General features: G+C 53.4%; 86 protein-coding genes, 1 tRNA gene and 2 rRNA genes (1 of these 89 only partly in view). 41 read left to right on the forward strand and 48 right to left on the reverse strand.

Annotated features, from left to right (window positions below):
* From ibaG to mlaF, 6 genes are all read right to left on the reverse strand, one after another.
* Window positions 1-187 carry the 5' portion of a BolA family iron metabolism protein IbaG gene (gene ibaG, locus ACLJQJ_RS13300; protein WP_001518349.1) on the reverse strand. The gene continues 68 nt to the left of window position 1, outside the view, so 187 of the gene's 255 nt are visible here — the first part of the coding sequence; the start codon lies at window positions 185-187; the stop codon falls past the left edge of the window.
* Between the two features lie 187 nt (window positions 188-374).
* A complete protein-coding gene (gene mlaB, locus ACLJQJ_RS13305) occupies window positions 375-671 on the reverse strand; it encodes a lipid asymmetry maintenance protein MlaB (RefSeq protein WP_000188843.1) in 297 nt (98 codons plus the stop codon).
* On the reverse strand, window positions 671-1,306 hold the full coding sequence (mlaC, locus tag ACLJQJ_RS13310; protein ID WP_000476476.1) for a phospholipid-binding protein MlaC: 636 nt from the start codon (window positions 1,304-1,306) through the stop codon (window positions 671-673). Before mlaC ends, mlaB begins: the two co-directional genes overlap by 1 nt.
* Before the next feature lie 18 nt (window positions 1,307-1,324).
* A complete protein-coding gene (gene mlaD / locus ACLJQJ_RS13315) occupies window positions 1,325-1,876 on the reverse strand; it encodes an outer membrane lipid asymmetry maintenance protein MlaD (protein ID WP_001193591.1) in 552 nt (183 codons plus the stop codon).
* Window positions 1,877-1,880: 4 nt separating this feature from the next.
* On the reverse strand, window positions 1,881-2,663 hold the full coding sequence (gene mlaE / locus ACLJQJ_RS13320) for a lipid asymmetry maintenance ABC transporter permease subunit MlaE (protein WP_000925786.1): 783 nt from the start codon (window positions 2,661-2,663) through the stop codon (window positions 1,881-1,883).
* Between the two features lie 7 nt (window positions 2,664-2,670).
* On the reverse strand, window positions 2,671-3,483 hold the full coding sequence (mlaF, locus tag ACLJQJ_RS13325) for a phospholipid ABC transporter ATP-binding protein MlaF (protein ID WP_000531566.1): 813 nt from the start codon (window positions 3,481-3,483) through the stop codon (window positions 2,671-2,673).
* A gap of 212 nt (window positions 3,484-3,695) precedes the next feature.
* Between mlaF and ACLJQJ_RS13330 the strand changes: the two genes are divergently transcribed.
* From ACLJQJ_RS13330 to yrbL, 12 genes are all read left to right on the forward strand, one after another.
* Complete coding sequence (locus ACLJQJ_RS13330; protein ID WP_000922736.1) at window positions 3,696-4,673, forward strand: calcium/sodium antiporter; 978 nt, start codon at window positions 3,696-3,698, stop codon at window positions 4,671-4,673.
* 13 nt (window positions 4,674-4,686) lie between these two features.
* Window positions 4,687-5,673: an arabinose-5-phosphate isomerase KdsD gene (gene kdsD / locus ACLJQJ_RS13335; protein WP_000018612.1), complete on the forward strand. Its 987-nt coding sequence runs from the start codon at window positions 4,687-4,689 to the stop codon at window positions 5,671-5,673.
* A gap of 20 nt (window positions 5,674-5,693) precedes the next feature.
* Window positions 5,694-6,260 (forward strand): 3-deoxy-manno-octulosonate-8-phosphatase KdsC, encoded by a 567-nt coding sequence (gene kdsC, locus ACLJQJ_RS13340; protein ID WP_063809193.1) that lies wholly within the window; start codon window positions 5,694-5,696, stop codon window positions 6,258-6,260.
* The gene (gene lptC, locus ACLJQJ_RS13345; RefSeq protein WP_000047845.1) at window positions 6,257-6,832 is read left to right on the forward strand and encodes an LPS export ABC transporter periplasmic protein LptC; all 576 of its coding nucleotides are present in this window, start codon (window positions 6,257-6,259) and stop codon (window positions 6,830-6,832) included. Before kdsC ends, lptC begins: the two co-directional genes overlap by 4 nt.
* Window positions 6,801-7,355, forward strand: a complete 555-nt coding sequence (lptA, locus tag ACLJQJ_RS13350) for a lipopolysaccharide ABC transporter substrate-binding protein LptA (protein ID WP_000669770.1) — start codon at window positions 6,801-6,803, stop codon at window positions 7,353-7,355. The genes lptC and lptA overlap by 32 nt, the downstream gene beginning before the upstream one ends.
* Before the next feature lie 6 nt (window positions 7,356-7,361).
* A complete protein-coding gene (gene lptB / locus ACLJQJ_RS13355) occupies window positions 7,362-8,087 on the forward strand; it encodes an LPS export ABC transporter ATP-binding protein (RefSeq protein ID WP_000224104.1) in 726 nt (241 codons plus the stop codon).
* Window positions 8,088-8,134: 47 nt separating this feature from the next.
* On the forward strand, window positions 8,135-9,568 hold the full coding sequence (rpoN, locus tag ACLJQJ_RS13360) for an RNA polymerase factor sigma-54 (protein WP_000809020.1): 1,434 nt from the start codon (window positions 8,135-8,137) through the stop codon (window positions 9,566-9,568).
* A 22-nt stretch (window positions 9,569-9,590) separates the two neighbouring features.
* The gene (gene hpf, locus ACLJQJ_RS13365) at window positions 9,591-9,878 is read left to right on the forward strand and encodes a ribosome hibernation promoting factor (RefSeq protein WP_001176589.1); all 288 of its coding nucleotides are present in this window, start codon (window positions 9,591-9,593) and stop codon (window positions 9,876-9,878) included.
* Window positions 9,879-9,995: 117 nt separating this feature from the next.
* Window positions 9,996-10,487 (forward strand): PTS IIA-like nitrogen regulatory protein PtsN, encoded by a 492-nt coding sequence (gene ptsN / locus ACLJQJ_RS13370; protein WP_000609332.1) that lies wholly within the window; start codon window positions 9,996-9,998, stop codon window positions 10,485-10,487.
* A 45-nt stretch (window positions 10,488-10,532) separates the two neighbouring features.
* On the forward strand, window positions 10,533-11,387 hold the full coding sequence (rapZ, locus tag ACLJQJ_RS13375) for an RNase adapter RapZ (RefSeq protein WP_000243749.1): 855 nt from the start codon (window positions 10,533-10,535) through the stop codon (window positions 11,385-11,387).
* Complete coding sequence (gene npr / locus ACLJQJ_RS13380; RefSeq protein ID WP_000216797.1) at window positions 11,384-11,656, forward strand: PTS phosphocarrier protein NPr; 273 nt, start codon at window positions 11,384-11,386, stop codon at window positions 11,654-11,656. The genes rapZ and npr overlap by 4 nt, the downstream gene beginning before the upstream one ends.
* Before the next feature lie 248 nt (window positions 11,657-11,904).
* Entirely contained in the window at window positions 11,905-12,531 is a 627-nt protein-coding gene (yrbL, locus tag ACLJQJ_RS13385; RefSeq protein ID WP_050067919.1) for a PhoP regulatory network protein YrbL, read from the forward strand.
* A gap of 80 nt (window positions 12,532-12,611) precedes the next feature.
* On the opposite strand, the gene mtgA is transcribed toward yrbL, so the two are convergent.
* From mtgA to ACLJQJ_RS13405, 4 genes are all read right to left on the reverse strand, one after another.
* Complete coding sequence (mtgA, locus tag ACLJQJ_RS13390) at window positions 12,612-13,340, reverse strand: monofunctional biosynthetic peptidoglycan transglycosylase (RefSeq protein ID WP_000044646.1); 729 nt, start codon at window positions 13,338-13,340, stop codon at window positions 12,612-12,614.
* Complete coding sequence (gene elbB / locus ACLJQJ_RS13395; RefSeq protein WP_000719811.1) at window positions 13,337-13,990, reverse strand: isoprenoid biosynthesis glyoxalase ElbB; 654 nt, start codon at window positions 13,988-13,990, stop codon at window positions 13,337-13,339. Before elbB ends, mtgA begins: the two co-directional genes overlap by 4 nt.
* 226 nt (window positions 13,991-14,216) lie before the next feature.
* On the reverse strand, window positions 14,217-16,553 hold the full coding sequence (arcB, locus tag ACLJQJ_RS13400; protein WP_000809819.1) for an aerobic respiration two-component sensor histidine kinase ArcB: 2,337 nt from the start codon (window positions 16,551-16,553) through the stop codon (window positions 14,217-14,219).
* A gap of 93 nt (window positions 16,554-16,646) precedes the next feature.
* Window positions 16,647-17,576, reverse strand: coding sequence for a TIGR01212 family radical SAM protein (locus tag ACLJQJ_RS13405; RefSeq protein WP_001176887.1), 930 nt, complete (start codon window positions 17,574-17,576; stop codon window positions 16,647-16,649).
* A 671-nt stretch (window positions 17,577-18,247) separates the two neighbouring features.
* On the opposite strand from ACLJQJ_RS13405, the gene gltB reads away from it, so the two are divergent.
* The 5 genes from gltB (at window position 18,248) to ACLJQJ_RS13430 (ending at window position 28,084) form a co-directional block, all read left to right on the forward strand.
* Entirely contained in the window at window positions 18,248-22,708 is a 4,461-nt protein-coding gene (gene gltB, locus ACLJQJ_RS13410; protein WP_063809194.1) for a glutamate synthase large subunit, read from the forward strand.
* Between the two features lie 9 nt (window positions 22,709-22,717).
* Window positions 22,718-24,136, forward strand: coding sequence for a glutamate synthase subunit GltD (gltD, locus tag ACLJQJ_RS13415; RefSeq protein ID WP_000081637.1), 1,419 nt, complete (start codon window positions 22,718-22,720; stop codon window positions 24,134-24,136).
* Between the two features lie 207 nt (window positions 24,137-24,343).
* Window positions 24,344-25,447, forward strand: coding sequence for a YhcG family protein (locus tag ACLJQJ_RS13420; protein ID WP_000184305.1), 1,104 nt, complete (start codon window positions 24,344-24,346; stop codon window positions 25,445-25,447).
* Between the two features lie 116 nt (window positions 25,448-25,563).
* The gene (gene codB / locus ACLJQJ_RS13425; protein ID WP_063809195.1) at window positions 25,564-26,817 is read left to right on the forward strand and encodes a cytosine permease; all 1,254 of its coding nucleotides are present in this window, start codon (window positions 25,564-25,566) and stop codon (window positions 26,815-26,817) included.
* Window positions 26,804-28,084 carry a cytosine deaminase gene (locus ACLJQJ_RS13430; RefSeq protein WP_001180674.1) on the forward strand — a complete coding sequence of 427 codons (1,281 nt, stop codon included), beginning with the start codon at window positions 26,804-26,806 and terminating at the stop codon, window positions 28,082-28,084. The genes codB and ACLJQJ_RS13430 overlap by 14 nt, the downstream gene beginning before the upstream one ends.
* Window positions 28,085-28,166: 82 nt before the next feature.
* On the opposite strand, the gene nanQ is transcribed toward ACLJQJ_RS13430, so the two are convergent.
* From nanQ to zapE, 12 genes are all read right to left on the reverse strand, one after another.
* Window positions 28,167-28,634 (reverse strand): N-acetylneuraminate anomerase, encoded by a 468-nt coding sequence (gene nanQ / locus ACLJQJ_RS13435; RefSeq protein WP_000979900.1) that lies wholly within the window; start codon window positions 28,632-28,634, stop codon window positions 28,167-28,169.
* A complete protein-coding gene (gene nanK, locus ACLJQJ_RS13440; protein ID WP_063809196.1) occupies window positions 28,631-29,506 on the reverse strand; it encodes an N-acetylmannosamine kinase in 876 nt (291 codons plus the stop codon). Before nanK ends, nanQ begins: the two co-directional genes overlap by 4 nt.
* Entirely contained in the window at window positions 29,503-30,192 is a 690-nt protein-coding gene (locus ACLJQJ_RS13445; protein WP_000054439.1) for an N-acetylmannosamine-6-phosphate 2-epimerase, read from the reverse strand. The genes nanK and ACLJQJ_RS13445 overlap by 4 nt, the downstream gene beginning before the upstream one ends.
* A 46-nt stretch (window positions 30,193-30,238) precedes the next feature.
* Complete coding sequence (gene nanT / locus ACLJQJ_RS13450) at window positions 30,239-31,729, reverse strand: sialic acid transporter NanT (protein ID WP_000108071.1); 1,491 nt, start codon at window positions 31,727-31,729, stop codon at window positions 30,239-30,241.
* Between the two features lie 115 nt (window positions 31,730-31,844).
* The gene (gene nanA, locus ACLJQJ_RS13455) at window positions 31,845-32,738 is read right to left on the reverse strand and encodes an N-acetylneuraminate lyase (protein ID WP_001029665.1); all 894 of its coding nucleotides are present in this window, start codon (window positions 32,736-32,738) and stop codon (window positions 31,845-31,847) included.
* A gap of 134 nt (window positions 32,739-32,872) precedes the next feature.
* Entirely contained in the window at window positions 32,873-33,664 is a 792-nt protein-coding gene (gene nanR / locus ACLJQJ_RS13460; RefSeq protein ID WP_000382926.1) for a transcriptional regulator NanR, read from the reverse strand.
* Window positions 33,665-33,772: 108 nt separating this feature from the next.
* Window positions 33,773-34,273, reverse strand: a complete 501-nt coding sequence (gene sspB, locus ACLJQJ_RS13465; protein ID WP_000366112.1) for a ClpXP protease specificity-enhancing factor — start codon at window positions 34,271-34,273, stop codon at window positions 33,773-33,775.
* Window positions 34,274-34,278: 5 nt separating this feature from the next.
* Window positions 34,279-34,917: a stringent starvation protein SspA gene (gene sspA, locus ACLJQJ_RS13470; protein WP_000257298.1), complete on the reverse strand. Its 639-nt coding sequence runs from the start codon at window positions 34,915-34,917 to the stop codon at window positions 34,279-34,281.
* 262 nt (window positions 34,918-35,179) lie between these two features.
* Window positions 35,180-35,932, reverse strand: a complete 753-nt coding sequence (locus tag ACLJQJ_RS13475; protein ID WP_000950539.1) for a DUF695 domain-containing protein — start codon at window positions 35,930-35,932, stop codon at window positions 35,180-35,182.
* A gap of 199 nt (window positions 35,933-36,131) precedes the next feature.
* Window positions 36,132-36,524, reverse strand: a complete 393-nt coding sequence (gene rpsI / locus ACLJQJ_RS13480; RefSeq protein ID WP_000829815.1) for a 30S ribosomal protein S9 — start codon at window positions 36,522-36,524, stop codon at window positions 36,132-36,134.
* A gap of 15 nt (window positions 36,525-36,539) precedes the next feature.
* Window positions 36,540-36,968 (reverse strand): 50S ribosomal protein L13, encoded by a 429-nt coding sequence (gene rplM / locus ACLJQJ_RS13485; protein ID WP_000847559.1) that lies wholly within the window; start codon window positions 36,966-36,968, stop codon window positions 36,540-36,542.
* 302 nt (window positions 36,969-37,270) lie between these two features.
* Window positions 37,271-38,395, reverse strand: coding sequence for a cell division protein ZapE (zapE, locus tag ACLJQJ_RS13490; protein WP_063809197.1), 1,125 nt, complete (start codon window positions 38,393-38,395; stop codon window positions 37,271-37,273).
* Window positions 38,396-38,587: 192 nt separating this feature from the next.
* Between zapE and zapG the strand changes: the two genes are divergently transcribed.
* The 3 genes from zapG (at window position 38,588) to degS (ending at window position 41,673) form a co-directional block, all read left to right on the forward strand.
* Complete coding sequence (gene zapG, locus ACLJQJ_RS13495) at window positions 38,588-38,986, forward strand: Z-ring associated protein ZapG (protein WP_001519074.1); 399 nt, start codon at window positions 38,588-38,590, stop codon at window positions 38,984-38,986.
* Between the two features lie 156 nt (window positions 38,987-39,142).
* Window positions 39,143-40,510, forward strand: coding sequence for a serine endoprotease DegQ (gene degQ / locus ACLJQJ_RS13500; protein WP_000716692.1), 1,368 nt, complete (start codon window positions 39,143-39,145; stop codon window positions 40,508-40,510).
* 92 nt (window positions 40,511-40,602) lie between these two features.
* The gene (degS, locus tag ACLJQJ_RS13505; protein WP_000497705.1) at window positions 40,603-41,673 is read left to right on the forward strand and encodes an outer membrane-stress sensor serine endopeptidase DegS; all 1,071 of its coding nucleotides are present in this window, start codon (window positions 40,603-40,605) and stop codon (window positions 41,671-41,673) included.
* 33 nt (window positions 41,674-41,706) lie between these two features.
* On the opposite strand, the gene ACLJQJ_RS13510 is transcribed toward degS, so the two are convergent.
* The 10 genes from ACLJQJ_RS13510 to mdh form a co-directional block, all read right to left on the reverse strand.
* Entirely contained in the window at window positions 41,707-42,438 is a 732-nt protein-coding gene (locus ACLJQJ_RS13510; RefSeq protein ID WP_024792581.1) for a triphosphoribosyl-dephospho-CoA synthase, read from the reverse strand.
* Window positions 42,439-42,457: 19 nt separating this feature from the next.
* Window positions 42,458-43,759 carry an oxalacetate decarboxylase subunit beta gene (locus ACLJQJ_RS13515; RefSeq protein WP_108679517.1) on the reverse strand — a complete coding sequence of 434 codons (1,302 nt, stop codon included), beginning with the start codon at window positions 43,757-43,759 and terminating at the stop codon, window positions 42,458-42,460.
* A 12-nt stretch (window positions 43,760-43,771) separates the two neighbouring features.
* Window positions 43,772-45,544: a sodium-extruding oxaloacetate decarboxylase subunit alpha gene (gene oadA, locus ACLJQJ_RS13520; RefSeq protein ID WP_108679516.1), complete on the reverse strand. Its 1,773-nt coding sequence runs from the start codon at window positions 45,542-45,544 to the stop codon at window positions 43,772-43,774.
* Between the two features lie 15 nt (window positions 45,545-45,559).
* Window positions 45,560-45,802, reverse strand: coding sequence for an oxaloacetate decarboxylase subunit gamma (locus tag ACLJQJ_RS13525; protein WP_000180120.1), 243 nt, complete (start codon window positions 45,800-45,802; stop codon window positions 45,560-45,562).
* A 156-nt stretch (window positions 45,803-45,958) separates the two neighbouring features.
* Window positions 45,959-46,576 carry a L(+)-tartrate dehydratase subunit beta gene (gene ttdB, locus ACLJQJ_RS13530; RefSeq protein ID WP_023218130.1) on the reverse strand — a complete coding sequence of 206 codons (618 nt, stop codon included), beginning with the start codon at window positions 46,574-46,576 and terminating at the stop codon, window positions 45,959-45,961.
* Window positions 46,576-47,475 carry a L(+)-tartrate dehydratase subunit alpha gene (ttdA, locus tag ACLJQJ_RS13535; RefSeq protein ID WP_000045349.1) on the reverse strand — a complete coding sequence of 300 codons (900 nt, stop codon included), beginning with the start codon at window positions 47,473-47,475 and terminating at the stop codon, window positions 46,576-46,578. The genes ttdB and ttdA overlap by 1 nt, the downstream gene beginning before the upstream one ends.
* 32 nt (window positions 47,476-47,507) lie before the next feature.
* Complete coding sequence (locus ACLJQJ_RS13540; protein WP_000433390.1) at window positions 47,508-48,776, reverse strand: SLC13 family permease; 1,269 nt, start codon at window positions 48,774-48,776, stop codon at window positions 47,508-47,510.
* Between the two features lie 210 nt (window positions 48,777-48,986).
* Window positions 48,987-49,652, reverse strand: coding sequence for a GntR family transcriptional regulator (locus ACLJQJ_RS13545; protein ID WP_001171585.1), 666 nt, complete (start codon window positions 49,650-49,652; stop codon window positions 48,987-48,989).
* Entirely contained in the window at window positions 49,639-50,268 is a 630-nt protein-coding gene (locus ACLJQJ_RS13550; protein WP_000723776.1) for a GntR family transcriptional regulator, read from the reverse strand. The genes ACLJQJ_RS13545 and ACLJQJ_RS13550 overlap by 14 nt, the downstream gene beginning before the upstream one ends.
* 119 nt (window positions 50,269-50,387) lie before the next feature.
* Window positions 50,388-51,326: a malate dehydrogenase gene (gene mdh, locus ACLJQJ_RS13555; RefSeq protein WP_000861586.1), complete on the reverse strand. Its 939-nt coding sequence runs from the start codon at window positions 51,324-51,326 to the stop codon at window positions 50,388-50,390.
* A gap of 414 nt (window positions 51,327-51,740) precedes the next feature.
* Here mdh and argR point away from each other — a divergent pair, with 414 nt between their 5' ends.
* From argR to yhcN-B, 3 genes are all read left to right on the forward strand, one after another.
* Complete coding sequence (gene argR, locus ACLJQJ_RS13560) at window positions 51,741-52,211, forward strand: transcriptional regulator ArgR (RefSeq protein ID WP_001257852.1); 471 nt, start codon at window positions 51,741-51,743, stop codon at window positions 52,209-52,211.
* Window positions 52,212-52,575: 364 nt separating this feature from the next.
* Window positions 52,576-52,839: a peroxide/acid stress response protein YhcN gene (yhcN, locus tag ACLJQJ_RS13565; protein WP_000695693.1), complete on the forward strand. Its 264-nt coding sequence runs from the start codon at window positions 52,576-52,578 to the stop codon at window positions 52,837-52,839.
* Between the two features lie 103 nt (window positions 52,840-52,942).
* Window positions 52,943-53,209: a DUF1471 family stress response protein YhcN-B gene (gene yhcN-B / locus ACLJQJ_RS13570; protein WP_000853277.1), complete on the forward strand. Its 267-nt coding sequence runs from the start codon at window positions 52,943-52,945 to the stop codon at window positions 53,207-53,209.
* A gap of 59 nt (window positions 53,210-53,268) precedes the next feature.
* On the opposite strand, the gene ACLJQJ_RS13575 is transcribed toward yhcN-B, so the two are convergent.
* The 4 genes from ACLJQJ_RS13575 to aaeX form a co-directional block, all read right to left on the reverse strand.
* A complete protein-coding gene (locus ACLJQJ_RS13575; RefSeq protein WP_001103887.1) occupies window positions 53,269-53,541 on the reverse strand; it encodes a hypothetical protein in 273 nt (90 codons plus the stop codon).
* A 171-nt stretch (window positions 53,542-53,712) separates the two neighbouring features.
* The gene (gene aaeB / locus ACLJQJ_RS13580) at window positions 53,713-55,680 is read right to left on the reverse strand and encodes a p-hydroxybenzoic acid efflux pump subunit AaeB (RefSeq protein ID WP_000510913.1); all 1,968 of its coding nucleotides are present in this window, start codon (window positions 55,678-55,680) and stop codon (window positions 53,713-53,715) included.
* A gap of 5 nt (window positions 55,681-55,685) precedes the next feature.
* A complete protein-coding gene (gene aaeA, locus ACLJQJ_RS13585; RefSeq protein WP_000855134.1) occupies window positions 55,686-56,618 on the reverse strand; it encodes a p-hydroxybenzoic acid efflux pump subunit AaeA in 933 nt (310 codons plus the stop codon).
* A 7-nt stretch (window positions 56,619-56,625) separates the two neighbouring features.
* The gene (gene aaeX, locus ACLJQJ_RS13590; protein ID WP_000051840.1) at window positions 56,626-56,829 is read right to left on the reverse strand and encodes a p-hydroxybenzoic acid efflux pump operon protein AaeX; all 204 of its coding nucleotides are present in this window, start codon (window positions 56,827-56,829) and stop codon (window positions 56,626-56,628) included.
* 181 nt (window positions 56,830-57,010) lie between these two features.
* On the opposite strand from aaeX, the gene aaeR reads away from it, so the two are divergent.
* A complete protein-coding gene (aaeR, locus tag ACLJQJ_RS13595) occupies window positions 57,011-57,940 on the forward strand; it encodes an HTH-type transcriptional activator AaeR (RefSeq protein ID WP_000440300.1) in 930 nt (309 codons plus the stop codon).
* 121 nt (window positions 57,941-58,061) lie between these two features.
* Here aaeR and tldD read toward each other — a convergent pair whose 3' ends face one another.
* From tldD to csrD, 8 genes are all read right to left on the reverse strand, one after another.
* Entirely contained in the window at window positions 58,062-59,507 is a 1,446-nt protein-coding gene (tldD, locus tag ACLJQJ_RS13600) for a metalloprotease TldD (RefSeq protein WP_000055940.1), read from the reverse strand.
* A gap of 144 nt (window positions 59,508-59,651) precedes the next feature.
* Window positions 59,652-63,452, reverse strand: a complete 3,801-nt coding sequence (gene yhdP, locus ACLJQJ_RS13605) for an AsmA2 domain-containing protein YhdP (RefSeq protein WP_063808950.1) — start codon at window positions 63,450-63,452, stop codon at window positions 59,652-59,654.
* 106 nt (window positions 63,453-63,558) lie between these two features.
* The gene (rng, locus tag ACLJQJ_RS13610) at window positions 63,559-65,028 is read right to left on the reverse strand and encodes a ribonuclease G (RefSeq protein WP_000123188.1); all 1,470 of its coding nucleotides are present in this window, start codon (window positions 65,026-65,028) and stop codon (window positions 63,559-63,561) included.
* Window positions 65,018-65,611, reverse strand: a complete 594-nt coding sequence (locus ACLJQJ_RS13615) for a Maf family protein (RefSeq protein WP_000210303.1) — start codon at window positions 65,609-65,611, stop codon at window positions 65,018-65,020. Before ACLJQJ_RS13615 ends, rng begins: the two co-directional genes overlap by 11 nt.
* 8 nt (window positions 65,612-65,619) lie before the next feature.
* Complete coding sequence (gene mreD, locus ACLJQJ_RS13620) at window positions 65,620-66,108, reverse strand: rod shape-determining protein MreD (protein ID WP_000179403.1); 489 nt, start codon at window positions 66,106-66,108, stop codon at window positions 65,620-65,622.
* Window positions 66,109-66,110: 2 nt separating this feature from the next.
* Window positions 66,111-67,163 (reverse strand): rod shape-determining protein MreC, encoded by a 1,053-nt coding sequence (mreC, locus tag ACLJQJ_RS13625; protein ID WP_000802538.1) that lies wholly within the window; start codon window positions 67,161-67,163, stop codon window positions 66,111-66,113.
* 64 nt (window positions 67,164-67,227) lie between these two features.
* Entirely contained in the window at window positions 67,228-68,271 is a 1,044-nt protein-coding gene (gene mreB, locus ACLJQJ_RS13630) for a rod shape-determining protein MreB (protein ID WP_000913396.1), read from the reverse strand.
* 307 nt (window positions 68,272-68,578) lie between these two features.
* Complete coding sequence (gene csrD / locus ACLJQJ_RS13635; RefSeq protein WP_001241381.1) at window positions 68,579-70,519, reverse strand: RNase E specificity factor CsrD; 1,941 nt, start codon at window positions 70,517-70,519, stop codon at window positions 68,579-68,581.
* A 203-nt stretch (window positions 70,520-70,722) separates the two neighbouring features.
* Between csrD and ACLJQJ_RS13640 the strand changes: the two genes are divergently transcribed.
* From ACLJQJ_RS13640 to ACLJQJ_RS13705, 14 genes are all read left to right on the forward strand, one after another.
* On the forward strand, window positions 70,723-71,697 hold the full coding sequence (locus ACLJQJ_RS13640; protein ID WP_001148246.1) for an MDR family oxidoreductase: 975 nt from the start codon (window positions 70,723-70,725) through the stop codon (window positions 71,695-71,697).
* 112 nt (window positions 71,698-71,809) lie between these two features.
* The gene (msrP, locus tag ACLJQJ_RS13645) at window positions 71,810-72,814 is read left to right on the forward strand and encodes a protein-methionine-sulfoxide reductase catalytic subunit MsrP (RefSeq protein WP_000723876.1); all 1,005 of its coding nucleotides are present in this window, start codon (window positions 71,810-71,812) and stop codon (window positions 72,812-72,814) included.
* The gene (gene msrQ / locus ACLJQJ_RS13650) at window positions 72,815-73,414 is read left to right on the forward strand and encodes a protein-methionine-sulfoxide reductase heme-binding subunit MsrQ (protein ID WP_001240053.1); all 600 of its coding nucleotides are present in this window, start codon (window positions 72,815-72,817) and stop codon (window positions 73,412-73,414) included.
* Window positions 73,415-73,806: 392 nt separating this feature from the next.
* Entirely contained in the window at window positions 73,807-74,277 is a 471-nt protein-coding gene (gene accB / locus ACLJQJ_RS13655) for an acetyl-CoA carboxylase biotin carboxyl carrier protein (protein ID WP_000354626.1), read from the forward strand.
* Window positions 74,278-74,287: 10 nt separating this feature from the next.
* On the forward strand, window positions 74,288-75,637 hold the full coding sequence (accC, locus tag ACLJQJ_RS13660) for an acetyl-CoA carboxylase biotin carboxylase subunit (protein WP_000884627.1): 1,350 nt from the start codon (window positions 74,288-74,290) through the stop codon (window positions 75,635-75,637).
* A gap of 108 nt (window positions 75,638-75,745) precedes the next feature.
* Complete coding sequence (locus ACLJQJ_RS13665) at window positions 75,746-75,988, forward strand: YhdT family protein (RefSeq protein ID WP_000340016.1); 243 nt, start codon at window positions 75,746-75,748, stop codon at window positions 75,986-75,988.
* Window positions 75,978-77,429, forward strand: a complete 1,452-nt coding sequence (panF, locus tag ACLJQJ_RS13670) for a sodium/pantothenate symporter (protein ID WP_001175682.1) — start codon at window positions 75,978-75,980, stop codon at window positions 77,427-77,429. The genes ACLJQJ_RS13665 and panF overlap by 11 nt, the downstream gene beginning before the upstream one ends.
* 11 nt (window positions 77,430-77,440) lie before the next feature.
* The gene (gene prmA / locus ACLJQJ_RS13675; protein WP_001145849.1) at window positions 77,441-78,322 is read left to right on the forward strand and encodes a 50S ribosomal protein L11 methyltransferase; all 882 of its coding nucleotides are present in this window, start codon (window positions 77,441-77,443) and stop codon (window positions 78,320-78,322) included.
* A 137-nt stretch (window positions 78,323-78,459) separates the two neighbouring features.
* Window positions 78,460-78,717 carry a carbonic anhydrase family protein gene (locus tag ACLJQJ_RS13680; protein ID WP_223201883.1) on the forward strand — a complete coding sequence of 86 codons (258 nt, stop codon included), beginning with the start codon at window positions 78,460-78,462 and terminating at the stop codon, window positions 78,715-78,717.
* A gap of 266 nt (window positions 78,718-78,983) precedes the next feature.
* Window positions 78,984-79,949: a tRNA dihydrouridine synthase DusB gene (gene dusB / locus ACLJQJ_RS13685; protein ID WP_001219664.1), complete on the forward strand. Its 966-nt coding sequence runs from the start codon at window positions 78,984-78,986 to the stop codon at window positions 79,947-79,949.
* Between the two features lie 25 nt (window positions 79,950-79,974).
* The gene (gene fis / locus ACLJQJ_RS13690; protein ID WP_000462905.1) at window positions 79,975-80,271 is read left to right on the forward strand and encodes a DNA-binding transcriptional regulator Fis; all 297 of its coding nucleotides are present in this window, start codon (window positions 79,975-79,977) and stop codon (window positions 80,269-80,271) included.
* Between the two features lie 85 nt (window positions 80,272-80,356).
* Window positions 80,357-81,241: an adenine-specific DNA-methyltransferase gene (yhdJ, locus tag ACLJQJ_RS13695; protein ID WP_000642611.1), complete on the forward strand. Its 885-nt coding sequence runs from the start codon at window positions 80,357-80,359 to the stop codon at window positions 81,239-81,241.
* An 82-nt stretch (window positions 81,242-81,323) separates the two neighbouring features.
* Window positions 81,324-81,488 (forward strand): DUF2556 family protein, encoded by a 165-nt coding sequence (locus ACLJQJ_RS13700; RefSeq protein WP_000620015.1) that lies wholly within the window; start codon window positions 81,324-81,326, stop codon window positions 81,486-81,488.
* 150 nt (window positions 81,489-81,638) lie between these two features.
* Window positions 81,639-83,714, forward strand: a complete 2,076-nt coding sequence (locus tag ACLJQJ_RS13705) for a putative bifunctional diguanylate cyclase/phosphodiesterase (RefSeq protein ID WP_063808952.1) — start codon at window positions 81,639-81,641, stop codon at window positions 83,712-83,714.
* A gap of 26 nt (window positions 83,715-83,740) precedes the next feature.
* On the opposite strand, the gene envR is transcribed toward ACLJQJ_RS13705, so the two are convergent.
* Entirely contained in the window at window positions 83,741-84,403 is a 663-nt protein-coding gene (gene envR / locus ACLJQJ_RS13710) for an acrEF/envCD operon transcriptional regulator (protein WP_001085725.1), read from the reverse strand.
* A 413-nt stretch (window positions 84,404-84,816) separates the two neighbouring features.
* Between envR and ACLJQJ_RS13715 the strand changes: the two genes are divergently transcribed.
* The 3 genes from ACLJQJ_RS13715 to ACLJQJ_RS13725 all read left to right on the forward strand — a co-directional run bounded on the left by ACLJQJ_RS13715 (window position 84,817) and on the right by ACLJQJ_RS13725 (window position 89,558).
* A complete protein-coding gene (locus tag ACLJQJ_RS13715) occupies window positions 84,817-85,974 on the forward strand; it encodes an efflux RND transporter periplasmic adaptor subunit (protein ID WP_000160383.1) in 1,158 nt (385 codons plus the stop codon).
* A gap of 11 nt (window positions 85,975-85,985) precedes the next feature.
* Window positions 85,986-89,099, forward strand: coding sequence for an efflux RND transporter permease subunit (locus ACLJQJ_RS13720; protein WP_001273283.1), 3,114 nt, complete (start codon window positions 85,986-85,988; stop codon window positions 89,097-89,099).
* A gap of 237 nt (window positions 89,100-89,336) precedes the next feature.
* Entirely contained in the window at window positions 89,337-89,558 is a 222-nt protein-coding gene (locus ACLJQJ_RS13725; RefSeq protein ID WP_000825645.1) for a membrane protein, read from the forward strand.
* 783 nt (window positions 89,559-90,341) lie between these two features.
* Here the strand turns inward: ACLJQJ_RS13725 and rrf (ACLJQJ_RS13730) are convergent.
* The 3 genes from rrf (ACLJQJ_RS13730) to rrf (ACLJQJ_RS13740) all read right to left on the reverse strand — a co-directional run bounded on the left by rrf (ACLJQJ_RS13730) (window position 90,342) and on the right by rrf (ACLJQJ_RS13740) (window position 90,702).
* A 5S ribosomal RNA gene (rrf, locus tag ACLJQJ_RS13730) occupies window positions 90,342-90,457 on the reverse strand.
* Window positions 90,458-90,496: 39 nt separating this feature from the next.
* Window positions 90,497-90,572: transfer RNA gene (locus tag ACLJQJ_RS13735), tRNA-Thr, on the reverse strand.
* 14 nt (window positions 90,573-90,586) lie between these two features.
* Window positions 90,587-90,702: ribosomal RNA gene (gene rrf, locus ACLJQJ_RS13740) — 5S ribosomal RNA — on the reverse strand.
* Between the last annotated feature and the right edge of the window lie 249 nt (window positions 90,703-90,951).

Below are 90,951 nucleotides of genomic sequence, written 5' to 3' on the forward strand. Positions count from 1 at the left end.
GGATACGGTTGTCCGCAATGTACTCCATTAGCGGCCCATAGACCGTTTGCTGTTTCTTGACCCGGCTCATGCCGTCAAACATCTCGCCCACGGCAATAACCTGAAAGTGACTGCCATCGCCGGAGACGTGGACTTCCTGGAGGGAGAGGGCATTCATCAGCACACTCTGAATTTCATGATTTTCCATGGGTTCTTTATTCGTCAAATAGTGAAAACAGCCCAACATCTTAGAGCAAAGTCGCGCCGTCTTAAATAAGCAAAAGATTACGCTGATAAATCAGCGCGGTAAAAGTGCCGGATGGTGCTGCTAACGCAACTTATCCGGCCTACGGGGATCATGCGAAGTGTAGGCCGGATAAACCATCCGGCATTCATTACATACGGGGAAGTACGTCTTCGGGCAAGTTATATAATTGCGCCAGCGCGTAAACCTTGTCGTTAACGCCAGACAGCGACACGGCATTGCCCTGCTTTTTTGCCTGGTTCACAAGGTGCGCCAGCAGCGCCAGTCCCCCCGTATCTACCCTGGAGATCTGACTCAGGTCGATACGGGTAACGCCATTCATCGCTTCTACGCGCGCGTCCCATAGCGGCGCCAACACGTCCTGATCCAGCTCTCCCGCCAGCACCAGAGTGTCCGCCTCACGCGTCCAGGTGAGTTGCGGCGTCATTACTGTTTCTCGTCCAAAGTAATTTTCTGTTGAGAGATAGATTTCAGTTGTGCGGTCAGGCCGTCGATGCCTTTAGTACGCAGCAGATCGCTCCACTCATTTTGCTTGGTGGTGATCATGCTGACACCTTCCGCAATCATGTCATACGCCTGCCAGTTGCCGGTCTGGGTGTTTTTGCGCCACTGGAAATCCAGGCGTACCGGCGGACGACCGTTGGGATCGATAATCGTTACACGGATAGGCACAATGGTCGCATCGCCCAGCGGTTGCTCAGGCGCTATCTGGTAAGTCTGACCGTGGTACATCGCCAGCGCCTGACCGTAGGCCTGTTTCAGGTATTCGCGAAACGCGGCAAAATAGGCTTCACGCTGCGCCGGAGTCGCCTCTTTGTAATAGCGGCCCAACACCAGCGCGCCGGCATATTTTACCTGCACGTACGGCAGAAGTTCCTGCTCAACAACGTCGCGTAGGTAATCCGGATTGGCACGAATTTTCGGCTGTTCGTTTTTCAGGCGATCAAAAGTTTTCTGCGCCGCCTCGTTCATCAGTTTATAAGGATTGCTCTGATCCGCTGCCGTTGCTGCGCTTAATGGCGCAATGACCAGCAGGGCCACCATCATCAGTCGTTTAAACATGCCTCAATTCTCCTGAGATTATTTCGTTTCGCCCGCGGGCGTTGTGGCTTCAGTATGACCTTCCGTTGCGGCTGGCGCATCGCCAGAATTCTTATTGTCGTCGCCTTTGCTGTTATAAAGGAACTGGCCAATCATATCTTCCAGCACCATTGCAGACTTGGTGTCCTGAATCGTACTCCCATCTTTGAGGATAGACGTTCCCAGCTCAGGATCTTCAAAACCGACGTTTAATGCCAGATATTGCTCCCCCAGCAGTCCGGAAGTACGAATACTCAACGAGCTGGTATCGGGAATATGGTTATAACGCTCTTCGATGTCGAGCGTTACGCGCGGCAGGTATGTTTTCGGATCAAGCGAGATATCTTCAACCCGCCCGACAACCACCCCGCCGATGCGTACCGGGGAACGCACTTTCAGACCGCCGATGTTATCGAAGGTCGCATAAACCTTATAGGTCGGCTCCGTGCGCATAGAGGTCACATTTGCCGCCTTCAGGCAAACAAACAGCGCCGCCAGCAACGCTACCAGCAAAAAAACGCCTACCCAAATTTCATTTTTTTTCGTTTGCATGAACTCAATTCCCAAACATCAGTGCGGTCAGCACAAAATCCAGCCCCAGAACGGCCAACGATGCGTGAACCACGGTACGCGTCGTTGCCCGGCTAATCCCGGCAGAAGTCGGTATTGCGTCATAACCGTTGAATAACGCAATCCATGTTACCGTAATGGCGAACACCACGCTCTTTATCAGACAGTTCACCAGGTCCATACGCCAGTCGACGGCATTCTGCATCGCGGACCAGAAGAACCCGGCGTCGATTCCCTTCCAGCTTACGCCGACCAGCGAGCCGCCCCAGATACCGACCGCCACAAAGATAATGGTCAGTAGCGGCAATGAAATCACGCCCGCCCAAAAGCGCGGCGAAATCACCCGGCGCAATGGATCGACCGCCATCATCTCCATACTGGAGAGCTGCTCCGTCGCCCGCATCAGGCCGATTTCCGCCGTCAACGCCGACCCGGCCCGCCCGGCAAACAGCAACGCCGCGACCACCGGCCCCAGCTCGCGCAGCAGCGAAAGCGCCACTAACATGCCAAGACTGGTCTCCGCGCTGTAAGTGGTCAGAACCAGATAGCCTTGCAGCCCCAGCACCATACCGATGAATACGCCGGAGACAATAATGATAAGCATCGACAAGACGCCCACATTATAAAGCTGGCGCACCAGCAGCGGCGCATGTTTGCGAAACTCCGGCTTACCGATAATCGCATTGAATAACATTAACCCGGCGCGCCCGAACGTCCTGACGGTTTTGATCCCGCTGTGTCCGAGTGCTGCCAGCGCATTTAACAGCATGAGTGGCTTAACTCCCTGTTTCGAGTAAATCAAGGTGATAGTCGCCCGCCGGATAGCGGAACGGAACCGGCCCGTCGGCAATACCGTCAAGGAACTGACGCACGCGCGGGTCCGTATTCTCCTGCAACGCCTGAGCGCTACCGTGAGCGACGATTTTTTTGTCCGCCATGATCCAGGCGTGATCCGCAATACTGAGCACCTCTGGCACATCATGCGAGACCACCACGCAGGTCACGCCCAGCGCGCTGTTCAATTCTGAAATCAGCTTCACCAGAACGCCCATGGTAATCGGGTCCTGGCCGACAAACGGCTCATCGAACATGATGAGATCCGGTTCCAGAGCAATGGCGCGCGCCAACGCGGCGCGGCGCGCCATCCCACCGGAGAGCTCGGAAGGCATCAGTTTTGCCGCGCCGCGCAGCCCGACAGCTTCCAGTTTCATCATCACGACGCTTTTTAGCAGCGGCGCGGGTAAATTGGTGTGCTCCCGTAGCGGATAGGCCACATTGTCAAACACGTTCATGTCGGTAAACAGCGCTCCCGACTGAAACAGCATACTCATACGTTTGCGGACGGTGTAGAGCCGCGAACGGGACATGGCCGGCACATTCTCGCCATCAAATAAGATCTCGCCCTTATCCGGCGGGATCTGTCCGCCAATCAGGCGCAACAGCGTGGTTTTACCGATGCCCGACGGCCCCATGATCGCCGTGATCTTCCCGCGCGGCACCGTCAGGGAAATATTATCGAAAATGCAGCGTTCGCCACGGGAAAAGCTGACGTCGCGCATATCGACTAAATTGGCCGCAGACTGACCCATTGATTCATCCTTCGTATTGCCTTGTTGAGGTAACCATGGCGCTGAATTTAACCATGGGTTCGACATAATTACAGAATATTAACTGACAGGGTTAGCGAAAGCTGGCATTCGTTTTACTTTTTAGCCGCATAAAGTCAAAATTAGGACTTCGTTACGGCTTCCAGATATCCCTTCCAGGGGACCGGCGAGTATACCTGAAGAAAGGACTTTAGATGCTTTTAGCGATGGCGCTACTCATAATTGGTTTGCTTCTGGTGGCCTACGGCGCCGATCGTCTGGTGTTTGCGGCCTCTATTTTATGCCGTACATTCGGTATTCCCCCGCTGATCATCGGGATGACGGTCGTGAGTATCGGCACCTCGCTGCCGGAAATTATTGTGTCGGCCGCCGCATCGCTACACGGTCAGCTCGATTTGGCCGTCGGCGCGGCGCTCGGTTCTAACATCACCAATATTTTGCTGATCTTAGGGCTGGCGGCGCTGGTTCGTCCATTTACCGTGCATTCCGATGTTCTACGTCGCGAATTGCCATTAATGTTATTTGTTAGCGTGGTAGCCGGTTCCGTACTGCATGACGGACAGTTAAGTCGCAGTGATGGTATCTTTCTCCTGCTTCTGGCTGTGCTATGGCTGTTATTCATTGTTAAAATCGCGCGTCTGGCCGAACGCCAGGGGAATGACAGCCTCACCCGCGAACAACTGGCGGAGCTGCCGCGCGAAGGCGGGCTCCCCGTCGCGTTCTTATGGCTGGGCATTGCGCTGGTCATCATGCCGATGGCGACGCGCATGGTAATCGATAACGCTACGGTGCTGGCGAACTATTTCGCCATGAGTGAATTAACGCTCGGTCTGACAGTCATCGCCGTCGGCACCAGTCTGCCAGAGCTGGCGACGGCGATTGCCGGCGTGCGAAAAGGCGAAAATGATATTGCCGTTGGTAATCTCATTGGCGCCAATATTTTTAATCTCGCTATCGTGCTGGGACTGCCTGCGCTGATCGCGCCGGGGGAGATCAATCCGCTGGCGTTTGGGCGTGATTATAGCGTGATGTTGCTGGTTAGCGTGGTTTTCGCTTTACTTTGCTGGCGGCATCCGCGTCAGATTGGTCGGGGCGCAGGTATACTGCTGACCGGCGGGTTTATCGTATGGCTGGCGATGCTCTATTGGCTATCGCCACTTCTTGTTGGATAACTGGAAACGGATTATGTCGCATTTAGCGTTGCAACCGGGGTTTGACTTTCAGCAGGCAGGCAAAGAGGTCCTGGAAATTGAACGTGAAGGCCTGGCGGAGCTTGATCAATACATCGATCAGAATTTCACCCTGGCCTGTGAAAAAATGTTCAACTGCACCGGAAAAGTGGTGGTCATGGGGATGGGAAAATCCGGTCATATCGGACGGAAAATGGCCGCCACGTTCGCCAGTACCGGCACCTCTTCCTTTTTTGTACATCCGGGCGAAGCCGCGCACGGCGATTTGGGGATGGTTACGCCGCAGGATGTGGTTATCGCTATCTCCAACTCCGGCGAATCCAGCGAGATCGCGGCGCTAATACCGGTACTTAAACGTCTGCACGTGCCGTTAATTTGCATTACCGGGCGACCGGAAAGCAGCATGGCGCGTGCGGCAGATGTGCATCTGTGTGTTAAAGTGCCCAAAGAAGCGTGTCCGTTAGGCCTGGCGCCTACCAGTAGTACCACCGCAACGCTGGTGATGGGCGACGCGCTCGCCGTGGCGTTATTAAAAGCGCGCGGCTTTACCGCCGAGGATTTTGCTCTGTCGCATCCTGGCGGCGCGCTGGGACGTAAGCTACTGCTGCGCGTAAGCGATATTATGCATACTGGCGATGAGATCCCGCATGTTAATAAACATGCCACCCTGCGTGATGCGCTGTTAGAAATTACGCGTAAAAATCTCGGTATGACCGTCATTTGCGATGAATCCATGAAGATCGACGGTATCTTCACCGACGGCGATTTACGTCGCGTGTTCGATATGGGCGGCGATATGCGCCAGTTGGGGATCGCCGAGGTGATGACGCCAGGGGGCATTCGCGTGCGTCCCGGTATTCTCGCCGTCGATGCGCTGAATTTAATGCAGTCCCGCCATATCACCTCCGTACTGGTTGCTGATGGCGACCAGTTACTCGGTGTGTTACATATGCATGATCTCCTGCGTGCAGGCGTCGTGTAGAAACTCAAGGATAATTAACGATGAGTAAAGCAGGTGCGTCGCTTGCGACCTGTTATGGCCCCGTCAGCACCCATGTCATGACCAAAGCGGAGAATATCCGCCTGCTCATCCTGGACGTGGATGGCGTATTGTCTGACGGCCTGATTTATATGGGCAATAACGGCGAAGAGCTGAAGGCTTTCAACGTTCGTGACGGCTATGGTATTCGCTGTGCTTTGACCTCCAATATCGAGGTTGCCATTATTACCGGACGAAAGGCTAAACTTGTAGAAGATCGCTGCGCCACGCTGGGGATTGTCCATCTTTATCAGGGACAGTCGAATAAGCTGCTCGCCTTTAGCGATCTGCTGGAAAAACTGGCCATTGCGCCGGAAAATGTTGCCTATGTCGGCGATGATCTGATTGACTGGCCGGTGATGGAAAAAGTGGGGTTAAGCGTTGCCGTTGCGGATGCGCATCCGCTGCTGATCCCCCGCGCTGACTATGTGACGCACATTGCCGGCGGGCGCGGCGCGGTACGTGAGGTGTGTGATTTGCTGCTGCTGGCGCAGGGCAAGCTGGATGAGGCCAAAGGGCAATCGATATGAGTAAAACCAGACGTTGGGTTATCATTCTACTGTCGCTGGCCATTCTGGTACTGATTGGTATCAATCTGGCGGATAAAGACGATCCTGCTGCCGTGATGGTCAACAGCAACGATCCCACGTATAAAAGCGAGCATACGGATACCGTCGTGTACAGTCCGGAAGGCGCGTTGAGCTATCGTCTGATCGCGCAGCACGTTGAATATTTTTCCGATCAGGCGGTCTCATGGTTTACGCAACCGGTATTAACCACCTTTGATAAGGATAAAGTGCCGACATGGTCGATCAAGGCCGATAAAGCCAAATTGACTAACGATCGGATGCTCTATCTGTATGGCCATGTTGAAGTCAACGCCCTGGTGCCTGACGCTCAATTACGCAGAATTACCACCGATAACGCGCAGATTAATCTGGTGACGCAGGATGTTACCTCGAACGATCTGGTGACGTTATACGGCACAACATTTAACTCCAGCGGACTGAAAATGCGCGGTAACTTACGCAGCAAGAACGCCGAGCTGATTGAAAAGGTTAGAACCTCTTATGAAATTCAAAACAAACAAACTCAGCCTTAATCTTATGCTTGCCGGCTCGCTGCTGGCCGCCAGCATTCCGGCCTTCGCCGTCACGGGCGATACCGAACAGCCTATTCATATTGACTCGGATCAACAGTCGCTGGATATGCAAGGCAACGTCGTGACCTTTACGGGCAACGTGGTAATGACCCAGGGCACGATTAAGATCAACGCCGATAAAGTCGTGGTTACCCGCCCTGGCGGCGAACAGGGGAAAGAGGTGATCGACGGTTACGGCAATCCGGCCACCTTCTACCAGATGCAGGACAACGGTAAGCCGGTGAAAGGCCACGCTTCCCATATGCATTACGAGCTGGCGAAAGATTTTGTGGTGCTGACCGGCAACGCTTATCTGGAGCAGCTTGACAGCAACATTACCGGCGACAAAATCACCTACCTGGTGAAAGAGCAGAAAATGCAGGCCTTCAGCGAGAAAGGCAAACGCGTCACCACCGTTCTGGTGCCGTCGCAGTTGCAAGACAAAAACAAAGGCCAGACTCCGGCGCAAAAGAAGAGTAACTAATTCGTTATGGCAACATTAACTGCAAAGAATCTGGCGAAGGCCTATAAAGGCCGTCGCGTAGTGGAAGATGTCAGTCTGACCGTTAACTCCGGGGAGATTGTCGGGCTGCTCGGTCCAAACGGCGCGGGTAAAACCACCACCTTTTATATGGTCGTCGGTATCGTGCCGCGTGACGCGGGCAATATCATCATCGATGATGAAGATATCAGTCTGCTGCCGCTGCACGCGCGCGCGCGCCGCGGTATCGGCTATTTGCCGCAGGAAGCCTCTATTTTCCGCCGTCTCAGCGTATTTGATAACCTGATGGCGGTACTGCAAATTCGTGACGATTTGACCGCAGAACAGCGAGAAGACCGCGCCAACGAGCTGATGGAAGAGTTTCATATTGAGCATCTGCGCGACAGCATGGGACAGGCGTTGTCCGGTGGTGAACGCCGTCGTGTAGAAATTGCCCGCGCGTTGGCCGCTAATCCCAAATTTATCCTGCTGGATGAACCCTTTGCCGGCGTTGACCCGATTTCCGTTATCGACATCAAACGCATTATCGAGCATCTGCGCGATAGCGGGCTCGGCGTGCTGATCACCGACCATAACGTCCGTGAGACGCTGGCAGTCTGTGAACGTGCCTATATCGTGAGCCAGGGCCACCTTATTGCCCACGGTACGCCGACAGAAATCCTGCAAGACGAACACGTTAAGCGTGTATATCTTGGGGAAGACTTCAGACTCTGATAGGGTAGAGGGCTATGCTGCTCTAGCGGGAGAAAACGACTCTGAATATGAAGCAAGGTTTGCAACTCAGGCTTAGCCAACAACTGGCGATGACGCCTCAGCTACAACAGGCCATCCGTCTGTTGCAGTTGTCTACGCTGGAACTTCAGCAGGAACTCCAGCAAGCGCTGGAAAATAACCCGCTGCTTGAGCAAACCGATCTTCATGACGAAATCGACACTCAGCAACCTCAGGATAACGATCCTCTCGATACCGCCGACGCGCTCGAACAAAAAGAGATGCCGGAAGAGCTGCCGCTTGACGCCAGTTGGGATGAAATTTACACCGCCGGGACGCCGTCCGGCCCCAGCGGCGATTATATCGACGATGAGCTGCCTGTCTATCAGGGCGAAACGACGCAGTCGTTGCAGGATTATCTGATGTGGCAGGTTGAGCTAACGCCCTTCTCGGACACCGATCGCGCTATTGCGACATCCATTGTCGACGCGGTAGATGATACCGGCTATCTCACCGTATCCCTGGACGAAATTCGCGAAAGCATGGGCGATGTAGAGGTGGATCTCGATGAGGTTGAAGCCGTCCTGAAGCGTATTCAGCGTTTTGATCCGGTAGGCGTCGCGGCAAAAGATCTTCGCGACTGTCTGCTGATCCAGCTTTCACAATTCGACAAATCCACGCCGTGGCTGGAAGAGGCGCGGCTTATTATCTGCGATCACCTTGATCTGCTGGCCAACCACGATTTCCGCACGTTGATGCGCGTTACCCGACTGAAAGAAGAGGTGCTGAAAGAGGCGGTAAACCTGATTCAGTCGCTCGATCCCAGACCCGGTCAATCGATCCAGACCGGCGAGCCGGAGTACGTTATCCCGGATGTGCTGGTACGCAAGCATAACGGTCGCTGGACGGTGGAGCTTAATAGCGACAGTATTCCCCGTTTACAGATTAACCAGCACTATGCCGCCATGTGCAATAGCGCGCGCAACGATGCCGACAGCCAGTTCATCCGCAGTAATTTACAGGATGCGAAATGGCTGATAAAAAGCCTTGAAAGCCGCAACGACACGCTGCTGCGCGTCAGTCGCTGCATCGTCGAGCAACAGCAAGCCTTTTTTGAACAGGGCGAAGAATATATGAAACCGATGGTACTGGCGGATATCGCCCAGGCCGTCGAGATGCACGAATCCACTATATCCCGCGTGACCACGCAGAAGTATTTGCACAGCCCGCGCGGTATTTTTGAACTCAAATATTTCTTTTCCAGCCACGTCAATACCGAAGGCGGAGGCGAAGCCTCTTCCACCGCGATTCGCGCGCTGGTGAAGAAGTTAATTGCGGCGGAAAACCCCGCGAAACCACTGAGCGACAGCAAGTTAACCTCTCTGCTGTCAGAACAAGGTATCATGGTGGCGCGCCGCACTGTTGCGAAGTACCGAGAGTCTTTATCCATTCCGCCGTCAAACCAACGCAAACAGCTGGTTTGACCCAACCGATAAGGAAGACACTATGCAGCTCAATATCACCGGACATAATGTCGAAATTACTGAAGCCCTGCGTGAATTTGTGACGACAAAATTCGCCAAACTTGAACAGTATTTTGAGCGGATTAATCAGGTATACGTGGTGTTGAAAGTGGAGAAGGTCACGCATATCTCGGATGCGACGCTACACGTTAACGGCGGCGAAATTCACGCCAGCGCGGAAGGCCAGGATATGTATGCCGCCATTGACGGCTTGATTGATAAACTGGCAAGGCAGTTAACCAGGCATAAAGATAAACTGAAACAACACTAATTGTCCGGGCAGTTAGCCAGTGCAGGACGGCCTGTTGTGTGACACAACGGGCCATTTGTACAGTTAGCGCTCCGAACCTGGCCATCAACCTGACAGGACAGGTTCTTAGGTGAAATTATGATAAATAACGATACGACTCTACAACTGAGCAGTGTACTTAACCAGGAGTGTACGCGTAGCGGCGTTCATTGTCAGAGTAAGAAACGCGCGCTGGAAATCATCAGCGAACTGGCGGCAAAACAGCTCAGTTTACCTCCTCAGGTCGTGTTTGAAGCCATTCTGACACGCGAAAAAATGGGCAGTACCGGTATTGGTAATGGTATCGCCATCCCGCACGGGAAACTGGAAGAAGATACCTTACGCGCCGTCGGCGTGTTCGTTCAGCTCGAAACGCCGATCGCGTTCGACGCCATCGATAACCAGCCGGTCGATCTCCTCTTCGCCCTGCTGGTGCCCGCCGATCAAACTAAAACGCATCTGCACACGCTGTCGCTGGTGGCGAAACGTCTGGCGGATAAAACGATCTGCCGCCGCCTGCGCGCGGCGCTGAATGATGAAGAGCTGTATCAAATCATTACTGACACCGAAGGTGAGCAGAATGAGGCATAACAACTCAATGGCATTTATTTCTGTCGTTGTGAGGAGAAACGGTACATGGTACTGATGATCGTCAGCGGGCGTTCCGGATCAGGTAAATCTGTCGCTCTGCGCGCGCTGGAAGATATGGGATTTTACTGCGTGGATAACCTCCCCGTCGTGCTGTTGCCCGATCTGGCGCGAACGCTGGCCGATCGCCAGATTTCCGCCGCCGTCAGCATTGATGTGCGCAATATGCCTGAATCACCTGAGATTTTTGAACAGGCGATGAATAATCTGCCTGGCGCTTTCTCGCCGCAATTGCTGTTTCTTGATGCCGACCGCAATACCTTGATTCGCCGCTACAGCGACACGCGCCGTTTGCATCCGCTTTCCAGCAAAAATCTTTCTTTAGAGAGTGCGATCGATAAAGAGAGTGACTTGCTGGAGCCGTTACGCTCACGTGCGGATCTGATCGTCGACACTTCAGAAATGTCCGTCCATGAGCTGGCGGAGATGCTGCGTACCCGGCTGTTGGGCAAACGCGAGCGCGAACTGACGATGGTATTTGAGTCCTTCGGCTTTAAACATGGTATCCCGATTGATGCGGACTATGTGTTCGATGTCCGCTTTCTGCCCAACCCGCACTGGGACCCAAAACTGCGCCCCATGACCGGGCTTGATAAGCCGGTAGCCGCGTTTCTTGACCGACACACAGAAGTTCACAATTTTATCTATCAGACTCGCAGCTATCTTGAGCTATGGTTACCGATGCTGGAGACCAACAACCGCAGCTACCTTACCGTCGCTATCGGTTGTACCGGCGGGAAACACCGTTCGGTGTATATTGCAGAACAGCTGGCAGACTACTTCCGCTCGCGCGGTAAAAATGTCCAGTCTCGCCATCGCACGCTGGAAAAACGCAAAACATGACCGTAAAGCAAACTGTTGAAGTCACCAATAAGCTGGGCATGCATGCCCGGCCTGCCATGAAGCTTTTCGAACTGATGCAGGGTTTTGACGCCGAGGTGCTATTACGCAATGACGAAGGCACCGAAGCGGAAGCAAACAGCGTCATCGCGCTGTTAATGCTCGACTCCGCCAAAGGGCGTCAGATCGAAATTGAAGCCACCGGCCCGCAAGAAGTTGAAGCGCTGGCGGCGGTTATCGCGCTGTTCAATTCCGGCTTTGACGAAGACTAAACCTCCCCCTCTATACCTTATTTCCCCCAACGCCGTCCCGGTATTTGATGACAGTCACCCCAAAACCGGGCGTGTTACGCCTGCCTGCCACTTGTCCCGCAGCCCCACTCTTTCGTAATATTTGTACATTTCGTGCGCTTTACCTATGCATAAAAACATTAAGAAAACCTTAAAAAATTTCGTTTAAGTTTTGTTTAAGTTCTTTGTCCATACTAAATTTATGTGAATAAATTTTTCCAGGACTTGCCATGATCCTTTTATCCGAACAGACTCCGCTGGGCGCCGGTCGACATCGTAAATGCTATACGCATCCGGATAATGCCCGGCGTTGCATAAAAGTTATTTACAACCGTGACCACGGCGGTGATAAAGAGATTCGGCGTGAACTGAGCTACTATGCGCATCTGTCCCGCTACCTGACGGACTGGAGCGCTATCCCCCGTTATTACGGCACGGTAGAAACCGATTGCGGCACCGGCTATGTCTACGACATGATTACCGATTTCAACGGCGCGCCCTCTATTACCCTGACCGAGTTCGCCGCGCAATGTCGTTATGAAGAGGATGTCGCTGTCCTGCGGCGGCTACTGAAAAAACTGAAACGTTACCTGCTGGATAACCATATTGTGACGATGTCGCTGAAGCCGCAAAATATCCTGTGCCAGCGTATCAGCGAGTCAGAAGTGGTTCCGGTGGTTTGCGACAATCTGGGGGAAAGTACCTTTATCCCGCTGGCGACCTGGTCAACATGGTGCTGTGAACGCAAACTGGAGAGAGTGTGGCAGCGGTTTATCGCCCAGCCTGCGCTGGCCGTTGCCCTGGAGAGGGACGCGCAGCCAAAAGACAAGAAACGGCTGGCGCTTACTTCTCACTAAGCTTAATGACCTGTGCTTATCAGGCCTGGACGACACAGATCGCAGGCCGGATAAGGCGTTCGCGCCGCCATTCGACAAAATTAATTAAGCTGGTTGCGCGTCATAAAAGATTCCCCGCCCAGTTGGCGCATCTGGCGCATAATCCACGCCTGCCGGCTACGCACATAGCCGGAAGGCGCATTCGCCTTATAGCGTAACGGATTTGGCAATACCGCCGCCAGCAACGCGGCTTCAGACATACTCAAGCGACTGGCGGGTTTATGAAAATACCGTTGTGCCGCAGCCTCCACGCCAAAAATACCATCGCCAAACTCCGCGATATTCAGATAAACCGTGAGGATGCGCTTTTTGCTCCAGACAGTTTCAATGCCCAGCGTTAGCCCGGCCTCCAGACCTTTGCGCAGCCAACTGCGTCCATCCCATAAAAAGAGATTTTTCGCCGTTTGCTGCGAAAGCGTAGAGGCGCCGCGAATACGGCTCTCATTCCGCTCATTATGCGCCAGCGCTTTTTCAATCGCCGGAACATCAAAGCCCCAGTGCTCAGGGAACTTCTGGTCTTCCGCCGCAATTACCGCCAGCCCCATCCACGGCGAGATATCCGCCATACTGACCCAGTCAGAATGCGCCACATAACCGAACTCTCCGCCGAGCCAGGCGCTAATCTGCCGTTCCGCCATCACCGCCGAAAAAGGCACCGGAACCACGCTAAACAGCGCAATGCCGCCGCCCCAAAAGACGGCGAGCGCAGCAAGGATACGTAAAAGTAGACGGCGCAAAAACGTTAACGGCGCGATGCGTCGTTTGCTCATTCCGCCAGAACCAGCACGCGCGACACTAATTTATCAATGCCGCTTGCCGCCTGAGCGATATCCTGCGCCAGCATATAGGCAGGGGTGGTCACGACCTTGTTATCCTCGTCCACAACGATATCATCAACCGGGCAAGGTACGTGTTCGGCGCCCATCTCTTCAAGTACTTCAGCGGTATCAATATCCGTCCCTATTGTCAGACGTAGCGGGAAGTCAAAGATTTTCGGCAACATTGCGGGCGCGATACAGATGAATCCCAGCGGCTTGCCGGACTGGTGCATGGCCTTCGCCAGCGCGACGACATCGCTATCCACCCGGCATTCGCTCCCCTGGCTGGCGAAATTACTCAGGTTCTTCGCCGCGCCGAAACCACCAGGCACAATGAGCGCATCCAGTTCCTCTGGTTGAGCCTGGGACAGGGGACGAATATCGCCCCGCGTAATACGCGCCGCCTCAATCAGAACGTTACGCGTTTCCGCCATCGCTTCGCCGGTCAGGTGATTAATAACATCCGCTTGTGGTTTATCCGGCGCGAAGCAGACAGCCTGCGCGCCGCTGCGGGCAATGGCCAACAGCGTCAGAACGGCCTCATGAATTTCGGCGCCGTCATAGACGCCGCATCCGCTGAGCACTACGCCAATTTTTTTCATGGTGAACATCCTCCTGCAACCGACTCAAGCCCATTAATAATTTTGATTAAAATGCTACGCTTCACACATTTAAATGATTCATGTAACAAATCATTTAGGATTTGCTATCTTAACTGCGTGCGGCCTGAAAACAGGACTGCGCCTTTGACATCATCATAATAAGCACGGCGCAGCCACGATTTCCCTGGTGTTGGCGCAGTATTCGCGCACCCCGGTCAAACCGGGGTCATTTTTTTTCCGCGTTTGCCACCCAGGCTTTCAGCACCGCGACATCGTGCTGCCACTCCTGCTTCATCTCTTCAATCCATTCCGCGACATTATCTTCCCAGGCGGGAAGATCCGGCGACTGGATTTGCTGGCCAAGTTGTTGCAGATGACGCAGCCCTACCGAACCGGCGGCGCCTTTAATCTTATGCCCTTCCTCAACAACGCCTTTTTTGTCACGCGCCGTCAGATTGGACTCCAGCACGCTTAAATAGCCAGGCATCATTTTTTCAAACACCGCGAGACCGTCGGTGATCAATTTAGGCCCAACCAACTCGATGTACTGTTCCAGCATCGGGATATCCAGCAGCGCTTGCGCTTTATCGCTCTCTTCAGGCGTCACGGTACTCTCCTCTTTATCGGTGGCATCCCAGAATTTTTTAATCATCGCGGTTAAGGCCGGCACCGACAGCGGCTTACTCAGCACATCGTCCATACCAGCGTCCAGATACTCTTTTTTATCTTTCAGAACGTTAGCCGTAAGCGCTACCAGCGGCGGTAAATCTTCCCGCGTGTGGCGACGGGTCAGTTCTCTGGCAATATCCAGACCCGTCATATCCGGTAGCTGAATATCCAGTAAGACCAGGTCATATTCGCCTGGCGCGAACATCTCCAGCGCCGCCTTGCCGGTCATCGCGACATCCACGCTGTTACCCAGTTTTTCCAGTACCGAACGCGCCACGATCACGTTCAGTTCAATATCTTCGACCAGCAGAACATGCAGCGCGGGCAGCGGCATGTCGTCTTCATCAAAGGCGTCCTCCACCTCTTCCGCCACCGCTGGCGCATGAACCGTTAGCGTAAAGGTCGATCCTTTGCCCGGCAGACTGGAAACAGTAATATCGCCGCCCATATTTTTCGCCAGCCGACGGGAGACCGCCAGCCCGATACCGGTCCCCGTCGCCGGTTTACCGCCATGACTGTCTTTTACCTGATAATACATGGCGAAAATTTTATCCTGCTCATCCTGCGGAATGCCGATCCCGGAATCTTCCACTTCAAAGTGCAGCATGTCGCCTTCATCATAGCGCGCCCGCACCGTCACCTGGCCCTGCTGAGTAAACTTCACCGCATTGCTGATCAAATTCCATAAAATCTGGCGCAGACGCGTTCCGTCGGTAATGACTTTGTGCGGCAGCGGCAGCGTCGGCTCAAGCACAAAACGTAGCCCTTTTTGCTGCGCCTGCAAACCGGAAAGGTTTTCCAGATCGGCCATAAAGCTGGTGAAATCAACCGGTTGGTTATCAAGCTGAACCTTACGCCGCTCCATCTTATCCATATCAATGATATCATTGAAAATATTGCCTAACGTCACGGCGGAGACATGGATTGTCTTAAGGTATTTTTCCTGTTCGGCGGTGAGATCGGTATCCAGCAGGATGCGGCTTAAACCGACGATGCCGTTAAGCGGGGTGCGCAGCTCATGACTGATGGTAGAGATAAATGTGGTCTTGTCGCGGCTGGCGCGTTCCAGCGCGTCCTGATAACGCTTACGTTCGGTAATATCACGACCAAATCCCATCAGGCCATGACGTTTACCGACACGGTCGTAATAAGGCACTTTACGAATTTCAAAGCAGGCCTTTCGTCCGTCCGGGTAATCCAGCCACTGTTCGTAGGTCAGGGAGACGTTATGGCGGAATACTTTTTCATCGGTTTCAATGACTTTCTCCGCCGCTTCGGGAGAGTACACATCTTCCGGCTTCAAATGCACCAGCTGTTTTTCGCTCTTGCCGGTTAGCAATTCCATTGCGCGGTTACAGCCGGAAAATTCTTTATCCTCATTACGATAAAAAACCAAATCCGGCGAGGCGTCCAGAAAGGAGCGCAGAAAAGAGGATTGCTGTTCTAGCTGGATTTGCGCTTCTTCACGCTCTTTAATTTCTACTTTTAGCTGTTCAAATGTCTCTTGCAGCTCCGCTTCCGCTTTTTCGCGATCGGCAATTTCCTGATTAAGCTGGGCAATATTGTCCTTCAACTGTACGTTAAGCTTGAGATCGCGCTCGCGCATCTCCTCCAGCTTTTGCACCAGACGCGACAGTCGCTGCCTTGACTCTTCCAGTTGTTCAACAACAACGGATAAGAAATAGACCGCCCAGGGCGTAATTAACAGGCCAAAAAAGATGGAACGAATAACGTCGATACTTTCAACCTGACCATGCAGCACCATGGTCACCGCCATCTGCACGACAATCGCCAGCACCACCAATGCCAACGCCAGGAGCATGGAAAAGCGCACCAGACCCAATTTCATCATCAGGTCGACATAGTATTGCGCCAGCATACGAATTTGCTTCATAGAGGATTCCTTCACCACAACTTCGCACATAATACCCAATTATGGGAACCGCGTTGAATATTGTGCGAAATATGCGTAGCGCCCCTCATCACGCTACGCTACAGGTGGTATCCAGGGACGGGCCAGCGCAGAGCCCTGCACGCCATGCTCATTCAGGTATTTGTCCAGCTCAACCATCCCCGTCCAGCGATTCTCGCACCACAGCGGGGCAAGCAGCGTCGGACGGCGAGCGCTGGCTGAAATTCGGTGATAAATTACCTCCGGCGGCGTATGACGAATCATCTCACCTGCCGTTAGCGTGTAGTCGTCCAGTTCGATGCCGTTCAGCCGCCCCGCTTCCCAGGCTTTGGCCATCGTACTGCCTTTCACAATATGCAGCGGATGCAGTTTAATACCGTCAACGCCCGTCTCCACCACACGCTCCATGGTTTGCAGGCATTCTGCCTGCCCTTCGCCCGGCAGCCCCACAATCAGATGCGCGCACACTTTCAGCCCGCGCTCCCGGGCAATCCGGGTGGTACGCTGATAGCAGGCGAAGTCATGCCCGCGGTTAATTCGGCGCAGGGTTTTATCGTGTGCGGTTTGCAATCCCAGTTCCAGCCACACCTCGTAGCCTTGATCTTTATATTCACACAGTAAATCTACTACTGCCTGCGGGACACAATCCGGACGCGTACCGACGCATAACCCGACGATACTGGCCTGGCTGACCGCCTGTTGATACATGGAACGCAGCACCTGCACTTCTGCAAAGGTGCTGGTGTAGGCCTGGAAATAGGCCAGATAGCGTTTAGCGCGGTTCACCAGATGCGCCTGATGCGCAAGCTGCTCGGCAATCGAATGATGCTGCTGCGCCTCATCGGCAAAAGAGGCGACATTACAGAAGGTGCAACCGCCACGCCCGATGGTGCCGTCGCGGTTAGGGCAGCTAAAACCGCCATGAAGCGTCAGCTTATGAACCTTTTGCCCATACCGACGTAAAAGATCCCCACCAAACATATTGACTAATTTCTGTAACTGCATAATCTGATAGACCGCCTCTTAAAAAGAGGCCAAAGCCTGCCATTTTTAGTCTCCTTTGGCGATGACCTGGATCAATCGTCCCGGAAGGCTTTTATCCATTGCATAATCAAGCAAAATAAACGATATTTCATTCATAATCCCGCTGATGATTTTTCCTGATATTCCCCTCTTTTTTCAGCGTTTGCTGGGTCATCGATAAAAACAGTAGCATTCAATACTGCTCACGCTTAAAACAGCATAAAATGCCAATATTTTTGAAAAAGCAAGGTCAGATAACGTCTGGCGAGCGGCTCTTATAGTGAGACAGATCACAGGCTTTCTGCCGCTCCGTATTAGCAGCCCTTCTATAAAAAACCTTTTAATTTCAACAGATTCAAAAAGTTATCTGTGCTACAGCACACTTTTGCATAAATCAGTTTGCCATTTGACCTGGGTGTGGATTCCCGATAAGTTGGGGATCCGCTGGAAGCTTTCTGGATGAGCCGTCTGCTCATCATATTTATGCAGTAATTGAGATTCCCTCTTAACCGTATTTACCAATGCGCAAAGGACACAAAGAGGGCGAATGCGAGGTAAGCGTATGATGCGCCAGCCCCGTCGCCATGCTCTTGCTGTGCCCGCGCGCCGTCGGTTGGGAGAGCGTCCCGTAGAGCCTGGGGAGGTTCACTGATATGTTGTACGATAAATCCCTTGAGAAGGATAACTGTGGTTTCGGCCTGATCGCCCACATAGAAGGCGAACCTAGCCACAAGGTAGTGCGTACCGCCATACACGCGCTGGCCCGGATGCAGCACCGTGGCGCGATCCTTGCCGACGGTAAAACCGGCGACGGTTGCGGCTTGCTGTTACAAAAACCTGACCGTTTCTTTCGCATCGTGGCCGAAGAGCGCGGCTGGCGCTTAGCCAAAAACTACGCCGTCGGGATGATCTTTTTGAATAAAGATCCTGAACTGGCCGCCGCGTCACGCCATATTGTCGAAGAAGAATTACAGCAGGAAACCCTGTCGATTGTCGGCTGGCGCGATGTGCCAACCAATGAAGGCGTGCTCGGTGAAATCGCCCTCTCCTCTCTGCCGCGTATTGAGCAGATTTTTGTCAACGCTCCGGCAGGCTGGCGTCCGCGTGATATGGAGCGCCGTCTGTTTATCGCCCGCCGACGCATTGAAAAACGTCTGCAGGACGACAAAGATTTCTACGTATGCAGCCTGTCGAACCTGGTCAACATTTATAAAGGTCTATGTATGCCGGCGGATCTGCCGCGCTTCTACCTGGATCTTGCGGATCTGCGTCTGGAATCGGCCATCTGCCTGTTCCACCAGCGCTTTTCCACTAACACCGTGCCGCGTTGGCCGCTGGCGCAGCCGTTCCGCTACCTGGCGCATAACGGCGAGATTAACACCATCACCGGCAACCGCCAGTGGGCGCGCGCCCGTACCTATAAATTCCAGACGCCGCTGATCCCGGATTTACAGTCCGCTGCGCCGTTTGTTAACGAAACCGGTTCGGATTCCAGCTCGCTGGACAACATGCTGGAACTGCTGCTGGCAGGCGGGATGGACATTATCCGCGCCATGCGCCTGTTGGTGCCGCCCGCCTGGCAGAACAACCCGGATATGGACCAGGATCTGCGCGCCTTCTTTGACTTTAACTCCATGCATATGGAGCCGTGGGACGGTCCGGCAGGCATCGTGATGTCCGACGGGCGCTTCGCCGCCTGTAACCTTGACCGTAACGGCCTGCGCCCGGCGCGCTACGTCATTACCAAAGATAAGCTGATCACCTGCGCCTCCGAAGTCGGTATCTGGGACTATCAGCCGGATGAAGTGGTCGAGAAAGGCCGCGTCGGCCCAGGCGAGCTGATGGTGATCGACACCCGCGGCGGACGTATTCTGCATTCCGCGGAAACCGATGACGATCTGAAAAGCCGCCATCCGTATAAAGCGTGGATGGAAAAGAATGTTCGCCGTCTGGTGCCGTTTGAAGAGCTGCCTGATGAAGAAGTCGGTAGCCGCGAACTGGACGATGACCTGCTCGCCAGCTATCAGAAACAGTTTAACTACAGCGCCGAAGAGCTGGACTCGGTTATCCGCGTTTTGGGCGAAAACGGCCAGGAAGCCGTCGGTTCAATGGGCGACGATACCCCCTTTGCCGTGCTCTCCAGCCAGCCGCGTATTATTTACGACTACTTCCGCCAGCAGTTCGCGCAGGTCACTAACCCGCCTATCGACCCGCTGCGTGAAGCGCACGTCATGTCGCTCGCCACCAGCATCGGTCGCGAAATGAACGTCTTCTGCGAAGCGGAAGGTCAGGCCCATCGCCTGAGTTTTAAATCGCCAATTCTGCTGTACTCCGATTTCAAACAGCTCACCACCATGAAAGAGGAGCATTATCGCGCTGACCGTCTGGATATCACCTTCGACGTGACCGAAACCACACTGAACGCGACGGTTAAGGCGCTGTGCGATAAAGCGGAACAGATGGTGCGCAACGGCACCGTGCTGCTGGTCCTCTCGGATCGCAATATCGGTAAGAATCGCCTGCCGGTCCCCGCGCCGATGGCGGTGGGCGCGGTGCAAACGCGTCTGGTAGAACAAAGCCTGCGCTGCGACGCCAACATCATCGTAGAAACCGGAAGCGCCCGCGATCCGCATCACTTTGCGGTACTGCTCGGCTTTGGCGCAACGGCCATCTATCCGTACCTGGCCTACGAAACGCTGGGGCGCCTGATTGATACCCAGGCCATCGCTAAAAACTACCGTACCGTGATGCAGAACTACCGTAACGGCATCAACAAGGGGCTGTACAAGATTATGTCCAAAATGGGCATTTCGACCATTGCCTCTTACCGCTGCTCCAAACTGTTTGAAGCGGTCGGGCTGCACGATGATGTGGTAAACCTGTGCTTCCAGGGCGTGGTCAGCCGTATCGGCGGCGCGAGCTTTGATGACTTCCAGCAGGATCTGCTGAATCTCTCCAAACGCGCCTGGCTGGCGCGCAAACCCATTAGCCCGGGCGGCCTGCTGAAGTACGTCCACGGCGGCGAATATCACGCCTATAACCCGGATGTCGTGCGTACCCTGCAACAGGCGGTACAGAGCGGCGAATACAGCGATTATCAGGAATACGCCAAACTGGTCAATGAGCGTCCGGCGGCAACGCTGCGCGATCTGCTGGCGATACATCCAGACGGCGAGGCGGTGACTATCGACGAGGTTGAGCCCGCCAGTGAGCTGTTTAAACGCTTTGATACCGCAGCCATGTCTATCGGCGCATTAAGTCCGGAAGCGCACGAAGCGCTGGCGGAAGCGATGAACAGCCTCGGCGGCAACTCCAACTCCGGCGAAGGCGGCGAAGACCCGGCGCGCTACGGCACCAATAAAGTGTCGCGTATCAAACAGGTGGCCTCCGGTCGCTTTGGCGTGACGCCGGCCTACCTGGTCAATGCCGATGTGATTCAGATTAAAGTCGCGCAGGGCGCGAAACCGGGCGAAGGCGGTCAGTTGCCGGGGGATAAAGTCACTCCGTATATCGCTAAACTGCGCTATTCAGTGCCGGGCGTGACGCTGATCTCCCCGCCGCCGCACCACGATATTTACTCTATCGAGGACTTAGCGCAGCTCATTTTCGACCTCAAACAGGTCAACCCGAAGGCGATGATCTCCGTGAAGCTGGTGTCCGAACCGGGCGTCGGCACCATCGCGACCGGCGTGGCGAAAGCCTATGCGGATCTGATTACTATCGCCGGTTACGACGGCGGTACCGGCGCCAGCCCGCTCTCTTCGGTGAAATATGCTGGCTGCCCGTGGGAACTCGGACTTGTTGAAACCCAGCAGGCGCTGGTCGCCAACGGTCTGCGTCACAAGATTCGTCTGCAGGTGGACGGCGGTCTGAAAACCGGCGTCGACATCATTAAAGCGGCGATTCTCGGTGCGGAAAGTTTCGGCTTCGGCACCGGCCCGATGGTGGCGCTGGGCTGTAAATACCTGCGCATTTGCCATCTGAACAACTGCGCAACCGGCGTGGCGACGCAGGATGAAAAACTGCGTAAGAACCACTATCACGGCCTGCCGTTCAAAGTAACCAACTACTTTGAATTTATCGCCCGCGAAGTGCGCGAGCTGATGGCTTCGCTTGGCGTGACCCGCCTGGTGGATTTGATTGGCCGCACCGACCTGCTGAAAGAGCTGGAGGGCTTCACCGCTAAACAGCAGAAGCTGGCGCTGTCTCGTCTACTGGAAACCGCTGAACCTCATCCGGGTAAAGCGCTGTACTGCACCGAGAATAACCCGCCGTTTGATAACGGCGTGCTGAATGCGCAACTGTTGCAGCAGGCGAAACCGTTTGTCGATGCGCGCCAGAGCAAAACCTTCTGGTTCGACATCCGCAACACCGACCGTTCCGTCGGCGCGTCGCTTTCCGGCTACATCGCACAGACCCACGGCGATCAGGGGCTGGCTTCCGATCCGATTAAAGCACACTTCAGCGGTACCGCAGGCCAGAGCTTTGGCGTGTGGAACGCGGGCGGCGTAGAGTTATATCTGACTGGCGATGCCAACGACTATGTCGGTAAAGGTATGGCAGGCGGTTTGATTGCCATCAAACCACCGGTAGGTTCCGCCTTCCTCAGTCATAAAGCCAGCATTATCGGCAACACCTGCCTGTATGGAGCCACCGGTGGCCGTCTGTACGCGGCGGGCCGCGCGGGCGAACGTTTCGGCGTGCGTAACTCCGGGGCGATTACCGTAGTAGAGGGCATCGGCGACAACGGCTGTGAATACATGACCGGCGGCATCGTCTGCGTGTTGGGTAAAACCGGCGTTAACTTCGGCGCGGGGATGACCGGCGGCTTCGCCTATGTGCTGGACGAAGATGGCGAATTCCGTAAACGCGTGAACCCGGAACTGGTAGAAGTACTGGACGTTGATTCGCTGGCTATCCACGAAGAGCATCTGCGCGGTCTGATCACCGAGCACGTGCAGCATACTGGTTCGCAACGCGGCGAAGAGATCCTGTCCAGGTGGTCAAGCTTCTCAACCCAATTCGCGTTAGTTAAGCCCAAGTCCAGCGATGTCAAAGCCCTGTTGGGCCACCGTAGTCGTAGTGCGGCAGAATTGCGCGTGCAGGCGCAGTAAGGAATTGAAATGAGCCAGAATGTTTATCAATTTATCGACCTGCAGCGCGTTGATCCGCCGAAGAAACCGCTGAAGATCCGTAAGATCGAGTTTGTTGAAATCTACGAACCGTTTTCTGAAGGTCAGGCGAAAGCCCAGGCGGATCGCTGTTTGTCCTGCGGGAACCCCTACTGCGAGTGGAAATGTCCGGTACATAACTACATCCCGAACTGGCTGAAACTGGCTAACGAAGGGCGTATTTTTGAGGCGGCTGAGCTATCGCACCAGACCAACACCCTGCCGGAAGTGTGTGGCCGCGTCTGCCCGCAGGACCGCCTGTGCGAAGGCTCCTGTACGCTGCACGATGAGTTCGGCGCAGTGACCATCGGTAACATTGAGCGCTATATCAACGATAAAGCGTTTGAAATGGGCTGGCGCCCGGATATGACCGGCGTGCGCCAGACGGACAAACGGGTAGCGATTATCGGCGCAGGTCCGGCAGGGCTGGCGTGCGCCGACGTGCTGACCCGCAACGGCGTGAAGGCGGTGGTCTTTGATCGCCATCCGGAAATCGGCGGCCTGCTGACCTTCGGTATTCCAGCTTTCAAACTGGAAAAAGAGGTGATGACCCGTCGTCGCGAGATCTTCACCGGCATGGGTATTGAGTTCAAACTTAATACCGAAGTGGGTCGTGATGTACAGCTTGAAGATCTGCTGAAAGATTACGATGCGGTATTCCTTGGCGTCGGCACCTATCAGTCGATGCGCGGCGGGCTGGAAAATGAAGATGCGGACGGGGTTTTCGACGCTCTGCCGTTCCTGATCGCCAATACGAAGCAGATCATGGGGTTTGGCGAAACCAGCGACGAACCATATGTCAGCATGGAAGGAAAGCGCGTGGTGGTGCTGGGCGGCGGCGATACCGCAATGGACTGCGTACGTACCTCCATTCGTCAGGGTGCAACGCACGTAACCTGTGCTTATCGTCGTGATGAAGAGAACATGCCGGGTTCCAGACGCGAAGTGAAAAACGCGCGCGAGGAAGGTGTCGAGTTTCAGTTTAACGTTCAACCGCTGGGCATTGAAGTCAATGCCAACGGCAAAGTGAGCGGCGTAAAAATGGTGCGCACTGAAATGGGCGAACCGGATGCCCAAGGCCGTCGACGGGCGGAGATCGTCGCCGGTTCCGAGCATGTGGTTCCGGCTGATGCGGTGGTGATGGCGTTTGGTTTTCGTCCACACAGCATGGAATGGCTGGCGAAACACAGCGTGGAACTGGACTCGCAGGGACGAATTATCGCGCCGGAACGCAGCGATAATGCTTTCCAGACCAGCAACCCGAAAATCTTCGCCGGTGGCGACATCGTGCGCGGTTCCGATCTGGTGGTGACGGCGATTGCGGAAGGCCGTAAAGCGGCTGACGGGATTATGAACTACCTCGAAGTATAACCCTTCCGGCTCCCCGGTTAATGCCTTGTGCTGATGGCTGGGGAGCCGATATTCCTCTCCTCAATATCTCTCCTGCCGATTCTGGAAACCCGCTCGTAAATCGAGATGTAATGTCATGTAAAATCCGTTCATAGATTGATCCGTTTACGCCTGAAGCGTATTGATAGCGTTCTAATTTCACAATGAAACTATCACGTAAGGGATGACATGACGAATCCAACTTTAGCGCCACAGTCTGATGAATATCAGCAAATTCATGACGGTATTATTCGTCTGGTCGATACGGCACGTACCGAGACCGTGCGCAGCATCAATGCCATTATGACTGCCACCTACTGGGAAATTGGCCGACGTATTGTCGAATTTGAACAGGGAGGAGAAGCGCGAGCGGCCTATGGCACCCAGCTTATCGAACGATTATCGGTAGATTTAAGTCAGCGCTATAAGCGCGGTTTTTCCACCAGAAACCTATGGCAAATTCGTACATTTTATCTTTGTTTTCAACACATTGAAATTCCGCAGACACTGTCTGCGGAATCTTCAAATCTCATACCGCTCGCCAAAACATTCCCTCTTCCCTGGTCAGCGTATGTCCGCCTCTTGTCGGTAAAAAATCCCGATGCCCGCACTTTTTACGAGAAAGAGACGCTACGTAACGGCTGGTCCGTACGGCAGCTCGACAGGCAAATCGCCACTCAGTTTTACGAACGAACGCTACTGTCCCACGACAAATCCGCCATGTTGCAGCAACCTGCACCCGCCGAGCCAAACGTTTTGCCGGAGCAAGCCATACGCGACCCGTTCATTCTGGAATTTCTTAACCTGAAGGACGAGTATTCCGAATCAGATCTCGAAGACGCGCTGCTCAGCCACCTGATGGACTTTATGCTGGAGCTTGGTGACGATTTTGCTTTTGTTGGCCGCCAACGCCGACTACGCATAGACGATAGCTGGTTCCGCGTTGATCTGCTGTTCTTCCATCGTCGCTTGCGCTGCCTGTTGCTCGTTGACCTGAAGGTAGGCAAATTCGGTTATGCGGATGCCGGGCAGATGAATATGTACCTGAACTATGCCAAAGAACACTGGACAATGCCCGGAGAAAACCCGCCAGTCGGCCTGGTTTTGTGCGCAGGGAAAGGCGCGGGGGAAGCGCATTACGCGCTGACTGGCCTGCCAAACACCATCATGGCGAGCGAGTACAAAGTGCAGTTGCCCGACGAAAAATTACTCACAGACGAACTTATTCGTTCGCAAACCATGCTGGAAACTCAACTCACACGCGGTGGCTCACTGACAACGGAGAAAAACTAACGAACCATTAATGCCATGAATAATTATCAAAAAAAATATCATACGAAAACGTTTGCTTTATTCTGAGAACTGTATATTATGCGGCGGATTTTTTGGGCAAAATTCATGGAGGCGTTGTGTCGCAGGACAACAATTATAGCCAGGGCCCCGTCCCTCTGGCGGCGCGGAAGGGCGTGATTCCACTGACGTTTGTCATGTTGGGTTTAACGTTTTTTTCCGCCAGTATGTGGACCGGAGGGACACTCGGCACCGGTCTTTCTTATAATGATTTCTTCCTCGCAGTTCTCTTCGGTAATCTCCTCCTCGGTATCTACACTGCATTTCTTGGCTACATCGGCGCAAAAACCGGACTCTCCACCCACCTCCTTGCACGTTACTCCTTTGGCGTTAAAGGCTCATGGCTTCCCTCCTTGCTGCTTGGCGGCACACAGGTAGGCTGGTTTGGCGTTGGCGTAGCGATGTTCGCTATTCCGGTCAGTAAAGCGACGGGCATTGATGCCAATATCCTGATTGCCGTTTCGGGTCTACTGATGACCCTGACCATTTTTTTCGGCATCTCGGCGCTGACCATTTTGTCTATCGTTGCCGTACCCGCGATCGTTATTCTGGGCAGCTACTCCGTCTGGCTGGCGGTCAGCGGCGTGGGTGGGCTGGAGCATTTAAAAACGATAGTGCCGCAGACGCCGCTGGATTTTTCCAGCGCGCTGGCGCTGGTGGTGGGCTCGTTTGTCAGCGCTGGTACATTGACCGCCGACTTCGTCCGCTTCGGGCGTCATGCCAAAAGCGCCGTACTGATTGCGATGGTCGCTTTTTTCCTCGGCAACTCGCTGATGTTTATCTTTGGCGCGGCAGGCGCTGCCGCCGTCGGTCAGGCGGATATCTCTGACGTGATGATAGCGCAGGGGCTGCTGCTGCCCGCGATTGTGGTGCTTGGCCTGAATATCTGGACCACCAACGATAACGCGCTGTACGCATCGGGTCTGGGCTTCGCCAATATTACCGGTCTTTCCAGCCGTACGCTGTCGGTGGTGAACGGGATTATCGGTACCGTGTGCGCGCTGTGGCTTTACAATAATTTTGTCGGCTGGCTGACGTTCCTGTCATCTGCCATCCCACCGATTGGCGGAGTGATTATTGCCGACTATCTGTTGAACCGCCGCCGCTATGCCGACTTCAACACCGTGCGCTTTATTCCCGTTAACTGGATTGCTATTCTTTCCGTCGCGCTGGGCATCGCCGCCGGACATTATGTTCCTGGTATTGTGCCCGTCAACGCCGTACTCGGCGGCGTCTTCAGCTATATCCTGCTGAGTCCACTTTTCAACCGCAGCCTTGCTAAATCACCAGAGGTCAGCCATGCAGAACAATAACATCACCATTCGTCAGGCGCGTCTGCAGGGACACGAAGGATTATGGCAGATTACGATTGAAAACGGGCGCTTTAGCCGGATTGAGCCTCAGGAAGCCGCATCGTTACCGCAGGGCGAAGTGCTTGATGCCGAAGGCGGTCTGGCTATTCCACCGTTTGTTGAGCCACATATCCACCTGGATACCACGCAAACGGCGGGTGAACCGAGCTGGAACCAGTCCGGCACACTGTTTGAAGGGATTGAACGCTGGGCAGAACGTAAAGCAATGCTCACGCATGAAGATGTGAAAGCGCGCGCGATGCAGACCCTGAAATGGCAGATGGCTAACGGCATCCAGTACGTTCGTACTCACGTTGACGTTTCAGATCCTACGCTCACCGCGCTGAAAGCCATGCTGGAAGTGAAGCAAGAGGTTGCGCCGTGGGTAGACCTACAAATCGTCGCCTTTCCGCAAGAAGGTATTCTGTCTTATCCCAACGGTGAAGCGCTGTTAGAGGAAGCCGTGCGTTTGGGCGCTGACGTTATTGGTGCCATTCCGCACTTTGAGTTCACGCGGGAATATGGCGTTGAATCGCTGCACAAAATCTTTGCACTGGCGCAGAAATACGATCGCTTGATCGATGTGCACTGCGACGAAATTGATGACGAGCAGTCTCGCTTTGTCGAAACGGTCGCGGCGCTGGCGCATCGTGATGGCATGGGGGCGCGCGTGACCGCCAGCCACACCACGGCTATGCACTCGTACAACGGCGCGTATGCGTCACGCCTGTTCCGCCTGTTGAAAATGTCGGGGATTAACTTCGTCGCCAACCCGCTGGTGAATATTCATCTGCAAGGACGGTTTGACACTTACCCGAAACGTCGTGGCGTCACGCGGGTGAAAGAAATGCTGGAAGCGGGGATCAACGTCTGCTTTGGCCATGATGACGTCTTCGACCCGTGGTATCCATTAGGCACCGCCAATATGCTGCAGGTGTTGCATATGGGGTTACACGTTTGCCAGTTGATGGGGTATGGGCAAATCAACGACGGGTTAAATCTAATCACTACCCACAGCGCAAAAACCCTGCATTTACAGGACTACGGTCTGAGCGTCGGCAATGCCGCGAATCTGGTTATCTTACCCGCTGAGAATGGATTCGATGCGGTACGTCGCCAGACGCCTGCCCGTTACTCGATTCGCCACGGGCGGGTGATTGCCGAGACGGTGCCGAGCCAGACGACGCTGCACCTGACCCAGCCGGAAGCCGTGACGTTTAAGCGTTAACCCGTCATACCCGCGCTCTCCGGCACATTCACCACGCAGCCCCGTAAGGGGCTGCGTTCGGAAGACTGCTCCGGCAAGAGATTCAGGCCGCCAGCAGACTGGCGCGTACTTTCACTACCACTTTTTTGATGTCATCTGGCTCACCCACTGCACATCCCGGTTTATGCGGTTCTCCCGGCATAAAAACAGCAAACATCCCCGCTTGCAGCGTAATAGTCTGCTCGTCGGCAATTTGACTACAAAGCTGGTAATCCTCTTCAACATGCATCTCCTCGCACTGGCGAGCGGCACCGGACATCCCAAACGCAATACGCTCGACGCCGGTTAGTAGTAGCTGAATATCAATGTATTGTTCATGCAATTCCGCTTTCTTCTCGGCCGGCATTTGCGTCGTTAACTGCATTACATTCATAAAGATATTGTCGCCCTGCAATTCATAGCGCCCCGGTGCTTTCTCCTGCGGCCTTGCCGCCAGCGCGAGAGTCAAGGCATCCAGCAGTCGCGGATGCAACCCGCAAGAAGGCAACGACTGTACTTCCCCCATCATCATAATGTGTCTCCTTGAGCTAACAACGCAGCGCCTAATAATCCTGCGTCATGCCGATAGCGAGCGGCGCTCAGCGCCACGTGATAAGGCGCAGGCTCTTGCATCAAAAACGCGCGAACCTGCTCCAGGTATCCCTCAGCTAACCCTACGCTGCCGCCAATGACCACACACTGGCAGTCGGTAATCGCTTTCACATCGGCGATCATTCGCGCTATTACCTGCGCGGATTGGCTTACCAGATGTCGCGCCTGCTGATGACCTTCGCCAGCGCGAATAAATAGGGTTTTGGCGTCGCATCCCGCCAGATCGTCCCGCGCCGCCGCGGCCATCCCTCGTCCGGAGGCGATGGCCTCTACGCAGCCAACGCGTCCACAGCCGCATACGGGCCCGTGTGGGTCCGCCAGGGTGTGTCCCAGGTGCCCGGCCAGACCGCCTTTTCCGGTAAGGAGCTTGCCGTCACAGACAACGCCGCCGCCAACGCCGGTTGAAACGGTGATAAATACCATATCGCGGATATCATCAGGGAGCGCGTGATACTCGGCCCAGGCCGCCGCCTGCGCGTCGTTCACCGCCAGCGTCGGCAGGCCTGCGATCGCTTCCAGTGTTTGTACTAACGGAAAGTGTAGCAAGCCGCCCAGATTATGGGGGTTTAGCGCCAGCAGCATCCCTTCCTGAATGATCCCGGTAGAAGCTATCGCTACCTGACGCGCCTTTGCCCGTAGTGGTTCAACCAGCGCCTTTAATGCTTCACGTAACGCATCCGGCGTTTTGCTCGCGGGGGTCGGTAGCTCGCGACGCTGGCTAATGCGCAAGTTTTTGTCGATGAGCGCGGCGGCAAGTTTAGTCCCGCCAATATCAATTGCTAACGTAGTCATGACGCCGCCTTTTTTAATGCGTCGTTATACCATCCACAGATATGTTCCAGACGGGTAATGGCGGACCCCACCGTCACCGCCCATGCGCCATAGCGGATCGCCTCCGCCGCCAGTGCTGGCGAGTTATAGCGCCCTTCGGCTATTACCCGGCATCCGGCGTCATGCAACGCTTTGACTAAGGGCAGATCGGGTTCCTCCGGCGTATCGGGGGTGGTGTAGCCGGACATTGTCGTGCCGATAATGTCCGCGCCCAACCGTTGGCAGGCGAGACCATCGTCCACGGATGAGCAGTCGGCCATCGCCAGTAGATGGTGGTGATGAATGCGCGCCAACAACGCCTCAACGGCTACCGGCCGTTGCCGAGCGGTTCCATCAACGGCGATAATAGCTGCGCCAGCCTGCGCCAGCGCATCTACATCGTCGAGAAAAGGGGTAATGCGCACTGGAGAGTCGTCCAGATCGCGTTTGATAATGCCGATAATGGGTACCGAAACGAGCGAGCGGGTCATACGCAGGTTGTCTATGCCTTCAATACGCACCGCAACCGCGCCCGCCTGTTCCGCCGCCAACGCCATTGCCGCTACAATCTCCGGCTTATCCAGCGGACTGCCCGGAACGGGCTGGCAGGAGACAATCAGGCCGCCAGAAGCGGCAATATTTTTATCCAGTTGTTCAAGTAACGACATACTACTCCCTTACAAATATTGCCCGGTTTAAAACCGGGCAAGCGGATTAACTTTTCGTTTTTACAAAGGCACCTTTACCACTGCCAAGCGGTACGGCTCCGCTGAACGGTTTGTCGTCAATAGCATCGTGGGTGCGTAACGCTTCCGGACGTAGCCAACGCTGTACGCGAGACGGCATATCAAGCCCAATAAGCAGGATCACGACAAACGTCAGGCTGAAAGAGAGCGATGCCAGCGCAGTGCCCAGATCCAGACGTTGAGCGATCAGCGCTCCCAGGATCGGCGCCAGCGCGCCGCCGAGCGCGCCGACGTTATAAGTAAAGCCCAGCCCCGCCGCGCGCTGATCGGTATCGAAGTAACCGCCGATCAGTTTCGGCAGAATCCCGGCAATCCCCTGCCCCAACATCTGTTGGAAAAACAGTAGCAGACCCAGAACCCAGACGTTTGTGCCGCCAATCGCAAAGACCGGAATAATGAGGATTTGCGAGGCCAGCAGGCTACAGACATATGCTTTACGCGTTCCCAGCCAGTCGCCAAGAAAACCGCCTACGCAGCAACCAACCGCCGCGCCAAATCCGCTAAAGAACAGGACATTCGCCACCGTATGCGGATCGTAGGCCAGCTCGGTTTTCAGATAAGTGGGTAATAGCGCCTGAATCGGCCAGGAATAGAGGAAAGCAAACAGTACCACCAGCATCAGCATGACGCCAGTGGGCCAGCGTTTACCGCTGCTCTGCACCATAAAGCTGATAAAGATAACCGCGCACAGTAGTCCCAGCCCCGCCACAATCGCAGCATTTTGTAGGTTACCGGCAAAACAGAACCACAGCGCAGCGGCGGCGGCGAAAGTCATTAAAATGTTGATGATGCGATGTTCGCCCCGATAAAGAATGTCGACCATCGTACGTACCGGCGCTTTACCCGCGTGTTTCTCTTTCCAGTCTTCCGCTTCCGGAATGTTTTTTCGCAGCCAGAGAGCGAAGATAATTGGCAAAATGCCAATGAAAAACAGCGCGCGCCAGCCCCAGACAGGCACCACCAGGCTGTACACCTGCGCGGCAACGACCGCGCCGACGGAGAAGCCGGAAATCAGAAAACCGCTGGCTTTATTGCGTAAATGTTTTGGCCAGCTTTCAATCACATAGGTCGCGCTGGAACCATATTCGCCCGCCATGCCCATACCAATCACCAGTCGGGCGATGAACATGGTGGTGTAACCAGGCGCAAACCCGCAGGCCAGGGTTCCCACCGAAAACAGAATGATGCTGCTGACCATCGCCAGACGACGCCCATAGCGATCGCCCATCGCGCCCAGTAATAACCCGCCGAACCAGCGAGAGATAAAAGCCGCAGAAATCAGGCTTGCCGCCTGTACCGTCGTCAGCCCAAATTCGCTTTGTACCTCAGTCAGTACAAGAGCAATCAACACAAAATCAAAACCATCAAGCAGATATCCCAGCCAGGCAGCGGAAAATGCCCGCCACTGCGCCCGGTTGAGATGGCGATACCACGGGATGTTCTGGGTAGAAGTACTCATTTTACTCTCCCGACGATTTTTGTTGTCGTTATGCCGAATGGCGGCTCCGCCTTATCCGGCCTACCGCTCACACTGTTGTAGGCCGGGCAAGCGTAGCGCCCCCGGCATTATGCTGTTACGCCTTTTCTTCCATCAGTTGTTGAGCCAGCGCCTTGAGCGCCGGCAGGTATTTTTCATCAACAGGCGCGAACGGTTTACGACACAGCGGCACCGATAGCACGTCCATATAATGCAGGACCGTTTTCAGGCCGCGGAATACGCCGGTTTTAATCAGTAAATCAATAACCTTATTGCACTCGGTTTGCAGACGCTGCGCTTTCGCCACATCGCCCTCACGTAATGCCTGAACAATCCCCTGATAACGCCAGCCCATAATGTTGTATGTGCTGCCGATACCGCCGTCCGCGCCCGCCAGCAGGCCGGAAGCGAAGATTTCGTCATAACCGTTGTACAGCACCAGATCCGGATGCGCGCGGCGGATCTGCTCCATCTGGAAGAGATCGCCGGAGGTTTGCTTCAGCGCGCTCACGCCCGGTAAGGTCACCAGCGTATTGATCTGATCGAGGGTAAGTTTTACACCGCTTAACGCCGGAATGTTGTATACCACCATCGGCAATCCATCTGCGGAATCAATGATTGCCCGATAATGGTCACAGTGCTCTTCAAAACTGAAAGGGTAATAAAAAGGCGTCACCGCAGAGACCGCATCAAAACCGTAACGCTTTGCGGCGCTGGCAAGCTGCTGGCTTTCTGCGGTGCTTACCGTCCCGACATGGGCGATCAGCGTGATTTTTCCCTTCGCCTCTTCGGCGACAATCTCCAGTACCTGCTCTCTTTCAGCAAGGCTCTGTACGAATGCTTCCCCGGTGGAACCGCCAACGTACAGCCCATCGATACCCTGCCCGATGTTAAAACGCACCAGACGGCGCAGGCTTTCGCTATCCAGTTGCTGCTGATGATCAAATGGGGTCAACAACGCCGCCATTACGCCTTGCAATGCTTTTGCCATACCTACCTCTACGGATGATGAATATATTAACTACCTACCTTTATACCTGTTATACCAGATCAAATAAGCAGCAAATAATACAGAACGCTTATAGTGCGATCTGCTTCACTAAACTGGGATCGGAGGCGCGATCGCTACCGCATTTTTTGACTTTTTTTACCGAGCGCGTGCCAGGTAGCGGAAACGCTATTGAGGTGGGTTTGCAGAGCGCGATCCGCTTTATCGGGATCTCGCTGGCGAATGGCATCAACAATCACAATATGCTGTTGATAACTCACGTTATTATGTTCATGCAGCTCACGATCGGGAACGCTTGGGCGAGCGGCGATTAGCCAGTCCAGCAGAGCAACATGAATAGCCATAAAGATCGGATTGCCGGGAATTTCAGCCAGCACCCGGTGAAACTCGACATCCGAACGAATAAACAGCGCGTTGTCATCCAGCGACTGGCTATTAATTTCCAGCGCTTTCGTTAACAACGCGATCTGCTCGTCGGTGGCATGTTCCGCCGCATAGCGTACCAGGCTGGATTCAAAGAAAAGCCGTAGCTGTTCAAAGTGAGCGATGCCGCCAGGATGAGTAAGAAAATCTTTCGCCATACCCGACAGTTCGCTGATGATGGTATCAGCAGAGGGGCGCGAGACGCGGGCGCGTTCGCCGTTATTGATTTGCACCAGACCTTTACGCTTCAGCGCAGCTAACGCTTCACGCACGGAGGGACGTCCCACATTGAAGAAGGCCATTAATTCACGTTCAGACGGTAGCTGTTCTCCCTCGCCAAACTCATGACGGCGGATCATCTGCTCCAGCTCTTCCTCAACCATTTCAGACAGTTTTTTACGCGCCAGCGGACGGCGGCGCAAACTACGCCCGAGGGATGTCGGTGAATCTTCTGCTTGCGAATCAAATGCGTTCATAACGTCCATTCATGAGTGGTCGGTGGCAAATAATAGCAAGCTTATCGTAACACAGCTTCAAAAGCAGGGTGAACCCGCGAGGAGACCAAACAAAACAGGCCCTTCAGGGCCTGTTGATTATTTTACTACGCGTAGCGCCGGACGTCCGCCACGCGGCGGAGGCGGCTCGTCATCAGGGCTACTGTCGTCATCGTGGTCGGGCTTATCGCCATCAATGACGGACATCACGGTCTCGCTTTCCGCACCTGCGGTATTGTCATCATCATTTAAGCTGACAACGTCTTCATCATAGGCGGCTTCAGGCTCAAACATGGTGCCTGCGCCGTTTTCACGGGCGTAAATCGCCAGCACCGCAGCCAAAGGCACAGAAACCTGACGGGGAACGCCGCCGAAGCGCGCATTAAAACGCACTTCATCATTAGACAGCTCCAGATTACCTACCGCCCGCGGCGCAATATTGAGGACGATTTGCCCATCGCGCGCATATTCCATAGGGACATGCACGCCAGGCAGCATCACATCCACCACCAGATGCGGGGTCAACTGGTTATCCAGCAACCACTCGTAGAAAGCACGCAACAGATAAGGACGACGCGGCGTCAACTGTGACAAATCCATACAGGTTAACCCCGACCGAGGCGCATTTCACGTTCAGCTTCGGTTAAAGAAGCCAGGAAAGAATCACGTTCAAAGACGCGGGTCATATAGCCTTTCAGCTCTTTCGCCCCTGCGCCGCTGAATTCAATACCCAACTGCGGTAAACGCCACAGGAGAGGCGCCAGGTAGCAATCAACCAGGCTGAATTCGTCGCTCAGGAAATACGGTTTCTGACCAAATACCGGCGCAATCGCCAGCAGCTCTTCACGCAGTTGTTTACGCGCAGAGTCGGCCTCGGAAGCAGACCCGTTTACGATGACGTTCATCAGCGTATACCAGTCTTTTTCAATACGGTGCATGTACAGACGGCTTTCACCGCGCGCGACCGGATAAACCGGCATCAGCGGCGGATGAGGGAAACGCTCATCCAGATATTCCATAATGATGCGAGATTCCCACAGGGTCAGCTCACGATCCACCAGTGTCGGAACGCTTTGATTCGGGTTGAGGTCAATCAGATCCTGAGGTGGATTGTCCTTTTCCACATGTTCGATCTCAAAACTAACACCCTTTTCAGCCAACACAATGCGGACCTGATGGCTATAGATGTCAGTAGGACCAGAAAACAGCGTCATTACCGAACGTTTGTTGGCAGCGACAGCCATGAAAACCTCCAGGTATATTCAGAATTTTTACTGCTACCAGCCACAATGTGACCAGCCAGATGTTATGTCACCCAGGGCGAAAAAAGCCATCATTGCTCAGAAACGAGACAAAAAATGAACATTCCCCGCTATTTGGGCAGAAAATTGGATGATAGTTTACCAGATTTTGTGACCTTTGTGGTGAGTCGATTCTGGAAATGAGGAAAAAGAGATATTCCTGGTCTGAAATGCTCGCCCCACCTGAGATATTGTCTTTCGCCTGTTATGCCTGTACTACCGGTGCGCCCCAGCCATCAAAACTGCCGCCATGTTTTTCAGCCAGATCGGTAAGCTGGCAAGTGATTTCTGTCATATGCCATTGTTGCGGAGCATCGGTGCTGATAAAAGACGCCATAAACCCCTGTTGCGGGTCATTCATTCGAATACTGACCAGCGTTATGCCATACGGTAATGCAGCAATATCTTGCGCCAGGTCGCGCGCTGCGACCTCTGTAGGCAATGTCGCATAATAATCAATAGCGCGCGGAAGCGTCAGATCATCACCTTGTTCCTGTAATCCCCGGCACACACGGGAATCGTGTATCCAGTTCCAGTCGTATCGGGTTGGATACAAGAACTGGCGGTAAAAGTTTCCTTTATCATTGTGACTCTCTCTATAACTAAAAGAGATTTCCGGGCCACCAGCGAGCAATTTATCCAGCGTCTTTTCCCAGTTAAGATCCTCTTCCGACATGAACACAAAATCGCGCCAGCCTTGTTGGGTAACCACACCCACCAGCCAGATCGGAAACGTCTTCCCCTTTTCATCAAGCCAGTCCTCTATACGATTTAAACGCTGTGTTTCATCGGGCTGCGGTAAACCATTTTCATAACAGTTGGTGTAATGAACACGTAAGAACCCGGTATGGATAAGGCGATCAAATTTTTCATCCTGAATGGCGCCGATATCCACACGTATACCCGTAACATGGTCATCCACCGTTGTTATAAAGAATTCCCATTTATTCGACAGCATTAACGACTCTTTCTTAGTAAACAATGAGTTAAAAAATCCCACTGCGACTTCCTTTTCTCTGAGCGTGCATGAAAGATGAATAAGATGAGAATAATGCTAAAGATAGGGAGGAAAAGAGACTGGATTCGGACTTTAGCCATAAAAAAACCCGCCGAAGCGGGTTTTTTCGCTAACAGTTGTCTGCCGAAGCAGAACCCCATTAACGTTTGGAGAACTGCGGACGACGACGTGCTTTACGCAGGCCGACTTTCTTACGTTCAACCTGACGAGCGTCACGAGTAACGAAGCCAGCTTTACGCAGTTCGCCACGCAGGGACTCGTCGTATTCCATCAGAGCGCGGGTGATACCGTGACGGATCGCACCAGCCTGACCAGAGATACCACCACCTTTAACAGTGATGTACAGATCCAGTTTCTCAACCATGTCGACCAGTTCCAGCGGCTGACGAACTACCATGCGGGCAGTTTCACGACCGAAGTACTGTTCCAGAGAACGTTGGTTGATAACGATTTTACCGTTGCCCGGTTTGATGAAAACGCGAGCTGCGGAACTTTTGCGGCGACCAGTGCCGTAGTATTGATTTTCAGCCATTGCCTATAATCCCGATTAGATGTCAAGAACTTGCGGTTGCTGTGCCGCGTGGTTGTGCTCGTTGCCCGCGTAAACTTTCAGTTTACGGAACATAGCACGACCCAGCGGGCCTTTTGGCAGCATGCCTTTAACCGCGATTTCAATCACACGCTCAGGACGGCGGGCAATCATCTCTTCAAAGGTCGCTTGTTTGATACCACCGATGTGGCCGGTGTGGTGATAGTACACTTTGTCAGTACGCTTGTTGCCGGTTACAGCAACTTTGTCAGCGTTCAGAACGATGATGTAATCACCGGTATCTACGTGCGGAGTGTATTCCGCTTTGTGCTTACCGCGCAGGCGACGAGCCAGTTCAGTAGCCAGACGGCCCAGAGTTTTACCGGTCGCGTCAACAACATACCAGTCGCGTTTTACGGTTTCTGGTTTAGCTGTAAAAGTTTTCATTAAAAGCTTACCCAAATAAATAAGTTACACGTTGGTGAACACCCAAACGTTTTAAATAGTTGAGGTTCACACGACAAAGTCCGGTAAACCTACCCCCTCGGATATGTTTGGCCGGCACAGAGAAAGTTTGGGAAAAAACTCTCTTGTAACGTGGGGTCGCAGGATTATAGAGAAGTCCAGGTCAAAGATCGACCCCTTTTTGCGATTTGCCGCGGGTTTTGTTCAGGCCTGGTTCCCCCTCCGGTAGGGGAGGTTGCACAGATATGATACCGCACAATGCCGGGGCGCTGCGCTTGTCCGGCTTACGGCATATGCTCCCGCTTGAGATACTCCGCACTCTGCATCTCTTGCAGGCGCGACAGACAGCGCTGAAATTCAAACTTGAGCCGCTCCCCCTGATAAATCTCATATAACGGCGCGGCGGCGCTGACCACCAGCTTAACGTGGCGCTCGTAAAACTCATCCACCAGCGCAATAAAGCGGCGCGCTTCGTTCTCCATCAGCGGCGTCATGACCGGCACGTCAAACAGCAGAACCGTATGAAATAACCTTGAGAGCGCAATGTAATCATGCTGGCTGCGGGCCTCGACGCACAGCGTAGCGAAAGAGACCGCTAGCGTTTGGTTTTCAACGCCCAGGGTGGATAAAGGGCGATGATTGATTTCCAGCGTCGGAGCGTGCTCGCGCGCGGCCCCCGCTAACGCCAGCCACAGTTTATCCATTTGCCGCCGGGTTTCATCATTAAGCGGCGTTAGCCATAAATGGGCCTGCGTCAGCGTCCGTAGCCGGTAATCGACGCCGGCGTCCACATTCATAATGTCGCAGTGCTGTTTAATGGCATCGATAGCCGGCAGGAAGCGGGCGCGTTGCAAACCGTTGCGGTAGAGTTCATCCGGCGGAATATTGGAGGTCGCGACCAGCGTAATGCCGCGTGCAAACAGCGCTTTCATTAAACCACCCAGCAGCATGGCGTCGGTAATATCGGTGACGAAAAACTCATCGAAACACAGTACGTCCGTCTCGGTTTTAAACCGATCGGCAATAATGTCTAACGGATCGATCTGTCCCTGTAACGCGGTAAGCTCTTCATGCACGCGCAGCATAAACCGATGAAAATGCAGGCGTAGTTTTCGCTCGCCCGGCAGGCTGTAGTAGAAGAGATCCATGAGCCAGGTTTTGCCGCGACCCACGCCCCCCCACATATACAGCCCGCGAACCGGTATTTGCGCGTCCGGTTCGTTTTTGCCTAATAATTTCCCCAGTCGCGCTATCAGACCGCCGGGTGGCGTAGCCGACGATTTTTTCGCGGTGAGCGCCTGATAAAGGGTTTCCAGACGGTCGACCGCCTCTTTCTGTACGTCGTCAGGCTGATGGGTGCCTTCGTTGAGTGCCTGGAGATAACGCGATGTAGGGGAAAGGCTTTGCATAATGTTATTGTTATTCCTTGAAAATCGATGTGCCGTCGTTCATGGCTGACGAAAAAAAGGCCGTTCTACACTACGCGATATGCTGTCGGGATTCCACTTCTACGGAATTAGCGGTTATAGTGGCATAATCAGGCGCGGGCATGGAGCCTGGAGCCAACACCCTACGGAAACATAAGACAACGGGAGATGTTCATGACCTGGGAATATGCGCTAATTGGATTAGTCGTCGGTATCATCATTGGTGCCGTGGCCATGCGTTTTGGTAATCGTAAGTTACGTCAACAGCAGGCATTGCAGTACGAACTGGAAAAAAACAAAGCTGAGCTGGAAGAGTACCGTGAAGAGCTGGTTAGCCACTTTGCCCGCAGCGCGGAACTGTTGGATACCATGGCGCATGATTACCGCCAGCTGTATCAGCATATGGCGAAAAGCTCCAGCAGCCTGCTGCCGGAAATGTCTGCGGAGTCGAATCCGTTCCGTAACCGTCTGGCGGAGTCTGAGGCGAGCAACGATCAGGCGCCAGTACAAATGCCACGTGATTATTCTGAAGGCGCGTCTGGCCTGTTACGTAGCGGCGCAAAGCGCGATTAATCGCACGCCGTTAAGAAATTTATCGGGCGCATCGCTTGCGCCCTCTCTCTATCTTTCCTGTCCCAGCTATTATCATTGTTACCAGGCTGAAAATTCAATAACATCAATCTGTTTTGAATTGTCTATCCGTTCATTCAAGGTACGAGAGCAGCATCCATGAAAAAACACACCCAGCTGTTAAGTGCATTAGCGTTAAGTGTCGGATTAACTCTTTCGGCACCGTTTCCAGCCCTTGCATCGATACCAGGCCAGGTGCCAGGCCAGGCGACGCTGCCAAGCCTTGCCCCTATGCTGGAGAAAGTGCTGCCTGCTGTCGTCAGCGTAAAAGTCGAGGGAACCGCCGCCCAGAGCCAAAAAGTGCCGGAGGAGTTTAAAAAATTCTTTGGCGAGGATCTGCCAGACCAGCCGTCCCAGCCGTTTGAAGGACTCGGTTCGGGGGTGATTATCGATGCCGCGAAAGGCTATGTATTAACCAATAATCATGTGATTAATCAGGCACAGAAGATCAGTATTCAACTGAATGACGGACGCGAATTCGACGCGAAGCTGATCGGCGGCGACGACCAGAGCGATATCGCTCTGTTACAAATTCAGAACCCCAGCAAGTTAACGCAAATTGCCATCGCCGATTCCGACAAACTCCGCGTCGGCGATTTCGCCGTGGCGGTCGGTAATCCGTTTGGCCTTGGGCAAACCGCCACCTCCGGGATTATTTCAGCGCTGGGACGCAGCGGGCTTAATCTGGAAGGGCTTGAGAACTTTATTCAAACCGATGCCTCTATTAACCGCGGCAACTCCGGCGGCGCGCTGCTTAACCTGAACGGCGAGCTGATCGGGATTAATACCGCGATCCTCGCGCCAGGGGGCGGGAGCATCGGCATTGGCTTTGCTATTCCTTCCAATATGGCGCAGACGCTGGCGCAGCAGTTGATTCAGTTCGGCGAAATCAAACGCGGATTGCTGGGAATTAAAGGCACTGAAATGACCGCTGATATCGCTAAGGCATTCAAACTGAACGTTCAGCGTGGCGCTTTTGTCAGCGAGGTTTTACCCAATTCAGGTTCGGCGAAGGCCGGGGTGAAATCCGGAGACGTGATTATCAGTCTTAACGGTAAGCAGCTGAATAGCTTTGCCGAACTGCGTTCACGTATCGCCACCACCGAACCGGGCACGAAAGTGAAGCTGGGCCTGCTGCGCGATGGTAAGCCGCTGGAGGTGGAAGTCACGCTGGATTCCAATACCTCTTCTTCCGCCAGCGCCGAAATGATCGCCCCGGCGTTGCAAGGCGCGACGTTGAGCGACGGCCAGCTGAAAGACGGGACGAAAGGCGTTAAGGTTGATAGCGTCGAAAAAAGCAGTCCTGCCGCGCAGGCCGGTTTGCAAAAAGATGATGTTATCATCGGCGTTAACCGCGATCGCATCAGTTCTATCGCCGAAATGCGCAAAGTGATGGCGGCAAAACCGTCCATCATTGCTCTTCAGGTAGTACGCGGCAACGAGAACATTTATCTATTGCTGCGCTAATCCTGTCTTAAACCGGGCATCAGCCTGCGATGTGATGTCCGGTTAACTCATGGTATGCTGCTGCCGTTCCCTTTTTTAACGACGCCTCCATCATGTTTGTGAAGCTCTTACGTTCGGTCGCAATAGGTTTAATTGTCGGCGCTATTCTGTTGGCCGTCATGCCTTCTTTGCGCAAAATTAATCCTATCGCCGTCCCGCAATTCGACAGTACCGATGAGACGCCAGCCAGTTATAATTTTGCGGTTCGCCGCGCCGCGCCTGCCGTCGTCAACGTCTATAACCGCAGTATGAACAGTACCGCGCATAATCAACTGGAGATCCGCACGCTGGGTTCCGGCGTGATCATGGATCAACGCGGTTATATTATTACCAACAAGCACGTGATTAACGATGCCGATCAGATTATCGTCGCGCTACAGGATGGCCGCGTCTTTGAAGCGCTACTGGTGGGCTCCGATTCGCTTACCGACCTGGCGGTGCTGAAGATCAACGCCACTGGCGGGCTGCCTACCATCCCGATTAATACAAAGCGTACACCGCATATTGGCGACGTCGTACTGGCTATCGGCAACCCATATAATCTGGGACAGACCATCACCCAGGGGATCATCAGCGCAACGGGTCGTATCGGCCTGAACCCGACGGGGCGACAGAATTTTCTCCAGACCGACGCCTCGATTAACCACGGTAATTCCGGCGGCGCGCTGGTCAACTCGTTAGGCGAACTGATGGGGATCAACACCCTCTCTTTTGATAAGAGTAACGATGGCGAAACGCCGGAAGGCCTTGGTTTTGCGATTCCCTTCCAGCTAGCCACGAAAATTATGGATAAGCTTATCCGCGACGGTCGCGTGATTCGCGGCTATATCGGTATTGGCGGACGAGAAATCGCGCCGCTGCACGCGCAGCAGGGTAGCGGCATGGACCCGATTCAGGGCATTGTCGTTAATGAAGTGACGCCAAACGGCCCCGCCGCGCTTGCCGGTATTCAGGTTAATGATTTGATTATTTCGGTCAATAATAAACCCGCCGTGTCCGCACTGGAGACGATGGATCAGGTGGCGGAAATCCGCCCGGGCTCTGTCATTCCGGTCGTGGTAATGCGGGATGATAAGCAGCTCACGTTCCAGGTGACGGTGCAGGAATACCCGGCGTCGAACTAAAACGACGCGGCTTTTGCCCGCGTCGTTCGACGACTAGTCAATAAAGACTGGCCCTGCCGGAAAATGCGCCAGGAAACTCGTGAAGATCAGCAGAGCGGGGAGACTTTTCTCCCCGACGGCTTCTTCACGCAGCGCCTTATCCAGTACAAGCAGGCTATGCTCCCCCCCTTCCCCCAAAATGCCGCCCATCCAGAGCAGTCGTTGCGCCTGTTGACGCGCATACTGCGATGCGCTTTTCCAGGCGACCAGATGCAGCAACGTTTGTAACAGCAGGACCCGAGACGCGTGACCATCGCGTTGCAATCGCCTGAATACGGGTAATGCAATACTACGTACCGTCGAGAAACCGCTCGCCGCCTCCCCCTCAATCGGCGATAAACCAACAGCCGCCTGTTTGACGAAATCGCATAACTGATTGTGTGTTAATGGCCGCTCGCCTGCGCTCATATACCCTGCGGCAAAACAGAGTAACCCGATACCCTGAGCCCAATCGGTTGATGGCAGAATCCCCTGCGGAACATTCGGTGCCGACGTCTGTGCGGCACAAAGCCCCTCGTCGTAACACTGTGCAAAACGTTGCTCATGTATTGCTGAGTTGACGCCGGACCACGGCAGCAAATGCAGCGCTGGCTCAAGCTCAGTTATCTGATTCACCGTCTCAACAACATAGCGCAAGATGGTTTCTCTGGATGGCATGGATGTACCTTGCCGAAACGCAACCATTTCACTCATTACTGTGTCCTCATTTTGCGGGAGCAGAATCACTGCCCCCGGTTAGATTGGATTACATCGCCAGCACGTATTTCAGCATCACGCCCGCCGCAATGGCCGAGCCAATCACCCCGGCCACGTTCGGCCCCATCGCGTGCATCAGCAGGAAGTTCTGCGCGTCTGATTCCAGGCCCACCTTGTTCGATACGCGGGCCGCCATCGGCACCGCCGACACGCCGGCGGAGCCAATCAGCGGGTTGATTTTGTTCTTACTGCACAGGTTCATCAGCTTCGCCATCAGCACCCCGGCCGCCGTCCCGATACCAAACGCAATCACCCCCAGCAGCAGAATGCCCAGCGTCTGCGGCTGCAGGAACTTGTCCGCCACCAGTTTTGCGCCCACCGACAGCCCGAGGAAGATGGTCACGATATTAATCAGCCCGTTCTGTACCGTGTCGCTCAGACGCTCCACCACGCCGCTTTCACGCATCAGATTGCCAAAGCAGAACATCCCCAGCAGCGGCGCGGCGTCCGGCAACAGCAGCGCCACCAGCAGCAACAGCACCGCCGGAAAGAGGATTTTTTCCCGCTTACTCACCGTGCGCAGCTGCACCATGCGGATTTTGCGCTCTTTCTCGCTGGTCAGCGCGCGCATAATCGGCGGCTGGATTAACGGCACCAGCGCCATATACGAGTACGCCGCCACCGCGATGGCCCCCAGCAGCTCCGGCGCCAGCTTGCCCGACAGATAAATCGCCGTCGGGCCGTCCGCGCCGCCGATGATGCCGATGGCCGCCGCCTGCGGCAGGGTGAAGCTGATAAGGCCGAAGTAGTTCAGCGTCAGCGCCCCCAGCACGGTGGCGAAGATGCCGAACTGCGCCGCCGCCCCCAGCAGCAGGGTGCGCGGGTTGGCCAGCAGCGGGCCGAAGTCGGTCATCGCGCCCACGCCCATGAAGATGACCAGCGGCGCGACACCGGAGCCAATCGCCACTTTATAGAACAGCGCCAGCACCCCCGGCGTGTAGCCCATGTCCACCGCCAGGTTCTCCATCTGGCTCTGCACCGACGGCAGAGCAAGGGCCAGCGCTTCCTTGATGGCGTGCACGTCCGGCGCGCAGTTCAGCTTCGCGGCAATCACCGCCAGCTGCCCGGCGTCGTGATGCGCCAGCAGGCTTTCCAGCGCGGTCAGCGCCATGCCCGCTTCCGGGATGTTGGAGAGCAGGCCGCCGAAGCCAATCGGCAGCAGCAGCAGCGGCTCGAACTTCTTCGCAATCGCCAGCCACAGCAGCAGCAGGCTGACCAGCAGCATGATGGCCTGGCCTGCGCCAAGGTGCATCAGCCCCATGCCCTGAAGCAGGGCGTTCAGACTTTCCATTTCAGTTCTCCGTTACGCCAGCGTCATCAGGGTGTCGCCGACGGAGACCGCGTCCCCGGACTTCACCGCAATGCCGCGTACCGTACCGGCCTGCGCGGCGCGGATTTCGGTTTCCATCTTCATGGCTTCCAGAATCAGCAGCACGTCGCCTTCGGCCACCGTCTGGCCCTCGGTGGCAATCACCTTCCAGATGTTGCCCGCCAGCGGCGCGGTGACCGGGGTGCCGGCGCCTGCCGGAGCAACCGGGGATGCCGCCTGAACCGGCGCAGACGAAGCCGCCGTCAGCTGGCTGATATCGCCGCCGTCGCTGACCTTCACCACAAAGGCTTTGCCTTCCACTTCCACGGTGTAGATACCGGAAGCTGCAGGCTTCTCTGCTTTTGCCACCGGCTGCGCGGTTTCCGCCTGCGGCACCGGCTCAAACGCCGCCGGGTTGTGGCGGTTTTCGAGGAATTTGAGGCCGATTTGCGGGAACAGCGCCACGGTGAGCACGTCGTCGATGGCGTTTCCCGCAAGCTGAATGCCCTTCTCCTGCGCCTGGCGCCTGACGTCCGCTTCCAGTTCAGCCAGTTCCGGCTTCAGCAGGTCCGCCGGGCGGCAGGTCACCGGAGCGCCCCCTTCCAGCACGCGGGCCTGTAACGCGGCGTTCACCGGCACCGGGGTGTGGCCGTATTCGCCTTTCAGAATGCCCGCCGTTTCTTTGGCAATGGTTTTGTAGCGCTCGCCGGTCAGGACGTTGAGCACCGCCTGGGTGCCGACAATCTGCGAGGTCGGGGTCACCAGCGGGATAAAGCCGAGGTCCTCGCGCACGCGGGGGATTTCCGCCAGCACCTGGTCGAGTTTGTCCGCCGCGTTCTGCTGCTTCAGCTGGCTTTCCAGGTTGGTGAGCATTCCGCCCGGTACCTGGGCCACCAGAATACGGCTGTCGTAGCCCTTCAGCTGGCCTTCAAAGGCGTGATACTTTTTGCGCACCTCGCGGAAGTACGCGGCGATGTTTTCCAGCTTCAGGATATCCAGCCCGGTGTCGTGTTGCGTTCCGGCGAGAGTGGCGACCAGCGCTTCGGTGGCCGGGTGGCCGTAGGTGGCGCTCATGGAGGAAATCGCCGTGTCCACGCCGTCGACGCCCGCTTCGATGGCCTTCAGCAGGGCCATCTCCGCCATCCCGGTGGTGGCGTGGCAGTGCAGGTGCAGGCGCACGTCATAGCGTTTTTTGATTTCGCTGACCAGGTCATACGCCGCCATCGGTGTAAGAATGCCGGACATATCCTTAATCGCAATGGAATCGACGCCGGTTTCCAGCAGTTGCTCCGTTAAATCCAGCCAGGTCTGCAGGGTGTGCGCCGGGCTGGTGGTGTAACTCAGGGTCCCCTGGGCGTGCGCGCCGTGGCTGCGCACCGCCTGTAATGCGGCTTTCATATTGCGCGGGTCGTTCATGGCATCGAAGACGCGGAACACATCCATGCCGTTTTTCACCGCGCGTTCAACGAAGCGCTCCACCACGTCATCGGCGTAGTGGCGGTAGCCGAGCAGGTTCTGGCCGCGCAGCAGCATCTGCAGGGGAGTCTTCGGCATGGCCTTTTTAAGCTCGCGCAGGCGCAGCCACGGATCTTCGCCGAGAAAGCGGATACAGGCGTCAAAGGTGGCGCCGCCCCAGCACTCCAGCGACCCGTAGCCCACGTCGTCGAGCTGAGCGGCAATCGGCAGCATGTCATCAAGGCGCAGGCGGGTGGCGAACAGGGACTGGTGGGCGTCGCGCAGGACGACATCGGTAATGGCAATAGTCATGGATCCCTCCGGAAATTAAGCGTTAAGGCGGTGATGGTGAATGGCGGCGGCAATCACCGGCTTTAAGCGGGTGAAGTCGTCCACGGCGGGAACGGCGCGCGGTGCGGGCGCGGCGACGGGTTCCGGGAAGAAGCGAGTAATCACGGCGGACATGCCGCGGATGGCGAAAATCAGCAGGAACAGAAACGCCAGCACGAATCCCATGCCGAGGAACATCAGGGTGAAGCCTTCACCTAATAGCAGAGCTGCATTAGTCATAAAATAGCCTTCAGGCAGGAGGCACGATAATGGGGCTATTTATGACGATGAAATAATAAGGGTGGATTTCCCTGAGCCGCCCCCGGCCAGAGCCCTTGGTTATTATTATCGTCATAACGTATTACCACCATTATCGTGCAATTTACGTAATCAGGTTTATTTGATGAAACTTACGTTCTGGCATATTTCATCAGCGACGAGCTCTTTACGCTGATTAAAAATAATTTTGTTCTGTTCAAACAGATTATTCCCATGGGTATCAATAGAAACAATCAGCGGGCCAAACTCTTTAACCCGACAGACCCACAGCGTTTCCGGCATCCCCAGATCGCGCCATTGGGCATCTTCAATTTCTTCCACGCACACGGCGGCTACAACCGCACAACCGGCAGGGAATACGCAGTGCAGCGCTTTGTGTTCAGCACAGCCCTCTTCGGTACCTTTACCCATACCGCCTTTACCCACAATTAATTTCACGCCGGTCTGCGCAATAAATTCTTTTTCGAATTTCTCCATACGCATGCTGGTGGTTGGTCCAACGGAGACCATTTCAAACTTATCGTCTTCGCCTTTAATTGGGCGGACAATGGGGCCAGCGTGTAAAATAGCGCCGCCGCGAACATCTACCGGAAGTTCGCGACCACCTTCAATTAAACGGCGATGGGCTACGTCACGGCAGGTAACAATATGACCGTTGAGATAAATAATATCGCCAGCCTTAATATCCGCTAAATCTTCATCTTTAATTGGCGTAGTCAGGATTTTTTTAGTCATCAGAAATTCACTCCGCTGTGAGACGTAATGGTGTAATTCAAATCTTTATCGAAAACGATATGCCCTTTACGGTGCGACCAGCAGCCGACGTTTACCGCCACGCCGATGGTAGAAGGATGACGCGCGGTGTTTTCAATGTTCACGCCCATAACGGAGGTATTACCGGACATCCCCTGCGGCCCCAGGCCAATTTTGTTAATGCCGTCTTCCAGCATTTTTTCCAGCGAGGCTGCACGCTCATTCTCGTTATGCGAACCGATCGGACGCATCAGCGCTTTTTTCGATAGCAGTGCCGCCGTTTCAACAGAGGTCGCTACGCCCACGCCAACCAGCAGCGGCGGACACGCGTTGAGGCCGTAGCTGGTCATCACATCCAGTACAAAGCGGGTCACACCTTCATAGCCTGCACCCGGCATCAGCACCATCGCTTTCCCCGGCAGAGAACAACCACCGCCTGCCATATAGGTATAAATGCTGCACTGGTCGGAATTGGGAACGATCTCCCAGAAGACCGTCGGCGTACCTTTACCCACGTTTTTACCGGTGTTGTATTCATCAAAGGTTTCTACGCTGTTGTGGCGCAGCGGAGAATCTACAGTTGCTTTGATCACCGCCTCACGCAACAACGCTTCCAGCTCGCCAATCAGCGGAAAGTTCGTCCCGCACTCCACCAGAAACTGAATGACACCGGTGTCCTGGCAGGAAGGTCGATCCAGCTCTTTCGCCAGACGCTGGTTCTCAATCATGGTAGTAAAGATGACGTCGGCCAGTTTACTGGTCTCTTTCTTATGCAAATCTTCCAGTTTTGCAGTGACATCATCAGGCAAAACTTTGCCGGTATATCCCACAAACTTGGCCATAACGTCGGTCATATGGGATATCTGTTCACTTTTGCTCATAAATGCTCCTTAGTCAGAACAGCTTCCGTTAATTACGGATGAAAAGGGAAAAGGATTGGCAGCAGGATCAAGCTGACAATGGTTGAAACGATAATCAGGGGGATACCGGCCTTAGCGTAGTCGACAAATTTATAGCCACCCGCGGAGAGCACCATCATGTTGGCAGGCATACCGATAGGGGTTGCGTAGGCGCAGGAACCGCCAATGACCGTCGCCATCAGAACCGCACGCGGGTCGGCCCCCATGCCTGCGGCAATGGACAAACTCACCGGCACCAATAGCGCTGTCGTTGCGGTATTGGACATAAAGTTGGTCATCACAACGGATAAGGCGAAAACGGCGATCAGCAACATGAACGGTGAGGAGTTTTGCCCCAGCATGCCGATTACATAGTCCGCAACCAGCTTGCCTGCCCCGGTCATTTCCAGCGCTTTTGCCAGCGCCAGGGTGCCGCCAAAGATAAAAATAGTCTGTGAATCAATGGCTTTATAGGCCTGTTTTTCCGTGAGTACGCCGCTTACTACCAGCACAAGAGCGCCAATACAACCGGTCACGGCCAGGCTGACACCGATCTTCTTCTCAAAGATCATGCCGAGGATCGTTGCGATCAACACCACGAGTGAGAGCCGTTGTTTCCACTGTGGAACATGGCTGTAGTCACGTTGCTCCCCGACGCTCCCCACCTCACCGCCGGTCGCATTATTCGGCAGAAAGCGATAGCCAATAGTCAGGAAGTAGAGAATGCCGCAGATGAGCATCGGGAGACCGATTTTTGCGTATTCAAAAAAGCCAAAGCCGCCGCCAATATTCTGTAGCGCAGACTGCGCGATAAGATTTCCCGGCGCGCCAATTAACGACAGGTTACCGCCCAACGCAGCGGCGAAAACCAGCGGCATCAGTAGACGAGAACGCGAGAAGCCCGATTTTGCCGCCACGCCGATCACCACCGGAATCAAAACCGCAGCGGTACCGGTGTTAGAAAGGACGCCAGACATCAAACCCACCACCACCATAATGGTGAAGATCAGCTGTTTTTCTGTTTTCGCGAAGCGCGTGATGACGCCGCCCACTTTGTTTGCCATACCGGTCTCGAACAACGCGCCGCCCACGATGAACATCGCGACAAAGAGGATGACGTTAGTGTCGATAAAGCCAGCAAAGGCCTGTTTGATATTCAGAACGCCGGTGATCACTAAGGCCACGCAGACAATCATGGAAGTGACGGCCAGTGGCACTTTTTCCCATACAAACATGACGATAGCGAACACCAATAAACATAAGGTAAGGGTAATGGGTTCCATATTTATAATTATCCAATCAATGATATATGATATTGTATCCAATGTTGACAGGGAGAAATTATTCCCATACAAAAACTAAGTCAAATCGTTTCTCAGGAAAGATGCAGGAGTGGGATCTACATCAAGATCGTGGTTAGATCGTTACTGGACGTGATTAATAGAATTGAAGAATTGGTTGAAGCGCCTGCGATGCTCACGCAGGCGAAAAGATCAGGCAGAAGGGTCACCAACATAGCGGGTCAGCATATTCTCCATTGAGCGAATAATGTGTTCGCGCATGCGCTGGCGTGCCAATGTTTCATCATGAAGTTCAAGAGCTTGCAGAATACTTTTATGTTCCTGAATGGAAATCACGGCATACTCTTCTTCGGTGACCTTATGGCCCATCGACAGGCCGTTCCACATATTACAGAGCAACATTTTCATTTTTTCGTTGCCAGCAACATTCCATATTTCCATATGAAATGCCTGATTCAGGTCGGAGTATTCCGCCGAGTTATTTTCCGCGAGAGCCTTTTCAGCGGCATAATGCACCTGGGCTATCCGCGAGATATCGGTGCCAGGACGAGAAGCTTTAGCCACCGCCTCACTTTCTAACAGCGCGCGAATTTCATAGTGTTCACGGATCGTTTGTTCATTGATGCCCAACACCACCGCCCCTTTATTAGGGCGCACTTTTATCAGCCCATCCGCCGCCAGAATCTGAAACGCCTCGCGCACTGGCATACTGGACACGCCGACCATTCTGGCAATGCCTTCTAACGTAATCTCCTGCCCTTCCACTAACTCCCTCGAAAGAATCGCTTTACGCAGCACTGCCGCGACCTGTTCTTTCGCTGAAAGAAGCTTAATCTTCCCTAACTTAGGCTTCTGCACTTTCCCAATCCTTCATATGTTGACGCATTATTTCTGCTAAAGAGAGGAAATAACGCTGCATAACTTGCCCAATCTCATCACGCCGCCCCTGGCGTATGACGTCAGCCAGTTCAGCGAAAAGCTGCGCCGACTCCTGATTATCTTTTTTCAGATGCAAAATAACATAAGAGACATAACCGTCCAGGAACTGCTGATACACCTTTTCCAGATAGCGGTTATTCACATAAGAAATCAGCATCGCATGACACTCCAGTTCGCAGGATTTATCTTCTGCGACAGCCAGCGCTTGCGCACGTATCAGGAGGGCATCGCCTACTTCGCTGGGTATCAGCGAAAACATTTCGGCGGCCATCGCGGCAATCACGCGAAAAATATGACTCACGCGATCGGCCTCAAGATGCGCGACCTGCATGTGCCTGTTGGGCAGTCGGATTAAAAAACCTTCCTGTTCGAGTGACTGTAGCGCTTCTCGAACCGGCATTCGTGAAAGACCAAGCTGCTCCGCAATACTTTCCTGCGCGAGTTCTTCTCCCGCTTTTATATTGCCGGAAAGAATTTCATAGCGAAGCATTTGCGTAATGTGATCGCGGGTTTGCGTTCTTTGGATCTTTTTCACGACGTTCTCGTTAATAACCGATAAGACGTGAGGAGTTTAGCAGATTTAGTACTTGATTTCGTGGCTTGTTTACAGTCAAAGAAGCCGGAGCAAAAGCCCCGGCATCGGGCAGGAACAGCTTATTTATTAATAAAATCTTCACCCAACTGAATATCTTTTTTCAGCGTATCCAGCATAGCGTCCAGCGAATGTTGCTCGAAAGCGCTCAGTGTGCCGATGGATTTACGCTCTTCTACACCGTTTTTACCCAGCAGCAGCGGCTGAGAGAAGAAACGGGCATACTGACCGTCGCCTTCCACATAGGCGCATTCCACCACGCCTTTTTCGCCCTGCAGAGCGCGAACCAGTGAAAGACCGAAACGCGCGGCAGCCTGACCCATAGAGAGGGTTGCCGATCCGCCGCCAGCTTTCGCCTCGACGACTTCAGTACCGGCGTTCTGAATACGTTTAGTCAGCTCGGCCGCTTCTTGTTCGGTAAAACTTACGCCTGGAATCTGCGACAGCAGCGGCAGAATCGTCACGCCGGAGTGTCCGCCAATCACCGGCACTTCAACTTCCGTTGGCAGCTTACCTTTCAGCTCTGCGACAAAGGTATTAGAGCGGATGATATCCAGCGTGGTAACGCCAAACAGTTTGTTTTTGTCGTATACGCCTGCTTTTTTCAGCACTTCCGCCGCAATCGCAACGGTGGTGTTCACCGGGTTGGTGATAATGCCCACGCACGCTTTCGGGCAGGTTTTAGCGATCTGCTGCACCAGGTTTTTCACGATGCCAGCGTTAACGTTAAACAGGTCGGAACGGTCCATACCCGGCTTACGCGCCACACCCGCAGAAATCAGTACTACGTCAGCGCCTTCAAGCGCCGGGGTTGCGTCTTCACCGGAGAAACCTTTGATTTTTACAGCGGTGGGGATGTGGCTCAAATCAACGGCCACACCGGGAGTCACTGGAGCGATGTCGTACAGGGAGAGTTCTGAACCTGAAGGCAGTTGGTTTTTTAAAAGTAATGCCAGCGCCTGACCGATACCACCAGCAGCGCCGAGGACTGCGACTTTCATCCTAAACTCCTTATTATATGATTAGCTAAGTGTCTATTGCTCCGCGGCGGCGACCTTAATTCACAAATTCAATGATTACAATCCTCACTCATCAAGAATGCGGAGTCGCGCAATTTTGGCTTTTATGCATTTAATTTGCGTAATCCGGATCGACTGCAACCAGAGAGCAACGTTCCTACAGGTGGTGACAATATACCCTACTATCCTCTCAAAACAACATCATTTTGATAACAATTAATTTACTTTTAATCTTATTTGCGAGGCGTGACACAGGCATGTTTCTTGATAACGAAATTTGATAAAATTCCGCTCTTTCATAACATTATTTCAGCCTTAAACAAGGCAGACTGTTTGCATAAAAATTCATCTGTATGCACAATAATGTTGTTTCTACTGCCATATTACGGGTGACTTATGCGAAGCTCGGCTAAACAAGAAGAACTAGTAAGAGCGTTTAAAGCGCTCCTCAAAGAAGAAAAATTCAGCTCACAGGGCGAAATCGTCCTCGCGTTGCAGGATCAGGGCTTTGAAAATATCAATCAGTCCAAGGTCTCGCGCATGTTGACTAAGTTCGGCGCAGTGCGTACACGTAACGCAAAAATGGAAATGGTGTACTGTCTTCCGGCTGAACTGGGCGTCCCAACAACATCCAGTCCGTTGAAAAATCTGGTGCTGGATATCGACTATAACGACGCTGTCGTGGTGATTCATACCAGCCCCGGCGCGGCACAACTCATCGCGCGCCTGCTGGATTCACTGGGGAAAGCAGAAGGTATTCTCGGCACGATTGCCGGCGACGATACTATCTTCACTACGCCTGCCAGCGGCTTTTCCGTAAGAGATCTGTACGAAGCCATTCTGGAACTTTTTGAACAAGAGCTTTAGTCCCACTTCCTCCGTCGTCGTACGGCGGAGGCACCTTTTTGTCCTCTCCCCTCGCCGCTTTCCTGTACAGCTATCATTTGGCAAATCATGCCCTTAAACATTCACCACATGAATGACAAATCAAAAAAACGCACAAAATGTCAAATTTATTAAGACATTGATTTTATTTTATTTTTTAAATGACAGCGGCGAAAAACAGCAATTTTAATTCCATAACGTTATAAAAAATAAAATTTTTAATGTCTTTAAAAAGCAGAAACAATTAGCGTGGTATTAATTAATCGCGTGATTAGTGTATACTTAATTTTGTGATGAGGGTCACGAAACAAAGACCCCAGTAAAGGAATTCGACGAGGTAAAAATCATGAAAATCAAAACCACTGTTGCAACATTAAGTATTCTGTCCGTTCTCTCTTTTGGCGCTTTCGCCGCAGAACCTATCAGCGCAGAGCAAGCGCAAAACCGTGAAGCAATCGGATCGGTTTCAGTCAGCGCTATCGGCTCATCGCCTATGGATATGAACGCCATGCTGAGCAAAAAAGCGGATGAACAAGGCGCTACGGCCTACCACATTACCGAAGCGCGTAGCGGCAGCAACTGGCACGCCACTGCCGAACTGTACAAATAAAATTCACCTGCCATCGCATATAACGTGTCGTTACTTCGCGGAGATATCGCATAAGAAAAGCCCATTAATCCGCGAGGTTGACCCTATAAAGGAATAAAAGACCATGAAAACGAAATACATTATCGCATCACTCGGCCTGGCCACTCTGCTCTCTTTCGGCGCAAATGCCGCAGTACATCAGGTCAACGCGGAACAGGCGCAGAATCTGCAACCGATGGGCACCATTTCCGTCTCGCAGATTGGCAGTACGCCAATGGATATGCGCCAGGAGATCGTCGCTAAAGCCGAAAAAGCAGGCGCTAATAGCTATCGCATCATCGAATTAAAAGAAGGTGATAACTGGCACGCCACCGCCGAGTTGTATAAGTAAACCCTCGTCGTCTAACCCGACGACTTGCCCCCGCCTGTCGGGGGCTTTTTTATGCTTTTTCAATGCCGGACATTAAACCGTAGCCGCCCCTCCAGCTCTTCTTCCGCTTCATCAAAGAGTAAAATCAGCGCCCCGTAGCGCCTGCGCAGTTTATCAGGCAGGTGAACGAACTCAATCTCTAGCGGTAGGGGTAAGATATCGCTCATTACCGCATCCCATAATGTATCAAGATCGCTTACTTTCTCACTGGCAAGACCAAACGTCTGCGTAAACTCGCGATAAAAATCGCTTTGGTTTTTAATATCATTAAAATCAAAAGTATAGACATTCATAGCCAGCCACCATCCCCGACAGACAATTGTCTGTTTTACTACTAAGCATCATTATGCAGAGGTTTCACTTCCAGAAACGCTTTTAGCCCCGGAGCACTCTTGCGCTGTTTTTGTATCTCAAATAAGTATAGTCATAAAAAAACCGACGCTTTTGGCATCGGTTCTTGTGGGTTAGCTATCGGTAAGCGCGTTCTGGTATTTATGTAACATGCCCGTCAGGCGTTTAACCGGTTCCGTCACCTGCGGCGGCGCCTCCCAGATACGTAATTTCTCCTGATAGATATCCAGCTCATCCAGCAACTGACCAAAGTAGCGTCGCCGTTTATCATCGCTTCCGGCGGAAATAACATGGTCTGCGGTACGACGAAGCTGGCGGTGGAACACTGACAGGTCTTCATTAACCGGTATCGGCGCGTCGCGTAGACGTTGATGAGCAATGATCATCGTTAGCGCCAGGCGAAACTTCGGCAAATCGCCAGGGAATTTATTCATCAGCAAAAAGAGTTGCTGATATAACGCAGGCAGACGGTTTTCTTTACGACGTACCACGTTGGTCGTCATTGCCGAGACCGCAGCGGAAACAAACTGATTAAGCAGCACGCGACCGGTTCGATCTTTGGATTTATCACGCACCAGCAGGATGACGATAAACGCCAGCATACAGCCGACTATTTGCCCCAACGCGCTATCGAGGAACTGGCTGAAATGGAACGTCATCGGATTATCCAACACAATAATGTTAATCGTACTGGCCAGCGCCCCCATTGACCCCAGACGCCGTTTCTGGACCTCAATGCCGATAAAGAACCCCAATACCGCCAGGCTCAAACATAACAACAGCATACTTTGCTGCGTATTGGGAATAATCACCAGGAAATAGAGCAATCCCAGCGGCAACGCCGCCAGAGTGCCATAAATAAAATCAATGCAGACCATGCGCGGATTGGGTAAACGCATCGCCAGCGAGGTCACCACGGCAATCATCACCATCGCGCCATTACCCGATGTCCAGCCGGTCCATAGCCAGAATAATGTCCCCAGAATGCAGGAAAGCGTGGTGCGCCAGAAGTTCACCATCGCATGGTGGCGTTCAGCGGATTCCACTTTAACTACGGGCTCGCCTTGCAGGATCTCTTCTTCCGTCGCGCTGATTTTGGTGTTACTGATCACGCCGCGTTTAAGCAATAGATAGCGCGTCGCAGCGCCTACCCAGCTATAAAGCGTGACGGGCGTTTCGCGCTCACCGGTCCAGACAATGACACGCCGCATCCGTTTTAACTGCCTGTGGACGTCCTGTACCGTTTCAACCGGCGTCTCGAACAGTTCCCGGAATGTATCGGTAATCAGTTCCGGCCGCGTGTTTTGAATAAGATAAGTTTCACAGGATTGCGTAATCAGCGTGAGCGAAAGCGTATTCAACGCTTTCAGGCGGCGGTTAGCGCGTACCCAGCGCGAAGATTCCATATTCAGATTACTTCGCATTCCCTCCAGCGCCGCCGTGCGTCGCACCAGATCGCCCCAGGCGTTGTCGACTTCTTCGCTGTCGCCATGCTTAATACAAAGTTGCATTAGCTGATATTGCGCTACCAGTAAACTGTCCAGTTCGCGATCAACCTCCTGCTTTATCGATCGCGGCGAGAAAAGCAGATCCGCTAAAATAGCGCAGCCAATGCCGATGACGATTTCGCTACAGCGCTCAAGCGCAAATTGCGGCGTGAGCAGCGGCTCCGTCTGAATGGTAATCACAATGATCAGCGCAGTATAACCTGACAGTCCCCACGCATAAGAGTTTTCGATCCGTACTAAAGAGGAGATCCAGGTACAAAAACCGGCCCAGACACAGCACACCAGAATCATCAATAGCGGCGCGCGGATCATAGAGATAATAATGATAAGCGCGGCGATACAGCCAATAAACGTCCCGATAATACGCAACATTCCGCGATAACGGATAGCGCCGGAATAGGGTTCCCCGCCAGCGGCAAATGCCGGGCCTGCCGCCACGATCGCGGCGGTCAGCACCGCCCAACGCGGCGTCTCCAGTTGAAAATGGAAGCCGATAAATAATGCCAGCACAATGGCGCACGCCAGCTTTACCGCAAAACGAATGTGCTGGTTGGCAATGGAGAAAATGCCCATGACGATTAACCGAATTCGCGCAGCCGGTGCGCCAGTTTACGGAAGAAGGAGTCCTGGCTTGCGTCACGATCCTGCTTACCGGTGATCACGACGGTTGCCGTCGTACCGGCAGGCCACAAATTCCCCTGCTGCTCGTCGAGCCGGATGCGCACCGGAACACGCTGGGCCAGACGCACCCATTCGAGGTTAGAGTCTATCGTCGCCATCCCTTTCGCATCGCTGGTACTGCTGGCATTCGTTACCCCTGCCGCCACGCTATCGACGGTACCTTTTAATACCCGGTTGCTGCCAAGCGGCGTGATTTCGGCACGATATCCCGGACGCACGCCTTCCAGCTTGGTCTCTTCCATATAGGCCTGCACGTAAAAAGAGTTCTTTTTCACCAGGGCAACGGCCGTGGAACCGCGGGTAATAAATTCACCGGCATAAACATTGAGGTTAGTCACCCAGCCGTCGGCAGGCGCGCGAATGACGGTGCGTTCCAGATCGAGTTTAGCCAGATCGCGCGTCGCCTGGGCTTTAGCCAGTTGATGCAGTACAGTCTGCAAGACATTGTTCGCCTGATCGATCTCTTCCCGGGACATCGCCTGTACGCCGAGGCGATTACGGCGACCGGCTTCCTGGCGTTTTTCCTGCGCCAGGACCTGATAATAGGCTACATCAGCTTCCGCTTCCGCCAGCGCTTTTTGATAGCGTGGCTGATCGATGGTAAACAGGACCTGATCCTTTTTCACCAGTTGGTTATCATGCACGTTTACATGGGTAATCAGGCCCGCGACATCCGGGGCAATAGCGACGACATCGGCGCTAAAACGCGCGTCACGCGTCCAGGGAGATTCGGTGTAATACACCCAGGCGCGGAAAATGGCGATAAAGGCCAGAATAACCAGTACGAGGGTAATGGCCGTACGGGAGAGTTTTCTTGTTAGTGTTTTCACTTCAACCTCAAACGAACAGGCGCGATATTAAATAAAACAGACAACAATACAGCGCGGTATTGAACAGAGCCGGATGCCAGACAAAATCATAGATACCCGTCGGCACAAGCATCCGACGCACCAGCCAAAAAATAGCCAGTGACAAAAGCAATTCGAAAAATATCGGTGGGAAGGAAAGACCAAACACCACGATAACGGGAAACAGACTCATGTTGACCTTGATTTCTGAGAGAGAGCAGGCGATAGATTGTTAAGCTACATCGCCGCAGAGAAGGGCAAGAGACGCCAGGCGAGAGCGACATAGCTCTTATTCGAATAATAGTATATTAACGTAATTGTTATGCTGTTATCTATATTATGTGATCTAAATCACTTTTAAGCCAGAGTGAATAATGGAACGATTAAAACGAATGTCGGTATTCGCCAAAGTTGTCGAGTTTGGCTCTTTTACCGCCGCAGCCAGACAGCTGCAAATGAGCGTATCGTCCATCAGCCAGACTGTGGCGAAACTGGAAGATGAGCTTCAGGTTAAATTGCTCAACCGCAGCACACGCAGCATTGGGCTCACCGAAGCTGGAAAAATCTATTATCAGGGCTGTCGTCGTATGCTGCATGAAGTGCAGGATGTTCACGAGCAGCTTTACGCTTTTAATAACACGCCTATCGGTACATTGCGTATCGGCTGTTCTTCAACCATGGCGCAAAATGTGCTGGCCGGGCTTACCGCAAAATTATTAAAAGAGTATCCCGGTCTGGCGGTCAATCTGGTGACAGGAATTCCGGCCCCGGATTTAATTGCCGACGGGCTGGACGTGGTGATCCGCGTGGGCGCGCTGCAAGACTCCAGCCTGTTTTCCCGTCGACTCGGCGCGATGCCGATGGTTGTGTGCGCCGCCAAGCCCTACCTCGCTCAGTACGGCGTCCCGGAAAAACCCGCCGATCTCAGTAGCCATTCCTGGCTGGAATATAGCGTGCGCCCGGATAATGAGTTTGAACTTATCGCGCCGGAAGGAATTTCTACCCGACTGATTCCACAGGGGCGGTTCGTCACTAACGATCCGATGACGCTGGTACGCTGGCTGACCGCCGGAACCGGAATCGCCTATGTGCCGCTGATGTGGGTGATCGATGAGATCAATCGTGGCGATCTGGAGATCCTGCTGCCTCGCTATCAGTCCGATCCTCGTCCGGTGTACGCGCTGTACACCGAAAAAGATAAGCTGCCGCTTAAAGTGCAGGTAGTGATTAACGCGTTAACTGACTATTTTGTCGATGTCGCACACCTGTTTCAGGGGATGCACGGGCGAGGGAAAGAAAAATAAAAACACCGGGTAATTGCTGAAGACGATTGTAGCCAGATGCCACCCGACGCAGACATTTCCTGATGGCGCTGCGCTTATCAGGCCTGGGCGGCACACACCACAGGCCTGATAAGGCGGACAGTTATGCGGTGCCGCCAACCGTCAGGTTATCGACTTTCAGCGTCGGCTGGCCTACGCCTACCGGCAGACTTTGACCCTCTTTACCGCAGACCCCCACCCCGTTATCCAGCTTAAGGTCATTGCCGACCATGGAGATCTGTTGCATCGTTTCAATGCCTGATCCAATTAACGTCGCGCCCTTCACCGGCGTCGTGACTTTGCCGTTTTCAATCAGATACGCTTCCGAGGTAGAAAACACAAACTTGCCGGAGGTGATATCTACCTGACCGCCGCCAAAGTTAGGCGCATAGATGCCGTACTCAACGGATTCGATAATTTCCTGCGGCGTTGACTGCCCCGCCAACATATAGGTATTCGTCATACGCGGCATCGGCAGATGCGCATAAGATTCGCGCCGCCCGTTACCGGTCGGCGCAGCGCCCATCAGGCGCGCGTTCAGCTTGTCCTGCATGTATCCTTTCAGCACGCCATTTTCAATCAATACGTTGTACTGGCCTGGCGTACCTTCATCATCGATAGCAACGGAGCCACGACGGTTCATCATTGTGCCGTCATCCACTACGGTGCAAAGCGCGGAGGCAACCTGCTCGCCGATCTGACCGCTAAACACAGACGTCCCACGACGGTTAAAATCACCTTCCAGCCCGTGACCGACCGCTTCGTGCAGCAATACGCCCGGCCACCCGGCGCCCAGAACCACCGGTAACGTCCCCGCTGGCGCAGCGACCGCGGAGAGATTAACCAGCGCCATGCGTACCGCTTCTTTCGCCCACGCGTCGGCACGAACCTCGCCGTCGAGATCGGCAAGAAAATACTCATAACCAAAGCGACCGCCGCCGCCGCTGGCGCCGCGCTCGCGTTTACCGTCTTCTTCCACCTGCACGCTAACGGACAACCGCACCAGTGGACGGACATCCGCCGCCAGCGTCCCGTCGGTCGCCGCCACGAGGATTAATTCATATACGCCGGTCAGGCTGGCGTTAACTTCCTGCACGCGTTTATCGGCTTCTCGCGCCACTTTGTCAACGCGTCTGAGGATATCCAGCTTCTCTTCGCGGCTCATACTTTGCAGCGGATCAAGGGTGGTGTAGAGCGGCTGATGCGCTACGGCGGCGAGCGTTTTTACCTTGCCTTCGCCGTTCTCGCGTACAATGGTTCGCGCTGCCTGCGCACTCTGCTCCAGCGCCAGGAGGCTGATCTGGTCAGCATAAGCAAAACCGGTTTTTTCGCCGCTAATGGCGCGAACGCCAACGCCCTGGTCGATATTATATGAACCATCTTTAATGATGCGGTCTTCTAAAACCCAGGATTCGTGATAGCTCGACTGAAAATAGAGGTCGCCATAATCAAGACGGCGTTCGGCCAGTTGGCCCAAAATAGCGAATAGATCCTGATGGTTCAGGCCATTCGCCGCTAGCAATTGTTCACTTACCAGGTTCAGACTCATCGTTTTTGCTACTCGTTGATTTCTGCCGGATGGCGGTTCACGCCTTATCCGGACTACGTTGTTAGATTGTACAAACCGGATAAACGCAGCGCCGTCCGGCATGACTATTTACTGAGAGTGGGGCAATTCCTCGCCCCCGTCAAATCATTGCTGGCTTTCTTTTATCGGTTGGCGCAGAACTTCGTTGATCTGCGGCGCATCGACCGGACCGGTAATGCGATATCGCAAAATGGAGACCTTGCTCCATAGCGGCCCCAACACTTTACTGGCGGCAAATACCGCCGCGCCGACAATCGGGTTAACGGCAAACGCGGCGGCAACGCCCACTGTGGCGGAAATTTCCGGCGCGACAACGGCCTCCATATCAAGACGACGACGCACCAGATCAACAGAACCTTTCATTGCAATATCCGCTTCCAGCCCATCCACCAGCGTATCGTCAGTATGCAGGACGCCATCTTTAATCCACGCGGTACTATGAATAGAGTCGAAATAGAAGCCCTCGCTAAAGGTATCTCTGAAGTCAAACCGAAGCTTACGCAGCAACGCATCAAAACTGAGCAGCCGCAGTAGCTGTCCGGCATGGCCGCTACTGAGATCAGTAAACTCGCCTTTGCCCAGACGCGTACGTAAAATCCCGTTGAGCGTGGCTTCATCAGGTTGCCAGGGCGGGTTTCGCCAGTGCAGATCGTAATCTACGTTAAAAGACGCGTTCTGGATTGGCGTCGAGATGCCGAAGAACCCGGCAGCCGTGTCGAGGTTACTACCATGCAGACTACCTTTCAGCGAGGTTCGTTCATTACCCGGCGCATTCACCCACTCGCCGTTCGCTTTCAAACGGGCGAATCCGGTATCGATCAGGCCATTCGCCAGAGTCAGCGTATTGCCTTTGATGGCGAAATCGCCATCAATACGCCCATATTTTTGCCCCCACAGCCAGCACTCTTCGCAGCGAAGCTGTAAGTCCGGCCAGCCGCGGAAGCTAATCGTGTTCGCCGAAGCCAACGGCGATGTCGGCGTTGGTGACGAGGCGTGCGTTTTTGCGACGCCAGGGTTGTAGTACAGGTACTTAATGTTCGCCAGCCACGGCGCATGGTTGCGCATGAGCAGCGTGGCGTTCACCTCACGGCCCTGCGCTTCAATTTTTGTTCCGTTCAGCGAGGGGGCTGAAACGACGCTCAAATTGTTCCACTGCTGGCCGCCCAGCGATAGCGCGGGAGTACGCAACGTGACGCGTTGAGGAAACTCGGCCGAACTGCTCACGTTATCCACCGCGCCTTTCTGGAATAACGCCAGCCACTGCGCGCCATCCAGCGCCGGCAGATTGAGCTCAACGCCTTGTTGAGCAGGTAATGGCGGAATCGTCCGGCTGTCCGTCGTCCAGATAGCCCGATCCAACGTCAGCTTCTGATTTAATAACCAGCGGCTGTTAAAGTGATTTTTACTCCCTGCGCTCCCCGTTAGCGCAAAACTTTTCAGGTTGCCGTCAGCCTGAATGTTCACCGGAATGGCTTCGCCTGCGGGTTTATTTAGCGGAGAAGGTAAGTGACTACTCACATTTCTCAGATCGCCGTTCAGCTCGATGTGATAAGTGGTGTCAGCGTGATATGGAAGATCGATGCCGACTTTACCATTCCACGTCACGCTGCCGCTCAGGGCGTCATTCAGTTGCGGCGGTAAGACGCCCATACGCGTTGGCTGCCAGTTACCGTTCAGGTTGACGGCGACCTGATAGGCTTTTGCCCCTTCCGTCGTACTGAAATCCAGGTTTAGCGGCTGATTAAACCAGTTTGCCGTCAGCGGCCCGCTTTTTAGCGCGCCATTCACAAAGCTGAATTTACCGTTCAGATTTTTGAGCGTGCTGTTTAGCGGCTTAATAAACAGACTGTTATTACGCAACGAGACATCACCCTCGGCGGTAACCTGTTCTCCGTCCAGCGGAATATCAAGATGTAAGCGAGCATTCACATCGCCATCTAACTGGAGCTCCGCCAGCGTCGAGCCAAGCGAGTCTTTTAGCGGCGTCTCGTCAAAATAAGGCCCAACGGCTTTTCCCGGCCCGTTAATATCGGCATCAATGAGCAGTTTCTCTTTGGAATAATCCGGAATCGCCGCCGCGAGTTTGCTGGCCTTCACCCCGCCCAAATCGACGCTATCCGAACGCATCCACAGGCCGTCGTTCAGGAAATCCAGTTCAATGTTGAGATTTTTTAGCGCCGGCCAGTCGGGTTGAAAAGCAAACGTCGCATTGCGTAGCGGCACCAGCACTTCAAACTGACCTTCGTTATGCTTATAGGGAAAGAGGTGCGGGTTACCACCGTAAACCAACGTGGCGTTATCCGCCTCGCCGCCCTGAATCGCGCCGCTAAGGTAATCGACCAGCGCTTTGCCCATCAGGTTTTCCGGAAAATAGCGCCACGCCTGAGATCCATCGTCGGTACTGATGCCGGCCAGAATACCCAGCCACGGTTCGTCGCCCGTCGGTTGCAGATAGCGGAATCCGCCGCGCGCATGTACCGCCTTTGCTTTGACGTCAATGTCGCGGCCATCAAGCTGAAAGCCGTTCTCATTCTTCAACCAGCTAAGCGTCGCGACGCCGTTTTCAATTTCCAGCGGCGCGCGAAAAACGGTTTCATAGGGCATTTTAGCCTGCTGCATCGCAACCTTCATCTGCCCGTCTTCTACGCTTCCCGCCAGCGTACCGGAAAAATGTTCCGCGCCGGGCAACAGCTTCCACTGTTTCCAGGCAAGATTTTCCCACGATGCCTGAAAACGCGTTTTTTCGGTGGCCTGTAGCGGAATATCCAGCGCCAGTGTGGCGATCTTTCCGCTCGGCTGCGTAGCCTGCCATATTTCGCCCAGCACAGGCGACAGTTTAGCCGCCAGCGGACGTAATGCTTCCAGCCCCGCCAGTTCAAGATTACTGGCGCGAATGCGTAGCTCATCGCTACGTGTGTGATTCTCACCGCCGACGTCCTGCTGCGGGAGCCAGGCCACGGTTAAGGCTCCGCTCGGCCAGGGTTTACCATCAAGCGTAATCCGTGTGTCCGGAATATAAAACTGCCAGCCCGGCTGCTCGCGGCTAATCTGCGCCGTCAGGTTATCGACAGACAGCGTGTGCGTCGTGTTATCGCCCAGCCAGCTTGCGCCGCCCTGTTTCAGCCAGACGTCTCCTCCGGCGATTTCACCTTTACTGAGCGTCATCCAGCCTTCCAGACTGAAACGCGCCGTCTGGAGCGCCACATTATCCTGCATCCATTTGCCCAGCCACGGCTTGACGTCAATATCGTCGGCCTGTAACCAGACTCTGCCGTTATTCAGCAAACCGTCGTCATCGCGTAAATCCATCCGCACCTGCATCACGCCGTGCTGCCCGGTCAGGCTGGAGAGGCTGACCTCGCCTTCGGCGCGGTGCCGCTCTTTGCCGTTTAGCCAGGTAAGCTGTGGGATCGCCAGCTCCGCGCGTTGTCCGGAAAGCGTCAGAAAACTGATTTGGCTATCGCGCAGATCGAAATGATCGAACTGCCGCAGGAAAAGATCGCTTAAACGGCTGGTTTCGATGCCTTCGCCGTCGCTGCTTTGAAGAGGCGTGTTGGTGCGGAAATTGAGTTGCCAGAAGGTCAGGTCGCGAAACTGCCAGCGCATATGCAACAGGCTTTGCCAGACGTCCAGCGCCAGCGTAACGCGTTTTATCGACAGTTCGCCGCCATCTTTCAGGGCGGCATGAATATTATGCGCTTCCAGCGTAGGGCCAAAATTTTGCCAGCTTGCGGAGAGTTGGCTGGCGGCCACCGGCACGCCGGTCACAGACTCAATTTTATTCAGGATAGCTGGACGCCAGGCGTCAAGATGAGGCAACGCCAGGCGCAGCCCGCTAACCAGCAGCGCTGCAATGACGATGAGCGCGGCTCCAGTGAGCAATAAAATCCCCGGCAATCGCCTCACGCGTCTCTCCTTGTCTGCCAAAAAATACGACTCACAACCTTGCTTTGCCGGACGGCGGCGTGAACGCCTTATCCGGCCTGCAAATGCTCGTACGGGTCGCGGTCTTTTACATCATTACGACGTCAAACTGCTCCTGGTTATAAAGCGGTTCGACCTGAACTTTAACCTGTTTGCCGACAAAGATTTCGACTTCCGCCAGCGCGTGTGATTCTTCGCCTTTCAGCGCTTCCGCCACCGCAGGAGAAGCATAAACCAGGAAGCGATCGGAGTCATAAGCGTGATGAACACGTACAATTTCACGCATGATCTCATAGCAGACGGTTTCCACCGTTTTTACCGTCCCGCGGCCATGACAGGTTGGACATTCGTTACAAAGCACATGTTCCACGCTTTCACGAGTCCGTTTACGGGTCATTTCCACCAGTCCCAGCGGCGAAAAACCGTTAATACTGGTTTTCACGCGATCCTTACTTAACGCCTGTTCCAGCGAATGCAGCACCCGGCGGCGATGATCTTCATTATTCATGTCGATAAAATCGATAATGATAATGCCGCCCAGATTACGCAGGCGTAGCTGGCGGGCAATGGCCTGCGTCGCTTCAATATTGGTATTAAAAATGGTGTCGTCGAGATTACGGTGTCCGACAAACGCGCCGGTATTGATATCTACCGTCGTCATCGCTTCGGTTTGGTCGATAATCAGATAACCGCCGGACTTGAGTTCAACCTTACGCTCCAGCGCGCGCTGGATCTCATTTTCCACGTCATAAAGATCGAAGATCGGCTGATGGCCACTGTAATGCTCCAGCTTACTGGTCATTTCCGGGATGTATTCTGCGGTAAACTCCAGCAGCGACTCATAGGTCAGACGTGAGTCGACGCGAATTCGGTCCAACTGCGCATCGGCGAAATCGCGCAGCACGCGCTGCGCCAGCGCCAGTTCGCCATACATCTGGTAGCGCGTTTGCGGACGCTTTTTGCGCTCCATGACTTTCGTCCAGACGCGCTTGAGATAGGCGGCGTCAGACGCGAGATCCTCTTCACACACGCCTTCCGCCGCGGTACGGATAATAAACCCGCCCTGTTCGTCGCAGTATTCCGCCACCACCTTTTTCAGGCGCTCGCGTTCACTTTCGCTTTCGATACGCTGGGAAACGCCAACGTGTGACGCGCCGGGCATAAAAACAAGGTAACGGGAGGGCAACGTGATGTCCGTGGTCAAACGCGCGCCTTTCGTGCCGAGCGGATCTTTCACTACCTGCACCATCAGATCCTGTCCCTGACGCACCAGTTCGGAGATATCGCGCACGGTAAACTGTTTTTGCTCGTCGCCCGCCACGCATTCGGTATGCGGCATAATGTCGGAAGCGTGAAGAAATGCGGCTTTATCCAGCCCAATATCTACAAAAGCCGCCTGCATACCTGGAAGTACACGACTTACACGACCTTTGTAGATATTGCCTACGATTCCGCGTCGCGCTTCGCGCTCAATATGGATTTCCTGAAGAATACCGCCATCAATGTACGCCACGCGCGTTTCCGATGGCGTTACGTTTACCAACAATTCAGCCGTCATGTTTATCCCTTTTATCACGCAGTGCGTTAAAATGACTCAACAACTCATACGTTTCAACCAGCGGTAAGCCGACCACGGCGTGATAGCTGCCATTTATCTTCCTGACAAAACAGCCACCCCGCCCCTGAATACCGTATGCACCTGCTTTATCTAAAGGCTCGCCGCTGGCGACATAGCCAGTAATATCCTGCGCAGAAAGCGTGCGGAAAGTCACCTCCGTTACCACCAGACAATCCAGCGTCTGCTGCGAGTCCGCAAGCGCAACAGCAGTCATCACCTGATGCGTATTTCCGGAAAGCAAGCGCAGCATTTCTGCGGCATGAGCGGCGTCGCACGGCTTTTCCAGCACCTCGCCGTTTAACACGACTATCGTATCCGCGCCCAACACCGGCAGATCACGGGGAACCAGCGCCACGCCAGCCTGCGCCTTTTCGCGCGCCAGCCGAACAACATACTGCTGCGCGCTTTCCTGAGCACGCCGTTGCTCTTCAATACCAGGCACGACCTGCTCGAATGAAAATCCAAGTTGAGTCAATAATTCCTGGCGACGCGGGGAACCGGAAGCAAGATACAGAGTTGTCATATCGACCTTTATTGCACAGCAAACTGCTGGCGTACTTTACGCATCAGCAAAAAGAGCCAGGGCCACAGCACGCCATTGACTACACTACTCCAGAACACTTCCGGTCTGAAAGAGACGTTGATCACTAAAAACTCGGCCCAGAAAACAATAATGTCCACGGCCAGTGAAAGCAACATTACCACCAGCGCCTGCTGCCAGAGCGCCAGGTTACGGAAGAGCTGGAATTTCAGAGCGACCAGATAGGCGACAATGCTCATCGACAGAGCGCGCACGCCAAGTGTGGAACCGCTGATGAGATCAAGTATGGCACCCATCACAAATCCCGTCCCCACATTTACGCGGTGCGGCAGGGCCAGAATCCAGTACAGTAAGATGAGCAAAACCCAGTTTGGCCGGAAAACAATGATGTCGTCCGGCCAGGGCATGATTTGCAGCAACAGCGCAATAAGAAACGAGAGCCAGATAACCCAGCGCCCCTGGCTACGATAGCTCGCCACCATTACCCTCCCGGCGCACGCGCAGGCGGCGTGGTCGCGCCCGAAGGCGATGGTTGCGTTGATACCGGCGCCGTCTGGCCCGCAGATGGCTGAGTAATCCCCGTCGCCGGGTCCGGCACTGGCGCCGGCGGCCCCATCGCATCCGGAGAAGGCAACACCTGCGGCATCATCTGCATCAGGCGCTCATTGGCGACGCGGTGAACCTCTTCCGGCGTCATCGGATTGGCGCCGTTACGATCGGCTCCCCACAACAGCAGCAGATAGCGTAAACGCTGCAAACCTGCGGTTGGACGTGCCTGAATGACGGTATAGGCGCGCTGAGTGTCCAGCTTGACGGAGGAGACCACCGCCACCGGATACCCTTCCGGGAAACGCCCACCAAGTCCGGACGTTACCAGCACATCGCCAACGCGAATATCGGTATTGGCGGGCAGATGTTCAAGCTGAAGATCGTCAGTACAGCCGTTACCGGCGGCAATCACGCGGATGTCATTGCGCAGTACCTGAATCGGCAGCGCATGAGTCGCATCGCAAATCAGCAGTACGCGGCTGGTCAGTTTCGCCACGGCGACAACCTGCCCTACGACGCCTTTGTCGCTAATGACCGGTTGACCTTCATATACGCCATTAACGCTGCCTTTATCGATAACGACCTGATCGCTGTAAGGATCGTTAACCGTTGAAATAACCTGCGTCACCATTTTCTGCTCGTCCTGACGCAGCGGCGACCCCAGCAGCTCGCGCAACCGCGCGTTCTCCTGTTTGTACTGCCCCAGCATCAGCAGGTCGCTGTTTTTTAGCAGTAATTCCTGGCGCAGCGCCCGATTTTCCAGCTCAAGCTGGTCGCGAGAAGCCAGCGTTTGCGACACGCTGTCGAGCAGTTCACGAGGGCCGTTTGAAATAAAATAGAAAGGACTGACGGCAGTGTCCATGTACGTTCGGATTTGACTGAACGTCCCCAGGCGGCTGTCGGCAATGATAACGCCGAGCGCCACCAGCACCGCCAGAATAAGGCGAATCTGTAGCGACGGGCCACGGCTAAAAATTGGCTTCATAGGCTATGCGTATTCTCGCGTCGGAGAGGCAGGACAATCCAGGGATAATCCTGCCCGTATCCAACTACTCTTCGCTGAACAGGTCGCCGCCGTGCATATCGATCATTTCCAGCGCCTTGCCGCCGCCGCGCGCCACACAGGTCAGCGGATCTTCAGCAACCACGACAGGAATGCCCGTTTCTTCCATTAACAGACGGTCAAGGTTACGCAGCAGCGCGCCGCCGCCGGTGAGCACCATACCGCGCTCGGAGATGTCTGACGCCAGCTCCGGCGGACACTGTTCCAGCGCCACCATTACCGCGCTGACGATACCGGTCAACGGTTCCTGCAACGCTTCCAGAATCTCGTTTGAGTTCAGAGTAAAGCCGCGTGGAACGCCTTCCGCCAGGTTACGGCCACGCACTTCAATCTCGCGGACTTCGTCGCCCGGATAAGCGGAACCGATTTCGTGTTTAATACGTTCTGCGGTGGCTTCACCAATCAGAGAACCGTAGTTACGACGAACGTAATTAATGATGGCTTCGTCGAAGCGGTCACCACCAATACGGACAGAAGAAGAGTAAACCACGCCGTTCAGGGAGATCACGGCAACTTCAGTGGTACCACCACCGATATCCACAACCATTGAACCGGTTGCTTCAGAAACTGGCAGACCTGCGCCGATCGCGGCCGCCATCGGCTCTTCGATCAAAAAGACTTCACGGGCGCCTGCGCCCTGAGCGGATTCACGAATTGCGCGGCGTTCTACCTGCGTCGCGCCGACCGGCACGCATACCAGTACGCGCGGGCTTGGGCGCATAAAGCTGTTGCTGTGCACTTGTTTAATAAAGTGCTGGAGCATTTTTTCGGTCACAAAGAAGTCAGCGATAACGCCGTCTTTCATCGGACGGATCGCAGCGATATTGCCCGGCGTACGGCCCAGCATCTGCTTCGCATCATGACCGACTGCAGCCACGCTTTTCGGCGAACCGGCACGATCCTGACGAATGGCCACAACGGAAGGCTCATTCAATACGATGCCTTGTCCTTTTACATAAATGAGGGTATTCGCGGTACCCAGGTCAATGGACAGGTCATTGGAAAACATGCCACGAAATTTTTTCAACATACTAAGGGATAATCCTGAAAGCTGGGGCGGAAAACAAAATCCGCTTACTTTACCAACCACACGCAGCAGCGACAAGGCGCAAAAATCATCTGCTACGGTGAAAATTAGTGCAGTTCGTTTCCTTTGTTACAAATCTCGGCCTGAGTCCCTCAGGGCTGAAAAAATCAGCAGCAATCCTCGCCTTCGTTTGCAACCTGTCAAAGGTCATTCACCTGCATATTTGCTGCAACAATCTGGCGAGCAGACAAGCACACCCCCATGAGGCGCAGCGCGCGTTATTCTACGTGAAAACAAATTAAACGGCAGGTTAAACCGAGTATCTTTGCGAATATTTTTTCACGTTTGTGTCAAGTAGTTGGGAGGAGGCAAAAAAATCACCCTGCCCGCCAGCCACGCCGCGTTTTGTCAGCGTCTGCCACTCGCCGCGCGAACGGACGCCCGTCGCGTAAACCTGCGTAGGCGTGCCCGCGCAGGCCTCTACCAGACTTTGAACCAGAAGCTGGTTTTCCGTTCGCTTCTCAATGTTTCTGACCAGACTCGGATGCAGCTTGAGTAATTCCACATTGAGCGCTTTAATCCAGCTCGTGCTAACCAGCGTCAAACCCGCCTGTGTCACCGCCACCCGAACGCCAAGCGCATTGACTAAGCGAAGGATGGGTTGTAACCGGCTGATGTGTTGACAAACATCTGCCTCCGCAAGTTCAATAATTATGCGATTTCGCTGTGATTTTTCACACTGCATTAACGTATCGCGCAACCAGCGCTGAAAACGCGGACGAATCAGCGACTCAACCGTCAACTGCATTGCCAGATTTTCATCCGGCCAGTAGCCCAGCAACGTAATCAGGCGGCTAATTTGTAATCTGTCATACTCTTCCGATAAACCAAATTGCAACACCATCGGCATATACTCCGCCGAGCTCACCTCTTCTTTACCGTCATAGATGCGACACATCAATTCCCGATGATGCACACGACCTTCTCGCGTGACCGCCGGTTTTTGATAAAGTCGCGGTCCGCCCCGGTTCAGCATCTGCTCAATCAATGTGCGCCAGCGCACATTGCCGCGCCCTTTTTCCGGCAGAGTGTCGTCGTAGATAGCCCAGCTATTTCCCCCCTGCAGGGCGGCATTCCGCGCCGCGGCTTCAGCATGTTCCATCACCTGCTCGGTGGACTGTCCGCTGCGCCAGGCGCAAATGCCGATATGTACCATATCGTCACGATCGAGCATTTTGTTAGCCGGTAGCGCATCGACAGCTTTTAAAAGTTGTCCGGCAATACTTTCCGCTTCTTTCAGCGTTCGATGTGGTAGCAGCACGGCAAAGTCGCTGCGGTGATAACGCGCCAGCAGCGAGCCTGGGTAACGCATAATAAATGTCGATAGCAGATTGATAAGCATAAACATCTGCTCTTCCGCCTGATTGCCTCCCAGGCTGTCGCGCAGAAGATTGAAGTCTGGCAAGCGGATCATCATCACCACGCCATGCACTCCCACTTTTTCCTGATCTTCCAGCAGCGTCGCCAGCTGGTTATCAAAGAACAGACGGTTACCGAGTCCGGTTTTGGTGTCCTGCGCGGCGTAGGAGCGAATGAGGGTGTCCAGGCGGCTACGCTGTTCGTGAGCAAACTGAATTTCGGAAAGCAATACATCAAGCGCGCTACTGGTGCGCGCTGGCCATTCGTAAACAGAACCGCGGACATTCGCCCCGCGTTCGCCGTTCAGAATACGCGTTGAGCGAATTTCCAGAAGCTCCTGCCCGGAAAGCTGCCGCTGCAGCCAGCGCACCGATAAAAACAAAATCAGAACGATAAAACCGATCGCCAGCGTCAGCGGCGCCGTGGTGATCAGTGAGTGAAAATAGTTACCCATCGGGTCCTGATAAACCAGACGTAGCGACATCCCTGGATGTTTTATCAGCGGTACGACCAGCTCGCGATACATGTCGCTGGTGCCGGCTGGCCGATAACCTCTGGCGCGAGAATGGCTGTAGACGCTGCGCTCCCCCTGCAACAGATCGACACGCACAATATCGGAAGCGATCATGAGTTCGTCGATTTGCGGCGTCAGCGAGACAATATCATGGGTCACCAGGTGCGTATCAATGGCTGTCGCTGTCGCCTGCACACGGCTGACATACTTATACTGTACGGCGTTATAAAAGCTTAGCGAGCAACCTATCAGAGTCACGAAGATCGTTAACCCCGTGAGCAGCGTGATAAAAGCTGAGAATTTCGTCGTTAATCGCATCCTTGAGTTAACTCCGACGGTTATAAACAGTATGAAAAAGCGAATCTGAAGGCGGAATTCGCCACGGCGCGCAATGAAGCAGGCATACTACCAAAATGGATCTATCTGGCAATTTATTGCGTTGCATCGGCATCACGTTTTAATTAGCGAGTATAGTCTTCGTAGCTATTTTTCCAATCTACCATGTAAAGTGAGGACAGGTTATGCAGGCGTTGATCTTAGAACAGCAGGACGGTAAAACCCTCGCATCCGTGCAACATCTCGAAGAGAGTCAACTGCCGGCAGGTGATGTGACGGTGGATGTCCACTGGTCCAGCCTGAATTATAAAGATGCTCTGGCTATCACCGGAAAAGGGAAAATTATCCGTCATTTTCCGATGATTCCTGGTATTGATTTCGCCGGCACCGTTCACGCAAGCGAAGATCCTCGCTTTCATGCAGGCCAGGAAGTACTACTGACTGGCTGGGGCGTGGGCGAAAACCACTGGGGCGGCCTGGCCGAACGCGCACGCGTTAAAGGCGACTGGCTGGTCGCGCTGCCTGCGGGACTGAGCAGCCGTAACGCCATGATCATCGGCACCGCCGGTTTTACCGCCATGCTGTGCGTCATGGCGCTTGAAGATGCAGGTATTCGCCCGCAAGACGGTGAGGTTGTCGTCACCGGCGCCAGCGGCGGCGTGGGCAGCACTGCCGTTGCATTACTGCATAAGCTGGGCTATCAGGTTGCAGCAGTATCAGGACGTGAAAGCACCCACGGCTATCTTAAGAGCCTGGGAGCTAACCGTATTCTCAGCCGCGATGAGTTTGCTGAATCTCGCCCGTTGGAAAAACAGCTGTGGGCCGGTGCAATTGATACCGTTGGCGATAAAGTGCTGGCGAAAGTGCTGGCACAGATGAACTATGGCGGTTGCGTGGCCGCCTGCGGCCTGGCGGGCGGCTTCGCGCTGCCGACCACCGTTATGCCATTCATTCTGCGTAATGTGCGTTTGCAAGGGGTGGACTCGGTGATGACCCCACCGGCACGTCGCGCAGAAGCCTGGGCGCGTTTGGTTAAGGATCTGCCGGAATCGTTCTATGCTCAGGCCGCCACAGAGATTACGCTGGCGGATGCGCCGAAGTTCGCCGATGCCATCATCAATAATCAGGTTCAGGGCCGTACGCTGGTGAAGATAAAATAACGTCACGTATAAAAAAATTTACACTTAATTAACTATTTATTTTTACACATTGACACACTCCCTGTCATATTCACTACACGCCATGTTGTGGTGGGTAGACCGGGAGTCTGTGATGAAAAAGATACGTCCATTAACAGAAGCCGATGTGACTGCGGAATCGGCTTTTTTTATGCAGCGCCGACAGGTGCTAAAAGCATTAGGCATCAGCGCGGCCGCCTTATCCTTACCCTCAACGGCGCAGGCCGATCTCTTCAGTTGGTTTAAAGGCAACGATCGTCCGAAAGCGCCTGCCGGTAAACCGCTTGAGTTTAGTCAGCCTGCCGCCTGGCGAAGCGATTTAGCGTTAACGCCGGAAGATAAGGTGACGGGCTACAACAATTTCTATGAGTTTGGCCTTGATAAAGCCGACCCGGCGGCCAATGCCGGAAGTCTGAAAACCGAACCGTGGACGTTGAAAATCAGCGGGGAAGTCGCGAAGCCATTTACGCTGGATTACGACGATTTAACACATCGTTTCCCATTAGAAGAGCGTATCTATCGAATGCGCTGCGTCGAAGCGTGGTCCATGGTCGTGCCGTGGATTGGTTTCCCTTTATATAAGCTACTCGCGCAGGCACAGCCCACCAGCCACGCTAAATATGTGGCATTCGAAACGCTATACGCGCCGGATGATATGCCAGGACAGAAAGATCGCTTTATTGGCGGCGGACTGAAATACCCTTATGTCGAAGGGCTACGTCTGGACGAAGCCATGCATCCGCTGACTCTGATGACCGTTGGCGTCTATGGTAAGGCGTTACCCCCGCAAAACGGCGCGCCTATTCGACTCATCGTTCCATGGAAGTATGGTTTTAAAGGTATTAAATCTATTGTCAGCATTAAACTCACCCGCGAACGTCCGCCAACCACCTGGAATTTGTCGGCTCCCAACGAATATGGTTTTTACGCCAATGTGAACCCGCATGTGGATCATCCACGCTGGTCTCAGGCTACCGAACGCTTTATTGGTTCAGGCGGTATCCTCGATGTACAAAGACAGCCGACGCTGCTGTTTAACGGCTATGCCAATGAAGTCGCTTCGCTGTATCGCGGTCTCAATTTGCGGGAGAATTTTTAAGTGCGTCTGACAGCAAAACAGATAACCTGGCTAAAAGTTTGTCTGCATCTTGCCGGTTTTTTGCCGCTTCTGTGGCTCTTTTGGGCGATAAATCACGGTGGACTCAGCGCAGACCCGGTAAAGGATATCCAACACTTTACCGGCAGAACCGCGCTCAAATTTTTGCTCGCCACCTTGCTGGTTTCACCGCTGGCGCGCTACGCTAAACAGCCATTATTGATACGCACACGCCGCCTGTTAGGATTATGGTGTTTCGTTTGGGCTACGCTGCATTTAACCAGCTATGCCTTACTGGAACTGGGGATACATAACCTGGCGTTGTTAGGAAGCGAGTTGATTTCACGCCCTTATTTGACGCTTGGGATCATTAGCTGGCTGGTGTTATTGGCGCTGACGTTGACCTCAACGCAATTTGCGCAGCGTAAATTGGGCAAACGCTGGCAAACACTGCATAACGTCGTCTATCTTGTCGCGATCCTGGCTCCCATACATTACCTGTGGTCGGTAAAGATTTTATCACCGCAACCGGTCATCTACGCGGCATTAGCGTTAGCCCTTTTAGCGTTGCGTTACCGGAAGTTTCGCCAGTGGTGGCGCTAGTTCGGTGAACTGTGCGGTCGATTGCAAAACGCAAAACAGGTAATGTCCTTTTTATGTTTCGGGTTGATTATCTTCCCTGATAAGACCAGTATTTAGCTGCCAATTGCGACGAAATAGTTATAATGTGCGACTTTACATTGCCCAACGGCGATTTTCGTTCGCAGAAAGGGTGACAATCGAGCAATGAAGGTATATTTTGTTTTTTGCCCGAAAATGGCAGAAGATAGCCACACAATGACTGGCAAATCATGAATTTCACCTTCGGGTGCTACGGCATAACAGGCAAATCAAAGATGCGCGGTATTTTACCCGCGGCAGTCATTCACATGCTTTACAGACGGCGCTAAAACGCCTGTCACAATCACACTAAACAAAGAGTACGGAACCCACTCATGGATATTCGTAAGATTAAAAAACTGATCGAGCTGGTTGAAGAATCAGGTATCTCCGAACTGGAAATTTCTGAAGGCGAAGAATCTGTTCGCATCAGCCGCACAACGGCAAACGCCGGTTTTCCGGTGATGCAGCAGGCTTATGCGGCGCCGATGATGCAGCAACCCGCTCTGTCTAACGCTGTCGCGCCAGCGGCTACTCCAGCAATGGAAGCGCCTGCCGCAGCGGAAATCAGTGGTCACATCGTACGCTCCCCAATGGTTGGTACTTTCTACCGCACCCCAAGCCCGGACGCGAAAGCGTTCATCGAAGTGGGCCAGAAAGTGAACGTGGGCGATACCCTGTGCATCGTTGAAGCCATGAAAATGATGAACCAGATCGAAGCTGACAAAGCAGGTACTGTGAAAGCGATTCTGGTCGAAAGTGGTCAACCGGTAGAATTTGACGAGCCACTGGTCGTCATCGAGTAACGAGGCGAACATGTTGGATAAAATTGTCATCGCCAACCGCGGCGAGATCGCACTACGTATTCTTCGAGCCTGTAAAGAACTCGGCATCAAGACCGTCGCTGTGCACTCAAGCGCGGATCGCGATTTAAAACACGTATTGCTGGCGGATGAGACGGTCTGTATTGGTCCGGCACCGTCCGTAAAAAGTTATCTGAACATCCCGGCTATCATTAGCGCCGCTGAAATCACCGGCGCGGTGGCAATCCACCCGGGTTACGGCTTCCTTTCTGAGAACGCCAATTTTGCCGAGCAGGTTGAACGCTCCGGCTTTATCTTTATCGGCCCGAAAGCAGACACCATCCGCCTGATGGGCGATAAAGTGTCCGCGATTACCGCGATGAAAAAAGCGGGCGTGCCGACCGTACCAGGATCTGACGGCCCGCTGGGCGACGATATGAATGCGAACCGCGCTCATGCCAAACGTATTGGCTATCCGGTGATCATCAAAGCGTCCGGCGGCGGCGGCGGCCGCGGTATGCGCGTGGTTCGTAGCGATGCTGAACTGGCGCAGTCCATCTCCATGACCAAAGCGGAAGCGAAAGCGGCTTTCAGCAACGACATGGTATACATGGAAAAATACCTGGAAAATCCACGCCACATCGAAATTCAGGTGCTGGCGGACGGCCAGGGCAACGCTATCTATCTGGCGGAACGCGACTGTTCCATGCAGCGTCGCCACCAGAAAGTGGTTGAAGAAGCCCCGGCGCCAGGCATTACGCCGGAACTGCGTCGCTATATCGGCGAACGCTGCGCGAAAGCGTGCGTAGACATCGGCTATCGCGGCGCAGGGACGTTCGAATTCCTGTTCGAAAACGGCGAGTTCTATTTCATCGAAATGAACACCCGTATTCAGGTTGAACACCCGGTGACTGAAATGATTACCGGCGTCGATTTGATCAAAGAGCAGTTGCGCATCGCGGCGGGTCAGCCGCTGTCGATCACACAGGACGAAGTTGTCGTTCGAGGCCATGCGGTAGAATGCCGTATCAATGCCGAAGATCCGAACACCTTCCTGCCAAGCCCAGGCAAAATCACGCGCTTCCATGCGCCTGGCGGCTTTGGCGTTCGCTGGGAATCTCATATCTACGCGGGCTACACGGTGCCGCCGTACTATGATTCCATGATCGGCAAACTCATCTGCTACGGTGAAAACCGCGACGTGGCGATTGCCCGTATGAAAAATGCCCTGCAGGAACTGATTATCGATGGTATCAAAACCAATATCGATCTGCAGACCCGCATCATGAATGACGAGCACTTCCAGCACGGTGGAACCAACATCCACTATCTGGAGAAAAAACTCGGTCTTCAGGAAAAGTAATCGCACGTTAATCTCAAAAGGCCGGTGAATCCGGCCTTTTTTATTTCTGGGGATAGCGATGCCCCATCATGTACAATTCCCGCTTTCTTCACCCATAAGGGACAAAAAATGGACGCTCGTTTTGTTCAGGCCCATAAAGAGGCGCGCTGGGCGCTGTGGCTGACCCTTTGCTATCTGGCGGCATGGTTAGTGGCTGCTTACTTACCTGGAGACTCTCCGGGAATTACCGGTCTGCCGCACTGGTTCGAGATGGCCTGCTTATTGACGCCGCTGGTCTTTATTTTGCTGTGCTGGGCGATGGTGAAATTCATTTATCGCGACATTCCGCTGGAGGATGACGATGCAGCTTGAGGTCATTCTACCGCTGGTAGCCTATCTGATCGTGGTCTTCGGGGTCTCGATTTACGCTATGCGCAAGCGTACCGCCGGCACTTTTTTAAACGAATATTTTCTTGGCAGCCGTTCGATGGGCGGGATCGTGCTCGCGATGACGCTTACCGCCACCTATATTAGCGCCAGTTCATTTATCGGCGGTCCCGGCGCGGCTTATAAATACGGTCTGGGCTGGGTCTTGCTGGCGATGATCCAGCTTCCCGCCGTCTGGCTTTCACTGGGTATTCTGGGTAAAAAATTCGCTATCCTGGCGCGTCGCTATAATGCCGTCACGCTTAACGATATGTTATTCGCTCGTTACCAAAGCCGCCTGCTGGTGTGGTTGGCAAGCCTGAGTTTATTGGTCGCGTTTATTGGCGCAATGACCGTACAATTTATCGGCGGCGCGCGACTGCTGGAGACCGCGGCGGGAATTCCCTACGAAACCGGCCTGCTAATATTTGGCGTCAGTATCGCACTCTATACGGCGTTTGGCGGCTTTCGCGCCAGCGTACTTAACGATACGCTACAGGGCCTGGTGATGCTGGTCGGCACGATAGTGCTGCTGGTGGGCGTGATCCATGCGGCGGGCGGTCTAAGTCAGGCCGTTGACACGCTGCACGCTCTCGACCCCAAACTGGTAACGCCGCAGGGCGCCGATGACATACTTTCTCCCGCCTTTATGACCTCTTTTTGGGTACTGGTCTGTTTTGGTGTGATTGGCCTGCCGCATACGGCGGTGCGCTGCATCTCCTATAAAGACAGTAAAGCGGTACACCGGGGCATTATTATCGGTACGATTGTCGTGGCGATTTTAATGTTCGGGATGCACCTTGCCGGCGCGCTGGGTCGCGCGGTGCTTCCGGATCTGACGGTGCCGGATCTAGTGATCCCAACGCTAATGGTGAAAGTTTTGCCGCCGTTTGCCGCCGGGATCTTCCTCGCTGCGCCAATGGCGGCGATCATGTCAACAATTAATGCCCAACTGCTGCAAAGTTCCGCGACGATCATTAAAGATCTCTATCTCAACCTGCGCCCCGATCAGATGCAAAATGAGATCCGGCTGAAGCGTATGTCGGCAGCGATTACATTACTGCTAGGCGCGCTGTTGCTGCTGGCAGCATGGAAACCGCCAGAGATGATCATTTGGCTCAACCTGCTGGCGTTTGGCGGCCTGGAAGCGGTGTTCTTATGGCCGCTGGTACTGGGCCTTTACTGGGAGCGGGCAAACGCGGCAGGCGCATTAAGCGCCATGATCGTGGGCGGCGTGCTATATGCCCTGCTTGCCACATTTAATATTCAGTACCTGGGCTTTCATCCGATTGTGCCCGCGTTACTGTTAAGTTTATTGGCTTTTCTGATCGGAAACCGATTCGGCTCTTCCGCTTCGCAAGCCACCGTATTGTCTACTGATAAATAAAGAGTTTTGCCATGCCATGGATCCAATTGAAACTGAATACCACCGGCGCGAATGCTGAAGAGCTGAGTGATGCGCTGATGGAAGCGGGCGCCGTTTCCATTACCTTTCAGGATACGCACGATACGCCGGTTTTTGAGCCATTGCCGGGCGAAACCCGTCTGTGGGGCGATACCGATGTGATCGGTCTGTTCGACGCCGAAACCGACATGAAAGACGTTGTCGCTATTCTGGAGCAACATCCGCTGCTGGGTGCCGGATTTGCCCATAAAATCGAACAACTGGAAGATAAAGACTGGGAACGCGAATGGATGGATAATTTCCATCCGATGCGTTTTGGCGAGCGTCTGTGGATTTGTCCCAGCTGGCGCGACATTCCGGACGAGAATGCCGTCAACGTGATGCTCGACCCGGGACTGGCGTTCGGTACGGGTACGCACCCCACCACCTCTTTATGTCTGCAATGGCTGGACGGGCTCGATCTCAACGGCAAAACCGTGATCGACTTTGGCTGCGGTTCAGGCATTCTGGCGATTGCCGCGCTGAAACTGGGAGCGGCAAAGGCGATTGGTATTGATATCGATCCACAAGCTATTCAGGCCAGTCGCGATAATGCCGAACGCAACGGCGTGTCTGACCGGCTGGAGCTGTACCTGCCGAAAGACCAGCCAGAAGCCATGAAAGCCGACGTGGTCGTCGCTAACATCCTGGCAGGCCCATTACGCGAACTGGCCCCGTTAATCAGCGTACTGCCCGTTGAGGGCGGTCTGCTGGGGCTTTCAGGTATTCTCGCCAGCCAGGCGGAAAGCGTCTGCGATGCTTACGCCGAGCTTTTCACTCTCGACCCGGTCGTCGAAAAAGAAGAATGGTGCCGCATTACTGGCCGTAAAAAATAATTCTTGTCAGCGTGGTCGCCCGGCCACGCTTTTCTCCACACAACTGCCTTAACACCTTTCTGTCACCGAGACATCATTAAATTCATCAAATGAATGCCTGAAATAACTTCTTTGTCACTATCCGTCTGGATAAACAGCTGCTACCAGCGGACAAAAGGTACTGGCGTTTTAACGGGTCGCAGCCATCGTCCTCGTGCTTAGTAAATGCTGTCCGGGTTGTTCTGCAGCATCCGCTAACCCTCTCTTCAACGCAGCTGGAAAAATTTATCCGTGCCATTCATGAACACAAAAGCGCATCTGTGCGCCCCCTTCCGACTGGCAATGGAGAAAAGTCACGCGCAGCGGGAAGTGATCTTGTCCTGAAACGAGACGGCGATCCCATTCATTTGGGGTAATTAGCTTATAAAAAAAGCAGATTATTCCGCTTATCTTGTTTCTGGACGAAGAAATAGAGAGAAGTTACGGGAATTTGTAAGCGCGTACAAAACCGTCGACAATAAATAACCCTATGATTTTACTGAATTATAAATTTATTTTGCTGTTTTTAAGCACGATTCATTGATCTACAACAGTGGATTGTTCAAAGTTTGGCCTTTCATCTCGTGCAAAAAATGCGTAATATACGCCGCCTTGCAGTCACAGTATGGTCATTTCTTAACTCATGCGCATCGGACAATATCAGCTCAGAAATCGCCTGATCGCAGCGCCCATGGCTGGCATTACTGACAGACCTTTCCGGACGCTGTGCTATGAGATGGGAGCAGGATTGACAGTATCCGAGATGATGTCTTCTAACCCGCAAGTGTGGGAAAGCGATAAATCTCGTTTACGGATGGTGCACGTTGATGAGCCAGGAATTCGCACGGTGCAAATTGCCGGTAGCGACCCTGTTGAGATGGCCGATGCCGCACGTATTAACGTGGAAAGCGGCGCCCAGATTATTGATATCAATATGGGGTGCCCGGCGAAGAAAGTGAATCGTAAGCTGGCAGGTTCAGCCCTCTTGCAGTACCCGGATTTAGTGAAGTCTATACTCATCGGGGTCGTAAACGCAGTGGACGTTCCTGTGACTCTCAAGATTCGCACCGGCTGGGCGCCGGAACACCGTAACTGCGTAGAGATTGCCCAACTGGCTGAAGATTGTGGTATTCAGGCTCTGACCATCCATGGCCGCACCCGCGCCTGTTTGTTCAACGGAGAAGCTGAATACGACAGTATTCGGGCAGTTAAGCAGAAAGTTTCCATTCCGATTATCGCGAATGGCGACATTACTAACCCGCATAAAGCCAGAGCTGTTCTCGACTATACAGGGGCGGATGCCCTGATGATAGGCCGCGCAGCTCAGGGAAGACCCTGGATCTTTCGGGAAATCCAGCATTATCTGGACACTGGGGAGCTGCTTCCGCCGCTGCCGCTGGCAGAGGTAAAGCGCTTGCTTTGCACGCATGTTCGGGAACTGCATGACTTTTACGGTCAGGCAAAAGGGTACCGAATCGCGCGTAAACACGTCTCCTGGTATCTCCAGGAGCACGCTCCAGACGACCAGTTTCGGCGCACATTCAACGCTATTGAGGACGCCAGCGAACAGCTGGAGGCGTTGGAGGCATACTTCGAAAATTTTGCGTAAACAGAAATAAAGAGCTGACAGAACTATGTTCGAACAACGCGTAAATTCTGACGTACTGACCGTTTCTACCGTTAACTCTCAGGATCAGGTAACCCAAAAACCCCTGCGTGACTCGGTTAAACAGGCACTGAAGAACTATTTTGCTCAACTGAATGGTCAGGACGTTAATGACCTGTATGAGCTGGTACTGGCTGAAGTAGAACAGCCCCTGTTGGACATGGTGATGCAATACACCCGCGGTAACCAGACCCGTGCTGCTCTGATGATGGGCATCAACCGTGGTACGCTGCGTAAAAAATTAAAAAAATACGGCATGAACTAATTTCGATTAGCTAACTGCTTGTTTAAAAAGGCGCTACTCGGCATGGGGAAGCGCCTTTTTTATACGCATCACATGGAATTTGGTCATGAAAGCGGAATGTGAACCTCAGTACTTTGGCGATGAATCGAAGAAGATTATTCACGGTGACGCGCTAACAGAACTTAAAAAACTGCCTTCTGAAAGCATTGACTTAATTTTTGCCGATCCGCCTTACAATATCGGAAAAGATTTCGACGGTATGGTGGAATCCTGGGACGAAGCGTCTTTTCTGGCCTGGCTGTATGAATGCATTGATGAGTGCCACCGCGTACTGAAGAAACACGGCACCATGTACATCATGAATAGCACAGAAAATATGCCGTATATCGATCTCAAATGCCGAACGCTTTTTACCATCAAAAGCCGTATCGTCTGGTCCTATGATAGTTCCGGGGTGCAGGCGAAAAAATACTTTGGTTCTATGTATGAACCGATCCTGATGATGGTAAAGAACCCGAAAAGCTATACCTTTAATCGTGACGCGATTCTGGTCGAAACCACTACGGGCGCTAAGCGCGCGCTAATCGATTATCGAAAAAACCCGCCCCAACCATACAATCAGAAAAAAGTGCCGGGCAACGTCTGGTCATTTCCTCGCGTACGTTATCTGATGGATGAATATGAAAACCATCCTACGCAAAAACCCAGCGCGCTGTTAAAACGGATCATACTGGCCTCTTCTAACCCGAGCGATACCGTATTGGACCCTTTCGCAGGCAGTTTCACCACAGGCGCTGTCGCAGCGGCGTCAGGTCGTAAGTTTATCGGTATTGAACTCAATAATGAGTACGTAAAAATGGGGCTCAGAAGATTGAGCGTCACTTCGCATTATTCAGAAAATGAACTTGCAAAAGTCAAAAAGAGAAAAACACAAAACCTGTCCAAAAAGCAGCGAAATGTCGGGATAAACGCGCTATCTTCAGAGAAGTAAAAGCATTGTAAGTCCGCTTTTCAGCGTCAAAATTTCATGTATATTCCCAGCACGCATGGGCATGAATACACAGGATTTGACGATGATACGTAAGTATTGGTGGCTGGTTGTTTTTGCCGTCTCCGTTTTTCTTTTTGATGCGCTTTTGATGCAATGGATCGAATTGATGGCGACTGAACAGGATAAGTGCCGAAACATGGACTCGGTTAACCCTCTTAAATTGATCAATTGTACCGATCTGGAGTAGCGAACCGGGCGATTTAACCTATGATTATTTATCACCCGGATTTCTTTTATCCCTTATAAAAACAGGGAATTAAAACACGTTGAGGATAAAAGAAGGGGTGATACTGTCTCGTCCTGTTCTTTTCCTGCATAACCAATGAGCTAATGATACATGCCGGTTAGTGAGTACAACCACATCCTTGTGGCGGTTTCATTTGCTGTCGCTATTTTTGCGTCCTATACCGCATTAAATATGGCCGGACGCGTAGCCGGAAGCGCCCGATCAAACGCCAGAATATGGCTAATGGGCGGCGGCTTCGCGCTGGGCGTCGGTATTTGGGCGATGCATTTTGTCGGGATGCTGGCGATGGATCACGCGATGAACATGCGCTTCGATCCGTTCCTCACCGGCCTCTCCATGCTGATCGCGATCGGCTCCTCCCTGTTTGCGCTATGGCTGGTTAGCGCTGAAAAACTGCGCCTGCGCCGTTTACTACCGGGCGCGCTGGTGATGGGACTGGGCATCAGCGCAATGCATTATACCGGGATGGCGGCGCTGCAATTTGCTTCCATTATCGTCTGGAATAGCGCGTGGGTTGCCCTCTCTATCATTATCGCGCTACTGGCGTCCTGCGGCGCGCTGTGGCTCACGTTCCGCCTGCGTCATGAGGGAACAGATGTCGCCCTGAGGCGAGCAGGCGCCGCGGTATTAATGGGGATAGCTATCGCCGGCATGCATTACGCCGGCATGAAGGCCGCACACTTTCCCCAAAACTGGCCGATGGAGCATCGTGGCGTCGATAGCAACTGGCTGGCTGTTCTTGTCAGCGTGGTCGCGCTGACTATCCTGGGCATTACTCTGCTGGTTTCTTTATTTGACGCCCGGCTTCAGGCCCGCACCGCACTACTTGCCTCTTCGCTGGCGCAGGCGAACCAGGAACTGGCGCAGTTGGCGCTGCATGATACGCTCACCCGTTTACCAAACCGGGTACTTCTTGAGGATCGTCTGGAACAGGCCATCAGCAAAGCGAATCGGGAAGGCACGTCTTTCGCGCTACTGTTTATGGATCTGGATGGCTTTAAAGCCGTTAATGACGCTTATGGTCATGATATCGGCGATAAGCTACTGGTAGCGGTCACGCATCGTCTGAACCAACCGCTGAGCGGGCAGTTTACCCTGGCGCGGATTGGCGGCGACGAATTTGTGCTGCTTGCAGAAGTCAGCGCGCCTGACGAAGCGGCTTCCCTTGCCAGCGCGCTGGTACATTCGATAGATGCGCCCTTTACGATAGATCCGTATGAACTGGTCGTCACCCTTAGCGTGGGAATAGCGCTCTATCCGCTGGACGGAAAAAACGAACGGGAACTGATGTTCAACGCCGATGCCGCGATGTACCACACGAAGCATACAGGGCGTAACGGATACCATTTCTTTCAGCCATCAATGAATATGCTGGCGCAAACCCAACTTCAGCTAATGAATGACCTGTGGCTGGCGCTGGAAAGACAAGAGCTCAGGCTGGTGTATCAGCCTAAATTTCAGGCCCCTGCCGGCCCCATTGTAGGATTTGAGGCCCTGTTGCGCTGGTATCATCCAAAACAAGGCGTACTGAATCCTGACCAGTTTTTACCGCTGGCGGAAAAAACGGGTCTTATCGTCACTATCGGTAGCTGGGTGATAGACGAGGCGTGTCGACAGCTCCGCGAGTGGCACTTACAGGGATACGACTTATGGTCAGTGGCGGTAAATCTGTCCGCCTTACAATTTGAGCAGCCCGGGCTTGTGGACACCATTACGCGGAGCCTGGCCCGACACAGTATCCGTCCCGATTTATTGATTCTGGAAATCACCGAAACCACGGCGATGAACAAGCCAGAGCAAAGCGTCGCTATACTCACCAGATTAACGGAAATGGGGGTTAAGGCCTCTATTGACGACTTTGGCACCGGTTATTCCAGCCTTCTCTATCTGAAACGTCTTCCGGCGTGCGAACTAAAAATTGATCGCGCTTTCGTACATGAACTCAGCGAGGCAGGCGACGGCGCGACCATTGTTGCGGCTATTGTCGCGCTGGCGAAAGCGTTAAATCTGCAAATTGTGGCAGAAGGGGTAGAAAATGAAACGCAGCAACAATTTTTGACCCAGTTAGGATGCCATACGCTTCAGGGGTTCCTGCTTGGCAAGCCGCGTACGGCAGAGGAAATTGCTCGCGATATTCGGGACCCTGCCAATACATTCACAAGGTAAATATATAATATCAACTCAAAATAATCTCAGGCTTCTTCCGCCTGTTGTTCATTTGGCATTAATTGCCTCACACTGCCATCCGGGCTTAGCATTTTTAATACATTATCGACTAATGCAGGCGCCTGCTTATAAAGATCATAACTTGTGGGATTCATTAACCAGTTCTTTACTATTCCGCTAAAACTACCATGCAGAATAATTAATATGACATCCAGATCAAGACTGCCTGAGATCAGCTTTTTATCCATACATCGCTGTAATACTTCAAGCAGCGACTGATGATGGAAACCCATCTTCTCCCGAATGGCCTGTTCCGATATCATACCATTATGGAATTCACATTTATGATATAAAATCTGCATTAATGCCTGCTGACGAGGCACTGCCGCAATATATTGTAAGGCTGCAATAAATTTCTCTCGTAGATCCTGTAAAGGATTATCATTCCAGCATCCCGTAAGCCTATCCTGAATAAGTTCGCGTAAAGGTGGTTGCTGTAACCAAACCTCATTAAACAACTGCGTTTTATTCTCAAAGTGCCAGTAGATGGCGCCCCGCGTGACATCAGCGGCATCAGCGATATCATTCAGCGTCGTGTTGGCAACGCCGCGCAAAGCGAACTGCGCAATAGCGGTTTCAATCAAGTGTTGCCGCGTTTTAAGCGCATCCGCCTTCGTTTTCTTCGCCATAATTAAGATATCCTGGACCATAAAAACGATAAATACGCTGATAAAATACTCAGCACAAAAAACAACTTTACCATGTCCTTTTTAGTCAGACGAGAGACAGCTATTTTTATTTCGCACAATATCGCCAAATCAATAATAAAAACAAATAAATTAATAAAACATATTCATATAAAATATATATTTCTATTTATGTTATTCAACATCATGATTTTACTAATCGGGACATTATGAAACGACAGGGAATAGTTCTTTTTTTTTGCTTTTATGTGCCGTGAACCCCATCCCAAAATAAGTATTGCTTACATCACAAGCTAATAATTTGTAGGATACCCCACTGCTATTCTATTTTTCGCGCGTTAACGCCTTACCGTTATCCGGTGAATAACGAGCTTTCGGTTTTTTAAGGAACAGTAATGACGAAACATGCCAGGTTTTCACTCCTGCCCTCATTCATCATATTCTCTGCTGCGCTGCTGGCCGGTTGTAATGACCAGGGAGATACCCAGGCTCATGCCGGCGAGCCGCAAGTCACCGTCCATGTGGTCGAAACAGCGCCGCTAGCCGTAACGACCGAACTTCCCGGACGTACGTCCGCATTTCGCATTGCGGAGGTTCGCCCCCAGGTGAGCGGGATCGTGCTTAAAAGAAACTTCACCGAAGGTAGCGATGTAGAGGCCGGGCAGTCGCTTTATCAGATCGATCCTGCCACTTATCAGGCCGATTATGACAGCGCTAAAGGCGAACTTGCTAAAAGCGAAGCGGCTGCGGCTATCGCGCACCTGACGGTCAAACGCTATGTTCCACTGGTCGGCACAAAATATATCAGCCAACAGGAATATGATCAGGCGATTGCCGACGCCCGCCAGGCCGATGCCGCCGTTGTGGCGGCAAAAGCCGCTGTTGAAAGCGCGCGTATTAACCTTGCGTATACCAAAGTCACCTCACCCATCAGCGGGCGTATAGGAAAATCTAATGTGACTGAAGGCGCGCTGGTGACTAATGGTCAGTCAACTGAACTGGCTACCGTGCAGCAACTCGACCCGATTTATGTCGACGTGACGCAATCAAGCAACGACTTTATGCGACTCAAGCAATCCGTCGAACAAGGTAACCTGCATAAAGACAGCGCCAGTAGCACGGTTCAACTGGTAATGGAAAATGGTCAGGTCTACCCGATTAAAGGCACGCTGCAATTTTCCGACGTTACCGTAGATGAAAGCACCGGCTCTATCACGCTCAGGGCGGTTTTCCCTAACCCACAACACAGTCTGCTTCCCGGTATGTTTGTTCGCGCACGCATTGATGAAGGCGTCCAGCCCAATGCCATCCTTGTCCCCCAGCAGGGCGTAACCCGCACGCCGCGCGGCGACGCAATGGTGATGGTGGTTAACGATAAAAGCCAGGTCGAAGCCCGCAATGTCGTGGCGGCGCAGGCTATTGGCGATAAATGGCTCATCAGCGAAGGGTTAAAACCGGGCGATAAGGTCATCGTCAGCGGCTTACAAAAAGCGCGACCGGGCGTCCAGGTGAAAGCCACTACCGATGCTCCTGCAGCGAAAACGGCGCAATAAGGTAACCGTACATGGCAAACTTTTTTATTAGACGTCCTATTTTCGCCTGGGTTCTGGCCATTATCCTGATGATGGCTGGCGCACTGGCAATAATGCAACTTCCCGTTGCGCAGTATCCAACCATTGCGCCGCCAGCGGTTTCTATTTCTGCAACCTATCCTGGCGCGGATGCGCAGACGGTACAGGATACGGTTACTCAGGTTATCGAACAAAATATGAACGGTATCGATAACCTGATGTATATGTCCTCTACCAGCGACTCTGCTGGTAGCGTGACCATCACCCTGACCTTCCAGTCCGGAACCGATCCGGATATCGCGCAGGTTCAGGTGCAAAATAAATTGCAGCTCGCCACGCCTTTACTGCCGCAAGAAGTCCAGCAGCAGGGGATTAGCGTTGAAAAGTCCAGCAGCAGCTTTTTGATGGTCGCCGGGTTCGTTTCAGATAATCCGAACACTACCCAGGACGACATCTCTGACTATGTCGCCTCTAACATTAAGGATTCTATCAGCCGTCTGAATGGTGTGGGCGACGTTCAGTTATTTGGCGCACAGTACGCCATGCGTATCTGGCTGGATGCGAATCTGCTAAATAAATACCAGCTCACGCCAGTTGACGTCATCAACCAGTTAAAAGTACAGAACGACCAGATTGCGGCAGGCCAACTGGGCGGCACGCCAGCATTACCGGGCCAGCAGCTTAACGCCTCAATCATCGCCCAAACGCGTCTGAAAGATCCGGAAGAGTTCGGCAAAGTTACGTTGCGCGTCAATACCGACGGCTCTGTCGTTCATCTCAAAGATGTCGCGCGTATTGAGCTTGGCGGTGAAAACTATAACGTTGTAGCGCGCATTAACGGTAAACCGGCCTCCGGTCTCGGTATTAAACTGGCGACCGGCGCTAACGCGCTGGATACCGCAACCGCAATCAAAGCGAAACTGGCGGAACTGCAGCCTTTCTTCCCTCAGGGAATGAAGGTGGTTTATCCTTATGACACAACGCCCTTCGTAAAAATATCTATCCACGAAGTGGTAAAAACGCTGTTTGAAGCGATTATTCTGGTGTTCCTGGTAATGTATCTGTTCTTACAGAATATCCGGGCAACCCTGATTCCTACCATCGCTGTTCCTGTCGTGTTGCTAGGCACTTTTGCGGTACTCGCCGCCTTTGGCTATTCCATCAATACTCTGACGATGTTTGGTATGGTACTGGCGATAGGGCTGTTGGTTGACGATGCGATAGTGGTCGTAGAAAACGTTGAACGTGTAATGATGGAGGATAACCTTTCTCCCCGAGAGGCGACGGAAAAATCCATGTCGCAGATTCAGGGAGCGCTGGTTGGTATCGCGATGGTACTGTCTGCGGTATTTATCCCGATGGCCTTTTTTGGCGGCTCGACCGGGGCAATTTATCGCCAGTTCTCTATTACTATTGTTTCAGCAATGGCGCTATCCGTTCTGGTTGCGTTGATTCTGACGCCAGCACTGTGCGCTACGCTGCTTAAACCCGTATCTGCTGAACATCACGAGAAAAAAAGCGGCTTCTTTGGCTGGTTCAATACCAGGTTTGATCACAGCGTTAACCACTATACTAACAGCGTAAGCGGTATCGTGCGTAATACGGGTCGCTATCTCATTATCTATCTACTTATTGTAGTCGGAATGGCGGTTCTGTTTTTACGCCTCCCGACCTCCTTCCTGCCGGAAGAAGATCAGGGAGTATTCCTGACCATGATTCAGCTCCCCTCTGGCGCTACGCAAGAACGTACGCAGAAAGTGCTGGATCAAGTCACTCATTACTACCTGAATAATGAAAAAGCGAACGTCGAAAGCGTGTTTACCGTAAACGGCTTTAGCTTTAGCGGTCAGGGACAAAACTCAGGGATGGCATTTGTTAGCCTTAAACCCTGGGAAGAGCGTAACGGTGAAGAAAATAGCGTCGAAGCCGTTATCGCCAGAGCGACACGCGCCTTCAGCCAGATTCGCGACGGGTTGGTGTTCCCCTTCAACATGCCGGCAATTGTCGAGTTAGGTACCGCGACAGGTTTCGACTTTGAACTGATTGATCAGGGAGGGCTCGGTCACGATGCGTTAACGAAAGCGCGTAATCAACTCCTGGGTATGGTCGCGAAGCATCCTGATCTATTAGTGCGCGTACGCCCGAACGGGCTGGAAGACACGCCACAGTTCAAGCTGGATGTCGATCAAGAAAAAGCGCAGGCGCTCGGTGTTTCGCTGTCTGATATCAACGAAACCATCTCCGCGGCGTTGGGCGGCTATTACGTTAACGACTTTATCGATCGCGGACGAGTGAAAAAAGTATACGTTCAGGCTGACGCTCAGTTCCGTATGCTGCCGGGAGATATCAACAATCTTTATGTACGCAGCGCCAATGGCGAGATGGTGCCCTTCTCTACCTTTAGCTCAGCACGGTGGATTTATGGTTCGCCACGCCTGGAACGCTATAACGGGATGCCGTCAATGGAACTGCTCGGTGAAGCAGCGCCCGGACGAAGTACCGGTGAAGCCATGTCGTTAATGGAAAACCTGGCTTCACAGCTGCCAAACGGTATTGGCTATGACTGGACAGGTATGTCGTATCAGGAACGGTTGTCAGGTAACCAGGCGCCGGCGCTGTACGCAATCTCACTCATTGTCGTTTTCCTCTGCCTTGCCGCTCTGTATGAAAGCTGGTCAATTCCGTTCTCGGTAATGCTGGTCGTACCGCTTGGCGTGGTTGGCGCTCTGCTTGCAGCGTCATTGCGCGGTCTGAACAATGACGTTTACTTCCAGGTTGGCTTGTTAACCACTATTGGCCTTTCTGCTAAAAACGCCATCCTGATTGTCGAGTTCGCCAAAGATCTCATGGAAAAAGAAGGACGTGGATTGATTGAAGCGACGCTGGAAGCATCCCGTATGCGTTTACGTCCTATTCTAATGACCTCGCTGGCCTTTATTCTCGGGGTAATGCCGTTAGTTATCAGTCGTGGCGCAGGTAGTGGGGCACAGAACGCAGTAGGCACAGGGGTTATGGGGGGAATGTTAACCGCAACCTTATTAGCTATCTTCTTCGTGCCAGTATTCTTCGTTGTTGTAAAACGCCGATTTAATCGCCATCATGATTAACCGGTAAACAGAGGCGTCTTCGGACGCCTTTTTAAACGGTACGTCTTTATCTCCGCTATTCCTCCCTCTCCGCTTACTTTTGCATTCTCCATAGTTTTTACAATTCACATGAATTGAGATGATTCCTCATGTCGGCCATTTTTTCTGTGGTGGTAAAATAATTCTCGTTTTCGCAGCGGTTAGAGCCAGCATTTACGTTGTTGTACTTCGCGAAACGCTGATTAATGAGGTAACACCATGAAAAGACTAATTCCAGTTGCATTGCTTACCACCTTATTGGCAGGTTGTGCACATGATTCTCCCTGCGTACCGGTTTATGACGATCAAGGGCGGCTGGTTCATACCAATACATGTATGAAAGGTACAACGCAGGATAACTGGGAGACAGCAGGCGCTATTGCTGGCGGCGCTGCGGCGGTAGCAGGGTTGACGATGGGTATCATTGCGCTTTCTAAATGATACATGCAGGCGCGGCAATGCCGCGCTTTCAGTAATAATATAAAGGTCGTACGGATACTCAGCGACGTAATCTATTCAGCCTGTCCCCCGAAAGTTAACACGGTAAAACGCTCTCTTTTCTTACTCGCCCATCCCGATGGGATTTATTCTGTTCCTTGTCCGATGCAGACAAAATTGTAGCTTGATAGCATCGTAAGCCGCATTACAAACACGCTTTATACAGTAAGACTTAGAGCGTGGTCATTAGGCGTAATTATTACAGACAGTCTGGATATAAACCGGAGCATACACGTAATACATGAGGATTTTGAGCACTGTCCCAGGGCCAAACTGGCAAATAAAATAGCCTAATGGGCCAGATTCTTAGTCCTCAGCGAATATCTCTATTGCTTATTAGAGGCGTAAGTAAAAGCCGTTTGTACATCCACTTCAGCACGGTTCACATTCTATGGTTCAGGCGGATATATGGTGGGAAATCACGTTGACTAAAACGGTTTTTATCTACTCTACGAAGATGTTTAAAACGCGTCGGCGTCATTACCCGATAACTTTTTCCATAGAGAGATAAATGCAAAAAGGCCCAATCTTTCGATTGAGCCTTTTGCTTTATTTGATGTCTGGCAGTTTATGGCGGGCGTCCTGCCCGCCACCCTACGGGCCGTTGCTGCGCAACGTTCAAATCCGCTCCCGGCGGATTTCTCCTCCTCAGGAGAGTGCCCACCGACAAACAACAGATAAAACAAAAGGCCCAGTCTTTCGACTGAGCCTTTTGTTTTATTTGATGTCTGGCAGTTCCCTACTCTCGCATGGGGAGACCCCACACTACCATCGGCGCTACGGCGTTTCACTTCTGAGTTCGGCATGGGGTCAGGTGGGACCACCGCGCTACTGCCGCCAGACAAATTCTTTTTCAAATGCCGAACTTTAACCGTATTAAGTGGTGCTGATACCCAGAGTCGAACTGGGGACCTCACCCTTACCAAGGGTGCGCTCTACCAACTGAGCCATATCAGCACACTAAATTTGATGCCTGGCAGTTCCCTACTCTCGCATGGGGAGACCCCACACTACCATCGGCGCTACGGCGTTTCACTTCTGAGTTCGGCATGGGGTCAGGTGGGACCACCGCGCTAGTGCCGCCAGGCAAATTCTTTGTGCTCTGTCCTGTGTCTTTTACACTGATACGGCGTTGGCTGCTCTTGCGAGCGTCAGTCACATACTTCTGTATGCTCCTTCCGTCGCTGCGTTTGCCGCCTTGTCTCAGCGTAAAATCCTTCGGACTCTGAATCTGAACTGAAAATTGTTGTCTTCTCAATCCGCCAAAACATCTTCGGCGTTGTAAGGTTAAGCCTCACGGTTCATTAGTACCGGTTAGCTCAACGCATCGCTGCGC

The sequence above is a fragment of the Salmonella sp. SAL04202 genome, from assembly GCF_046550775.1.
Taxonomy (GTDB): domain Bacteria; phylum Pseudomonadota; class Gammaproteobacteria; order Enterobacterales; family Enterobacteriaceae; genus Salmonella; species Salmonella enterica.

Excerpts from the sequence above, each read along its gene's own strand:
- mlaB (WP_000188843.1), bottom strand. The coding sequence starts at position 671 with ATGACGCCGCAACTCACCTGGACGCGTGAGGCGGACACTCTGGTGCTG.
- mlaC (WP_000476476.1), bottom strand. The coding sequence starts at position 1,306 with ATGTTTAAACGACTGATGATGGTGGCCCTGCTGGTCATTGCGCCATTA.
- mlaD (WP_001193591.1), bottom strand. The coding sequence starts at position 1,876 with ATGCAAACGAAAAAAAATGAAATTTGGGTAGGCGTTTTTTTGCTGGTA.
- mlaE (WP_000925786.1), bottom strand. The coding sequence starts at position 2,663 with ATGCTGTTAAATGCGCTGGCAGCACTCGGACACAGCGGGATCAAAACC.
- mlaF (WP_000531566.1), bottom strand. The coding sequence starts at position 3,483 with ATGGGTCAGTCTGCGGCCAATTTAGTCGATATGCGCGACGTCAGCTTT.
- ACLJQJ_RS13330 (WP_000922736.1), top strand. The coding sequence starts at position 3,696 with ATGCTTTTAGCGATGGCGCTACTCATAATTGGTTTGCTTCTGGTGGCC.
- kdsD (WP_000018612.1), top strand. The coding sequence starts at position 4,687 with ATGTCGCATTTAGCGTTGCAACCGGGGTTTGACTTTCAGCAGGCAGGC.
- kdsC (WP_063809193.1), top strand. The coding sequence starts at position 5,694 with ATGAGTAAAGCAGGTGCGTCGCTTGCGACCTGTTATGGCCCCGTCAGC.
- lptC (WP_000047845.1), top strand. The coding sequence starts at position 6,257 with ATGAGTAAAACCAGACGTTGGGTTATCATTCTACTGTCGCTGGCCATT.
- lptA (WP_000669770.1), top strand. The coding sequence starts at position 6,801 with ATGAAATTCAAAACAAACAAACTCAGCCTTAATCTTATGCTTGCCGGC.
- lptB (WP_000224104.1), top strand. The coding sequence starts at position 7,362 with ATGGCAACATTAACTGCAAAGAATCTGGCGAAGGCCTATAAAGGCCGT.
- rpoN (WP_000809020.1), top strand. The coding sequence starts at position 8,135 with ATGAAGCAAGGTTTGCAACTCAGGCTTAGCCAACAACTGGCGATGACG.
- hpf (WP_001176589.1), top strand. The coding sequence starts at position 9,591 with ATGCAGCTCAATATCACCGGACATAATGTCGAAATTACTGAAGCCCTG.
- ptsN (WP_000609332.1), top strand. The coding sequence starts at position 9,996 with ATGATAAATAACGATACGACTCTACAACTGAGCAGTGTACTTAACCAG.
- rapZ (WP_000243749.1), top strand. The coding sequence starts at position 10,533 with ATGGTACTGATGATCGTCAGCGGGCGTTCCGGATCAGGTAAATCTGTC.
- npr (WP_000216797.1), top strand. The coding sequence starts at position 11,384 with ATGACCGTAAAGCAAACTGTTGAAGTCACCAATAAGCTGGGCATGCAT.
- yrbL (WP_050067919.1), top strand. The coding sequence starts at position 11,905 with ATGATCCTTTTATCCGAACAGACTCCGCTGGGCGCCGGTCGACATCGT.
- mtgA (WP_000044646.1), bottom strand. The coding sequence starts at position 13,340 with ATGAGCAAACGACGCATCGCGCCGTTAACGTTTTTGCGCCGTCTACTT.
- elbB (WP_000719811.1), bottom strand. The coding sequence starts at position 13,990 with ATGAAAAAAATTGGCGTAGTGCTCAGCGGATGCGGCGTCTATGACGGC.
- arcB (WP_000809819.1), bottom strand. The coding sequence starts at position 16,553 with ATGAAGCAAATTCGTATGCTGGCGCAATACTATGTCGACCTGATGATG.
- ACLJQJ_RS13405 (WP_001176887.1), bottom strand. The coding sequence starts at position 17,576 with ATGCAGTTACAGAAATTAGTCAATATGTTTGGTGGGGATCTTTTACGT.
- gltB (WP_063809194.1), top strand. The coding sequence starts at position 18,248 with ATGTTGTACGATAAATCCCTTGAGAAGGATAACTGTGGTTTCGGCCTG.
- gltD (WP_000081637.1), top strand. The coding sequence starts at position 22,718 with ATGAGCCAGAATGTTTATCAATTTATCGACCTGCAGCGCGTTGATCCG.
- ACLJQJ_RS13420 (WP_000184305.1), top strand. The coding sequence starts at position 24,344 with ATGACGAATCCAACTTTAGCGCCACAGTCTGATGAATATCAGCAAATT.
- ACLJQJ_RS13430 (WP_001180674.1), top strand. The coding sequence starts at position 26,804 with ATGCAGAACAATAACATCACCATTCGTCAGGCGCGTCTGCAGGGACAC.
- nanQ (WP_000979900.1), bottom strand. The coding sequence starts at position 28,634 with ATGATGATGGGGGAAGTACAGTCGTTGCCTTCTTGCGGGTTGCATCCG.
- nanK (WP_063809196.1), bottom strand. The coding sequence starts at position 29,506 with ATGACTACGTTAGCAATTGATATTGGCGGGACTAAACTTGCCGCCGCG.
- ACLJQJ_RS13445 (WP_000054439.1), bottom strand. The coding sequence starts at position 30,192 with ATGTCGTTACTTGAACAACTGGATAAAAATATTGCCGCTTCTGGCGGC.
- nanT (WP_000108071.1), bottom strand. The coding sequence starts at position 31,729 with ATGAGTACTTCTACCCAGAACATCCCGTGGTATCGCCATCTCAACCGG.
- nanA (WP_001029665.1), bottom strand. The coding sequence starts at position 32,738 with ATGGCAAAAGCATTGCAAGGCGTAATGGCGGCGTTGTTGACCCCATTT.
- nanR (WP_000382926.1), bottom strand. The coding sequence starts at position 33,664 with ATGGACGTTATGAACGCATTTGATTCGCAAGCAGAAGATTCACCGACA.
- sspB (WP_000366112.1), bottom strand. The coding sequence starts at position 34,273 with ATGGATTTGTCACAGTTGACGCCGCGTCGTCCTTATCTGTTGCGTGCT.
- sspA (WP_000257298.1), bottom strand. The coding sequence starts at position 34,917 with ATGGCTGTCGCTGCCAACAAACGTTCGGTAATGACGCTGTTTTCTGGT.
- ACLJQJ_RS13475 (WP_000950539.1), bottom strand. The coding sequence starts at position 35,932 with ATGCTGTCGAATAAATGGGAATTCTTTATAACAACGGTGGATGACCAT.
- rpsI (WP_000829815.1), bottom strand. The coding sequence starts at position 36,524 with ATGGCTGAAAATCAATACTACGGCACTGGTCGCCGCAAAAGTTCCGCA.
- rplM (WP_000847559.1), bottom strand. The coding sequence starts at position 36,968 with ATGAAAACTTTTACAGCTAAACCAGAAACCGTAAAACGCGACTGGTAT.
- zapE (WP_063809197.1), bottom strand. The coding sequence starts at position 38,395 with ATGCAAAGCCTTTCCCCTACATCGCGTTATCTCCAGGCACTCAACGAA.
- zapG (WP_001519074.1), top strand. The coding sequence starts at position 38,588 with ATGACCTGGGAATATGCGCTAATTGGATTAGTCGTCGGTATCATCATT.
- degQ (WP_000716692.1), top strand. The coding sequence starts at position 39,143 with ATGAAAAAACACACCCAGCTGTTAAGTGCATTAGCGTTAAGTGTCGGA.
- degS (WP_000497705.1), top strand. The coding sequence starts at position 40,603 with ATGTTTGTGAAGCTCTTACGTTCGGTCGCAATAGGTTTAATTGTCGGC.
- ACLJQJ_RS13515 (WP_108679517.1), bottom strand. The coding sequence starts at position 43,759 with ATGGAAAGTCTGAACGCCCTGCTTCAGGGCATGGGGCTGATGCACCTT.
- oadA (WP_108679516.1), bottom strand. The coding sequence starts at position 45,544 with ATGACTATTGCCATTACCGATGTCGTCCTGCGCGACGCCCACCAGTCC.
- ACLJQJ_RS13525 (WP_000180120.1), bottom strand. The coding sequence starts at position 45,802 with ATGACTAATGCAGCTCTGCTATTAGGTGAAGGCTTCACCCTGATGTTC.
- ttdB (WP_023218130.1), bottom strand. The coding sequence starts at position 46,576 with ATGACTAAAAAAATCCTGACTACGCCAATTAAAGATGAAGATTTAGCG.
- ttdA (WP_000045349.1), bottom strand. The coding sequence starts at position 47,475 with ATGAGCAAAAGTGAACAGATATCCCATATGACCGACGTTATGGCCAAG.
- ACLJQJ_RS13540 (WP_000433390.1), bottom strand. The coding sequence starts at position 48,776 with ATGGAACCCATTACCCTTACCTTATGTTTATTGGTGTTCGCTATCGTC.
- mdh (WP_000861586.1), bottom strand. The coding sequence starts at position 51,326 with ATGAAAGTCGCAGTCCTCGGCGCTGCTGGTGGTATCGGTCAGGCGCTG.
- argR (WP_001257852.1), top strand. The coding sequence starts at position 51,741 with ATGCGAAGCTCGGCTAAACAAGAAGAACTAGTAAGAGCGTTTAAAGCG.
- yhcN (WP_000695693.1), top strand. The coding sequence starts at position 52,576 with ATGAAAATCAAAACCACTGTTGCAACATTAAGTATTCTGTCCGTTCTC.
- yhcN-B (WP_000853277.1), top strand. The coding sequence starts at position 52,943 with ATGAAAACGAAATACATTATCGCATCACTCGGCCTGGCCACTCTGCTC.
- ACLJQJ_RS13575 (WP_001103887.1), bottom strand. The coding sequence starts at position 53,541 with ATGAATGTCTATACTTTTGATTTTAATGATATTAAAAACCAAAGCGAT.
- aaeB (WP_000510913.1), bottom strand. The coding sequence starts at position 55,680 with ATGGGCATTTTCTCCATTGCCAACCAGCACATTCGTTTTGCGGTAAAG.
- aaeX (WP_000051840.1), bottom strand. The coding sequence starts at position 56,829 with ATGAGTCTGTTTCCCGTTATCGTGGTGTTTGGTCTTTCCTTCCCACCG.
- aaeR (WP_000440300.1), top strand. The coding sequence starts at position 57,011 with ATGGAACGATTAAAACGAATGTCGGTATTCGCCAAAGTTGTCGAGTTT.
- tldD (WP_000055940.1), bottom strand. The coding sequence starts at position 59,507 with ATGAGTCTGAACCTGGTAAGTGAACAATTGCTAGCGGCGAATGGCCTG.
- rng (WP_000123188.1), bottom strand. The coding sequence starts at position 65,028 with ATGACGGCTGAATTGTTGGTAAACGTAACGCCATCGGAAACGCGCGTG.
- ACLJQJ_RS13615 (WP_000210303.1), bottom strand. The coding sequence starts at position 65,611 with ATGACAACTCTGTATCTTGCTTCCGGTTCCCCGCGTCGCCAGGAATTA.
- mreC (WP_000802538.1), bottom strand. The coding sequence starts at position 67,163 with ATGAAGCCAATTTTTAGCCGTGGCCCGTCGCTACAGATTCGCCTTATT.
- mreB (WP_000913396.1), bottom strand. The coding sequence starts at position 68,271 with ATGTTGAAAAAATTTCGTGGCATGTTTTCCAATGACCTGTCCATTGAC.
- csrD (WP_001241381.1), bottom strand. The coding sequence starts at position 70,519 with ATGCGATTAACGACGAAATTCTCAGCTTTTATCACGCTGCTCACGGGG.
- ACLJQJ_RS13640 (WP_001148246.1), top strand. The coding sequence starts at position 70,723 with ATGCAGGCGTTGATCTTAGAACAGCAGGACGGTAAAACCCTCGCATCC.
- msrP (WP_000723876.1), top strand. The coding sequence starts at position 71,810 with ATGAAAAAGATACGTCCATTAACAGAAGCCGATGTGACTGCGGAATCG.
- accB (WP_000354626.1), top strand. The coding sequence starts at position 73,807 with ATGGATATTCGTAAGATTAAAAAACTGATCGAGCTGGTTGAAGAATCA.
- accC (WP_000884627.1), top strand. The coding sequence starts at position 74,288 with ATGTTGGATAAAATTGTCATCGCCAACCGCGGCGAGATCGCACTACGT.
- ACLJQJ_RS13665 (WP_000340016.1), top strand. The coding sequence starts at position 75,746 with ATGGACGCTCGTTTTGTTCAGGCCCATAAAGAGGCGCGCTGGGCGCTG.
- panF (WP_001175682.1), top strand. The coding sequence starts at position 75,978 with ATGCAGCTTGAGGTCATTCTACCGCTGGTAGCCTATCTGATCGTGGTC.
- prmA (WP_001145849.1), top strand. The coding sequence starts at position 77,441 with ATGCCATGGATCCAATTGAAACTGAATACCACCGGCGCGAATGCTGAA.
- dusB (WP_001219664.1), top strand. The coding sequence starts at position 78,984 with ATGCGCATCGGACAATATCAGCTCAGAAATCGCCTGATCGCAGCGCCC.
- fis (WP_000462905.1), top strand. The coding sequence starts at position 79,975 with ATGTTCGAACAACGCGTAAATTCTGACGTACTGACCGTTTCTACCGTT.
- yhdJ (WP_000642611.1), top strand. The coding sequence starts at position 80,357 with ATGAAAGCGGAATGTGAACCTCAGTACTTTGGCGATGAATCGAAGAAG.
- ACLJQJ_RS13700 (WP_000620015.1), top strand. The coding sequence starts at position 81,324 with ATGATACGTAAGTATTGGTGGCTGGTTGTTTTTGCCGTCTCCGTTTTT.
- ACLJQJ_RS13705 (WP_063808952.1), top strand. The coding sequence starts at position 81,639 with ATGCCGGTTAGTGAGTACAACCACATCCTTGTGGCGGTTTCATTTGCT.
- envR (WP_001085725.1), bottom strand. The coding sequence starts at position 84,403 with ATGGCGAAGAAAACGAAGGCGGATGCGCTTAAAACGCGGCAACACTTG.
- ACLJQJ_RS13715 (WP_000160383.1), top strand. The coding sequence starts at position 84,817 with ATGACGAAACATGCCAGGTTTTCACTCCTGCCCTCATTCATCATATTC.
- ACLJQJ_RS13720 (WP_001273283.1), top strand. The coding sequence starts at position 85,986 with ATGGCAAACTTTTTTATTAGACGTCCTATTTTCGCCTGGGTTCTGGCC.
- ACLJQJ_RS13725 (WP_000825645.1), top strand. The coding sequence starts at position 89,337 with ATGAAAAGACTAATTCCAGTTGCATTGCTTACCACCTTATTGGCAGGT.